The organism is Brevibacterium sp. S111, assembly GCF_004745075.1.
Classification (GTDB): Bacteria; Actinomycetota; Actinomycetes; order Actinomycetales; family Brevibacteriaceae; genus Brevibacterium.
This window is the reverse complement of the sequence record NZ_RHFH01000007.1, coordinates 115,344-230,686: the sequence shown is the minus strand read 5'-3', so window position 1 is coordinate 230,686 and position 115,343 is coordinate 115,344. Positions and strand designations below refer to the sequence as shown.

Here is a 115,343-nt window from a genome sequence, read left to right as displayed (position 1 = left end):
CAAGCAGACGGATCGGCAGGTCGATGAAGCGCGGTCCCCTGAGGAACCGCCAGACCCGGGCAGGCACGCTCATGGCGGAGTCGTCGATCGCTGAAGTCATGTGTTCTATTCTGCTACAGTTCCGGCGAACCAGAAACGCCTCCTCCAAAACACCTGACGGCGGCCCAGCTACCTCGCGCGAGGTTGCTGGGCCGCCGTCAGGTAGTAATTGTTAGGGGAGGAGTTCGGCGAGGGCTGCCTCGATGACGTCGAAGGCGTCGTGGAGCAGCTCGTCCGAGATCGTCAGCGGCGGCAGGAAGCGCAGGATATTGCCGAAGGTTCCCGTGGTGAGCACGAGGACACCGTTCTTCGCGCAGTAGTCCGCGATCTTCTTGACCAGGTCCGCGTTCGGTTCGATCGAATCGTGCTCGACGAACTCGGCGGCGATCATGGCGCCGCGGCCGCGGACGTCGCCGACCTCGGGGTACTTCGACTGCAGCTTCGTGAGACGGTCGACGATGATCTCACCGATGTGTCCGGCCCGATCGGCCAGTCCGTCCTCCTCGTACGCGGCGATCGCGCCGAGTGCGGCAGCACAGGCGATGGGGTTGCCGCCGTAGGTGCCGCCGAGGCGGCCCGGTCCGACCGAGTCCATGATGTCGGCGCGACCGGTCACGGCCGACAGCGGCAGGCCGCCGGCGATGCCCTTGGCGGTGGCGACGAGGTCGGGGACGATGCCCTCCCATTCGGAGGCGAACATCTTTCCGGTGCGGGCGAATCCGGCCTGCACCTCATCGGCGACGAAGACGATGCCCTTCTCGCGGGCGTAGTCGACGAGCGTGGGCAGGAAGCCCTCGGCCGGGACGATGAAGCCGCCCTCGCCCTGGATCGGCTCGATGACGATCGCGGCGACGTACTCGGAGCCGACCTGCTTCTCGATCATCGAGATGACGCGCTTGGCGGCATCCTCACCGCTGAGTTTGGTGCCGGCCGCATCGTTGTCGCGGAACGGGTAGGACATCGGCGCACGGTAGACCTCACCGGCGAAGGGGCCGAAGCCGGCCTTGTAGGGCGCGGCCTTCGCGGTCATCGCCATGGTCAGGTTGGTGCGGCCGTGGTAGGCGTGGTCGAAGACGACGACGGCGTCGCGGCCGGTGTGGGCACGCGCGATCTTCACGGCGTTCTCGACCGCTTCGGCACCGGAGTTGAGCAGCACGGTGCGCTTCTCGTGGTCTCCCGGGGTCAGCCGATTGAGCGCTTCTGCCACCTCGACGTAGCTCTCATACGGATTGACCATGAAGCAGGTGTGGGTGAAGGCCTCGAGCTGAGCCTTCGCGTTCTCGACCACGCGCGGGTTCGCGTTGCCGGCGGTGGTCACCGCGATTCCCGAACCGAGGTCGATGAGCTGGTTGCCGTCGGCGTCCTTGAGGATGCCGCCGCCGGCCGCAACCACATAGGCGGGCAGGCTCGAACCGACACCGGTCGCCACGGCAGACTTGCGACGCGTCTCGAGTTCACGGGACTTCGGTCCCGGAATCTCGGTGACGATTTTACGTTCCTGCGGCAGAGCTTCGCCGCCAATCTCGAAAGCTGTCATAAGGGGAACAATAGGGGTTCGCAACGGTTTTTGTCACTTACCGTCCGCAGGCTGAGCAGTACGTCACGCCCAGGGCATCGAACGATCACGATCGGAGCGTTTTCGGTACGGAATCCGTTGCGCCGCTGAGACGGATGTCGCGGCGGTGCGCTGAGGCGCAGTCGTGCCCGCCGGCGCCCCGGTTCGGCACGGATGCCGCTTCGCGCGCGGCCGCCCGCAGACCCGTCGATCAGGGTCGCGAACCGGCGCGATCAGCGGTGCTGATTGCGGGCGTCGACGTCCTTGTTCCGCGCAGGCAGGACCCGTTCGTGTTCGCGCACGGGCACGACGATCGTCTCCTGCGCGCCGACCACGCGGTCGCCGTCACTCATTTCGAAGCTCAGCTGCGCCTCGGGTGACAGATTGCGTTTGACCACGGCCAGACCGATCGGTCCGAGCTCCCAATGCACGGTCACCGAGGTCAGGGTGCCGACGCCGCGTTCGGACCCACGGACCTCCGCGAGCGCCTCGGTGCCGGGGTCGGGGGCGATGTGCCCGGACCCGTCGAGGTGGACGAAGGCCAATCGCCGAGGCGGCTGACCCAGATTGTGCACACGGGCCACGGCCTCCTGGCCGCGGTAGCAGCCCTTGGCCAGGTGGACGGCGGTGCGCAGCAGGTCGAGTTCGCCGACGAGCGCCTTGTGGTCGACCTCGTTCCTCCCCGGCCGCCACGCGGCGATCCGCAGCGCTTCCCAGGCGTCGAACCCGGCCATGTCGAAGTCTCGGACCGACAGTCCCTGCAGCTCGGAGCGTTTGACGATGCCGATGACGAACGGGGTCTCGAGCCCCGGGTGTTCGGTGCCGGCGACGGACTGGCCGAGGTCGACCTGAGCGTAGGAGGCCGAGCCGGGGCCGATGTGCGGCCACGGGTCGGACCACAGCTGGGTCACCGGCAGCTTCTCAGGAAGCGCTGTCACGGCACCGAAGCACTGATAGTCGTCGCTGAGATCGTCGATCTCAACGCGCATCATGAAGACCATCTTGCGCAGGAAATCCAGCGTCTCATCGGTGGCCAGTTCGCTGATCGCCCACAGTGCCTCGCCGTCGTCGACGATCTTCAGCCACCCTTGGATGCGGCCGTTGGGGTCGAGGACCAGCGTTTCGGTGGACACTCCGGGAGCCAGGGCGTCGATCTTCTGCGTCGTGATCGAGTTCAGCCAGGTCAGCCGGTCGGGTCCGCTCAGGCGCAGCACGCGCAGGTGGGCGAGGTCGACGAGGCCGTCCTTGTCCTCGAGCACCCGCTGCTCACGCAGGGACGCTCCGTAGTGGATGGGTGTCTGCGACAGTTCGCCCGCGCCCAGGACTGCAGTCGAGCTCAGCCCGCGGGCGAGCGAGGACCGACGCACCGCCTCGGCGGGGGTGTCGGTGTTCTCCGGCGACGGCGAATCGGAGGGAACGGCATTCGGCGACACAGGATCAGTCATCTTAAGACAGCTTCTTCAATCTGGCAGAGGAATGGGAGGCGAGTTCGTGGCCCATGGCGGCCATGTCCCAGGCCCACATGAGTTCGCCGCCGACGAGGCCGTACATCCGCGTCGAAGCGGAGTACTCCTTCGCGGTCTTCGTCCGGGCCACGACGTCGGTGGCCAGGTCGATGCGCGGGCCCTTGACGGTGCCGGCATAGAGTTCCATGACACCGTGCGGGTGGACGATCTCGGCTTCGATCTCGAAGGCGTCGTCGTTCGTGCGCAGGGTTTCGACCGCGGCGGCAGAGGTGAAGCTCTGTTCGGCCGTAGGCACCATCATGCCCGGTCCGACGTCACCGTCGTCATGCTGACGCACGAGCTGCCAGATCCCGGTCTCCAGGGTCAGGGTCGATTCGAGTTCACCGGACTCATCGAGCAGCCATGCATGCGCGGTGTACTGGAGGAACGGAGTGCCCTCATGGGCGACGAAGTCGATGCGTTGGCCGAACTGCTTCTCAGGCGTGTCCGCATAGCCGACGACACCGACGCCTTCCCAGGACCCGATCAGCCAGGACAGGGGGACGAGCTCAGGATGGACCGAGGCATCAAGTTCGATCATGAGGGATCAGCGGTTGTCTTTGAACAGCGCGGTGACGACCTTGACTCCGACGCCCAGGGCACCGAGAGCGGCGAGGCCGACGAGGCTGGAGAAGACGATTTCGAGGGCAAGAAGATTTTCCATGCTCCCAGTCTACATTTGCTCAGAGTGCGATGCGTTCGAGGGCGTAGACGACGACTCCGCCGAGCGCGATGGGGGCGGCACCGAGGGCCAGCTGCACGGCGAAGCTGCGGGCCTTCTCGACGTTCTTCTTCATCTCGAGGTTCTGCGAGGCTTCGAGGTTCGCCGCTTGGAACTTCGCATACGCGATGAGCCCGAGCATCCGGTCGACAGCGGCTACGAGCAGACCCATGATGATGCCGAGGATGAGAGCGGTGGGCCAGGTGATCGAATCATCGAACACGAGCACGGACAGGATCCCGGCCACGGCGGTCGACATGGCCAGGGCCAGCGGCGAGGTGTAGATCGCCGGCCATGGCAGAGCGGTCATGCACTGCGCCGTGATGAGTGCGATGAGGCCGATGATGATGGCTTCCTTGTCGCCGGGCACCGTGATCGCCGCGACCCAGGTGCTCGCCGACAGGACGATGACGAGGCCGGAGACCTGCGCGGAGACATTCGCCACCGCGTAGGAGGCGCCGATGCCGCGGGTGAGGTTCTGCACGAAGGTCCACAGCAGTCCCAGGCCGGCGAGCACGGGCAGCCAGTCGAGATACGGGGCCGACTCGTCCTGCCACGCTGCGAACAGTCCCGCCATCCCGAAGAGGGCGAGCATGATCGACGTCGCCCGCGGCTGCGGGGAGTCCGTCAGGCGCGGCCACCCGTAGGCGACGCCGAGGACGATGAGTCCGGTCGCCAACAGGAACACTGAATAGCCCCAGTACACGGAGGTGCTGAGGGCCAGCACCAGTACCAGGGCGACGGCTACTCGAATCCATCTGATCACAGCACTATCGTGCCTCATCTCAGCGCACGCAAGCGATTTCGCTCCGGTCCCGCCCGTTCCTTTCAGCCTCGGCGGACGCCGTCCCGCGCATTCCTTTCACCCTCGCCCGCCCCCGTCCCACCCCGGACTCACACGGCCGAGCACCCGCCGTTCCCGCCGGTCCGCCGTCGGGAACGGCGCACCGGTCTCGCTATAATCTGCACAGACGACGGGCGCCGAGGAGGTGGATGCAGCACATGCGGATTCTGCACATCTGCCCCACGGACAGACTCGAGGCCCCCATCGCGCCCGAATCCCTGCAGTACCTCGGCCATCACATCGACCGCCGCGGCGCAGATGAGATCACGCACGCGCACCGCGAATCGCTGACCGCCGACGTCGTCATCGCCGATGCCTGCCTCGACCTGTCCCTGGCCCCGCGCATCGCCGAGGTGCTCACCGCGCGGAAGGTCACCGCCCCGATCATCGTCGTCCTCGGAGAGGGCGGACTGGCGACCGCCTCGGCGAAATGGAACGTCTCCGACCTCATCCTCACCACCGCCGGCCCCGCCGAGGTGGAGGCGCGGCTGCGCGTGGCCCGTGACCGTCACCTCGACGCGCAGCGGTCCGCCCCGCCCACCGGTCCGCAGGGCTGGGCCGGCCCGACCGCGGCCGGGAACCGAGGACTGTCCGGAAACCGAGGATTCTCCGGCAGCCGAAGCTCGGCCGGGTACGCCGGGGGCAGCGGCACGAACCGCACCGGTCAGCGCCGCCACGGCGATGACCCGTGGAACGCCGACGGCGAACCGCTGGTCGTCGTCACCGGCACCCTGCGCATCGACGAGACCTCATTCACCGCCGACCTCGGCGGACGCAGCCTCGACCTGACCTACCGCGAGTTCGCGCTGCTGAAGTTCTTCGCCATGCATCCCGAACGCGTCTTCACCCGTGACGAGATCCTCCTGGCCGTGTGGGGTGAGGACTACTTCGGCGGCACCCGCACCGTTGACGTGCATGTTCGCCGCCTCCGTGCCAAACTCGGCAAAGACCTTGAGAACGCCATCCACACCGTGCGCAACGTCGGCTACCGTTTCAGCGCCGACAGCGTCACCGAACCAGAGGACGTGAAGGCATGAGAATCCAGGCCAGCGGAGCGACCGCGAACACCCCGATCGACACCCTCACCGAGGAGGAGCTGTCCTTCCTCGACCGTGTGGCCGCCGCCGACGGAGCGCCCGAGATCTCCGGCGGGCTCATGGCCATCGCCACCGGAGAGGACACCGCTTACGCGGCGCAGACCGCCTCGTCCGTGTGGCGCGTCTTCGACGGACAGACTCTCATCGGCTTCGGCATCCGCGCCCTGCAGGGCGACCGTCACGCCGCCGAATTCCTCATCTCCCCCGACCACCGCGGGCAGGGCCTCGGCGCAGAGCTGCTGGCCCTGATCCTCGCCGAGGAGCCCGAATCCTGGTGCTGGTCCCACGGCGACCATCCGGCCGCGGCGCACCTGGCGAAGAAGCATGGGCTCGGCCGTGACCGCGTGCTCTATCAGATGCGCACCGAGTCGGGGCTGAGGCTGGCCGACCTGCCTGCCACGCAGGCGCCCGAGGGCGTCGAGCTCCGATCCTTCGCCCCCGGTGACGAAGCCGGCTGGCTGGCTGTGAACAACGCGGCCTTCGACTGGCACCCCGAACAGGGCTCACAGACCCGCGCCGATATCGACACTATCGTCACCGCGGCCGACTTTGACCCCGACACCGTCGTGCTCGCCGTCCGCGACGGCGAGGTCATCGGCTTCCACCAGATCAAACTCACGGACACGGACGGGCAGGGCCGCCTCGGCGAGGTCTATGTCGTCGGTGTCGATCCGACCATCCACGCCAAGGGTGTGGGCAAGGCGCTGACGATCGAGGGGATGCGGCGGATGGTCGCCGCCGGCGCCGAGGTCATCGAACTCTACGTCGAATCCGACAACGCCCCGGCGCTAGGCTTGTACGAGCGGCTGGGATTCCATGTCGCGGTCGCGCACGTGTCCTATGCACCGGCATCTCAGCCCATCGGTGCCGAGAGCACGAGCCCAGCGACGACGAGCGAGAAGGAGTAGAGCGTTGTACGACATCGCAGCGGCCGGCCAGGAGCTGGGTCTGCCCGATCCCGCGGACCGCTTCCTCGACCGGGAACTCAGCTGGCTGGCCTTCAACGAACGAGTCCTCGACCTCGCCTCGGATCCGGAGATCCCGCTGCTCGAGCGGGTCCGGTTCCTCTCGATCTTCGCAACGAATCTCGACGAGTTCTTCATGGTCCGCGTCGCCGGTCTCAAACGCCGCATCAACACCGGGCTGGCCGTGCCGAGTGTGACCGGACGGATGCCCGCCCAGGTCATGCACGACATCGGGGTCCGCGCGTATGAGCTGATGAGTCGGCACGCCGCGCTGCTCAAGGACGATATCGGCCCCCGTCTCGACGCGGAGTCGATCTCGAAGGTCCAGGTCGACGATCTCACCGCGGACGAACGCACCCGCGTCGACGCGTTCTTCTTCGGTCACGTCTTCCCCGTCCTCACCCCGCTCGCCGTCGATCCCGCGCACCCGTTCCCCTATATCTCGGGACTCTCGCTCAACCTCGGCGTGCTCCTGCGCTACCCGGACTCGGGCAAGGAGCTCTTCGCCCGCGTCAAGGTGCCCCCGCGTCTGCCCCGGTTCTTCAACGTCGCCGCGGCGACCGACCGCCCCGCCGGACGCGACGTCCCGGCCCGGTTCGTCGCCCTCGAGGACATCATCGCCGAACATCTGGGCACCCTCTTCGAAGGCATGGAGGTCGTCCACCACTCGACCTTCCGCGTCACCCGCAACGAAGACCTCGAAGTCGAAGAGGACGATGCGGAGAACCTGCTCAAGGCCCTGGAGAAGGAGCTGCTGCGCAGGCGCTTCGGCCCGGCCGTGCGGATGGAGATCACGGAGAACATCCATCCCCGCGTGCTCGAGATGCTCAAGGACGAACTGGGCATCCACGAATCCGAGATCTACCATCTGCCGACGCCGCTCGACCTGTCGGGAATGTCCGATATCGCCGATGTGCCGCGCGATGACCTGCATTTCCCGAAGATGGTCCCGCAGATGAACAAGGATCTGTCCCTGCGCGAATCCAGCGACCAGGTCGACGTGTTCGAAGCGGTGTCCCATCACGACATCCTGCTGCACCACCCCTACGATTCGTTCTCCACCAGTGTGCAGGCCTTCCTCGAGCAGGCCGCCTCGGACAAGAACGTGCTCGCGATCAAGCAGACGCTCTATCGCACCTCCGGCGATTCGCCGATCATCGACGCCCTCGTCGATGCCGCCCAGGCCGGCATCCAGGTGCTCGCCGTCGTCGAGATCAAGGCCCGCTTCGACGAGGAGGCCAACATCACGTGGGCGCGCAAGCTCGAACGCGCCGGCGTCCACGTCGTCTACGGCATCGTCGGACTCAAGACGCATGCGAAGCTGTCTCTGGTGGTGCGGCAGGAGGCCGAGGGGCTGGCCCGCTACTGCCATGTCGGCACCGGCAACTACCACCCGAAGACCGCCCGCGGCTATGAGGACTTCGGACTGCTGACGAAGGACCGCGCGGTCGCCGATGATCTGACGAAGCTGTTCAACCAGCTCTCCGGCTATGCGCCGCGGTCCGAGTACTCACGGTTCCTCGTCGCCCCCAGCCAGGTGCGCACGGGACTCATCGAACTCATCGACGCCGAGATCGCCAATGTCGAGTCGGGCGGCACCGGGCAGGTGCGCATCAAGGTCAACTCGATCGTCGACGAAGCGATCATCGACGCCCTCTACCGGGCGTCTCGTGCCGGGGTGAGCGTCGAAGTCTTCGTCCGCGGCATCTGCGCCCTGCGACCGGGAATCGAAGGACTCAGTGAGAACATCACCGTCCGCTCCGTGCTCGGCCGGTTCCTCGAGCACTCCCGCACCTTCGTCTTCGGCAACAACGGCGACCCCATCGTCTACATCGGGTCGGCGGACATGATGCATCGCAACCTCGACCGGAGGGTCGAGACGCTCGTGCAGATCGTCGACGACAGCCACCGGGACGAGGTCATCGAACTCTTCGACCTCGCGTTCGCCCCGACCACCTCGGCGTTCGAACTCGCCGACGACGGCAAGTGGACCCGGAGCACTCACGATGCCGACGGCAACACCCTCATCGACTACCAGACCGAACTCATCCGCAGACACCGGAAGCGGCGTCGAATCGGGGACGAGGCGTGAGCCGCTCGTCGGTCAGTTCGGCGCAGGCGTCGTCCCGGGTCAAGGCCGATGTGCTCGCCGCCGGCGCCGTCTGCTGGCGACGCGGACCCGACGGCCTCGAAGTGGTGCTCATCCACCGTCCGAAGTACAACGACTGGTCCTGGCCCAAGGGCAAGGTCGACCCGGGCGAGACCCTGCCGGAGACCGCCGTACGCGAGGTCAAGGAGGAGACCGGCCTCGACATCCACCTCGGCGTTCCGCTGCCCTCGGCCGAATACACGGTCGGAGGAAAGAACCTCAAGAAGGTCTTCTACTGGTCGGCCGAGGTCAAGGGCGAAACTGTCTTCGCTCCGCTGAACAGACGCGAAGTCGACCGGGCCGCATGGTTCCCGGTCGACAAGGCCCGGACCAAGCTGACGTCCTATGCCGATCGGGAGCAGCTCGACGCGGTGGAGAAGTTCGACTCCACGGATGCGCTGCGCGCCTGGCCGCTCATCCTCGTCCGCCATGGCAAAGCGTTCCCGCGGTCGAAGTGGTACGAGACCGAACATGTGCGACCGCTGCTCAAACTCGGCACCCGACAGGCGATGGCCCTGACCGGTCTGCTGGGAGCCTGGAAGACGAAGAAGCTCATCTCCAGCCCGTGGAAGCGGTGCATGGCGACCCTGGCCCCGCTGTCAGCGGCCAGGGGACAGCCGATCAAGAAAGCCCCGACGCTCAGTGAGAAGGCGGCCTCGGCGAACCCGGAGAAGACCGCACGGTTCATCCGCAAGCTGCTGGAGAAGGGAAAACCCGTCATCTACTGCACGCACCGCCCGGTGCTGCCGACGATCTTCTCCGTCTACGCCGAACATGCCCCCAAACGCGTGGTCGCGAAGCTGCCGAAAGACGACCCGTATCTCAAGCCCGGTGAGGTCCTCGTCGCCTATGTGCGACCCGGCGCGATGCCGCGCATCGTCGCGATCGAACGCGTCCGCCCCATCGACAGCTGATCGAGGGATCTCAGCCCCTAGGGCGGATGAACGGATTCGCCTGTGAGGGTGAGCCGATCCGCTTGTGACGGTGAACCGATCCGCTTGTGAGGAAGGGCCGCCTCGGCGAAGGGACTTTCTCGGCGAAGGGACTGCCCTCAGCCGACGGTGCAGTAGGCGCCGTACATCAGCGGCCCGAGGAGGGTGGCGTCTTCAGCATCCAACTCGTCGGTGAGCCGCTGCGTGAGCGAGTCGATTCCGAGCTCATCGCCGGTCACAATCCCCTGCTGCTCGAGGTAGGGCAACAGAGCGGCCAGGGCATTCACCCAGCCGAAGCTCGGTGCCTCCGCCCCGCCGCCCACCGGTGCGCTCAAGGTCAGGTGCGGGTCGGGCAGCCCGGCGGAACGGTACGCCGCGAACAGGTCTCTGCCCATCCTGCCGTGGATTCCTATCGATGCGAATGTCTGCAGAATCAGTTCTCTCACGTATTCCAGCAGCGGCGTGTCCGCACTCGCCCACCCCTGTGCGACGTCGAGTTCGTGCATGACCAGCAGACCCCCAGGACGCAGGTGCCGGCCGAGTCGCTCCACCACCTCGACTGGGCTGCGCAGATGCATGAGCACGGCTCGGCCGACGATCGCGTCGAAGTCTTCGTCGAGGTCGAGGGTGCAGAGATCCGCCTCGGCAAACTCGATCTCTCGCCGATGGCCCAGCCGACTGCGGGCGCCCTCGAGCGCCTCGGGATTGCGGTCGACGGCGAGCACATGCCCGTCCGGGCCGACGAGATCGGCGGCGATGACGGCGACGTCTCCGGCGCCGGTGCCGATGTCGAGGACGCTCATGCCCTCAGTGATTCCCGCTTCGATGTGCAGCTGCTTGGTCAGAGGGTCGAAGACGACCGACTGGTCGCGCAGTCGTGAACGTTCGCTCTCGGACTCGCCGAGGACATATCGGTTCCCATCCTTCATGGCTTCGACCGTAGGAACGGGGCCGGACCGGGACAAGAGATCGACGAACCTCAGGGGGCGCGTACGCATACGGCGGGCCGCCTCGGCGAGCGTGCACGAGTACCGGGCGGGCCGCCTCGGCAAGGGAATGCCGGTCCCGACAACGATCCTTTCACGAAAACGGCGCGGTCTGTGATCAAGCGCTCAAGGCGGTTCCAACCCTTCGCCCCTCGTTCACCTCCCATTCACGTTTCAACTCCTTGCACTTCACGCGTGGTCTTTAGCGTGGAACACGAGCAATCGAGAACTCTCGAGCTGTGTCCACAACCATGAAAGGCATCTTCGTGAAGATGAAGCATCTCGCCCCCTCCGCTGCGATCCTCGCGGTCGGCGCCATCACCCTCTCGGCCTGCGGCGGCCAGTCCGCCACCGGCGAGGAGGCTTCGGGCGGCAGCAGTGACCTGCAGGGCACCCTGACCGGCATCGGCGCCTCCTCGCAGAAGGCAGCCATGGATGCCTGGACAGCGGACTTCACCTCGCAGAACTCCGGTGTGACCGTCAACTACTCCCCCGACGGCTCGGGTGCCGGCCGTGAACAGTTCCTCGCCGGCAACGCACAGTTCGCCGGTTCCGATGCCCACCTCGACGATGACGAGGTCAAGGCCGGTCAGGAGGCCTGCGGCGCCGACGGAGCCTTCGAGTTCCCCGTCTACATCTCCCCGATCGCCGTGACCTTCAACGTCGAGGGCGTCGAGGAGCTCAACCTCTCGCCCGACACGATTGCGAAGATCTTCAAGGGTGACATCACGAACTGGAACGACAAGGCCATCAAGGCCGACAACCCGGACGCGGAGCTGCCTGATCTCAAGATCACCGCAGTCCACCGTGCCGACGACTCGGGCACCACCGAGAACTTCGCCGAGTACCTCAAGGCCACCGCCGATAAGACGTGGGACGCCGAGGTCGACGGAAACTTCCCGAAGGAGTACGGCGGCGAGGCCGCTCAGGGCACCGACGGCGTCATCCAGACGGTTTCGGACACCGACGGTGCCATCGGCTACGCGGATGCCTCCGCCGTCGGTGAGCTCAACACCGCCAAGGTCAAGGTCGGCGACGAGTTCGTCGAGCTCTCCCCCGAAGCCGCGACCAAGGTCGTCGACGCTTCGGAGAGGGTCGAGGGACGCGACGAAGGCGATCTCGCCTTCGACCTCGCCCGCGACACCACCGAGTCCGGTGCCTACCCGATCGTCCTCGTCTCCTACCACCTCGTCTGCTCCTCTTACGAGGACCAGGAGACCGTGGACATGGTCAAGGCCTGGGAGAAGTTCGTCGTCTCGGAAGAGGGACAGAAGTCGGCCGCCGATTCGGCAGGGTCCGCCCCGATCTCCGACGACCTGCGTGCGGAGATCGAGAAAGTCATCGACTCGATCAAGGTCGCGAGCTGACATTTGGTCTCTGACCTCGAGAAATAACCAGCCGGAGCGGCGCAGAGTCCCTGCGCCGCTCTTCGGCGCCTGTGAACCGACCAGGGTTCCACCACAAGTCACGTGAGGAGTACTTGTGCCGACCAGCACACCGATCACCGAGTCCGGCCCCACAGGTCCGGGCTCCGCTCCCGAGGCCGGGCCGCAGCCGCAGAGCTCGAGTCCCGCTCCTCGGCAGCAGAAGGCCGTCGTCCGCCCCGGCGACCGCATCTTCTCCGCCGCCACACTCATCGCCGGCATCCTGATCCTGCTCATCCTCGCAGGGGTGGCGCTGTTCCTGCTCGCACAGTCGAAGGACACCATCGCCGCGCAGATCAGCGATCCGGCGCAGATCACCGGCGGCAAGGGGTTCCTCTCCTATGTGTGGCCGCTGGTCATCGGCACCCTCATCTCCGCGGCGATCGCGCTGATCGTGGCGACTCCCTTCGCCCTGGGCATCGCACTGTTCACCACGCATATGGCTCCGCGCAGGCTCGCCCCGACGCTCGGCTACGTCATCGACCTGCTCGCCGCGATCCCCTCGGTCGTCTACGGCCTATGGGGCATCGCCCTGGCCGGGAACCTCACGGGCTTCTACCTGTGGCTGTCGAAGTGGTTCGGGTGGATCCCGATCTTCGCTCCGGCCGAGGACGGGTCCGTCTCGCAGACGGGACGCACGCTGCTGACCGCCTCCCTCGTGCTCTCGATCATGATTCTGCCGATCATCACCTCGCTGACCCGGGAGATCTTCCTCCAGACCCCGCGTCTGCAGGAAGAGGCGGCACTGGCCCTCGGCGCCACCCGCTGGGAGATGATCCGCATGGCCGTGCTCCCGTTCGGCAAGTCCGGCATCGTCTCGGCGACGATGCTCGGCCTCGGACGCGCGCTCGGTGAAACCATGGCCGTGGCCATGATCCTCTCCCCCGGCGTCCTCACCGCCTCGCTCGTCGTCAGCGGCAACCAGACCATCGCCTCGGAGATCGCGCAGAACTTCCCCGAAGCCGCGGGTCTGCGTCTGTCCGAACTCATCACGGTCGGCCTCGTCCTCTTCGTCATCACTCTGCTGGTGAACATGGGAGCCCGCGCCATCGTCGCCCGTACCTCGGTGAAGGGAAGCTGAGAACGTTGACCACCGCAGATACCGCCATCGCAAAGCCGAAGAAGCTGACCTCGAAGCAGCTGCCCAACGCCACCCCTTGGGTCGTCGCCGCCGCCTCGATCGTCGTAGCGACCCTCATCAGCCTCATCTCCTTCGGCGGCTTCAACATCCCCGTCGTCGCCGTGCTCGCGGGCCTCATCAACATGGTCGCCGTGTTCGCGGCATCCGCAGCCTACGAAGGACGCCGCAAGGCCGTCGACCGCGTGGCGACCACCGTCGTCACCTCGACCTTCGTCCTCGCCTGCGTTCCCCTCATCTCGCTGCTGTGGCTGACCGTGTCCAAGGGCGGGGCCGCCATCAGCGGCGACCTGCTCACTCGCACGATGCTCGGGATGAAGGGTGTGCTCGACCAGCAGTACGTCGCCGGTGAAGCCACCCTCGCCGGCGGTTTCTACCACGCCATCGTCGGCACCGTGCTCATCACACTCGCCGCCTGCATCATCTCGATCCCGATCGGTGTCCTCACCGCCATCTACCTCGTCGAGTACTCGAACAAGAACCGCCTGGGCAAGGCCATCACCTTCCTCGTCGACGTGATGACCGGCATTCCCTCGATCGTCGCAGGTCTCTTCGCCTTCGCACTCTTCTCGACGATCGCGAATGTGCTCATGCCGGCCTCGGCGGGAATCGCGAAGACCGGCTTCACCGCGGCTGTGGCCCTGTCGGTGCTCATGATCCCCATCGTCGTGCGCAACACCGAGGAGATCCTGCGTCTGGTGCCGATGGATCTGCGTGAAGCCTCGTACGCTCTTGGCGTGCCGAAGTGGAAGACGATCATGAAGATCGTCCTGCCCACCTCGGTGTCGGGAATCCTCTCCGGTGTCACCATCGCCATCGCCCGCGTCATCGGCGAGACCGCACCGATCATGGTCACCGCCGGATTCGCGAAGACCCTCAACTGGAACCTCTTCTCCGGCTGGATGTCGACGCTGCCGACGTTCATCTACGATTCGCAGCTGCGCCCCGTTTCCCCCGGTGCGGCCGCGCTGGCCAGCTCCGAACGGGCCTGGGCCGCCGCCCTCGTCCTCGTCCTCCTCGTCATGGTCCTCAACCTGCTCGCCCGCATCATCGCGAAGGTGCTGGCGCCGAAGGCCGGCCGCTGATGTGCGGCGCGGACGCGCGACGCGGACGTGCGACGTGATCTGGTCACGGTGCGGCCGCCTCGGCGATCATCACAGCGGCGCATGCCGGTCACGATTCTCTAGACTCATCACAATCCACGGATAGGAAACACAATGTCCAAGCAGATCGACATCAGGGATCTCGACATCTTCTACGGAGACTTCCGCGCCGTCGACGGTGTGCAGATGCAGATCAAGCCGCGCTCCGTGACCGCGTTCATCGGCCCCTCGGGATGCGGCAAGTCCACCGTGCTGCGCACCCTCAATCGCATGCACGAAGTCATCCCCGGCGCCAGCGTCTCCGGTGAGGTCCTCATGGACGGCAACGACATCTACGGCGCCGGCGTCGATCCGGTCAACGTCCGCCGTGAGGTCGGCATGGTCTTCCAGCGTGCGAACCCGTTCCCCACGATGAGCATCAAGGAGAACGTGCTCGCCGGCGTGCGGCTGAACAACAAGCGCCTGTCGAAGTCCGCGGCCGACGAGCTCACGGAACGTGCCCTGCGCGGCGCGAACCTGTGGAACGAGGTCAAGGACCGTCTCAACCTGCCCGGTTCCGGCCTCTCCGGCGGTCAGCAGCAGCGCCTGTGCATCGCTCGCGCGATCGCCGTCGAGCCCGAGGTTCTGCTCATGGACGAACCGTGTTCGGCCCTCGACCCGATCTCGACGCTGGCGATCGAGGACCTCATCAACGACCTCAAGGACAAGTACACGGTCGTCATCGTCACCCACAACATGCAGCAGGCCGCGCGAGTGTCCGACAAGACCGCGTTCTTCAACATCGCCGGCACCGGCAAGCCCGGCAAGCTCATCGAGTTCAATGAGACCTCGACGATCTTCTCCAACCCGGACAAGGAAGAGACCGAGAACTACATCTCCGGCCGCTTCGGATGACCTGAGCCGTGCCGGTCGCTTCGGGGACCTGAGTTTTCCGGTCGGGTCCGCCGACGCACGTCATTGTCTGGTCGTTCCACGGCGTTCAGCCGCTCTGAAACACCGCGGATCGACCAGAGAATCCCTTGAACGAGCTCACTCTGCGGTCGATGGGCTGCTGACGCCCTCGTCGAGTGGTGCTCGGAAGGCACGGACGAACTCGGGCAGCAGGGATGCGTCGCCGTCTGCTGTCACCGCTCCAGCCGCCACGGCTGCCTCCGCTTCACCATCGGCAAGCACACCCCGCAACCCCGGCCCACCGATGAAGAGCTGCGCGTGCGGATCAGCACCTTCGGCGACATCGACCCCGAACTCATGCACGACCGCATGGGCCTCTGCCGGCCCCGCAGTGACTTCGACGGTGAATGGCCGCACTGCCGCCTCGGTGCGAGATGACAGCAGAGCCGCAGCCAGCGAGCTGTCGGTGGGAACTTCGTCCTCGCGCGGAGCGGCCAGACGTCGAGCGCCCCAGCGGCCGAGTTCGATCAGCACCGGCCCGAGGTCCGAACCGTACTCGCTGAGACGATAGACGACGTTGCGCCCATCAATGCTGCGCTCGACGATCTCGGCAGCTTCGAGTTCACGCAGTCGTGTGGTCAGCAGGTTCGATGGGATGCCGGGAATGCCCTGCCGCAATTCATTGAAGCGCTTCGCGCCCACGAGAAGATCGCGCAGAATGATCAGCGACCACCTCTCGCCCAGAGCCTCTGCCGCCCTGGCCAAACCGCAGAACTGCCCATACGACTTCATGATTGACAGTCTAGCCAACATAGTTCACTATTGAAACTGCAGTTTACTTTTTGAACTGACATTTAATGCATCATGCTCGGCCCACACGACACTCGATGAGGAGATCATCATGAGCCGCACTGTCATCGCCGCACTGTTCCAATCGCTCGACGGCATCGCATCGGACCCGTTCAAATTCCAGTTCGACTCCTTCGACGAGGAGGTGGGACAGTGGATGAACACGGCCATCGGTGGAGTTGACGACTGCATCCTCGGCCGTGTCACCTATTCGGAGTGGGAGAACTACTGGCCGAACCACACCGAAGGCGAAGACGCACCGTTCGCCGACTTCATCAACGCGACGCCCAAGCACGTCGCCTCGAGGACTCTGTCGCAGGCGGACCTCCGATGGGAGAACTCCACGCTCATCCAAGGAGACCTCGTCGACTTCGTCCGTGAACTCAAAGGCACCGACGGCGGCAAAATCGCCGTCGAAGGGTCGATGTCAGTGGTCCGTCAACTCGTCGAAGCCGAGCTCATCGACGAACTGACGCTGGCCGTCCATCCGGTTGTCGCCGGCAGCGGACGCTCGCTCTTCGAGGGAGGCACGACAACTCGATTGGCATTCAAAGACGTGCAGCGCACCAGCAAAGGCAATCTGCTGGTCACATACGGACCATTCGCCGGACTGACCGCCGGTCCTACGGGCGGGCAGTCCGGCTGAACGGCACCTAGAGGGGCGCAGTCCGACGAGGCAGCCTCGACAGACGGGCTGGGTCAAGTGAACCGGCATCTCTTGGGCGCAGCTCGACGGCCGATGAGGCGGACGATTCCCGTCCGCCTCATCGGCCGTGGTGAGCACTCGCTGTTCGGCTGTCACGTCTGTACTTCGGCTATCAGTTCCGAGCTTCGGCGGTCAGTCGGCGTTCCCGATAGGCAAAGGTCGCCCAGCCGAGGGCCACGGCCCAGACCGGGAAGAGCAGCGTCGGCCCGATCGTCGCCCACCAGCTGTCGGCGAAGACTTCGGGCATGCCTGAGAAGGCTGTGCACACCAGGCCGACTCCGCCGGTGAAGATCGCCAACGACACGACCGTCGCAGGAATCGTCGCAAGAGTGATCGGCACCCGTCTCCCGCCCAAAGGACCGAGCCACGCAGGCAGCCGTTCTCCCCACTTCTGCACGAGCCCGAGTGTGAGCAGGATGCCTGCCACCGCGGCGAGGGCGAGCGCCAGACCCGAATGCCAGAGCCCCACGCGCTGCCCTTCGTCGAAGAGGCCTTGGCTCAGACCGACCGGAATTCCGAACGCCCAGAGAATCCGAGTCAGTGCGTAGAAACCCGGAACGACGACGGCCACACCGACTGCGACCTTCGCACTGGTCGAGACCGCGGTCGAACCGCTTCCTTCGGCAGGCGAAGGCCCGTCGACCGCACCGGCATCTCCGGCCGGATGCCGGTCACTGCCCCTGCTCAGCCCTACCCGACGCGACCGTTCGGCGACGGCCCAGACGACGAGCCACAGCACCGGACCGATGAGCATGATCGCCTGCCAGATCACTGGAGCCGGGATCGGCGGGAACTGCAGGCTGAGCGTATAGCCGAGGTAGGCCAGCAGCAGGGTATCGGTGAAGAAGACGGTGATGACTGCGGTGATCGCGAGTGCGACGATCCCGAGGGCCCGGACCGCGGAATGTTCGCTCAGTTGTTCCCGCACACGGGCCACGGTGAGCGGAACCGCAGAGAGGACGAAGCTCAGCAGAGCGACGAAGCCGACGACGCCGGCCATGACCGATGTCGGGAGCGAGGCGATTGCCGAGGTGAACGCCCCGTCTTCGGATCCGGCCAGCGGTGCGCCGACGGTTCCCAGTCCCCAGAGGACCGCCATGACGAAGAGGAAGAGCGACCACGCCGAGGTGGCCGCAAGTCCCGCCCGAACAGCGACGAGTGCGGGTTGTGATGGATGATGGACTGTGTGGTGGAGCTGTTTCTGTGTCATGCCTCCACATTCGCCCCCGCAGACCTGCCACGGTCTCCCCCACAAGGGTGAACCCCGTCCCCGAGCGGGTGAAGTCCGATTCGGGCTCAGTGCGTGATGAATCCCGATTCGAAGGCCAGGATCACCGCCTGCGTCCGATCTCTCGCGCCGAGCTTCGACAACAGCGAACTGACGTAGTCTTGACCGTCTCCGCCCCGAGGAACATCTCAACGGCGATCTCGGCGTTGCTCATCCCCCGCGCCATCAGGGTGAGAACCTCCTGTTCCCGGCTGCTCAGCTGAGCCGAACTCACCAGGTCGACGTGTCGGACCGACCGTGCCGCCATGTCCCGGATCCTCTGCGGATAGAGCAGCGCCTCTCCCCCTGCCACGGTATGCACCGCTCTGATCAGCTCGTCCGGCTGAGCGCGTTTGAGGACGAAGCCGTCGGCTCCCACACGCAAGGCCTCGAAGACGTAATCATCGCTGTTGAAGGTCGTGAGGATGAGCACCCGGGGCGACTCCTGCCGGTCCACGAGCAGCCGCGTGGCCTCCAACCCGTCGAGTCGGGGCATGTGCACATCCATGACGACGACGTCGGGACGCAGCCGAGTCACGAGATCCACCGCCTCCGCCCCATCGCCGCCTTCCCCGACCACTTCGAGCCCCGGATCGGAGTCGATGATCGCGGCCAGTCCCGCGCGAACGAGCGGCTCATCGTCGATGAGGATCACTCTGATGGCCATGGCACCTGTCCCTCCGAATACGGCAGCCTCACCTGCAGAACCCATTGTCCGCCATCGACTCCCCAGGCCGCGTTCCCACCGAACAGCGCAGCTCTTTCGCCGATGCCCACGAGTCCCCGTGATTCCCTCGCCGAGGCGGCCGCCCCCTTCAGATCGGACCTGCCCTCGCTGACCGTGCCGAACACGGGGCCGGTGGCCCCGCCGGCATTGCGCGCAACCACCTGCACGCAGTCCGCGCCGAAGTCGATGGTCACGTCGAGGCCCGGCGTCGTCGCATGCCGCAGCGAGTTCGTCACCGCTTCACGCACGATCCGGTGGAGTTCGCGGACCACCGCCGTGGGCAGTCCGGCGGCGTCCCCGCTGATGGTCAGCCGGGTGGGGTGCCCGATGGAGCGGGCTTCTTCGGCCAAGCGGGTGATGTCGAGCATCGTTGGCCGAGGCGGCCGCGCACTTCCGCTGTCACCGTCGTCCGCGATCCCTCCGACATCAGCCTCGGTGCCGGCGATGGCGCCGGCGCCGCCCACCAAGTCTTCGATCTCGCTCACAGTGCCTTCGGCATCTGCCTCCGCGCGCAGCAGCGCGAGCACATGATCCAACTCAGCCACGGCGTCACGGCCGGTGCGAGCGATCTCGTCGACGGCCGCCTCGGCGAGTTTCTCATCGTGGTGCAGGGCACGCTTGGCCACCGCTGCCTGCATCGTCATGACGGTCAGGGCATGGCCGATCGAATCGTGGACCTCACGGGCGAGGACGGTGCGGCGGAAACGACGGACGCGATCGGCCCCGGCTAGCGCAGCCCGGTCAGCTGCAGAGGGGCCGAGCAGGATCTGTGCATAGTGCGGCAGGAAATAGCCCTCGGTGATGATGAAGGCAGCGAGGAGGAGAAGAACCAAGGGCGCCAGGATCTGGATGAGTCCGGCGGGCAGAACGACGGCGGGCTCGGTCCACGGGCCGGCCGACGAATCCCCGCCTCCGCCCGTTGGCCCGCCGGTGGAACCCGCAATGCCGAGGAGCCCGTTCGACAGTTCCGAGGCCTGCTGCGGATCGGCGGTCATCAGCGAAGCGGAGGGGATGACAACAACCACGGTGAGGAGGAGCAGTGCGCCGGCAAAAGCGTGGCCGAAGTAGAACAGGGCACCGCGGACTCGGTCGGAGGCGGTCGGCCGCCTCGGCGGGGTGGGGATGGACAGTTCGAGGAGCTGCTCGGCCAGGGTCCGCTCGAGCGCGCGGATCACTGCCAGGAACGCGGGAATGCACAACAGGATGAAGACGATGATGCCGAAGACGAAGATGCCCAGGGCCAGGGACCGGTCGCTGGCCTCGTTCCACGCGGTGACGACCCAGATGATCACCGCGATATAGGGCACGGCGACGACCCCGCCGATCAGAAGGACCAGCAGTCTGCGCCACAGCTTCACCGCCCAAGCTCCCATCGCCACCAGACTACAGCGACGGACTGACACGACGATTCTGCGCGCAGCAGCCATCCGAATCGGCATCGGCTCCGAATCATCGATACCAGTCACCTTTGAGAAAGGATCGTCATGAATATCTCGATGTCATCACAGTCGCCCGCAGCCTCACACAGCACGCGTTCGCAGGTGCAGATGGTCTCGGGGCTCTTCGGCGCCGTGTTCCTGCTCGTGGGCATCCTCGGATTCGTCCCGGGCATCACCGCGAACCTCGGTTCGATCAGCTTCGCCGGACATCATACGGATGCGGCGCTGCTCGGTCTCTTCCAGGTCACGGTGCTCCACAACATCGTCCATCTGCTGTTCGGACTCGTCGGAATGCTCGGGCTCCGCTCGCGTGCACTGGCGAAGAACTACCTCATCATCGGCGGCATCATCTATGCGGTGCTGTGGATCTACGGAATGGTGATTCCGATGGAGTCGATGGGCAACTTCGTCGGGCTCAACACCGCCGACAACTGGCTGCACTTCGTCCTCGCGGCGGCCATGATCACGACCGGGATCGTCTTCGGTCGCAAGCCTCGAGTCTGATCCTTCAGATTCCTGCAGCCGCTTTGACGATCCCTCCCAGGCCCAGCGCCAACAGCGCTGCGGCCGGGATCGTCAGCAGCCACACGCCGAACATCGGCAGGAAGTAGCGGGCTCGGGCGTGGCCCTTGCGTCCGGCGTATTGGGTGCCGAGGATCGACGAGCCCAGGACGAAGGTCAGCGACACGGGCACGCGCATGACCAGAGCCGCGGTGTACATGAGGATCGAGGCGGCACCATCGGCGATGGCGGATTTGAGCGGGTCGAGCCGGACCATCCGCACTGACAGGGTCTGGACCACCCGCCACCCGCTCAGCCCGGTGCCCAGTGCCAGGGCCGCGGCAATGAGGAGGCGCACGGGCCAAGAGATCTCGACGATGGACAGGCCGTCGTGCGGGGTGGCCTCGACCGCGAGGATGCCGACCATGACCAGGGCCGCGACCTTCTGCGCATCCTGGACTCCGTGGACGAGCGACAGGGATGCCGTGAGCACTGAGTCGACCATGCGCGCGCCGCGAAACAGCGGTTTCGGCGGAACGGAGGCGAGGAACTTCGACAGCACGAGGGTCAACGCCCACGCGAGGATGAACCCGAGAACGGGTGAGAGCAGCAGCGGCCACACGACGGAGTCCATCGCCTCACCGGTGTTGACGGAGAAACCGAACACGATTCCGGCACCGAGCAGTCCGCCGATGAGACAGTGCGTCGAGGACACCGGCAGCGCCAGGAAGTAGGTGAAGAGACTCCAGATCGTCGCGGCCACGAACGCGACGAGCAGACAGGTGAGAATGAGGTCGGCGGAACCGGAGAAGAGCACGATCTGGTTCGCCACGACGATGGCGATGCCCTCGCCGAGCAGCGCCCCGATGAAGTTGAAGACCACGGCCAGGCCCAGTGCCCACTTCGGGTTGAGGGCCCGACCGACGACGGCATTGCCGATCGTCAGCGCAGCGTCATGGAAGCCGTTCGAGCCGGCGAAGATCACCCCGGCGACGATGACGGCCACCAAAAGCAGCTCCACGGACTACGACTCCTTGATCGCGATGGCCGCGACGACCTTGCCGAGCTCCGTGAACCCGTGAGCGGCCCGGACGAATGCCTGCCCGAGCTGGGACACGGCCGCCATGTACGTGAGTCCGCGTTTGGAGTTCGGCACCGCATCCGACATCCGCCACTGCAGGGTCTCGACTTGGTAGGTCAGCCGGTTGATCGCGTCGACGTAGTCCCACTGGTCGAGTTTGCCCGGCATGCGGGTGATCATCCGCGAGGTGTGGTCGGTCTGGTTCGACAGCACCGCCAAGGTCTCGGGCACGCCGGACGGCAACGGGTCGAAGGCTTCCGAAGCGAGGACGAATCCGACCCCGTGCAGACGGTGGCAGATGTCGCGCATGTGGTGGCTGAGCAGGTAGAGGTCATTGCGGTCGAATGGAGTGATGTAGTTCTCGCGCAGCGCCCGCAGCATCGCGCCCATGTCCTCATCGGCTCTGTCCCCGATCTCGCGGAGACGATCGGCCACGTCGCGACGTTCGCTGATTTCGATGCCGGAGAGTTCGGCGAGCACCAAGTTGCATTGCCGCATCTGTGAGACGAGAGCGGACAGCCGCTCATAGAAGACAGTGTCCTGCGGTACTCGCTTGAGCCGCATGCGCTCCTCCTGCCCGGGGCCCGGACGAGCCGGACGAATATGCATGATGCCTCAATGATATGTGCCGGACGCTGAACCGAGAGCGCCTCTCGGCGGAAGGCCGCTCGAAGCGGCTGAATTTGGAGCCCGGGGCTTCAGCGATCCAGCGTCCGGTGGCCCGAAGGCCACCCCCTACGATACTCGTTCACACGCATGAGTCCACCGCCGAGGCGGCTGTTGGTTCGTTGAGAATCTCACAGTTGACTTCGGGGGCACGTGGGAATATCGGCAGGGCCGGGGCCGGGCGCCGGCCGGACCGGGGGCGCGTCGGCGCGGCCGGACTGGGTAGCCTCGGCGGGGCTGGGTTCGTGTTCACACGGTCAGTCGAGGCCGCCTCGGCGGTGAGCGACGGCCGCGTCGGAGAGATCCTGGGAGAGTCGGCTCAGTCGAGCGCTGACGTCGTTGTCGTCCGTGCCGGCGGCACAGATGGCGACGAACGCGGCGGCGCGCAGCAAGGCGATGACGACGTCGCCGCGGAAAGCTCCGGCGAGGATCTCGTCGATCGCCCGCGCCACCTCATCAGGGCCGGCGGGCAGTTCGACGCCGGCGAGGATCTCGTCGTATCCGATGCCGTCAGTGACTCTGCGCTGTCCGTCGGCGAACATCTCGGACAGGTCGCGGGGTGCAGACGTGATCCATTCGCGCAATGCGTAGAGACGCCACAGGGCGCCGGGCGCTGAGACGGCTGGGGCAGCCGACCACATCTCGGCGATGATTTCGAAACCGATGTCGTCGGCGAGTTCGATGAACCGTCGGGTGGCTGCCTCGTCGCGGTTGCCGTCGGCGTCGCCGAGCAGCAGCGCGGCGGTCGCGTGCGAGGTTTCGGACCGGGCTACAGGATCGTCGGAGGCACCGACGGAGTCGAGGTCGGCGAGGGGAACGGGGCGGTGGAAGGGTCGCTGTGTCATCGTCAAGGCAGTCTAGTCCGCCGGCGTGCGCGGTGACCAGGACCCAGATCACAGCCGGGCTTTTGTCCGACGGTCAGGGTTCGCTCCCCGAGCTCACAGTGGCGGCTATTAAACTTGCTGGTGATTCGTGTCTGCGACCCGCAGTCGCGAGTGACCGATACGAGGAGGAACTCTCGTGGCAAAATCATCCGTGGCGAAGAAGGGCCTCGACAAGGCGGCGAAGCTCGCAGTCAATGAGGACGGCACCCTCAATCCTCGCGCCCAGTCGATGTTGTCGCGTCTGCTGTCCGTGCAACGGCCCGTCGCCCTGGCTTATGTGCGCAGTCTGCGCCGGAAGCATCCGGAAGCGACGCCCGAGGAACTCATCGCGATCATTCGCAGGCACTACCTGACTCTGACGACTTCGGGCGGCGCAGCGGTGGGCGCGACCGCCGCCGTGCCGGGCCTGGGAACCACGGCCGCCCTCGGCGTGGCCAGTGCGGAGACCGCCGGATTCCTCGAAGGCACGGCGCTGTTCGCCCAAGCGATCTCGGAGATCCACGGACTGCCCGTGGCCGATGCCAAGCGGGCGAACGCTCTCGTGCTCGGCCTCATGCTGGGCAAGGACGGGAAGAACCTCGTGCAGCGGTTCAGCAAGCAGAACGGCGGAGTCGAATCCATGTTCGGCAGCTGGGGCGCCACCGTGACCAAGCAGCTGCCCGGTCCGCTGGTCGACCTGCTCGTGCGCAAGCTGCGGAAGACCTTCATCCGCAAATTCGCCGCCCGCGCAGGCGGCTCCTTCGTCGGCCGGCTGCTGCCGTTCGGAATCGGTGCCGTCATCGGAGCCGTCGTGAATGCGCAGATGGCACGGAAGGTGGCCGCGGAGTCGAAGGAAGCCTTCGGTGCAGCTCCGACGATCTTCCCCATCGAAACCGACCCCGAATACGTCGCCCCGAAGAAGGACCGCAGGCTGCTCGCTAGCCTCAAGAACGTCTCCGCGCTGCTCGGGAAGCTCAAGAAGAACAAGGCCATTGAGAGCTCGGTCATCGACGAGGCTGCGGACGAGGATCTGTCCTCTCCGGACTCATTGCCTCAGACCTACACCGGCCCGGATCGACCCGAGCTGGAGAAATGAGGGAAGCGGTGTTCGACCGCGTCCTCTGGTTTGAGTAATGGGGTCACGTACCTCTAATATTATTGAGTCTCCAACTGTCGTGTTCCGGCTCTGCCGATCAGTCGAGTTGGGACGGGGCCTCTAGCTCAGTTGGTAGAGCAACGGACTTTTAATCCGTGGGTCGTGGGTTCGATCCCCACGGGGCCCACCCCCTGCCCCAGGTCAGAACGGGTGCTGAGGTCGGCGGTTCGGTTCATCCGAACCGCCGACTGTCATTTGAGTGCGATGTCAGCTCGCCCTCACTCTCACGCACGAAATCTTCCACGGGTTATAGGCCAAAATGTGTGTATGGGCAGGGCGTGTCGATGCTGGTTCTCACCGGGTTCTGCCGCCCCAGCCCTTCTGGATCCCATTGCCATCCTCGACGCTGAATCCCGTCCCGTAGAGAAGATTCGTCTCCTCTCGGCCCGTGTCGGGTTTCACCACATTCGGGACGCTGCGCGGTGGTGTCCACGCTCGTGGAGTAACGAACGACCACGGGTCCTTGGGTGCCTCGGTGCGCAGATACAACAGCCAGTCGACTCCTCGGCGGGCATGATCGATGTTCAGTCCTCGATGGGCTCGGAGGAAGTCCTTGATCGCTTTGTTCGGGCCGCCCTCTAATGGGTTCGTAGTCTTCGCGATCGTGTAGTCGTCTTCGGCTAGTTCTAGCCACGTGAACAGTTGCCGGTCGCGGAGGAGTCCTGTCAGCAGGTTGTGGGCTCGACGGGTCCGAAGATGCGTGTACCACCAGCGCTGTCCCGGCTTCACGTGTGCCGGTCGGGGTGTTCCTGACCGCACCTGGGTGCGGTGTTTGAGGAACGACTCCCATTTCGCTTCCCAGGACGTGAATGCGCCTGTCCACTTCGCGGCTTCGTCGAGGCTGGTGACCTTCGGCAGCATCTTGAACAGGCCGAGGAGTTCCTTGTTCGCCGGCAGGACAGGCCGCATGGTCAGGTACCGATGTGCGGCCTGTCGGATGTGGAAGTGACACCGTTGGATACGGGTGGTCGGCCAGAGTCGCTTGATCGTTGTCGTCAATGGTCCGTTGCCATCGACGATCGCAGCCACCGGGGCGGGGATGCGGCTGATGAGGGCTGTCCAGGACGCGTTCTTCTCCTGGTCGCACCATTGCCAGTCGATGACGTGAGTGCCGGTGTAGGCGATGAGCACGCACCAACCGTTGAAGTAGGTGCCGTCGAGCATGATCTGGTCATGGATCTCGCCTGTCAGGACCACCCTGGGGGTTACGTTCCAGCACCATTGAATCTTTCGCGTGAAGGTACGAGTGCTGGAAGCGAAATCGCCTCGTGGCTGCGTGCTGGTCAACCATGCGATGAAGCTGTTGAAGTCTGCCTTCTTCGCCGAATCGGTGCGCTTCTGAATCGCTGAACAGCCGCAGTGTTTGCACCGCCACCTGGTGCGTCCGGCACCGGTTTTGCCATTCTTGACGAGCTTGTTTGCACATACACCACAGACGGGGTGATTTCTGGGATTGGGCACTGAACATGGTTGCAGAGCATGTTCAATCCAGTCTTGCCCTACTGGCTACTGGGCAAGCAGGCCATCCTGTACACACATTTTGGCCTATAACCCTCTTCCACCGGGTCGGCGGGCCACGCCTGTCGCTTCGAGACTGGGCTCCATTTGGATATTCCTCGACGCGCCCACATTCGTCCTGGAACCGCGGTCCCACGACCCTGCTGGTGTAATTGGGAGATGACTTCGTTCGCACCCGCGTTCGCATTCGCGCCGAAAGCCACCGGTCCCGGCTCACGTTGATCACCGCAGATAGGAAGGATGTCCATGCTGAAGACTCCGGAAGACGTCGTCACCGGATGGGAAGACGCGTGGAACCGAGCCGATGCCGATGATCTGGCTGATCTGTTCGCTGAAGACGCCGAGTTCGTCAACGTGGTGGGCCTCTGGTGGCACGACCGAGCGAACATCCGCGACGCACACGCATTCGGCTTCGCCCACATCTTCCCGAACTCACGGATCAGCATGGACGAACCGAGAACTCGCCTCGTCGGCACCGATGCAGCAGTCGTCCAAGCCGGATGGCACCTCACGGGCCAGGTCACACCCGCTGGAGAGCCGGCCGGTGACCGCCGCGGAGTATTCACCTTCGTGCTCGAACGCAGCAAGGACGGGTGGATCGCCGTCACGGCGCAGAACACAGATATCGAACCCAGCGCACAGACGCACATCAATCTGCCCGAAGGTCGCAGCGCGATCCACTACAAGAAGCGAACCTCCGACTGACCGGACCCGAAGGAAAGAGCCATGACACTGCATCCCGGACTCGAGGTCGTCTCGGGTCTTCTCGGAACCTGGCGTGGTGAAGGCCACGGCGAGTATCCGACGATCGAACCATTCGACTACGCAGAAGAAGCGACGTTCACCGACGTCGGCAAACCGTTCCTCCACTATGTGCAGAAGACCTGGTCACCAGCCGGAGCGCCGATGCACACAGAGACCGGCTACCTGCGGATCGTCGACGCTTCACAGGTGGAATTCGTGCTTGCCCAGCCGACCGGACAAACCGAACTCGCCGAAGGCCCGCTGACCGTGACGGCCGATGGCTTCACCTGCGAGCTGCGTTCCCAGGTCAACTGCGCGAGTTCGGCAAAGCACGTCGAGTCGACCACGCGGCGAATCGTACTGTCCGCAGACGCCCTCACGACCAGCTTCGCCATGGCCGCCGTAGGCGTGCCCATGAGACACCATCTGGCCTCGCAGATGCACAGGATCGGCTGAGCCTGCGCGACTCAGCCGATCTTGCGTGTATTCAGTTCTCCGTGGTCGAGTGCGAATCGGCCTGCGCCAGTTCGCTTGAAGTCGGCGACCCGGGCAGCCGCGCGAGATAGTGCATCGTTCCGTTGATCTTCTCGGCCTCGCGTGGGTGTCTGTGCCGCAGCACCGACCAACCGGTGGCAGCCAGACGGCTGGCTTCATTGGGTTGACCGGCTTTGCCCAACGCCCGCAGGCTCTTCGCCAATACGGCAGTCAGTGAAGCGACCAACTCGTCAGCGTCTGCTGCCGTCAAATCTGCCTGCATGCGGTCACGCAGTCGGTTCGGTCCGACCGATGCGCACCTGCCAGCGTTCCGGGCCCTCCTCGATCGCGTCCCAGGTGAACTTCCCAGCCTGTTCGGCGGCGAATTGGTAATACAGAGGCTTCGGGTCATGGTCGTTGACGAGTACGAATGCATCGCCGACCGCAAGGTTGTTGTACGTCTCGAAGATCAGCTCGTGACGGCGTGCAGGAACCTCAGCTCGCACATCCAGTTCGATCTCCTTGCTCATGGCAGTTCCTTACCTTTCTTATATGTGGATTGGGAGCAGTGGTAAGTTTCCGACCACTCCGGGGATGCGGGGCATGGCTGTCAGGTGTTACCCGCTTGATGCATGGTCGAAGGAGATTGGCCACCTCGCATCCCGCAACGGCTCGACCGCTGATTGAGAAACGCGACACGATCGCTGTGTAAGGACACGACGGCGTGGCTGTTGAACACGGGGTGGAACACGTCCACACTTACGAAAGGAACCGTTATGGCCGACCTGTTCGCCGGCATCGACGCCGGCAAGTCCCACCATCACTGCGTCGTCATCGACACCGACGGCAACAGGCTTCTGTCGCAGAAGATCACCAACGACGAAACCGTCATCACGAACCTCATCGACGAGGTCAACACCCTCACCGATCCCTCGGGTTCGGTGACGTGGGCGACTGACCTCAACCGGGGAGGAGCCGCGCTGTTCATCGCGCTCATGGCCTCGCACAGGCAGACGCTGCTCTATATTCCCGGGCGCACCGTCTACAACGCTGCCCGCACCTACCGCGGCGACGGGAAAACCGACGCTAAAGACGCCGGAATCATCGCCGACAAGGCCCGGATGCGCCGCGACTTGCAACCCATCCGACTTGGCGATGACATCGCGACCGAACTGCGACTGCTCACCGCTCACCGTACCGACCTGGCCTGCGACAAAACGCGGGCGATCAACCGGATGCGTGCCAGCCTCGGTGAGTTTTTCCCCGCCCTGGAAGCCGCGTTCGACTACTCGACTTCGCAGGCTGCCCTGCTCCTGCTCACCGGATACCAGACCCCAGCGGCGATCCGCCGCATGGGCGTCAAACGCCTCACCGCGTGGTTGAAGAAGCGTGGAGCCAGGTCGGCTGCCCGAGTCGCTGACATCGCCGTCGAGGTCGCCGATAAGCAGCACACCACGGTGCCCGGCCAGGACGCGGGTGCGATGATCGTGGCTCGTCTCGCTGCTGAGATCCTGCGACTGGCTGATGACATCACCGGTATCGAGAACCGCATCGAGGACCGGTTCCGTGAGCATGCTGATGCCGAGATCCTGCTGTCGATGCCCGGATTCGGACCCCTCCTGGGCGCAGAATTCACCGCCGCGACCGGGGGCGGAATCGACCAGTTCGACAGCGCGAACCGATTGGCCGGAGTCGCGGGCCTGGCGCCAGCGCCCCGGGACTCGGGGCGCATCAGCGGTAACCACCACCGACCGAAACGCTACGACCGCAGACTGCTGCGGGCCTGCTACCTCGCCGCGCAAGTGGCATCGCGATGGTGCCCGGTATCGAAGGCGTTCTACGACCGACAACGGGCTGAAGGCAAGAACCACAAACAAGCGATCCTCGCCCTGGCACGCCGACGCATCAACGTGCTCTGGGCGATGCTGCGAGACCGCACAATGTTCGGTCAAGGAATCTCCCCGATACCGGGGTGAAGCACTTGACAACTTCATTGAGATTCTCCTTCGTCACGCGTGGGACTTCACTTTGCATTTTTCACGGTACCATTCCGTGTTTATTATGCTAGCGCAACCCACATCGTCGGTACCCGGCCTGAACTGCACGTTCGCAGACACACTCACCGAATCAGGTAATGAGATGTCAGCGAATCGAAGGGCCGCCGAAGACCTGCTGAAGCGGGATCGAATCGTCCTGCCACGGGGTGAGGATCCATGCGACGAGGTAGGCACCGATTCCCAGCACGGGGAGCAGGAACGACGCGAGGACGATGAGGCGCATGAGCCAGACATTGATGCCGGTCACCTCGGCGAGGCCCCCGGCGATACCACCGAGGATGCGGTCGGGCCCGCGTCGGAAACTGACTTTGCGGATGGAGTCGAAGATTGAGTTCATACCTGAGACTCTACGGACCCGTATGTGCTGAGGCACTGGTGCTGACCGTCGAAGCAGAGTGAGGGAAACCGGAGTCCGCGGTCCTCGGTCATCGTGCTCCCTCGAAGGCCGGTTCCTCACGCCGAGCGAAGTCCGGGGCGTGCTCGGGCGTGATGCCGACACCGAGGATTCTCGCCGGCACGCGCGTGAGTGCGGGAAAAGTCGTGAGCAGCCACTCGATCGGTGCAGGTGGGCGGATGGGGCGCCGACCGTGGACGGCGGGTTCGACCATCCGGTGGATGCCCGACTGCAGAATTTCGACGGCACGGGTGGTCGGCAGCCGTCTGAGCTGGAGACGTCGCAGATCCGCCGGGCTGACCGTTCCTGAGCGCAGCGGTTCTGCGAGCACCCGGGCGACGGCGACTCCGTCTTGCACCGCGAGGTTGACCCCGACTCCCCCGAGCGGACTCATCGCGTGCGCCGAATCGCCGATGCACAGCAGCCCCTCGGCGAACCATCGCCTGGCCTCGTTCCGGCGAACGTCGAGAAGCTTCACATCGTCGAGTTCGACGGCGCCGACGTCCCCGGCAAGCTGCGGGTAGGTCTCGGCGACGGCGTCGCGCAGCGCCTCGATGCCCTCGGCGCGGAGTCTGGCGTCGGCACCCTTCGGGATGATGCGGGCGATCTGGACATGACCTCTGCGCGGGATCGCAACGAAGACCTTGCCGTCGCCACCTCGCGGGGCCACGGAGTCGGGCAGATCCGCCTCGGTGTCGATGCGGAACCACCACACGTCGATCGTCGACGACAGCTCACGCACGGACAGCCCCGCCTCGGCGCGGGCCTTCGACCACCGGCCGTCGGCGGCGATGACGAGCGGGGCCCGGAACTCGAACGGCCCTGCCTGGGCGATATCAGATGGTCTCGCGGCGGCTCCCTCTGTCGGGATGGTGCCGGCCTCGGTCGGAGGCACCGCCTCGGCGGCGGTGCTGCGCGCACGCAGACCGACCACACGATCGCCGTCCCAGATCAACGAGGTGGCCTCGACCCCCATCCGCAGGTCGAAGTTCGGTTCGGCTTCCCCGGCCTTCGCGAGCAGGTTGAGGAAGTCCCACTGGGGTGCGATCGTCATGAACGGGTGGGGCAGGTCGAGGCGGGTGAAGTCGGCGAGGAGGACATCGTTGCCGTCTCGTCCGGTGAGTGTCACGCCTTCGACGCGGCGGTGAGCGATGCGGGCGAACTCGCGGTAGAGTCCGAGCTCGTCGAGCAGCCGCAGGGTTGAGGGATGGATGGTGTCGCCGCGGAAGTCGCGGAAGAAGTCGGTGTGCTTCTCGATCACCATGACCTTCACCCCGCCGCGGGCAAGCAGAAGCCCTGCGACGACGCCGGCCGGACCACCTCCGGCGATGATGCAGTCTGCGTGTTCGGTGTCGGCCATGACACCCTCCTCCGCTGGTTGGTTCCAGTGTCCAGAGTAGACCTCGGGGCTGCTGCTGGGTATAGGTCTCGGGCGTCGGTCTGCGGGACCGCTACGCCGAAGCGCACTCCGGCAGCCTGTGCCCTCAGGTAACATCCAGTCATGGCTCCCACTGTCCGACGCCCCGTCCCCGCCGATGCCGCCGCCATGGCGCGCGTCCATGTCGACACGTGGCTCGAGACCTACCGCGGGATCATGCCCGACAAGCTGCTCGACGCCCCCGACTTCATCGATCGACGGCGGCAGATGTGGACCAACATCCTCACCGAGGCGGCCCCATCTGCGTTTATCTGCGCGGCAGCCGAGCACGACGGTGAGATCGTCGGCATCGCCATGTCCGGTCCCCCGCAAAACGATGGCGAACCCGCCGGCGGAGGCACCGAGGCGCTTCGCCCCGAGGATCGGCACCTCTACGTCCTCTATGCCTATCGATCCGTACACGGAACGGGTGTCGGGCAGGACCTCCTCGACGCCGTCCTCGACCCCTCTGCAACAACGGCTCTGTGGGTGGCCGACCCGAACCCCCGGGCCCAAGCGTTCTATGCAAAGAACGGGTTCGTCGCCGATGGAACCGTCAAGACCGACGAGTACGACGGCGTCCGCGAGGTGCGGATGGTGCGGCCGGGACGGGCTTGATTCGCTTCAGGTAACGCGAAACTCGAAAAAGTCGTCTCCAGCGACGTCTTTTTCGAGTTTCGCGTTACCTGAGGCCCTGTCAGGTCCAGACGGTCCGTTCCTGTGCACTCAGCTTCCCACCGGCACCGAGGCGGCCGAGCGTGAGTGCGCCATCAAGCGGCCCGCCGGCGGGCTCGAGGATGGTGACGTTCGGGTGCAGACGTGCTGCTTCGGTGCGGAATCCCTCGACGAGGCGGCCGCCGGCGGCCGCGAGTCCCCCGGTGAGCGCGATGCGGATCGGCGAATCGGCAGTCCGGCCGTGCAGCGAGAATACGGGAGCACTGGATGTGCTGCCCTCGCCAATCGGGAATGATCGGCCACCGGAGTCGGCGGCGCGTGCCACGGCGAGCGCGCTGCGGGCGGCTTCTCTCCCCGCCTCGCGGAGCAGATCGGCAGATGCCGCGTCGCCGGAGCAAGCACAGTCGGCGATGTCGACGGCGAATTCGGCGAGCAGCCCGGCTCGGTCGCTGCGCGTATAGAACTGGCTCGGCCACGTGGCGGGAGAACCGAATCTTCGGGTGGCCGCCTCGAGCAGTGTGCGCCCGTGTTCGTCGATTCCGTCGTGAGTGCGCAGAGCGAGTTCGAGACCATGACGTCCCAGCCACGCTCCTCCCCCGCGATCGCCGAAGAGGTGGCCCCAGCCGTCGGCTCGCGACCAGTCGGCAGACCAGTTACCTGTCTCGTCCGGGCCCGGATGGGAGATGGCAATCGCCCCTGTTCCGAGCACAGTGATCGCACCACCGCTCCCGCCGAGCGCTCCGAGCTGGGCGGTGACTGCGTCAATGGCTGCGACCGCAGGCACACAGCGGTCGGCTGAGATCTCCGCCAGGACATCGGACGGATCCTCGGCAAGAGAGGCGATGCCGGTCGCACCGATGCCGATGCCGCCCACCTCGCAGAAGCGGTCAGTCCACGTCTCCGACGCCGTTCTCACAAGTTCCCGGACGACATGAAGAACGTTGCTGCCGCTCGGCCCGATCTCGATCCGCGGGCCGGTGAGTTGATCGATGACGCGTGGGGCAGAGCCCGCTTCATCGACCTCGCCGAGCGCGGCGCGACTGCCGGTGCCGCCGATGTCGATGCCGAGGATCAGGGTCATGCGCCCACGGTACCCGGGCCGGCGTTGTCCGGTCCGGAGCTGTCACCGGCTTCGGACGATGTGCTCGTCCCGACGAGTTCGGTGATCGCGGCTCTGACCGAACCATCATGGGACTCCAGTGTCGAAGCCGCCCGAGCGGGGGCCGCCTCGGTGAAGGAGACGACGATGGCGGTCTTGAGATCGCCGTCGCAGCGTTCCAGCAGCGACCTCGCTTCCGCTTCGTCGAGGTCAGCGGCCTCCCGAAGGATGCGGACGGTGCGTTCGCGCAGCTTCTCGTTCGTCGCGACGACCGAGACCATGAGGTTGTCCCACGTCCGCCCCAACGCGACCATGAGCGCGGTCGAGAACCCGTTGAGGGTGAGCTTCTGCGCGGTACCGGCCTTGAGCCGCGTCGATCCCGTGATCACCTCGGGCCCGGTGTCCAGCACGATGTGGTCCTCGGCTTTGTCGGCCAGGGAGGCATACGGGTTGTTCGAGATGAGCACCGTGTGCGCGCCCGCGGTCCGAGCCGCGTCGAGTGCCCCGCCCACGTAGGGCGTCGACCCGCTGGCGGCAATGCCGATCGCCACGTCATCGGGTCCGAGTTCGGTCCCGACTGCGCGTCCGTCGGCCTCGGAGTCCTCGGCGTTCTCCACCGCGTTGACCAGGGCCGCCCGGCCGCCGGCAATGTGCCCGATGACCCGGCCGGGTTCGAGGTTGAACGTCGGCAGGAGCTCGCTCGCGTCGAGGACACCGAGCCGACCCGACGTACCGGCGCCGAAGTAGTGGACACGACCGCCTCGGCACAGGCGCTCTGCCGCAATGTCGACGAGCTCGGCCAACTGGGGCAGGGCCGCGGCGACCGCGTCGATGACCGCGCGGTCTTCGGAATTGAGCACCTGCAGCACCCCGAGGGTGTCGAGGTCGTCGAGTCCGGAGCTCGCGGGATTGCGCTGCTCGGTCGGCGAGAGCCGACGCTGGGAGGAGGTCATGGACGGTTGCTTCCTTCCGCCTCGGCGATGGTGGACTCTTCGACGACCCGCGTCTTGTGACGCAGGCCGAGCAGGCCGCCGACGACGAAGGTGACGAGGACGCCGAGCAGCGGATACCACTGCCACGCCACCCACACCTCACCGGTGACGTACTTCTCCATGACGAAGAAGAACGCGTTGACGGCCACGGCCAGAGCGAATGCGATGTTCGCGTCCACGGCCCGGGCCCGCTTGTTGACGATGCCGAAGACGAACGCGCCGAGCAGACCGCCGTACGTGATGCCGGCGATGCCGAGGGCGAGGATGACGATGTTGCCCTCATCGGATTGGAACACGGTGGCCGGAAGGATAAAGGCCACACCCCAACCGATCGTCGCCCAGCGCCCGACCGTGAAGCCCTGCTCATCGGTCATCGGGGTGCGCTTGAGCTTCGCATAGACGTCGTTGACGGTCGAGGACGACAGTGCCGAGAGCGAGGAGGACAGCGTCGACATCGCGGCGGCGAGGATGCCGGCCAGCAGCAGCCCCGAGACTCCCGTGGGCAGGCCTTCGATGATGAATCGGGGGAAGATCTCGTCGTCGCGGGTCAGACCGAGATCGGCGGGCAGCGCGTGGTTGTAGTAGGCCCAGAGAGCGAGTCCGACGGCAAGGAAGACGGCGAACTGGACGACGACCACGACACCGGACCAGATGAGGGCCTTCTGCGCCTCGAGCTTCGACCGGCAGGAGAGCAGACGCTGGACGATGAGCTGGTCCGAGCCGTGGGAGGCCATCGCGAAGACAGCACCGCCGAGGAAGGAGGGGATGAACGACGTGTCCGCGGAGAGCGGGTTGCCTTCGAAGACGAAGACGTTGAGCTTGCCCGCGTCGATCGCGTCGGTGAGCCAGCTGCCGCCCACCGCCGCAGAGATGACGACGATCGTGAGCAGACCGCCGATGACGTAGAGGAACATCTGTGCGACATCGACCCAGACCACGGCCTTGATGCCGCCGATGAAGGTGTAGGCGATCGTGACCACGGACAGGACGACGATGATGACGAAGTAGTTCGTGTGGATGCCGAGCCCGTCGAGGATGACCTTGACGGGGATGGCGCAGGCGAGCACCCGGATGCCGTCGGCGAGGAGACGGGTGAAGAGGAAGGTCACACCCGCCGTCGTCTGGGTCGAGGTGCCGAAGCGCTTGCCGAGGTAGGCGTAGGCGGTGACCATCTCACCGTCGTAGTAGCGCGGAAGCATGAAGAAGGCGACGATGACGCGGCCGAGGATGTAGCCGAAGCCCAGCTGCAGATAGTTGAGGTCGCCGAGGTAGCTCATGACCGGAATGCCGATGACCGTCAGGGCACTGGTCTCGGTGGCGACGACGGACATGCACACCGCCCACCACGGCAGGTCGCGGCCGCCGAGGAAGTAGCCTTTGAGGTTGCTCTGCTTTCCGCTCAACGCCAGTCCCAGCCACGCCGTTGCGACGAGATAGGCGATGATCACCAGGAGGTCGATGATCTGCATTGGTCTCTCCTTGATAGAGGGGGTGGATCGGGTGGGTCGTGTTGTGGTCGGGGTGGAATGCGCTGCTGGATGGGACGCCTGATCAGTCGGTCAGTCTCAGTCGGTCAGTCTCAGCCGGATCGGTCGTCGGTGGAGCGGCTCGGGCAGGCGCAGCGGCCCGGACCCGGGGGTGAATCGCCCGGCGATGCGCGGGCCGGTCGCCCCGGTCAGGCTCGGTTCGGTGCCGTCGAGGCCGTGCCAGCTCAGCCACCCGATGAGTGCCATGAGCAGAGCCTCCTTGCTGCCTTCGGGCAGCCCGAAGGCGACGTCGGTGCTCGTGAGTTCGACCCCTGCACCCAGTTCCTCGCCGAGGAGGCGCATGAGCTCCGGGTTCCTCGTCCCACCCCCGGAGGCGATGACGGTGGTGACGTCGTGACGTCGGCACGCCTCGGCGATGGTGCGCGCGCTCAGCGCAGTGACCGTGGCGATCTGATCACGCTCGCCGAGGTGAGGGTGGGCGTCGAGGAAGGAGTCGAGGTAGACGGCGTGGAAGAGTTCCTTGCCCGTCGATTTCGGGGCCGGGAGCCCGTAGTAGGGCTCGGTGAGGAAGTCGCTCAGCAGCGCCTCATCGACGGTGCCCGAAGCGGCGAGCGCGCCGTCCCGGTCGCAGTTCTGCGTGCCGTCGGTGATGTGGCGGGCGAGGACGTCGATGAGCGCGTTGGCCGGTCCCGTGTCGAAGGCGATGGGGTCCTGACCGGGGGCAGCGACGGTGATGTTCGCGATCCCTCCGAGGTTGAGCACCGCGGTGGCAGCAGCGGCATCGGCCAGCAGCAGGGAGTCGAGCATCCCGACGAGCGGAGCGCCCTGACCGCCGGCGGCGACATCGCGGGAACGCACGTCGGAGAGCACGGGAACGCCGAGCCTCTCAGCGATGAAGGCCGGCTGCCCGAGTTGGAGGGTCGAGGTGACGTGCCCGTCGCTGATGTCGTGCCGGACCGTCTGCCCGTGGGAGACGACGAGGTCGGGGCGCAGGTCGTGCTCGGCGCAGAGTTCGGACAGAGCCTCGGCGGAGAAGCGTCCGAGCCGAGCGTCGACGCTGCTGACCAGGGACAGGGGAATGTCGGCCGGCTGCAGGAGGCGGAGGATGTCGGCGCCGAGCTCCTCGTCGAACGGGGTTTCGCGTTCAGCGAGGATGCGCACGTCCAGAGTGCTCGGGTCCGCGCCGACGAGGTCGGAGCCGACGGTGGGGTCGGGCAGGAACTCGGCGATGACGAGGTCGAGGCCGTCGGCGGAGGTTCCGGTCATGAGTCCGGCGATGATCATGGCTGGTCGTCTCCCGTGTGGTCGGGGTTCGCGTGGTCGGATTTGTTGTCTGTCGGTCCCGAACCGACGGGTGTGTAGTCGGGGTTCACATGGTCGGTTTCGGTGTCGGTTGGTCCCGAAACGACGGATGTGCGGTCGGGGACGGTGAGTTCGGTGCGGACTTTGTAGCGATCACCGCGGTAGACGGACCTGACGAACTCGAAGGGCACATCGCCCGAGCCGCGGGAGGTGCGTTCGAACAGCAGCGCGGCGGAGAGTTCGTCCACGCCGAGATGCTTGGCCTCGGCAGCGTCGAGAAGAGTCGGTTCGATCGTCTGCACGCTGTGGTTGAGGCTGATGCCGAAGCGCTCGCGAAGCAATACGTAGAACGAACTGTTCTCCAGGTCCTCGGCGCACAGCCCCGGCACCAGGGAGGACGGGACATGGAGCTCTTCGAGGGCGATCGGCTCCTCGTCGGCCAGCCGCAGGCGCACGATCGCCACGACCTCCTCGCCGGCATCGAGGTGGAGCCTGCGGGCGATGTGCGCTCCGGCCGCAGCGGTGTCGAAGCTGAGCACACGGGAGCCCGGTCGCATCCCGCGGGCGAGCATGTCCTCGGTGAAGGAACTCGCGGCCAGCGGTTGGTCGAGCTTCGGGCCGAGGGCGAAGACCCCGGTGCCGTGCCGACGCCTCACGACGCCTTTGGCCACAAGTTCGTCGATCGCCCGGCGCAGGGTCATCCGTGAGATGCCCAGCGTCTCGGCGAGCTGGCGTTCGGGCGGGAACTGTTCGCCAGCGACCATCTCTTCGAGGCGGTCGAGGAGCTGATCCCGGATGGAGTGGAACTTCGTCACCCCACCATTGAGTCACAGGTCACACACTGAATTCAAGACCACTGGTCTATTTTGTGCCGCAGAGCCGACGGAGCCGCGCAGCACGCGACGCGGTGAACCCAGCCGAAGCGGAACTGGGTGAGGCCGGGCCGGGCGGCGCGCGGCGCGGCTGGGCGTTCCGCCTGTCACCACTCACGTAAATTCCGTGCACGCACCTCTCAAGTAACGCGAAGCTCGAAAAAGTTCTCACTGGCGACGACTTTTTCGAGCTTCGCGCTACCTGACGCACTTTCCGCCTGAGGGATGCCTTGGGCGGCGGATTCTGAGTGCCCGACGGTGGCTCCCTGACGGCGGTCAGACGAAGAGGAGCGAGAGCAGGAAGGCGAAGATCAGCCCGAAGACGCTGACGAGGGTCTGGACCATCATGTGAGTCTTCGTCGCTTGGCCGATCGTCATGCCGAAGCTCTCCTTGACGAACCAGAATCCCGCATGGTTGACCCAGTTCAGGCCGATCGAGCCCGAACCGATCGCGATGACGACCAGAGACACGTATGCCCCGGAGTGATCACCGATGAGAGGTGCGACGATGCCGGTCGCCGAGGTGATTCCCACAGTCGCCGATCCTGTGGCGAACGACAGCAGGATGCCGATGAACCAGCCGAGCAGGATGAGGTTCATCTCCAGGTGAGAGGTCGCACCGACGACGGCGTCGCCGATTCCCGAATCCTTGAGCACCTCATTGAAGGCACCACCTCCGCCGATGATGAGAATGACTCCGGCGATTGATTTGAGACTGCCGCCGAAGGAGCTGCGGATCCGCTCTCCGCCCATGCCCGAGGTCCACCCGAGCGCAATCGCGGCGAAGATGACTCCTGCCAGCATGGCGATGACCGGGTTGCCGATGACCTCGGCGACGGGTTCGAAGGACGATTCCGGCGCCACGAGCTGCACCACGGTGTGCACGAGCATGAGGACGACGGGGACGAGGACGGTGACGAAAGCGAGCCAGATGGGGATCGTTCGCAGCTCCCGTGAGTCCACCTCGGCGCGGGCTCCGGTGTATTGGTCGATGAGGTCGGCGGTCGGTTCGAGCTTGACGCGCGGGGCGATCCAGCGGGCGTACACCGGGCCGGCGAGGATGACGGTGGGAATCGCACAGACGAGGCCGAGTCCGATCGTCGTTCCGACGTTTGCGCCCAGTCCGGACACGGCGATGAGCGGTCCCGGGTGGGGCGGGACCATGCCGTGGAGGCAGGCGAGAGCGGCGATAGCGGGGACGAGGATCCGCAGGTACCACAGCTTCTTCTGGCCGGTCTTCTTCTCCAGCTGGGACGCGACCGCATAGATGACCGGAATGAGAACGACGAGGCCGACCTCGAAGAACATCGGGATACCGATGATGAAGGCGACCCCCGTCATGATCCACGGGGCGACCCTCGGTGAGGAGTGCTCGATGACGAGGTTTGCGATCCGCTGGATGGCGCCGCTGTCGGCCAGGAGCCGACCGAGCATCGCGCCGAGGGCGACAACGACACCGGTCTCGCCGAGGGTGTCCCCGGCTCCGGCGACGATCGTTTCCGGGATCTTGCCGACCTCCTCTCCGGCCGCAAGCGCCGTCACCGCAGAGGTGATGAGGAGGGCGAGGAACGGATGCAGCTTCGTCTTCCAGTTGATGAGGAGGATGAGAAGCGCGATCGACGCGAAGAGAAGCGTCACGAGGTATGCGGTTGAGCCAATCACTGGCGCAACGTTACGCCCCGGCCTACGGGAGTCAGACACAAGGGGTTCACGCGGGACCGTGAAGTCCCTAGCATGAAGCCATGACTGCATATACCGGACAGAACCTGACTGCCGCCCTCAACAACAATGGTCTGGCCGACTGGCAGGCTCGGAATGACACGATCAGCACTCGACTGCTCACCGGTGATTTTGCGACCGGCCTCGACCTCATCAATAAGATCGGCGCAGCCGCCGAGGATGCCGGCCACCATCCCGACATCACCCTGACGTTCCCCCACGTCGACATCCAGCTGACCAGCCACGACACGAATGCCGTAACCGAACGCGACCTCGACCTCGCGGGCACGATCAGCGAGCTGGCCGCCTCGGCGGGGGTGAAGGCGGACCCGAACGCGGACTGACGGGCGCAACCGCCACCGCACCGGGCACCGACAAGCTGGGGCCACGAACGGTACGGCCGAGTACGAACCGTGCCTTCGGGTGCGGTCCGTACTAATCTGGGGATACAGCCATCCGCGCGAAACCCAGGAGTACGTGTGCACCTAGCCGCCGAGAACCGCTACGACTCGATGACCTACCGCCCAGTCGGCCGGTCCGGGCTCCTCCTGCCCGCACTCTCACTGGGGCTGTGGCACAACTTCGGTGACGACGTCGCCTTCCAGAATCAGCGCGATATCGTCCGCCGGGCCTTCGACCTCGGAATCACGCACTTCGACCTCGCGAACAACTACGGACCTCCTCCGGGCTCGGCCGAAACCAACTTCGGACGACTGCTGCGCGAAGACCTCCTCCCTTACCGCGACGAACTCATCATCTCGACGAAGGCCGGATGGGGCATGCACCCCGGCCCCTACGGCGGTCCGGGCGGCAGCCGCAAATACCTGCTGGCCAGCCTCGATGCTTCGCTGCGCAGGCTCGGGCTCGACTACGTCGACATCTTCTACTCCCACCGCCCGGACGCCTCGACACCGCTCGAGGAGACGATCGGCGCCCTCGACACGGCAGTCCGTTCCGGGCGTGCGCTCTACGCCGGCATCTCCTCGTACTCCGCCGCCGACACTGCCCGGGCCGCTCAGATCGCCAGGGATCTGGGAACACCGCTGCTCATCCACCAACCCTCCTACTCGATGGTCAATCGGTGGATCGAAGACGACGGACTGCTCGAGACCACGGAGGGCGAGGGCCTCGGTGTCATCGCGTTCTCGCCTCTCGCACAGGGCCTGCTCACGGACAAGTACCTCGGCGGTGTCCCCGAGGATTCACGGGCGGGAAAGAGCACCCCGTCGTTCAGGGACGGCTTCCTCAACGCCGACAACCTCGCACGCATCCGGGCTCTCAACGACATCGCGACCGCCCGCGGTCAGTCCCTGGCCCAGATGGCCCTGGCCTGGGCACTGCGAGATGACCGCGTGTCCTCCCTGGTCATCGGGGCCAGCCGGGTCGAACAGCTCGAGCACAATGTCGCGGCCCTCGACGCAGCGCCCCTGAGCGCCGAGGAGCTCAAGACAATCGACGAATACGCCGTCGACTCCGGCGTCGACATCTGGGGCGATGCCCGCCGCAGCACCGCGCAGTGACGTGCCGGCGCTCACCCGGACCGGCTCATCCGCCTGTGATACCGTAAGCGCCGACCTCCCAGACGACCGGCAGGAGCCCCGATGAGCGACGAACGCATCCCCCGTGAGGATGCCGAGCCCATCCCTCACGGTGGCGAAGAGCCAGAGGAATCGGAGAGCGCACAGGAGTCATCAGACTCTCCCACGGAGAACCCCTGGGCCGCGATCAAACCCTGGAAGGGCAAAGCCCAGGGCCTGGACAAGCTGTTGCTGTTCATCATCATCGGCGTCCCGCTCATCTATCTCGGGCTCATGCCGTTTCGCCCCTGGATGCTCGTCCACGCCCCGGTCGCCCAAGAGTTCATCAACGGAGCGAAGACCTCGATCGTCGCCGCGGCCGCCTATGCCCGCGTCGGCGAGATCCCGCTGTGGCTGGTCATCGGCGCCGGATTCATCGGCATGGCGAAACTCGATTGGGCGTTCTGGCTGGCCGGCCGCCGCTGGGGTGACGGGGTCCTGCGGCTCTTCGCGCAGAACGAACGCCAGCTCAAACGCATCAACCAGCTGAAGAAGATCCCGAACTGGGCGCTCTTCCTCATGACCGTCATCTCCCGCTGCCCGGGCATTCCCGGCACACTCGTCTACCTCGCCGCCGGATGGACGCGGATGCGTCTGTCCCTCTTCCTCGTCGCCGACCTCCTCGGCTGCGTGGTCTTCACCCTCATCTGGACCGCGCTGGGCTACCAGCTCGGCGAGACCGCCGTCGACGTCCTCAAGGTCATCGACAAGTACGCGCTGTGGCTGACCCTGGCGCTCATCGTCGGCATCTTCGTCTTCAGCTTCGCCAAGGAATACCGCAAACAGAAGAAGACGCAGGCTGCCGACGACAGCTCCGGGGGCTGACCGTTCGGAGCCGGTTCAGGCCCCGAACGACAGGAAGGTCTCGCGCATGCGCTGCGGATCCGCCTGCTGCCCGCTGAAGAGTTCGAAAGCGTCGATGGCCTGATTGACCGCCATCCCCGAGCCGTCGAGCGTACGGCACCCCTTGGCCCTGGCCTCGGCGAGCAGCTGCGTCTCGAGGGGGAAGTACACGACATCGGCCACCCACGTATCCGCGCCGAACACCGAGGTGTCGACGGGCGTGCCCGGGTAGGCTTTCATCCCCACCGGGGTGGCGTTGACGATCCCCCTCGCCGAGGCGGCCGCCCCGGCCAGCTCATCGAGCCCGATCGCTCGCGCCCGGTTCGGAGAATCCGCAGCCTCCCCGATGTCCGCGGCCAGGCCCGCGGCCCGGTCGACATCGGTATCGGCGATGATGAGCTGACCCACCCCGATTTCGGCGAGGGCGAACCCGACCGCCCGGCCGGCTCCGCCCGCACCGATCTGCACGACCGCCTCGGTGTCGGCGCCGTCCAAACCGGCACGGAATCCGGCGGCGAAACCCGTGACGTCGGTGTTGTACCCGGTTGTGCGGCCCTGCTCATCGATGACGACGGTGTTGACCGAACCGATGCGCGCCGCGACCGGATCGACGGAATCGAGGAGACCGATGACCTGCTGCTTGAACGGGTGGGTGATGTTGAGCCCGTTGAACCCGAGTCGGATCGCCGCAGTGAGCAGTTCGTTAAGCGTGGCGCTCGTAAGTCGACGTTCGGCGACGTCGATGGTGCGGTAGATCGTGGGGATGGAGTGGGCGGCGCCTTCGTTCTCATGCATCCGTGGGGTGCGGGAGGCGGAGATGCCTTCGCCGATGAGGCCGAGGAGGAGGGATGCGGTCATAGTCTCGCTTTCGTGTTCAGAGTGAGGTCGATGAGGATCTCCACCGCGTGGACGTAGCCTTTCGCGCCGGCTCCGGCGATGACGGCTGAGGCCACGGGTGAGAGAAAGGAATGGTGGCGCACGGCTTCCCGCGCATGCGGGTTGCTCAGGTGCACCTCGATGATCGGATGATCGTAGGACTTCAGCGCATCGTGCAGAGCCAGGGAGGTGTGCGTGTACGCTCCGGCGTTGATGATCGCCCCGACCGTGGAGTGCCGGGCCTCATGAACGGCGTCGATGAGCCCGCCCTCATGGTTGCTCTGGATGCAGCGAGTGGTCAGTCCCGCCTCGGCCGCGGCATCGGTGCACATCTCCTCGATGTCGGCCAGGGTGGTGCGGCCGTAGATCTCAGGTTCGCGTTCGCCGAGGAGGTTGAGGTTGGGTCCGTTGAGGACGAGGATCTCGGGCATGCTCACCTCGGGAATCGGGCCGCGATGGCCGCGGCGGTCTCGGTCAGTTGGGGGACGAAGTCGATGAGCTCGTCGAGGGTGCGCCGGAAGACCGGAGCCGCGAGCGCCAGAGAGGCCAGCAGTGTCCCGTCGAGGTCGAAGACGGGCACGGCCAGGGCGTTCATGCCGATGTCATTCTCCTCGGATTGGCCTGCCCAGCCGTCGGTGCGGATCCGCTCGAGTCGAGACCGCATCTTCGCCGGGTCGGTGATCGAGTTCGGGGTGCGGGCGACGAGGTCGAGAGCCTCGATCGTGGCGTCGGCGTTCGGGTCATGGGCGAGCAGGGCCTGGCCGAGCGAAGAGGTGTGCAGCGGAGATTCATCGCCGGGGTCCGTGGTCGTGCGGAACTGCGGGCCGTCGACGGTGAGCACTGTCAGTGCGGCGTTTCCGCGGCGGATGGCGAGGATGCTCGATTCGCCGGTGGTTTCCGTCAGCTCCCGCAGCAGTTCCTTCGTCGCTCCGGACAGCCCGCGTCGATGCGCGACCTTCTGGGCCAGCCGGAAGACCTCCATGCCGAGGGTGTAGATCTTCGTGCGTGCGTCGAAGTGCGCGTACCCCGATTCGACGAGCCCGCCGAGGAGGCGATAGGCCGTCGAGAACGGGTAGCCGGTGACGTCGGCGGCCTGGGCGGCGCTGATTCCCTCGGGAGATTCGCCGAGCAGGTCGAGCATCTCGAAGGTCTTCGTCACCGCGTTCGAGCCCTTGGGCGGCATGCTTCGCCTCCTTGCGTTGCTGGATCGGATCGATGGTGCCGGGTCGGGTGTCCGTGATGCAGAATTCCCGTGGCGCACGTTGACAGACTATGTCATCTCAATCACACTGTAAACCACCATGTAACAATTGTTGCCACACTATGGCAATTAAACGTCGATTCGATGAGCCGATGACGCACCCAGTGAATGAGAAATGCGAGGAGGCATGAACAACGCGATCGAGGAAGCTCGCCCGCCGAAGACGCCGCTTCGTGCGGCCCTGTCGAGCTGGACGGGTTCCGCACTCGAGTACTACGACTTCGCGGTCTACGGGACCGCAGCCGCACTGGTGCTCAACACCCTGTTCTTCCCCGAGACCACCGCTCCGGGAATCTCCATCCTCCTGGCCATGGGCACCGTCGGCGTCGCCTACGTGGTCAGGCCCTTGGGCGCCCTCATCATGGGACCGCTCGGTGACCGCTTCGGTCGCAAGTTCGTCCTCATGCTCACCCTCTTCCTCATGGGCATCTCGACGTTCATCGTCGGCTGCCTGCCGACCTATGACCAGGTCGGAATGCTGGCGCCGGCGCTGCTCGTGCTCTGCCGCATCATTCAGGGGCTCTCCGCCTCCGGTGAGCAGGCGAGCGCGATCTCTGTCTCACTCGAGCATTCAGCGGAGGAGAGGCGTTCGTGGACGACGAGCTGGACACTGCACGGAACCCAGTTCGGCACTCTGCTGGCCACCGCAGTCTTCATCCCCTTCACCGCGTTCCTGCCCGATGAGGCCCTGTTCAGCTGGGGCTGGCGTGTGCCGTTCTGGCTGTCGGCCCTCGTCGTGCTCACCGCATGGCTCATCCGTCGCGGACTCGAGGAGCCGCCGGCGTTCAAGGAGGCCCGGGTCGACAACCCTCCGCTCATGCAGGTCTTCCGCTGGCACAAAGCTGCGGTGCTGCGCGTGGCCGTGTGTGCCATGATCAACACCGTGAACATGGTCTTCACCGTCTGGTCGCTGTCATTCGCGACCTCGATCGTCGGCCTCGAACGCTCGACCATGCTGCTCGTCTCGGTCATCGCCAACGCCGTGGCGCTGCTCGCGATCCCGGCCTCGGCACTGCTGTCGGACCGGTTCGGCCGCAAACCCGTCTTCATCACCGGCGCCGTGGGCGCGGGCCTGATGATGTTCCCGTACCTGGCTGCGGTCTCGAGCGGAAACTGGACGCTCATCTTCATCTGCGGAGCTCTCATGTCCGGTTGCGCCTACTCGCTGGCGAATGCGATCTGGCCATCGTTCTATGCCGAGATGTTCCCCACCACGGCACGTGTGACGGGATTGGCCCTGGGCACCCAGATCGGCTTCGCCGTCTCCGGCGGGCTGGCCCCGGTGCTCGCATCTGCCGTCGCCGGTGCCGAAGGGGAGAATTGGCTGTCCGTCGCCTCGTTCACCGCCGGAGTCTGCATCCTCGTCGGACTCGTCGCCATGACCGCGAAGGAGACGAAGGGCCTGACACTGGAAGAAATCGACATTGCCCATGAGGAGAGGTCACGATGAGAACATCGATCGCCACGGTATGCCTGTCCGGCACACTCGAAGAGAAGCTGCGGGCCGCGGCAAAAGCCGGCTTCGACGGAGTCGAGATCTTCGAACAGGACCTCACCGTCTCCCCCGACTCCCCCGAGGCGATCGCCGCTTTGTCGGGGACGCTCGGGCTGAGCCTCGATCTCTATCAGCCCTTCCGTGATTTCGAGGGCGTCGACGAAGAGCAGTTCGCCGCCAACCTGGCCCGCGCTGAGGCGAAGTTCCAGCTGATGCAGCGGCTCGGTATGACGACGATCCTGCTGTGCTCGAACGTCGCCACCGCCACCATCGACGATGATGCAGTCATCGTCGGTCAGCTGCGCCGCCTCGGCGATCTCGCCGACAAGTACGGCATCGATATCGCCTACGAGGCACTGGCCTGGGGACGTTTCGTCTCCGAATACGACCGGGCCTGGGACCTCGTCAAGGCCGCTGATCATCCGCGCATCGGCACCTGCCTCGACAGCTTCCACATCCTCTCCCGCGGCACGGATCTGTCCCGGATCGCCGAGATTCCCGGGGAGAAGATCTTCTTCCTCCAGCTCGCCGATGCTCCGGCACTGTCGATGGATGTGCTCAGCTGGTCTCGTCACCACCGGGTCTTCCCCGGCGAAGGCGCCTGGGATCTCACCGATTTCCTCACGCGCGTGGCCGTCACCGGGTATTCCGGACCGGTCTCACTCGAGGTCTTCAACGACTCGTTCCGGCAGGCCGACACACAGCGCACCGCTGTCGACGGTCTGCGGTCGCTGCGCTGGCTCGAATCCAATGTGGCCGCGGCTCTCGGCTCAGGAGCCGAAGATCCAAGCGGTAAGACTTCGGGCCCGGTCGCTGATCGCGCGGGACGCGACCGTGTGCGCCTCGATCTGCAGCCTCTGCCGGAGGTCGCCGAACCTCGCGGCATTGACTACGTCGAATTGGACACCGGTGATCTAGGGGCCCTGACCCGGCAGATCCATCAGCTCGGCTTCCGCTTCGTCGGCTACCACCGGACGAAACCGCATGTGCAGCTGTGGCGTCGTGGGCAGGCCCGCATCGTCATCACCGAGTCGACCGAGCAGGCGGACGGTGCCGCGGCATCACGAACCCACCTGCGTGGCATCGGTTTCGCTGTCACCGATGCCGACGCCGCCATGGAACGCGCAATCCTCCTCCATGCCACCGAAGTCCCTCGCGATCAGGCCCATGACGAGGCGGTGCTGCGCGGAGTCTGCTCCCCCGACGGCTCGGAAGTCTTCTTCAGCAACGGAACCGGCGTCGATCCGACGTGGACCGAGGAGTTCGGCACCGTCCCCGACGACCGATGCTCGACGATCGATCACGTCAATCTCGCCCAGCCGGCCCACCATTACGACGAAGCGGTGCTCTTCTACACCTCCCTCCTTGCTCTCCACGCTCAAGCGGCGAACGATGTACCCAGCCCCTCGGGTCTCGTCCGGTCACAGGTGATGGCAAGCTCCGATGGGACGATTCGGATGCCGCTCAACCTGGCCCCGCGTCCGGCGGAGTCTCCGGAGACTCTCAGCTACCCGGAACATGTGGCTCTGTCCTGCGATGACATCTTCTCAGCGGCCGCGACAGCGGTCTCACGGGGTCTGAAGTTCTTGCCCGTGCCCGAGAACTACTACGAGGACCTGGCCGCCCGCTTCGACCTCGCGCCGGAGCTGCTGGATCGGCTGCGGGAGAACAACATCCTCTACGACCGAGACGACAACGGAGAGTTCCTCCACTTCTATACGTCAACGATCGGGTCGGTGTTCTTCGAAATGGTCGAACGCCGAGGCGGCTACCAGGGATACGGTGCCCCGAATGCGCCCGTGCGGCTGGCAGCCCAGCACCGACGCAACGCAGGAATCTGAACCGGCAGCGGCCCGCTCAGAATGGGGCCGCGCCGGATGCGCCCGGCGTCGAATACGGCATCGTCCACTCGTGGTCCCACGCAGGATCAGCAGCTTCTGCTCCACCGTGCCACCCCTCGACCCCGACCTCGACGAGAACGTCCGAATCAGCGTCAAGACCGTACCGCCAGGCGGTGCTCGCGGGTTTCCGTTTCGACAGGAGCCGTCGGTGGGAGAGCTGCCAGACGATCCGCCTGACCTCCCGCTCCTCGGCGCCGAGGACGTCAGCGACCTCTTCGATCAGTACGAGGACATAGTCGTCGGTGACGTCGATGCCGAAGCCTGCGACCTCGGCGATGCAGTTCGTCACCCGGTAGTCGATCTCAAAATGCGGTGATCCCGCGAGCATGAGCAGGTTCTTCCAGGAGATCCCCGATCTCTGGCTGGGCAGATCCCGCCACCGGCCAGCCAACCCGGTGGTGCTGCGCCCCGGCGACGGTTCGTCGACCAGGGTCTCAAGAAGGTCGGTGACGGTGTCGATTCCGTACTCGGCCATCAATCGGGTGGCCTGGTCGACGACCTCGGCTTTGAGCATGGCTCCGGGGTGGGTGCTCGCAGGTTTGAGGTTGCAGACCACCTGCTCCGCCCACACCTCTGCTCCACCGGCCGCGGCGATCGAATACCGCAGCGACTTCGCGCCGTCCTCACGGCCATGGCGGGCGATGTACCGGTCGACGACATTGTCGACCGCATTCGGGTGCGACCCCGTCGAATAGACCGAGTCGAGGATGCACAGAGCAAGACTGCCCGGGTAGCTGATTGCCGACGACTCTCCGCGGTCGTCGAGGAATTCTTCGCAGCGGTGAGCCAAACCGCGGATACTGCTGGTCGTGATCTCCATTGTTCTGACCTTCCGTCATGCGCCGCACCCTGCGGCGCGCGCCGCCGACCCCATCGCCGGAAGCATGTTCGTGACACTACTGGACGGCACTGACACAGCCTGATCGGTGCCGAATCGAATGTGACAGACATATGCCTTCACTCTCGTCGATGGTGTCCGTCGCAATGCGGTCACGCCCCGTCTCACGAGGAACTCTTCGTCTTGGCACACCTTGAGGGCTCTGGCATGGTGGTGCCATGAGCACAGAAGAGATCATCATCGATGGCCCCCTGGCACGAGCGACCCGGATCCTCTGCCAGGTCTCGGCCAAGGACGTCGCCGGAAAAGCGGAGCTCGACAAGTCCGAACTCAAGGACTACGAGAAGGGACGCGAGGACCTCACCGCCGAGCAGGAGCGTCGCCTCGTCCTCGCGCTCGAACAGTACGGCGCACGGTTCATCCCCGACGGCGACGAGGGCGGTTACGGTGTCCGACTGAAATTCAGTCGTTCGAAGGTCCGGGCCATCGAACGTTGGGAGGGCGAAGGCGGCACGACCGGTGCCGACGACGTCTGAGTTCGGGCACGACCGGTGCCGACGACGTCTGAGTTCGGGCACGAAGGCCGGGAGGGCAGCCTCGGCGAAGGAATCTGTTTCCCGCACCACTGCGCCCCCGCACCATTGAGCCCTGCACTCCTGCACAAAACAACTGTGGCCTCGAACCCGCTCAACGCGGATTCGAGGCCACAGGTGCATCCGATGCCGTGGAGGAACCAGGCCGGTGCCGGATCACTCGCCGACGGACAGCGACTGACGATGTCAGCCGCGTCCGCCGGAGCGTGATCAGTTCTTGCCGATGAACTCGAGGTTGTCGACGACACGGTTGGAGAAGCCCCACTCGTTGTCGTACCAGGCCACGACCTTCACGCGCTTGCCGTCGACGCGGGTGAGCGCGGCGTCGAAGATCGAGGAAGCGGGCTGGCCGACCATGTCGGAGGAGACGATGGGCTCGATCTCGTAGTCGAGGATGCCCTTGAGCTCGCCTGCGGCGGCGTTCTCGTAGGCGGCGAGCACCTCGTCGCGGGTGACCTCGCGGGACACGGTCGTGTTGATCTCGACGATCGAACCGACCGGGACCGGCACGCGGATCGCGTCACCGCTGAGCTTGCCGTCGAGCTGCGGGAGGACGAGGCCGATGGCCTTGGCCGCGCCCGTCGAGGTCGGAATGATGTTCTCCGCGGCCGCCCGGGAACGGCGGGGATCCTTGTGGGGACCATCCTGGACCATCTGATCGCCGGTGTAGGCGTGGACGGTGGTCATGAAGCCCTGCTCGATTCCGGCGAGGTCATCGAGGACCTTGGCCAGCGGAGCCAGCGCATTCGTCGTGCACGAGGCGTTGGAGATGACGGTGTGCTCGGGCTTGTAGGCCTCGTTGTTCACACCGAAGGCGAGGGTGACGTCGGCACCCTTCGAGGGAGCGGAGACGAGGACCTTCTTCGCGCCGGCGGTGATGTGGGCGCGGGCCTTATCGGCCTTGGTGAAACGGCCGGTGGATTCGAGCGCGATATCGACATCGAGCTCGCCCCAGGGAAGCTTTGCCGGATCCTTCTCGGCGAAGACCTTGATCGACTTGCCGTCGATGATGATGGAGTCCTCGGTCGCTTCGACGTCGTGGTTGAAGCGGCCGAGAGTCGTGTCGAACTTCAGCAGTCGGGCGAGGTCGCTCACGGGGCCGAGGTCATTGATGGCCACGACCTCGAGCTCGCTGCCGCGCTCGATCAGTGCCCGCAGGGTGCTGCGTCCGATGCGACCGAAACCATTGATGGCGATGCGAGTCAATGTCACTCCTTGATCACGGGGATTCGTCTTGATATCTCCATCATGGGCGATCTCAGCCATCGATAACAGTGGCCAGTCAGACAATCTACACAAGGTTCTCGCCAGACTTATTGCCAGATGCCGAAAGTTTCACGCCAGTGTGATCAGGGTCGCCGAAATGAGCGCCAAAAGGGGTCGGGAACGGTCCAGCGGGATCTTTCCGGACGGACTGATTCGACTGGCCGCTGGGGTTCGCGGCGGCCGGAAGCTCACCCCTGGAAGGAGTGCCGGTAGTCGTTCGGTGAGGTCGAGAGGATGCGCTGGAAATGCATCCGCAGATTCGCTCCGGTGCCGAGTCCTACCTGGTCGGCGATCTGTTCGATGCCCAGATCGGAGTTCTCCAGCAGCTCCCTGGCCAGGTCGACGCGAGCCCGGAGCACCCACTGCATGGGCGTATAGCCGGTGTCTTCGACGAAGCGGCGGGAGAAGGTGCGCACGGACACTCCCGCGGTGGCCGCGAGATCGTTCAGGGTGATCTTCTCCCCGATGTGCTGCAGTGCCCATTCGCGGGTGTCGGCGAAGTCTTCGCCGAGCGGGTCGGGCACGCTGCGCGGCACGTACTGAGCTTGGCCGGCACTGCGGTAGGCGGCGGCGACGAGCCGCCGGGCGACCTGGTTGGACAGGCCCACCCCGTGATCGCTGCGGATGAGATGGAGACACAGGTCGATCGCCGAGGCGGCTCCGGCCGAGGTGAGCAGCTGGCCCTCGTCGATGAAGAGGACGTTCTCGTCGACCTTGATCGCCGGGAAGCGTCGGGCGAGTTCCTTCGCCGTCGACCAGTGCGTGGTTGCGCGGCGCCCCACGAGCAGTCCCGTGCGAGCGAGGACGAAGGTGCCCGTCGAGATCGCGGCGATCCGCGTCCCCGCCTCGAACGCCGCGAGCAGAGCTCCGATGACCGCCGCGGGCGGTTCTTCGACCACCGCCGAGGTGGCTCCCGGGAGGATGATCGTGTCCGCGGTCTCCAGTGCCTCGAGTCCCTGCTCGACGGAGTAGTCGAGTCCGTCCGATCCAGTGATCGTGCCTGCGGCGATGCCGCAGACCTCGACTTCGTAGGGCCAGATCCCGGCCGGCGCAGTCGCCGGTCGGACTCCGGGGACGGCGGCAGTCGCCGGTCGGACTCCGGGAACAGCAGCCGTCGCCGGTCGGACTCCGGGGACGACGTCAGTCGACGCGGTCTCGGCAACGGCCTCCGCGGTGTCGACGGCGGCCAATGCGGTGCCGGCGGTCGGCTGGGACCGCGGGGCCGCCTCGGTGCGGGTGCGTGCCGTGGCGGCATTCGATTCGCGTCCGAACACCTGAACGGGGACGCCGAGATCCATGGCAGACACCCCGTCCAACGCCAGCACGAGGATGCGGTGCGGGCGCGAACGGGGTGCTCTGCGTGGGGTGGTGCGGGGCTCGTCAGTCATGATCGCCTCTCAGTCTAGGCAATCGGGCCCCGCATCGGGACGAAGCTCAGTGCTCGTGAGTACCAGTGAGCTTGAATCCGAGCCGACCGTGGGCGAAGGCGCCGCCGGCACGGATCGCCGAGGCCGTCCACGCGGTCTCGGCGAGTTCGGTTTCGGTGGCCCCGGCCTTGACGGCGGCGTTCGCGTGCGCGTCGATGCAGTAGGCGCACTGCGTGGTGAGGCCGACGGCGTAGGCGATGAGTTCGCGATACTTCAGCGGGATCTCGCGGCCCTCTGCGGCGAAGACGGCGTCGTTGAAGCCGCCGAAGGCCTGGAGGATGTCGGGAGTGGTCTCCTTGTAGGCCCTGTCGTACTTCGCGTCGTTCTCGCGGTCGAAGAAGTCAGTCATCGTGGTGCCTCCTGTGATCGGTGTCGTTCCGATCCTCACGCTACCGAGTCCGCGCAATCGTCGCACTGGTTTCGTCACATGGACGTCAGGTTGCGCGGTCGGACGTGTCATGCGGGCTGCAGTTCCGGACGCGGTCGGACGTGTCATGCGGGCTGCAGTTCCGATGCCGACCGGACTGCCGAGGCACCTGGCCCGACTTGGCGGGCCAGCGTCTCAGTAAAGCGTGTTCTGACCGACCAGCGATGCGAAACCGAGTCCCGAAACGGTCGGTGCCTGCGAAGCGGTCGGTGCCTGCGAAGCGGTCGACGGCTGCGGGGCGGTCGACGGCTGCGGGGCGACCGCCTCGGCGATGGCCTCGAACATCGCCAAGGTTCCGTGTTGGGCGGCCAGGCTCACCGGTTCGGGGTCGCTCGAGAGTTTGACGCCGACGGTCTGTGTGGAGCGGTCGATGTAGAGCATCTGACCGTGGATGCCGATGCCGATGACGACGTCGCGGCGGGCCGAAGGCAGCCAGAACTGGCTGCGGTACATTCCACCCGGATACGACCGTCCCGAGGGGGAGGCTGCGAACACCTTCGCCGAGTCTGCCGCGCCGGTGAAGATGTCCTCGACCCACTCCGCCGAGAGCACGCGTTCGCCGTTCTCGGTCGTCCCGCCGCGGGCGATCATCTCGCCGAATCGGGCGAGGTCGCGGATGGTGGCGCTGATGGCACCGTCGGCGATCGATCCTCCCCACCGGTCCTGACAGACCTGGGCGGCGTGGGCGGCGCCGATCTTCGACCATACGTATTCGCTGGCGACGATGGAGAACGGTTGGCCGGTGACCGCCTCGGCGATCCATGCGAGCACGTCGGTCTCACAGCTGCGGTAGACGAACGACGATCCGTGTTCGCGTTCGCGGCTCAGCCCCGTGAGGAAGTCCTTGATCCCATTCGCCGAGGTGGACGTCCGGGGCGCGAAATCGACCGCTTCGAACAGGGCCCGGATCTCCGACCCGTCCTCGAGGTATTCTTCGGAGAATCTGATGCCCGAACGCATGTCGAGCAGGTCGCGGATGGTCGCTCCCGCGTAGCCGCTCTTCGCCAGGGCCGGCACATGTGCGGTGACGAGGTCGGCGGGGGTGAGCAGCCCGGCGTCGGCGAGCGCGCCGATGGCTGTGGCGACGATGGACTTGCTCACGGAGAACAGCATGTGCTGTCGGGCGGGCTTCATCGGCCACGCGTATTCCTCGGCCAAGGCGACGCCGTTGCGAGTGACGAGCCAGGCGTCGGTGTGGGTGTTCGCCAGGACGTCGCCGACGGTGGACCAGTCCTCATCGGCGGCGGGCCAACGCTGCCGGTCGATCGTCAGCGGGCGGAAATCGTGATCTTCGGTGACGTATTCGCGCACCGGTCCGATGCCGCGCGGGATGCCGCCGGTCGGGAAGATCTCCTGCATCCGGGTGAGCGCGAACGCGAAGTACTCCGGCCATTTCCAGGAGTCGAGGTCGATGCTCTCGAGCACCGGTTCCGAGGGATCGACGATCGCGTCCTCACTCGCCGAGGCGAGTTCGCCGACGTGCGGGAGTGAGATATCCCGCGCCGGAGCGGGGACAGCGTTGTCTGCGGTCCGGTCGGTGGGAGCAACCGGGGGCATCGGAGTCTGCGCCGAGTGCTCGTTCGCCGGTTCTCCCGGCGCTGCCGCCTCGGCGTCGGCGGCCGCTCCCACGCCGATGCCCTTCGTATTGCCGGACAGGGCACCGATGCGACGGTTCTGTGAGGTCACCGGCCTGGGCGGAAGCGACTCGTCTTCGCCCGCCATAGCACCTCCACTGTCTCGTCCCGAACGGCTCTGCATGTGCGCAGGGCTGTCCCGATACGCACGCAACAGACTACCTGGACGAGCGGGAACTCCGTAGCCGAACCGTTTCAGCTCGAACGCTGCCGGCCCTCTCCTCGTCATCGCCTGGACCCCTGACCAGGGGCGACGCCGAGGATCATTACCTATCAGTTATTCAGCTGACATTCGGGCATCGACCACCGCCCACATCGTGGCGGCGAGTGCGGTCACAGCCTCGCCTTCACTTCGGGTGTCATGGGTGCATCAGTTGTCATTCAGCGAAAAACGGGCTGGGTGTCGAGAAACGGGTGCGCGCTCCCGTGTTTCGTCGCTCAACCAGTTTTTCGGTGAAACCGGCTTCGCTGGCACCTGCCCTCTACACCAGCCCCTGGTCCTCGGCGACGCGGATCGCCCGTGCCCGCGAGTCCACGCCGAGCTTCGTGAAGACGTTGACGAGGTGGCTCTTCACGGTCGCCTCGGTGACGAAGAGCTCCTGCGCGATCTGCGCGTTCGAGGCACCGGTGGACAGCAGTTTGACCACGTCGCGCTCTCGCCGGGTCAGCTTCGGGCCGGGATTGCGCATCGCAGCGAAGACCTTCGACGAGATCTCCGGAGGCATATAGGTCTCACCCTTCGCTGCCTTCTCGATCGCCGTTGAGATGTCACCGGGGTCGATGTCCTTGAGCAGGTACCCCGAGGCACCGGCGTTGAGGGCCGCGATGATCTCCGAGTCGAGATCGAAGGTCGTGAGGATGAGCACCGCCGGCGGATTCGCCTTCGCTCGCAGCCGCCTCGTCACCTCGATGCCGTCGACGCCCTCCCCCAGCCGCAGGTCGCACAGGACGACGTCGGGGCCGAGCTCATCGACGAGAGGCAGCGCCTCCTCGCCGCTGCCGGCCTCACCGATCACGGCGATGTGGTCAGGGGCGTCGATGACGGACCTCAGACCCGCCCGCACGACCGGGTGGTCGTCGACGAGGATGACTCGAATGCTCATGCGTTCTCTCCTGGATCGGTGTCCGTGTTCTCGTGTGTGCCGTTGCCACCCTCGCCGAGGTGGCCCGCACTGGCTGTGCTCTCACCGAGGCGAACCGCACTGCCCGTGCCGTCACCGAGGTGGCCCGGGCCACCCGTGCCCGTATCGTTCGCGGGCGTGCTGAGTCCCCCACCGCGGGTGCGCAGCTGGGATTGGCTCGGCAGGGTTGCGGAGATCGCGAAGCCGGATCCGGGGCTCGTCTCGATGACGAGTTCGCCTCCGAGTTCGCGCATCCGGGAGGCGATGAAGTCCAGCCCGAAACCCGACTGCGGGTTGCGCTGCCGGTTCTGCGGGTCGGCCATGCCGATGCCGTCGTCGACGATGTCCATTCTGATCGACCCGTCGAGATCCATGAGGCTGATCATCACGCGGGTGGCCTGCGAATGCTGGCGCACGTTGGCCAGCGCCGACTGCGCGGTGCGCAGAAGCGCCACCTCCACCTCGGCGGACAGCGTCGGAAGGGTCTCGTCGAGATCGAGTCGGCCGCGGATGGCGGTGTCCTCCTCCAGCCTGGTGAGCAGACGGCGAAGCGCGGCGGTCAACGCTCCGTCCTCGAGTTCGGTCGGGGCCAGGGCCGCGATGATGCGGCGGACGTCGCGGGAACTCTGCGCAGCGAGGTCTTCGACTTGGGCGAGCACTGTGCCGGAGCGGTCGTCGCAGGTCCGCTCCGCCTCGGCGTGGGCGATGAGACGAATCGACGAGACCGACTGTGCGATCGTGTCGTGGATGTCCCGGGAGACGCGGGTGCGTTCCTGGATCTCACCGGCATGACGCTGGGTCAGGGCGAGCTCGTCCTGGAGGTCGAGCAGATTCTGGTGGGCCAGTTCGAGTGAGCGCAGCAGCTCCTCACGACGGCGGCCCTCCCGGAGGAGTTCGATGTAGCCGCGGGAGAGCCCGAGGGCGAACACGGCGCCGATGAGGGAGCCGATGATGCTCGGCGTAGGCACCTGCCCGTAATGGCCGAGCGGGGCGATGATCGTCGCGATGTACGTCAGAGCCGTGAAGACGATCGCGATGCGCAGAGAGAAGAGGTGGCCGGCGAGCAGCCAGAGGAGGAACGCGATCCAGATGAATTCGGCGGAGACGAGAAGGGTGCACAGCCAGGCGGCGGCGAGGACGATCAGCCACCATTTGGCGAGTACGAGCGCTCCTGTGCGGGCGGCGCGGACGGCGCCGAGGGCGTACCAGGCGAGGAAGACCACGCTCACGGCGATGGCGGCTGTCAGCGGGGCACCGGCGGAGATGGAACGGATGCAGGCGATGAGCGTCAGCGTCAGGGCGATGGCGTGCTGACCGAACTCCATCGTCCGTTCCGTCCATTTGCGTGCGCCCACGCTGCCGCCTTCCTGCAGACCTGCCTCGGCGGTGGAAGCGCCGAAGGAATGATCGTCTGGTCTCATGGTCCTCCTGCCAACTCAACCACATCACGAACCCACGCGGGAGAGGAAATGCATGCCGACGGGGTGCGAACCGAGGCGGCCGGAGGCGATGAGTGTCCTCAACGCCTCGGCCGCCTCAATTCTCACCGGCACACCTCACCGGTTCAGTGCTTGCCGTGGTGCGATCCGGAACCGAGGGACGCATACTCCCCGTCGGCCGGCGCGTGGGTGCGGTCCGAATCTTCGCCGAAGTGCGTGATCGACCTGTTCGGCCACCACATCCTGCTGCCGACGAGTCCGAAGATCGCGGGCACGATGATCGTGCGCACGATGATCGTATCGACGAGCACGCCGACTCCGACGATGAGGCCGAGCTGACCGAGCACCATGAGCGGCAGCATGCCCAGTGCCGCGAACACTCCGGCCAGGACGATGCCGGCGCTGGTGATGACCCCACCGGTGTGGGCGACGGCCTCGACCATGCCCTGCCGGCCGCCGTGGAGGACCGACTCCTTCTTCGCCCGGTGGGCGAGGAAGATCGAGTAGTCGATGCCGAGCGCGACGAGGAAGAGGAACGCGAGGATCGGCACCTGCGCATCGAGCGCTGACTGGCCGAAGAACGTCCGGGACAGGAAGGCACCGAGTCCGATCGCCGCCGCCGAGGACACCAGGTTGACCAGCAGCAGGGCGAACGCCGCGATCGGAGCCCGGAGGATGACCAGCAGGATGAGGAAGCTGATCGCCAGGACCATCGGAACGATCGTGAAGAAGTCCTGCTGGTTGCCGTCGCGGGCGTCGAGTTCCGTCGCCGCGGCCCCGCCGACCTCGGCGTTCGCCTCGTCGATGGCGTGGACGTCGCTGCGGATGTCCTCGACCAGGTCGAGCCCCTTCACACTGTCGGGCGCGAACTCGCCGGTGACCATGATCTTCGTGACCGAAGTGCCGTTGATTCTCGTGTCATCGATCGCCGCAGCGCGCACGACGCCGTCCATATCGGATACCGAATCGACGACCTGGTCGGCGTGGTCGGTGTCGGCGACGATCCAGATCGGCTGCGATTCGCCGGGCGGGAAGTGCTCGGACAGAACGTCGAGGCCCTGCGCCGATTCGGACTGAACCCGGAACTTCTCGGTCTGGTCGAGTCCGATCGAGGACCCGATGAAGCCGGTGGCCATGACGCCGAGGATGACGATGCCGGCGCCGAGGTGGAGCCCGGGTCTCCGGACCACGCGAGTGGCGATGGTGCGCCAGATCGAGGGCTTCGCCGAGGCGGCTCTGTCCTTGGTGCCGGCCGCGCGGTCGGCGAGCTCCCGCGCCGAGTGCGGGGCTGCCTCGGCGGGGGTGGTGGCCTCATCCGAACTCTGCGTTGCGATGGCGTCTTCGGCCTTCGGGACGAAGGGCCAGAACACTCGCTTGCCGCAGATCGCGAGCACGGGCGGCAGGGCGATGAGCACCGCGGCAGCGGAGATGATGAGGCCGACCGCGGCCGTGATGCCCAGACCGCGGGTGCCGGGGATGACGGCGAAGACGAGGCTGAGCAGGGACAGGACGACGGTAAGGTTCGAGGCGAGGATCGTCGTCGCGGTGTGGGCCCAGGCCTCGGCGAGTGCCTTGCGGGGGTCGATGTGGCGACTGAGCTCCTCGCGGTAGCGGGAGATGAGCAGCAGCGCATAGTTCGCTCCGGCACCGAAGACGAGGACGCTGATGATGCCGGCGTCGAACTGCAGGTCGAGCCAGTCGCCGACGGCCGCGGTCACGGTGGAGGCGAGCCCGTCGGCGGTGCCGATGACGATGAGCGGCAGCAGCCACAGGATGGGTGAGCGGTAGGTGATGATGAGCAGGATGGCGACGATGACGATGGTGACGATGAGGAGGGTGAAGTCGGCACCGTCGAACGCCGAGGCGATGTCCGCACCGATCGCCGGACCGCCGGTGACCAGCAGGGACATGCCCTCATCTGTGAGTCCTGAGGCGGTCGGGTCATCGGCGATGGCGGTCCGCAGATCGTCGACGGTCTCGGCCGTGTCCGAGTTCGTCAGGCCCACGGTGATCGGCACCATGAGCAGGGCGGCCTGCTTGTCGTCGCTGAGTATCGGTCCGGTCACCGTCTCATCGGATTCGTCCCCGACGGTTTGGCCGAGCGAGGTGCCGAGCTTCTTCAGCTGCGTCTGGTCGTCGGCGGACAGTTCGGATCCGTCGTCGTTCGAGGCCACGACCATGACGGACTGCCTGTCGGCATCGGGGAACTTGTCGAGGGTCTGCTGGGCCTGGGTGGATTCGGAGTCGGCCGGAGCGGTTTCGTTGGCCCGGTCCTCGCCTGCTCCGGACAGCAGTCCGAAGATCAGTGCGACGAGGACGACGACCCCGCCGAGGACGAGCCACGAACCGCGCTTCGATGTCAGTGTGTGTGCGGATTTCGCGAGGAATGAGTTCATGACTCAAGTCCATCAATTCACCTCCCGGGGCACATCGCCAAAGAGTTCGGACCTGGTCTGCAACTTTCGATGGAGAGAACGCACTGACCTGGGCAGACGCTCTGACCGGGGGCGGCGGGTCAGCGCCTCATGCCAGGCCGGCTCCGGCCTTCTCCATCTCTCTCAGCGCGGCCGCGCTCGTGTCCTCACCGACCCCGGCGACGAGGTCGGTGAGGACGCGGACACCCACACCCGAGTCCAGAGCGTCGAGGGTGGAGGCGCGCACGCAATGGTCGGTGGCGATGCCGACGACGTCCACCTCGGTGACGGTGAGGTCGTGAAGAAGATCGCCGAGGCTGCTCCCCGTTTCCGTGGTCCCTTGGAAGGCCGAATAGTCGGGTCTGCCTTGGCCCTTGCGAACGTGGTGAGTGATCACTGCGGTGGACAGCAGCGGGTCGTATTCGGCCCCGGTGGTGCCGGCGACACAGTGGACGGGCCAGCTGTCGACGAAATCCGGGGTGTCGCTGAAATGGCCGCCGTTGTCGCTGTCGGCATCATGCCAGTCGCGGGAAGCGATGACGGCATCGTAGTCCCCGGCGTGGGCGGCGAGGTGGCGGCTGATGCCTTCGGCCACGCGGTCGCCGCCGGTCACGCCGAGCGCGCCGCCTTCGGTGAAGTCGTTCTGGACATCGACGATGAGGAGTGCCTTGGCCATGCTTCGAGCATAGGCGTTTCTCTGTCGAATTCCAGGGGTGCGGGGACACGAGTGTGCGCAGGAACCTGGGTGCGGGAACGACGACGGCGTTCAGCCGGTGGCTCTGTCGGCGAACCAGTAGAACTGGGAGAACTGCTGCGATCGGCCCAATCCGAGTTCGCCCTTGACGAATTGGCGGACATCCTTGATCAGTCCCCGCTCCCCCGCCGCCCAGACGTAGAGGCCCTCGGTATCGAGGTCGAGCCCGCCGAGGAGGGAGGTCAGGGAACGGCCCGCGCGGTTCTGCGGGGCCAGCGAGGGGGCGGATTCCGTGGGCGCCCAGTGCCATGTCGCGTTCGGGTGCTCGGACTGCGGGAGTCCGGACACCTCGTCAGCAGCGGCGGCGATCGCCACGGTCACTGCCACCTCGGCGGGGACGGCTTCGCACCAGGAGTTGATCGCCGGAAGCGCAGTGAGGTCCCCCGCGAGGAGGAGGTGAGAGGTGTTCTCGGGCAGGTCGATGCGGGCCGGGGTGAGCGCTGCTTCGATCCTCTCACCGGGGCGGACGTGGGCCGCCCACCGCGCAGCCGGGCCGATGTCGGCGGTGTGATCGGTGGCGGCGGTCTGCCGGTCGGCGGCTGCTGCCGAGTGGAGGCTCGTCGTTTCGTCAGCACTGGATCCCACGTCGACCGGACGTGGCGCCCCGAGGTCGCCGTGGAGGACGAAGTCGAGGGCGAAGGTCCCTGCCTCGAGATCGATGGCCGAGAACGTGTAGCCGCGCTGGCTCAGATGCCCGTCGCCCTTCTCGGGATGCGGGAACCACAGGCGGGTCCACAGTGTCGGAAAGACATCGTCGAGCTGGGCCAGCAGCTCGGGGCCGGAGAAGTGGATCCGACGGTAGGTCGGGGTGAAGTCCTCGATGCCTGTGACGACCACTTCGTGGTTGGTGATGCGGAAGAGCCGCATCACCCCGCGCTGCCAGTTGACCATGTGCCCACCTTTCCCGTATCCGCACTTTGCTTAGCCTACCCTAATTAAGTGACGGGGAGTATGTGACGGGTGGCGGGAGGTGGCGGGTGGAGGCTCAGATACTCACTCCCACCCTTCGGCCTCGAAAATGCGGCGATAGATCTCGCGGACCACCGCCTGTTTGCGAGCGTTGTAGTCCATGCCGGTCTCGCCGAGAGCATTCGACTGCGCGGCCGCGGCCGACTTCACCGCCTGATAGCGTTCACGGTCATCCCCGTGCCTGCGAAGGTGATCTCGGAACAGCCGCATCCGCGCGACTTCCGCACAGCGAGGACCGAAGACGTGGAGATGGCAATCGAGCTGTCCCGGGTCCGGATCGAGCCGCTTGAGCATGCGATGTTCGTACCAAGCGGGCTCGCGTACGGTGAGGCCGAATCCGATCGAGTTGAGTACGGGAACGTAGCCGGCTTCATCCCGGGGATCGGTGACAACGAGTGCCATGTCGATGATCGGCTTCGCTCTCAGCCCCGGCACCGAGGTGGACCCCACGTGCTCGAGGCCGCCGAACGTTCCGATCGGGGACAGCGCCCGACGGATCCGGTGTGCTACCTCCGAGAAATAGTCGGCCCACGCGGGATCATGATCGACGATCTCGATCGGGGCGGGATTCCCAGTCGGCCGCACCCAGAGGTCGGGGTCCGTGACGTCGTTGAAGGTGACGATGTCGGCCGTCTCGGCGTACATCGGGTCAGCGAACACATCGCCCGGAGCTTCCGGGCCAGAGCCTCCATGGGCTGGGTGGCCGGGGTGGCCGGTGCCGGGTGGAGGCTCAGGCCTGCTTGAGGGCACGCTTCTCGGCTTTCTTCGCCGCCTTCTTCGCGGCCTTCTCGATCGCCTTGGTGCTGTCGCCGTCTCCGGCGATGAGGAGCAGCCCGCCGAGTGCGGCGAGGTTCTTCGAGAACTGGGTCTGGTGAGCCTTCGCGTCGCCGCCTTCCATCTCCCAGAAGGAGTGTCCGGCCAGAGTGGTCGGGATGAGCGAACCGGCGAGCGCAATTGCTGACAGCCGCGGCTTGATGCCGAGCAGCAGGGTGGCACCGGCGAGGATCTGCACGCCGCCGTTGATGCGCACGAGCAGCTCGTTGTCATCGGGCAGTGCGGGAACGTATTCGCGGATGGTGTCGAGAGTCGACTCGGCCATCGCCGCCTTTCCGGCCGGGTCCTTCACGGCCGAGAGTCCGCCGTTGATGAAGATCGGGGCGGTGAGCATCCGTCCTGCCGTCTGCAGCAGCGATGGTCCGAAAATCATGGAGTTCTCCTTTGGGTTGTGAGGAGTCGAGCCTAGCGGACGCCGAGGTCGCCCCTCAAAATCGGGGGCGACCTCGGCGAGAGGTCCGATCGGCTTCAGTCTCTCGGGGCCATCTCGGGCGTGGTCGGCGCTCCTGGCACAGCCGTGGCCGGTTCGACGGGGACCTCAGCACCGGCAGGGGCGGGTTTGATCTTGATGCCGAGTTCGGGCTGCCTGCGGAACTGACCGGTGGCGATGAGAACAGCGATGACGATCGCCGAGGTGATCCATCCGGAGACTCCGAGCAGAGTGATCAGCGCGGGATCCGGGGTCGGTCCGGACGTGCCCATGACCAGAGCGAGCAGCATGCCGGCCGAACCGTTGAGTGCGGCATGGGCGAAGACGGCCGGCCAGACCGAACCGGTGCGCAGACGCAGCCAGCCGAAGAGGATGCCGACCATCACACATCCGCCGACCATGAATCCGAGTCCGGTGATGTCGGGGCGGTTGAAGTTGTATCCGAGCAGGATCAGGGGTGCGTGCCACAGGCCCCAGATGACACCGACGATGAGCAGCGCCGGCCAGGTGCCCAAGGGCCGCAGGCTGGTGAGCAGCCAGCCTCGCCACCCGGATTCCTCTCCGAAGGTGACGATCACATTGAACAGTGATCCGAAGATCATGAGCGCAAGATAGATCGCAAGGGCGGCGACGATCGGCAGCGATTCCGCACCCGGGATGGACGCGAGCTGAGTCCTGAAGCCGGACAGCCCGGTGAGGTCGAGCGTGAGCCAACCGAGGGCCGAGGCGACGAGGTAGCCGAGGACCACGAGGACGAAGGTGCCGAAGAACGCGGCGACGGTCATCCAGATCACTCGGCCGATGGGGCGCAGCGGCCCGATTCCGAGGTAGCGCGGCACGCTCGCCATCGGTCGGCGGGCACGCTTGGCCCGTTTGCGCTGGACGGTGAGCGCGACGATGCCGGCGACCAGCGGCGAGAACATCATCACGGCCCCGTAGACCTGAACGGCGAGTGGATCACTGAGTCCCTTGCCGGAGATCCACAGCGGCAGGCAGACGAGCCAGGCCAGTGCGAATGCGATGACGACGAAGATGGCGACTTCGAGCCACGGCACCGTCGCAGGGACCACAGCGAGCGGTCGGCCCTTCGCATCGACGGCCGGGGCCGCCGGGACCGCAGGTTCGGCAGCCGCGAGCGATGCTGGGGTTTCGGGTGGCGCTGCTGTTTCGGTCGGTGTTTCGGCACCTGCCGGGCGGGCCGCCTCGGCGGATTTCCGGTTGGCTTCCGTGTACATGTTCACGGCTCCTCCTCGTTCCTCACCGGTGACCAGAACTCGACTCCCGGTGCTTTTCCTGGTTCCAACCTATGTCCCGCAGCGGTCTGCCACCTCCGCCGCGAGGATGAAATCGCGCTCAGTCGCGTGGACGAGATCCGCCGAGCGATCCGGAATCGGGGCGAGTGAGACGCGCGCGAACGCTTTCGTCTCCGTGCGGAGGAATCGGGGATACGATGACCGACAGAACCAGGATCAACGACGATTCGAATGAAGGAACATCACCATGTCCGATCATCTCTCCGACGACCACCATCCCTCGGGCGATCACAACTCCGCTGGCGGCCACCGCAACGCCGGGTCGCAGGGCGACCATCTCTCCGACTCCGACCACCTCGCGGTCCTCGGCTACGGCGACTCCTTCGAACGGTCGATGAGTCCGTGGGCGAACTTCGCACTCGGCTTCACCTATCTCTCCCCGCTCGTCGGCGTCTATTCGCTGCTGGCCGTCGCTCTGTCCACCGGTGGGCCGCCGGCGATCTGGTGGATCGTCATCGTCGCCTGCGGGCAGCTGCTCGTCGCACTCGTCTTCGGTGAGGTCGTCTCCCAGTTCCCCATCGCCGGCGGCATCTACCCATGGGCGCGTCGCCTGTGGAGCAAGCGCTATGCGTGGATGGCGGCCTGGGTCTACATCTGCGCGCTCATCGTCACCATCACCTCGGTGGCCGAGTTCGGCAGCGGATTCCTCGCCAGCCTCTTCGGACTCACACTCAACCGGAACACCACCCTCGTCCTCGGCCTCGCCCTGCTGGTGTTGGCCCTGGCGATCAACTTCTCCGGCACGAAATGGCTGGCCAGGATCGCCCGCATCGGTCTCTTCGCCGAACTCATCGGCGTCATCGGACTCGGCCTCTTCCTCCTCATCTTCGAACGCAAGCACAGCTTCTCCGTCTTCTTCGACACCATGGGCACCGCCGGTGACGGCAGCTATCTGCCCGTGTTCATGGGCGCCGCGATCGCAGGACTGTTCCTCTTCTACGGCTTCGAGGCCTGCGGCGATGTCGCCGAAGAGGTGTCGAATCCGGCGCGAGGGATCCCCAAGGCGATGCTCATGACGATCTTCGTCGGCGCGATCTCCGCCCTGTTCTCCTTCGGCGGCTACGTGCTCGCCGCCCCGAATCTGGAGGCGATCGTCGCCGGTGAGGTCGAGGATCCGATTCCGTCGATCCTCGAGGGCAGCCTCGGCACCGTCGGTGCGAAGCTCTTCCTGCTCGTCGCGATCCTCGCGTTCATCTCCTGCGTGCTCAGTCTCCAGGCCGCGGCCTCGCGGCTGATCTTCAGCTTCGCCCGGGACGGCATGATGCCCGGCCACCGCTGGCTGTCGAAGGTCGCCGACGGCACGAAGATCCCGCACAACGCGCTCATCGTCGCCTGCACGGCACCGGCGCTGATCTGCGTGCTCATCTGGTTCAACGACGGAATCCTCGTGGCCGTGACCTCCTTCGCGATCCTCGGCATCTACCTGGCATTCCAGATGGTCGTCGCCGGAGCCCTGCGGCAGCGGCTGAAGGGCTGGAAGCCCGCCGGGCCGTGGTCGCTGCGCGGGTGGGGGATCGTCGTCAACTTTGCGGCTCTGGCCTACGGGATCTTCGCCATGATCCTGCTCTCGCTGCCAGGGGATTCCGGATCGTTCTTCGCCGATTGGATCGTCCTCATCGGCCTCGTCGTCGTCCTCGTCGTCGGGTTCATCTACCTGTTCATCGCCCGCCCCGACCGGAAATCCGACGCCCCCGAAGACGACGCCATCGCCGTCGCCGAGGCGATCCGAGCCCACCGGGCGAAGATGTAGGGGCGGGCGCACTGGGATCCCCGAAGAGTGGTCGCAAACGGACTCCTCTCACGAACGTAGGTCGCAATCGGACACCTCCCTCGAACGTAGGTCGCAAACGGACACCACTCACGAATGTAGGTCGCAATCGGACATTTTCTGACCTCCGAAGTGTCCGATTGCGACCTAAGTTTCGGCCCGAATGTCCGTTTGCGACCACTGTTTCGCGAGCAGAATCCAGTAGCAGCCTCCTTTCTGCTCGCTTGGCATGGCCGTGATGGCGCACATCGCTGAGCCAACCTGGTCAACACAGAACCCACTTGGACACTCATACCTGTGCAAAGATTCGCCACTGCTCTCGCGACCACACCCGACCCACTCGTTTGCGCTTTGCTCTGAAGGAACACCGCCGGATACTTTTCGCTTTCGGAATCGACCGGGAGTGGCCGCCTCACCTTTGGCACGAATGCAACCCAGGAGTCCGCAGAGGCCCGCCCTCGAAGCGAATCTCCTGTTCAGGGTGCGGTCGGCACAGCCACCCGGATCCTCCCGTATGCGGCTCGCGAACCATCCATGGTCTGCTCGAGGCAACTGTCCGACTCACCTCCATTCAGCTGTGGACACCATCGCGGCTCGAGCGTGAACTGCCTGTGGATGGGCAACAGTCGACCACAACCGCCTCGGGCAGGTCTTCCCTCGCCCAGAACCCCCGTGAACTATCTGTGCATGAAGCATCCGGTGAACTATGCGCACTACCCAGCAGTCCTCTCGGTTTCGGAAGCGCGAGCGCGAGGAGCCTCCGAGTACGACATCAGGTCCGGGCGTGGTTTTCCTCCTGCCACGTGGGGTATCCGCTTCGACGGCTCTGTCTCCACCGAATTCCCGATACCCACTTGGGCAGATGACGCATGGATCGATGAGGCGCAGCTGTTGACGGCCATCGTCTACAGACACCCGGGGGTCGTCGCCTGCAGAGAAACTGCTGCACGCCTATTCGGGTGGCCGTTGCCCAGCTCACTCAGAAGCGACATTCTTCATCTGGGAACTTCGGACATCAACAAACGCATTCGCAGAAGAGGCATCACACTGCATCGAATGAGAACGCTCAGATCAATCGAGTGGTTGAAGTTGCCGGTCCTGAACCCACTTCAGGTATTCAGCCAGCTCGCTTCCGTCTGTTCGGTGGAGTCGCTGGTGAAAGTTGGTGACGCGGCGATCGGCAACTGGAAGAGCCCACCCCAATTCACGTTGGCGACTTTGACCGAGCACATCTCCGAAACAAAACACCTCAGGGCCAGGCCAAAGCTCGAAGCCGCTGTCGACCTCATTCGAGAAGACGTCGACTCGCCGATGGAAACAGACCTCCGCCTCTGGGCCATCTCCCGAAACCTGCCTGAACCAGAGGTCCACCCTGCCGTGTACTGTCCGACGATCGATCGCACCCTGCATCCCGACCTCGGCTACCCGAAGAAAAAGCTTGCGCTGGAGTACGAGGGAGATCATCACCGAATCTCCGAATACCAATGGGCTGCCGACATCGATCGAGTCAACGCGCTGAGAGCAGCCGGCTGGACCGTCATTCGGGTGACAAAATCGACCAGTCGTCAGCAACTCGAGCGCGATATCCGCCACCACCTCGGGCTGCAATGAAGAATATAGGTCACCATCGGACATTTCTGGCGGCAAAAAGTATCCGATAGCGACCTAACTTTCGACCCGAGTATCCGATAGCGACCAATATTCGCACGAAGCTACCGGGCCACCTGGCTGTCGCGAAGCCACCTGGTCGCGAGGCAACCGGGCCGTCGCGCAGCCAACGGGCTACCGGGCCTCGGTGCCGCTGTGAGGTGGGCCCTGCTCAGACCTCGAATTCGGAGGCGGAGACCCACCGCTGTGAGCGGCTTCGGTCAGGAGCGCTTCGAGGTCGCCGGAAGCCTCAGGGCGTACAGCGAACTGAGCCGCTGACGTCCTCTCGGTTCAGTCGCCGTAGGGAGAGCGCGGCGCGGGTCTGCGGCGAGGGTCCGCGGCGAGGGTGCACGGCGAGGGTCCGCGGCGCGGCAAACCGCAGACCACCCCCACCTGGCACATAAAAATACATAGCTATGCATAACAATTCGACACGTGGGGGATATGCCGTTAGGCTAGTGGACATGTCGAAAGTACTGTCTTCGCTCCCAGTCGGTGAGCACGTTGGAATCGCCTTCTCCGGCGGCCTGGACACCTCCTGCGCTGTTGCGTGGATGCGTCACAAGGGCGCCGTCCCCTGCACGTACACGGCCGACATCGGCCAGTACGACGAACCGGATCTGGAGTCGGTGACCGAACGCGCCAAGGAGTACGGTGCCGAGATCGCCCGCTTCGTCGACGCCAAGCGCCTGCTCGTCGAAGAGGGCTTCGTCGCCCTCCAGTGCGGCGCCTTCAACGTCCGCTCCGGCGGCAAGACCTACTTCAACACCACCCCGCTGGGCCGCGCGGTCACCGGCACCATGCTCGTGCGGGCCATGAAGGACGACGGCGTCGACATCTGGGGCGACGGCTCGACCTACAAGGGCAACGACATCGAGCGCTTCTACCGCTACGGCCTCATGGCGAACCCGAAGCTGCGCATCTACAAACCCTGGCTCGACTCGGAATTCGTCGAGGAGCTCGGCGGCCGGCAGGAGATGAGCGAATGGCTCGTCGAACACGGCTACCCCTACCGCGACTCCGCGGAGAAGGCCTACTCGACGGATGCGAACATCTGGGGCGCCACCCACGAGGCGAAGACCCTGGAGTTCCTCGACGCCGGCCTCGACATCGTCGAACCGATCATGGGCGTGGCCGCCTGGCGCGAAGACGTCGAGGTCAAGACCGAAGAGGTCTCGGTCCGCTTCGAGGCCGGCCGCCCTGTCGCCATCAACGGCGAGGAGTTCGACGACCCGGTGGCGCTGGTCTTCAAGGCCAATGAGATCGGCGGCCGCCACGGACTCGGCGTCTCCGACCAGATCGAGAACCGCATCATCGAGGCGAAGTCCCGCGGCATCTACGAGGCCCCGGGCATGGCGCTGCTGCATGTGACCTACGAACGCCTCCTCAACGCCATCCACAACGAGGACACCATCGCCCTCTACCACGAAGAGGGCCGTCGCCTGGGCCGCCGCATGTACGAAGGCCGCTGGCTCGACCCGCAGTCGCTCATGCTGCGCGAATCCATGCAGCGGTGGGTCGCCTCGGCGATCACCGGCGAGGTCACCCTGCGCCTGCGCCGCGGCGACGACTACACGATCGTCAACACCGAAGGCCCGAACCTGTCCTACCACCCGGAGAAGCTGTCGATGGAGCGCGTGGGCGACGCCGCCTTCGGCCCCGAAGACCGCATCGGCCAGATGACCATGCGCAACCTCGACATCGCCGACTCGCGCGCCCGTCTCGAGCAGTACGCGGCCATGGGCATCGTGTCCGGCCCGACCTCGGAGCTCGTGGGCTCGCTGGAGGCAGGCGGTGCGGAGGAGATCGCGAACTCCGGCGCCGAGGTGGATGAAGCCGGCGACCTCGCCGGACTGTCCGCGGCCTTCGACGCCGGCACGGACTGAGTTCCGCGCCGGACGGTTCGAGAGCTTCCGGAGACACTGCGCAGCATGAGACTCGCGGCCTCCGGCTGAGAACTGGAAGCGGCCGGCAGGTGCGCTCCACGATCTGATGGATCTTGGGGCTCACCTGCCGGCCGCTTCTTCTATTCACTGCCTGCGCGACTTCCGCGGGGCAACCCAAAAAATTTCATGTAATGACAAATAATGCTTTGAATTCTCTTTTGACCTGACAAATTTGCCTGTAGCGTGGTGACTGCGTCCCGCCCAGGGAACGACGGAGAGCACTGCTCGTCCATGCGCGCTGATTGCACGCACCGACGAAGCGCGCCTCACGTGCAGCACAGACACCCGCATGCATTCGAAGGAGAATCCCATGCCCCAGCGACTCGGAATCGCGGTCATCGGTGCCGGAATGGCCGGTCGAGCACACGCCGCTGCCTGGCGAGCCGCCCCTGCCGCCGGAATCGGAAGCCTGCCGGACCTCGAACTCGTCTCCGTCTGCGACATCGCCGGCGATCTTGCCGCAGCCACCGCCGCTCGTTACGGGTTCACCCGTCATGACACCGATTGGCAGCACATCGTCGACGCCGATGACATCGACATCGTCAGCGTCGTCGTCGCCAACTCCCTCCATCAGCAGATCGTCGAAGCCCTGTTGGCCGTGGGCAAGCACGTCCTGTGCGAGAAACCGCTGACCGACACCGTCACCGACGCCGAATCCATGGTCGCCGCCGCGAACGACGCAGACTCTGTCGCGCGCCTCGGCTTCACCTTCCGACGCGCACCGGGCCTCGCCGCGATCAAGGACTTCATCAACGACGGCACTCTGGGCGAGGTCCACCACATCAACGCCTGGTACTGGACCGATTACGCCTGCTCCCCCACTGCCCCGATGAGCTGGCGCTACCGCGGCGAACTTGGCAGCGGAGCTCTTGCCGATGTCGGCAGCCACCTCACCGACACCGTCGAATTCCTCGCCGGGCCCATCCGGAAGGTCTCCGGCGGACGTTTCCACACCGCCATCACCTCCCGCCCGCTCCCGCTGGGTCACGTGGTCGGACACGACCACGCCGAGGTCAGCGACGAATACGAACCGGTCGGCAACGACGACTACGCCGGATTCGGCGTCGAATTCCCCACCGGGGCCGGTTTCCTCCAAGTCTCGCGGATCGCCGCGGGCCACCCCAACAGCCTCGGAGTCGAAGTCTTCTGCGCCAACGGCTCCGCCGGCTTCGACTTCCGCTTGCCCGGCCAGATCGTCCTCAACCGCAGCATCGACGACGCGGCGGCCACCGGATTGACGACGATACAGCTGGGACCCGAGCACCCCTATATCGCGAACGGGCTGGCAATGGCCGCGCCCGGAGTGGGAGTGGGCCAAAACGACGGGTTCGTCTTCCAGGCCCGGGCCTTCCTCGATGAGGTCGCCGGCATCGCCGAGGCGGACTCCCTGCCTCGCTGTGCACCATTCTCCGATGGCCTGCATGCACTCCAGGTCCGAGATGCGGTCATCGACTCGGCCAACGACAACGGACATGAGAAAGAGGTTCAGTCATGAAATTCGGCGCCTACACAGCCATCCTGCACGACCGCCCGCTGCCCGAGGCCCTGACCGTGCTCAGAGAGCTCGGCCTCAGCGCGGCAGAGATCAACGTCGGCGGATTCCTCCCACCCGTCCATATGCCGACGATCGATGACATCCTCACCTCCGATGATGCGCGAGACGAGTACCTCGGCACCTTCGCCGAGGCGGGGGTCGAGCTGGCGGGCCTCAATGCCAATGGCAACCCGCTCCACCCCGATCCGCAGATCGGCCCGCCGACGCTGAGCGACATCGAACGTGCCATCGCCGTGGCGAACCGGCTCGGTCAGACTCGAGTGGTGACGATGTCCGGACTGCCGGGCGCGGACGCCTCGGCACCCAAACCGACGTGGGTCGTCAACCCCTGGGAGTCCTCACTGCTCGACACACTCGACGAACAGTGGGCCGCAGCCACCCCGATCTGGGCAGATCTCGATCGGCTCGCCGGCGACAATGGTGTGAAGATCGCCATCGAAATGCATCCGCACAACCTCGTATTCAATCCCGCCACACTCGAGCGTCTCGTCGAGAGCATCGGGGCTGAGAACGTCGGCGCGGAGATGGATCCCTCCCATCTGTTCTGGCAGGGCATCGATCCGGTCGCAGCGATCGAGCACCTCGGCGAACTCGTCGTCCATGCCGCGGCCAAGGATGTGCGCATCAACGAGGCCGCGAAGATCCACGGCGTCCTCGACGATCGGCACACGCGATTCACCGGCGAGCGGATCACCGAGCTCCGAGGCGGTGCCGCGATCAACGCATGGCCGCTGGGCTCCTCGTGGGACTTCGTCGCCCTTGGTCATGGCCACGACCAGGATTTCTGGAACCGGTTCATCTCGGCCCTGAAGAAGGTCGACCCGGACATCGCTGTGCACATCGAGCACGAAGACGAATCCCTGGGACGCATCGAGGGGCTGCAGACCGCCGCCGAGGTTCTGCTCACCGCTGCCGAGTCGGCGAATTCAGCGGGTCAGCCCTCGTCGGCTGCTCCCGCCGAGTAAGCTCAGACGCAGACCACGACAGGACAGGAGCACATGGCACGCGAACCCGAGACCGAACTGCCGGCAGAGTTCTTCGGTCCCCTCGATCGCTCCCCCGGAGCCGTGCCGCTCTATGTCCAGATCGCCCGCAGACTGGAAGCGGCGATCTCCTCCGGCCAGCTCATCGCCGGAACCCGGCTCGAGAACGAGGTGGCGATGGCCAAACGGATCGGCCTGTCACGACCGACCGTGCGCCAGGCGATCCAAGACCTCGTGGACAAAGGGCTGCTGGTGCGCAGACGCGGAATCGGAACCCAGGTGATCCAGCGCCCCGTCGCCAGGCCCGTCGATCTCACCAGCCTCTACGAGGACCTCGAGAAGTCTGGCAATCCGCCGAAGACCGTCGTCCTCTCCCACCGCGTCGAAGCCGCAGACGCCGACAATGCCGAAAGGCTGGGGGTGCCCATCGGATCCCCCAGCCTGCATCTGCGGCGCCTGCGCCTCATCGGGTCGACGCCGCTGGCCATCCTGCACAATGTCCTGCCCGCCCGATTCACCGATATCACCGCCGAGGAGCTCGTGAACTCCGGCCTCTACGAAACCCTGCGGGCGCGCGGAGTCGTGTTCTCCGTGGCCCAACAGCGAATCGGAGCGAAGGCGGCCGATGCGGAAGAGGGCGAGCTCCTGGAGATCGAAACGGGTGCGCCGCTGCTGACGATGCACCGCACCGCACACGACCACAGCGGAGGGATCGTCGAATGGGGCGACCACTGCTATCGCCCCGACCTCTACTCGTTCGAGACGACCCTCGTCTCCCGCTGATCGCCGAGCCCCCAAGGCCGCACCGAACCCTCGCCCCCATCCGCCGACCGGCGCACCCTCGCGGGCGCTGCCTCCGGCCGCTCATCCGCTCCGAGCTGCAGCCAGACCCTTCCGAGGACGCCGAAACAGCAAGGATTCCGCCGAAGGGGTGACGACGCGCACAAACAATGCTAATGTCATGACAAATACTTTGTCCTGACAAACGACTGATCCGCATCGGCACAGCAGCCGCGGGGAAGGAATGACGAGAATGACCTCATCGCCTGGCTCGGCTCCTCGAACCTCACCGTTCGACCTCATCACCATCGGACGCATCGGCGTCGACATCTATCCGCTGCAGGACGGCGTCGGCCTCGAAGAGGTCGAGACCTTCGGCAAGTACCTCGGCGGCTCCGCCTCGAACGTTGCCGTCGCCGCAGCCAAGCACGGCCTCGACGCCGCCGTCATCACCGCCACCGGCGATGACCCCTTCGGCCGGTACCTGCACAACGAGGTCGCCCGCCTCGGCGTCGACAACCGCTGGGTCGGCACGAACCCGAACTACAACACCCCCGTAACCTTCTGCGAGATCTTCCCGCCCGACGACTTCCCGCTCTACTTCTACCGCGACCCCAAGGCGCCGGACCTCGATCTGACCGAGTCCGACCTCGACCTCGAGGCGGTCGCCTCGGCGAAGATCTTCTGGTCCACCGTCACCGGGCTGAGCGTCGAACCCAGCCGCAGCACCCATCACGCCGCCTGGGCGGCGCGGGGGCGCGCCGAGCACACCGTCCTCGACCTCGACTACCGACCGATGTTCTGGCAGAGCCCGGAGATCGCCAGCGCCGAGGTGGGGCGCGCACTCGAACACGTCACCGTGGCCGTGGGCAACCGTGAGGAATGCGAGATCGCCGTCGGCGAGACCGAACCCGAGCGGGCCGCCGACGCACTGCTCGAGCGCGGCGTCGAACTCGCCATCGTCAAGCAGGGTCCCAAGGGCGTGCTCGCGAAGACCGCCGACGAGCGGGTCGAAGTTCCGCCCTACCCCGTCGACGTCACGAACGGCCTCGGTGCCGGTGACGGCTTCGGCGGCGCACTGTGCCAGGGGCTGCTGGCCGGCTGGGACCTCGAATACGTGCTGAAGTTCGCCAATGTCGCCGGCGCCATCGTGGCCACCCGCCGCGAATGCTCGACCGCGATGCCCGCCACCGAAGAGATCACCGCCGTGATCGGCACCAACGACCAGAAGGAAGCCCGCGCATGACATCGGATGCCCCCTCCCTCGACATCGTCACCGACGATGCCATCGCCGAACTGCGCGAGGCCCGTTTCACCGACCCCGGTGCCATCTCCCGAGCCTGGGCCTCCCGCTCCCGCCGCAGCATCAGCGGTCCGGATTCCCGTCTGTTCATCGTCGCCGCCGACCACCCCGCACGCGGGGCCATGAAGGTCGGAGACGATCCGCTGGCCATGGCCGACCGTGTCGATCTCGTCGCCCGGCTGGCCACCGCACTCTCTCGGCCCGGAGTCGACGGAGTGCTGGCCACCGCGGAGATCCTCGACGACCTCGCCTTCCTCGGGCACCTCGAGAACAAGCTGGCCGTGGGCTCGATGAACCGCGGCGGACTGGCCGGCTCCAGTTTCGAGATCGACGACCGTTTCACCGGTCACACCGTCGAGCGCATGTCTCGCGACGGAATCGACCTCGCCAAGACCCTGCTGCGGATCAATCTCGCGGACCCCGCCACCACCTCGGCGCTCATGGCCAATGCCGCAGCCGTGAACGCCTGCGCAGACACCGATCTGCCGGTGATGCTCGAGCCGTTCATGAGCGAATGGGTCGACGGCAAGGTGCGCAATGTGCTCACCCCCGAAGCCGTCATCCGGTCGATCGGCATCGCGCAGGGGCTCGGCACGACCTCGACCCACACTTGGCTGAAGATCCCCGTCGTCGACGACATGGAGCAGGTCATGGCAGCGACGACTCTGCCGACCCTGCTGCTCGGAGGCGAGCGCTCGGATGATCCCGAGGCGACCTTCCGCAGCTGGGAGAATGCCCTGGCACTGCCCGGTGTGCGCGGCCTCGTCATCGGCCGTTCGGTCGTCTACCCGGCCGACGGCGATGTCATCGGCTCCGTCGACCGCGCCGCCGCACTGGTCCACAGCACAGAAAGGATTCCGGCATGATCAACGAATGGTTCTACCCCCGCGGAGAGCTCGCCAGGGACGGCTTCGAGTCCGTCGTCGATTCGACTCTTCCGGGGTGGGCGCACACCGGGTTCCGCGCCGCCACGCTCGGCGGAGACCAGCCGAGCTCGGTCGAACTCGCCGCCGAGGCGGTCGAGAGGGTCTTCGTGCCGCTGGCCGGTGAGTCCTTCACCGTCGACTACGTCCTCGCCGACGGCACCACCGGCAGCCAGGAGCTGGCCGGTCGGACCTCGGTCTTCCACGGACCGGCCGACTGTCTCTACCTACCCACCGGCTCCAGTGCCACGGTCACCTCGGCGAAGGGTCGGATCTCGGTCTCCGAAGCACCGACGACGGAGACGCGCCCCGTCCAACACCTCCCCGCTGCCGAGGTCCCGGTCGAACTGCGCGGTTCGGGAATCTCGAGCCGACAGGTCCACAACTTCGCGACCCCGGCGGGCCTCGACTGTGTGAAGATCATCGCCTGCGAGGTCATCACTCCGGGCGGCAACTGGTCATCCTATCCCCCGCACAAGCACGACGAGGCGATCGCCGGTTCCGAGTCCCGCCTCGAAGAGATCTACTACTTCGAGACCGCGGTTTCGCGTGCCTCGAACGCACCGGCCGAGGCCGATCCCTTCTCCCTGTTCTCGACCTACTCCTCGGCCGCCGGCGAGATCACCACCTCGGCGACGGTGCGCACAGGCGATATCGCCCTCGTCCCCTACGGGTACCACGGCCCCCTCGCCGCCGCACCCGGCTACGACAACTACTACCTCAATGTCATGGCCGGCCCCGATGACGAACGCATCTGGCTCATCAGCGACGACCCCGCCCACGGCTGGGTCCGCGAGGAATGGGACGACCTCGAGTTCGACTCTCGGCTGCCCTACACCGCGGACGAACAGAACCCCGCCTAGAGACATCAGACTTCGAAGGAGAAGTGACATGACTGTGACGATGACCGTGGCTCAGGCGCTGACGACCTTCCTGTCCCGTCAGTACACCGTCGACGGAGACATCCGCCAGCGCACGATCGCGGGGATGTTCGGCATCTTCGGGCACGGCAATATCGCAGGCATGGGTCAGGCTCTGCGTCAGCTCAGCCACGATGAGCCCGACGCGATGCCCTATCACCAGGCCCGCAACGAACAGGCGATGGCCCATCAGGCCGCAGGCTTTGCGAGGATGAATCGTCGACGCTCGACCTTCGCAGCGGCCGCTTCGGTGGGGCCGGGTGCGGCGAACATGCTCACCGGAGCGGCCCTGGCCACGGCCAATCGCCTGCCGGTCCTGCTGTTGCCTTCGGACACCTTCGCGACCCGCGTCTCCGATCCGGTGCTCCAGCAGCTCGAACACCCCCACGACACATCGTTACAGGTCACGGACGCGTTCCGACCGCTCTCCCGTTACTTCGACCGAGTCGAACGCGGCGAGCAGCTGTTCTCCATCGCGCTGGCGGCCATGCGGGTGCTCACCGATCCTGCCGAAACTGGTGCGGTCACGATCGCACTGCCCGAAGACGTCCAAGCCGAAACCATCGAGGTCCCGGATGAATTCCTGACCGAACGAGACTGGCACATCCGGCGGCCCCTTCCCGAGCCCGGCCCGCTCGAGCGTGCCGCCGCCGCGATCCGCGGGGCCGAGCGACCGCTGATCGTCGCCGGCGGCGGAGTGCTCTACTCCGCAGCCGAGGAAGAGCTGCGCTCCTTCGCCGAGGCGACCGGCATCCCCGTTGCCACCACCCAAGCCGGCGGTGGAGTGCTCGACCACGATCACCCGCTCAACCTCGGCGGGATCGGAGCAACGGGGTCGTCCGCGGCCAACCGGATCGCCGCCTCGGCGGACGTCGTCATCGGCATCGGCACTCGCTACAGCGATTTCACGACTTCGAGCCGAAGCGCCTTCGCCGATCCCGATGTCAGCTTCGTCAACCTCAACGTCGCGAGCTTCGATGCCTACAAGCACGGCAGCCGCTACCCCATCGTCGCCGACGCCCATGCCGGACTGGTGGGACTGAGCGAGCAGCTGGATGAGTTCCGAGTGGGCGAGGAGCATACGCGCCGGATCGATGTCGAACGCAGGAACTGGGTCGCCGAGGTCGATGCGGCCGTGGCGCCCACGCCCGCCGAACTGCCGGGCCAGCCCGAGATCATCGGTGCGGTCAACCGAGCTGTCGGTCCACGCGATGTCGTCATCCAAGCCGCCGGCTCCCTGCCGGGTGACCTGCAGAAGCTCTGGCGGACCCGGGACGCCCTGGGCTATCACGTCGAATACGCGTTCTCCTGTATGGGATACGAGATCGCCGGAGGCCTGGGAGTCCGGCGCGCCATCGAGGCCGCCGGTGATGACCGTGAGGCCGTCGTCATGGTCGGCGACGGCTCCTACCTCATGCTCCACACGGAACTCGTGACCGCCGTGGCCGAGGGCCTCAAGCTCATCGTCGTCCTCATCCAGAATCACGGCTATGCCTCGATCGGACACCTGTCGGAGACAGTCGGTGCACCCCGATTCGGCACCTGGTACCGCAGATACGATGCCGACTCCCCGGAGTTCCGCACCGACGAGATCCTGCCCGTCGACCTCGCAGCGAACGCTCGCTCCTACGGCGTCGACGTCGTCGAGATCGACCCCGGCCCCTCGGCGAGCACTCGCCTCGCCGAGGCCGTGGAGGCCGCCCGTGCGGCCGAGACCTCGACGCTCATCCACATCAACTCGGATCCGCTCGCCTATGCCCCTGAAGGCGAAGGGTGGTGGGACGTGCCGGTCGCGGCCGCGTCGACCATGGACGACACCCGAGCGGCCCGCTCTGCCTACGAGGACGAGCGCAGCCACCAACGGCCTCTGCTGTAGCCAGCCGATCGCCCAGGGCACGAAGACCACCGACAGCCGACCACAAGGACAGGACAATGACAACGCAGTCACTTCGCATCGGCACAGCACCCGATTCCTGGGGCGTGTGGTTGCCAGACCACCCGGGACAGGTCCCGTGGCAGCGCTTCCTCGATGAAGTCGTCGAGGCGGGATACACCTGGATCGAGCTCGGTCCCTACGGCTACCTGCCGACGAATCCCGAGCAGCTGCGCGAGGAGCTCGGCTCGCGGGGACTCAAACTCTCCGGCGGCACGGTATTCACCGGGTTCCACAAGACGGATGACCAGTTCGAGCGGGCCTGGAAGCAGGCCGAGGCGGTCGCCGCACTCACTGCCGAACTCGGCGGTGAGCACATCGTCGTCATCCCCGATCTGTGGCGTTCGGACACGAGCGGCCAGGCCCTCGAACCGCGGACGCTCGATGACGAGCAGTGGTCGCGCATGGCCGCCGGCCACGACGCTCTCGGCAAGGCCCTGTACGAAGAGTTCGGTCTCCGCCAGCAGTTCCACTCGCATGCCGACTCCCATGTCGGCACACATTCGGAAGTCGAACGCTTCCTCGAACTCACCGATGAGCGGTACACGAACCTCTGCCTCGACACGGGACACTTCTCGTACTACGGCGGGGACAACCTCAGACTCATCCACGACCACCCCTCGCGCATCGGCTATCTTCACCTCAAGCAGGTCGATCCGGTTCGGATCTTCGACGTCCTCAAGTCCGATACACCGTTCGGCGACGCGGTCGCGCAGGGAATCATGGTCGAGCCCGATCAGGGGATCCCTCCGCTCGACCCGATCATCGATGCCGTCGCGGCTCTCGACGAGAACACCTTCGCCATCGTCGAACAGGACATGTTCGGCTGCAGCGTCGACGCCCCGTTCCCGATCGCCGAACGGACGCTGAAGACGATCCTCGCGTCCACGGACGCCGCGGTCGTCGACCACTGACCCAGCTCATCGCCGCTCGATCCCACACACCGACAAGCCCGCAGCCCCACAGGAGAGACAATGACCGTGACAGACCCGCCTGAAGATTTCCGCGTCGGCATCGTCGGTGCCGGAATGATGGGCGCAGACCACGTCAAACGCATCACCTCGACGATCAGCGGGGCCACGGTCTCCGCCGTGGTCGACCCCGATGAGTCCCGGCTCGCCTCGGCGCTGGAGAACGCCCCCGGAGCCGTCGGCTGCTCCCGCATCGAAGACGCTCTCGAGGCCGGAGTGGTCGACGGGGTCCTCATCGCGACCCCCGGGTTCCTCCACGAACCCGTGCTGCTGCCCAGCCTCGAGGCCGGTCTCCCGATCCTGTGCGAGAAGCCTCTGACCCCGGACCCGGACTCCTCGTGGCGGATCCTCGAAGCCGAGCAGGCCACCGGCCGCCACCTCATCCAAGTCGGGTTCATGCGTCGTTTCGATCCCGAATACCGGCAGCTGCGCGAGCTCATCGACTCGGAGCAGGCCGGTGAGCTGCTCATGCTCCGCTGCGCCCATCGCAACCCGTCGGTCCCGGACTCCTACATGCAGGAGTCGCTCATCAACGACTCCGTCGTCCACGAATTCGACGTCGTACCCTGGCTGGCCGATTCCCCCATCCGCAGCCTCGAGGTCAAGCACGCTCGCCGCAATCGGCTCACGCCCGAACGCCTCCAGGAGCCGATCCTCGTACTCATGGAGCTGGCCAATGGCACGCTCGTCGATCTCGAGATGAACGTCAGCGTGCAGTTCGGCTATCAGGTGACCACCGAGGCCGTCTTCGATTCCGGAATCGCCCGCATCGGCGAGCCCACCGGCCTGCAGCTGTGGCATCAGGGGCGTTCGGGAATCGCCGAACATGCAGACTTCACCACCCGTTTCCGGACGGCCTACGACGATCAGGTTCAGGCCTGGGTCGACGCGGCGCGCTCGGGCGGCATCGCCGGCCCGTCTGCCTGGGACGGCTACAAGGTGGCCGTGGCCTGCCGGGAAGGCGTCGCCTCCCTGCTCGACGGCAGACCGCGCACGCTCGATCTGCCCGACACCCCTGACTTCTACCTCTGACCGACCTGCCCTCACGAACGCTTGGAGTATCAATGAAGATCGCCTACGATCCCACACCGCTGCACCACACGCACCGCCTGCTCGACTTCCCGGCCGTGACCGCCGACCTCGGATTCGACCATCTGCAGCTGACACCGCATCCGGACTTCGCCACTCACTTCCGATACCCGAAGATGGATCGCGCGCTCATCCGCCGCTTCGGGCAGGCCGTCGATGCCGCAGGGATCACGGTGCCCGCCCTGCTGCCCGTGCAGCGGATCGCCTGGCCGGATGAGGGCAAACGCGTCGCGGCGGTGAAGAACTTCCGCCGCGTCATCGAGATCGCCATCGACCTCGGCGTGACGACCATCAACACGGAATTCAGCGGTCGCCCGGAATCCTTTGAGGACTCCGAAGAGTCCTTCTACCGTTCGATGGACGAACTGCTGCCCATCGTCGAGAAGGAGGGGCTGAGGCTCAACTTCGACCCCCACCCCGACGACTTCGTCGAGGACGGGCACGAAGCCTGGCGAGTCCTGCGCGGTCTCGACTCCGAAGCGATCGGCTTCGTCTACGTCGCCTCGCACACCTTCCACTACGGCGACTGCCTCGACACCCTGGCCGAGGAGCTCGGCGACCGACTGCGTGCCGTCTACATCTCCGATGCCTTCGACCACCGCGCCTCGCACGGGCTGCGGTACATCGCGAACCCGCCGACCACCTCGGCGCGGGTGCATCAGCATCTCAAGGTCGGGGACGCCGACGTCGATTTCGACGCTCTCTTCGGCGTGCTGAACGCAACCGGGTTCCTCGCCCGCGAAGACTCTCTCCTCGTGTCCAATGTGTTCGGGGAGAACGAGAACAATGACGCCGTCAGCCGATTCCAGAAACAGCGGATCGATGAACTCATCTCCGCACAGGCAGGTCCCACCGGCTGAGGCGGCGCGCAGCCACCGTCGAATCGCATCGAGAAGTTCGAGACCGAAGCATCGGAAAATCATTCAAAGGAGAGTGAACGTTCATGAGCGGAGAAGGCAAGAGTCTGGTCGATCTTCCACCGGACACGAAGGGACCACACACCACACGCCTGGGCATCATCGCCGTCGTCGCCACATTCGGCGGCCTGCTGTTCGGCTATGACACCGGCGTCGTCAACGGGGCCCTCGAGCCCCTCACCCACGATTTCGGTCTGACACCGCGGACCGAGGGACTCGTCGTCAGCTTCCTCACCATCGGTGCGGCCTTCGGCGCCGTCATCGGCGGTCGACTCTCCGATGCCTTCGGACGCCGATCGAACATCCTGCTGCTCGCCTGCTTCTTCATCGTCGGGACCCTGGCCTGTGCACTGTCGCCCAATTGGCAGTTCCTCGCCGGGGCGCGCTTCTTCCTCGGATTGGCTGTGGGCGCAGCATCGACGACAGTGCCCGTCTACCTGGCCGAACTCGCGCCCTTCGAACGGCGCGGCTCACTGGTCACCCGCAACGAGGTGATGATCGTCGTCGGCCAGTTCGCGGCCTTCGTCATCAACGCGGTCATCTTCAACGTCTGGGGAGAGCACGAGGGCGTATGGCGCTTTATGCTCGCCGTCGCCGTTCTGCCCGCCATCGCACTGCTCATCGGCATGCTCTTCCTGCCCGAGAGCCCCCGCTGGCTGATCTCGAAGAACCGCGACGACCAGGCCCTCGGCGTGCTCAAGCAAGTTCGTTCGGATGATCGCGCCGAGGCGGAGATGCGCGAAGTCGAACTGCTGGCAGAACAGGAGGAGGTCGCCAAGACCGGCGGTGTCTCGGACCTCGCATCGAAATGGGTGCTGCGACTTGTTCTCATCGGCGTCGGCTTGGGCATCGCCCAGCAGCTGACGGGCATCAACTCCGTGATGTACTACGGGACGCAGCTGCTCACCGATGCGGGCTTCTCCGCCGATGCAGCGATCATCGCGAACACGCTCAACGGTCTCTTCTCCGTCATCGGCGTCACCGTCGGCATCCTGCTCATCAACAAGCTGCCGCGCAGATTCATGCTCTTGGGCGGATTCACGCTCACCAGCACATTCCACCTGCTGATCGGCCTGTCCGCGGTGTTCCTGCCCGACGGAATGGGCAAGGCCTACACAATCCTCGTGTTCGTCGTGCTGTTCGTCTTCTCCATGCAGGGAACCCTGGGACCGCTCGTGTGGCTCATGCTTGCCGAGATCTTCCCGCTGAAGATCCGCTCCTTCGCAATGGGCATCTGCGTCTTCGCCCTCTGGCTGGCCAATGCCGCCGTCGCACAGTTCTTCCCGAGCGTGGTCAGCGGACTCGGAATCTCGAACACGTTCTTCCTCTTCGCCGGGCTCGGCGTGCTCGCTCTCATCTTCATCTACTTCATGGTTCCCGAAACCAGGAACAAGACGCTCGAAGACCTCGAAGCGGAATTCCGTTCGAAGTACGGGCAGTGAAGCCCGCCCGGCAGCGCTCTATTGGGCGCCTGCCCGGAACATCAGGCATTCTGACGGTCAGAGTCTGATCTGACGGTCATCGACGAAAAGGAGAAACCCATGTCCATCATGGTGGCAGTACCCGACAGCAACGCGGCTCCGGCAGCGATCACCGCGGCGATCGAAGAGGCAAAGCGGTTCGGCACCGACCTGGTCGTCATTCCGCTCGGCATCCAATCCGATTTCGACACCGCGGCATTCGATGAGTCCGGGGTTCCCTACCAGGTGATCGGACGTCAGGGGCGTGGCGACAGAGACCCCGCCGAGGCGGTCCTCGACGAACTCGACGAGCACCCTGAGATCATCCGCCTCGTCATCGGGATGCGCCGCCGGTCCCGAGTGGGCAAGATGCTCATCGGCTCGGTGAGCCAGCGTCTCCTGCTCGACTCGCCGGTCCCGGTTCTCGCCGTCAAGGGCTGAGAACCGAAAGCTCCGGTGGCAGGCCGAGCGGGTACGCACCCGCTCGGCCTGTCGACGTGAGCGCACGGCGTGGCGGCTGATCGGTCGGCGTGGCTGCAGTCCCGCTACCACTCACCGGCTCGCGCCGCTACGTGAGGTATCCCTCCGGCCGAGGTCCTCCTCAACGTCCTCACACAGGGCTATTCTGGGACTGGATCGCGCAGAACCGGGCTCTTCGCCCGCCCCGATCCCGCCGCACGCCATCGCTGTCGCCGCCGACAGCGAAAGCAGCCGGCAGAATGCGAACACAGACGGCATCAGGCGCACACCGAATGACACCCAAGGATGCCCCATGCCCAGTACGTCAAGCACCAGCACGCTGGAAGCAGCCGCCGCACACCACGCCCGCACCCATGCCCGCCTGTCGATGGCGGGGAAGATCGCGGCGATCCTCGCACTCACCCTGATCATCTACTTCATTCCAGCCCCTGAGGGCATCGACCCGCGTGGGATGCACATGGCGGGAATCTTCGCCGGAACCATCCTCGGCCTCATCCTGCAGCCGCTGCCGACGGCCTCGGTCGCTCTGGTCGGACTGGCCGCCGCCATGGTCACCGGCACGATGGATGCGAAGACCGAGGCCCTGCAGGGGTTCGGGAACTCGACCATCTGGCTGATCGTCGCCGCGTTCTTCATCGCCGACGGCTTCCTGCTCACCGGTCTGGGACGCCGCATCGCGCTGCTGTTCGTCTCGTGGCTCGGCAGGTCCTCGCTCGGCCTGTCCTACGGCATGGCGCTGACCGACCTCGTCCTCTCCCCCGCCACACCGTCGAACACGGCCCGCGCAGGCGGCGTCGTCTACCCGATCGTCCGGTCGCTCGCTTCGGTCAACGACTCACACCCATCCAGCGCCGAGTCGCGGAAGAGACTGGGTTCCTACCTCTCCCTGACCTCGGTGCAGGTCAACACCATCACCTCGGCCATGTTCGTCACGGCTATGGCCGGCAACCCGTTGGCCGTGGGCTTCGCCGCCGATGCCGGCGTCGACATCTCCTGGGGCACCTGGGCGCTGGCCGCGATCGTGCCCGGACTCGTCGCACTCATCGTTATGCCATGGTTCATGGCCAAGGTCTACAAGCCGGGCCTGACGAAGACCCCCGAGGCCCCCGCCCACGCGCGTGAGGAACTCAAGGAACTCGGCTCCATGAGCCGCGGCGAGTGGACCATGCTCGCAACCTTCGTCCTCCTGCTCCTCCTGTGGGTGTTCGGTGACATGATCGGGGTGGATGCCACCTCGGCGGCCTTCGTCGGCGTGGCGATCCTCCTCGTCACCAAGGTGCTCACCTGGAAGGACATGGCCGCCAACAGCGGCGCCTGGTCGACGCTGATCTTCTTCTCCGTGCTCGTGGGCATGGCCACCCACCTCAACACCCTCGGGGTGATCGGGTGGATCGGCGACGAGGTCGCCGGGCTGGTCGGCGGAATGCCGTGGATGGCCGCGTTCGCTGTGCTCAGCATCGTCTACTTCTACGTCCACTACCTCTTCGCATCGAACACGGCGCAGATCGTCGCGATGTACTCAGTGTTCCTCGGGGCGGCGATCGCCACCGGCGCTCCCCCGCTGTTCGCGGCACTGGCGCTGGGCTTCATCGGCAACCTCATCGGCGGCCTCTCGCACTACGCCTCGGGCCCCGCGGGCGTGATCTACGGCTCCGGCTACGTCACGACCGCCGAATGGTTCAAGGTCGGCTTCCTCGCCTCCGTCGTCAACATCCTCATCTGGAGCCTCGTCGGCGGCGGATGGATGTCCCTGCTCGGCATGTTGGGCTGATCCCCTCACCGAGTTGCGAATACCCCCTCGCCGAGGCGGTCCTGGCGATGGCATGGATCGCTCGCTGCGATGAATGCCGCCCAGTCCCTGCGAACCAGATCCAGCGATCGTCGATCGACCGCGGAATCGGGTCGAGCGCAAGTGTGAAGCGCCTGCGCCCACGCCGGGCGTCCTCGGCCGAGCAGGCAACGAAGTGGACACCATTCTTCGTCCATCACGACGCTCTGAGCGTCGACTGCGAAATCTTCCTCTGCAGCCCGACCTCCTTGAGATATCGATTCGCGGCGGTGACCCCGGCAATGCTGCCCGGCGTGATCTGCTGATAGGGAATGGCATAGGGACGAATGCCCGGAGCGGCTGCGAGCATCGGTGTCTCCCCCGGGTTGATGAGCGTCAGACCGGTGAAGATCAACCAGCCGAGGACGAACCCCATCACGGTCTTCGGTCCCGGGCGGTCACCGAAGACCTCGATGACCTCGCCGAGCTCCTCACGGTGACGACGGGCCTTTCGCATCACGGAACCCAACACAACCCCGACCTTCGGATCAATCGTCAGAACAGCCGGACCCTTTTGGGCTCACAGCCCTGACTCTGGACCCACGAAAAAGTCCCTCACCGGCTATCCTGCCTGGTGAGGGACTTCCCTTCGGTGCGCCACGAGGGATTCGAACCCCCAACCTTCTGATCCGTAGTCAGATGCTCTATCCGTTGAGCTAGTGGCGCGCGTTGTTCGGACTGACGCCGTGCAACTCGAACAACTATACACACCAGTTTCGCTCAAGCTCAAATCGCGTCCGCGTGCGCTTCGCCACATTCGCGCACAGGCGGGCAGTCGCCTCGGCGAACCGGGAATGAAAGCGCGGATTTCAGCAACGAGTCACCAATGAAACAACGCGTCAATTAATTGCAATGACACGTCATGTCAAAGTCTGATTCACGTCAATGAAGTCGTTCTTGTGACCCAATGCACATCTTCGAGTGACCGAAACCAGCGATTTTCGTGCTTGTCCCCATCCTACGGTGGATGTGTACCAACCGCTCGACGGAACCAGCAACCGCCTGAGACGCAACCCCGCACTCGACCTCAAAGGAGACCACTCATGACTGTCCTCGACCATGATGTCGTCGCTGACCAGCTGAAGAATGCACCGACCCGAAACGAGTCGGTACTCTCATTCGTCGGCCGGATCGCCGCCCTCACCACTCCGGATGACATCGTCTGGATCGACGGTTCCGAGGAGCAGAAGAATCAGATCGCCGAGCAGCTCGTCGAGGCCGGCACCATCAAGCGCCTCACCGGCACCAAGGACTCCTACTACGCGGCCTCCGATCCCGAGGACGTCGCCCGCGTCGAGGGCCGCACCTTCATCTGCTCCGAAGAGGAGAAGGATGCCGGCCCGCTGAACAACTGGGTCGCTCCCGCGGAGATGAAGGAAACCCTCAACCCGCTCTTCGCCGGATCGATGCGCGGACGCACCATGTACGTCATCCCGTTCGTCATGGGCCACGCCGAGGCGGACCAGCCGATGTTCGGCATCGAGGTCACCGACTCGGCCTACGTCGTCCTCTCCATGCTCGTCATGGCTCGCTCGGGCAAGTACGCCCTCGATGCGATCGACTCCCAGGATGCGAAGTTCGTCGAGTGCGTGCACTCCGTCGGCGCTCCGCTCGAAGAAGGTCAGGAGGACGTCGCCTGGCCCTGCAACACCACGAAGTACATCACCCACTTCCCCGAAGAGCGCGCCATCTGGTCCTTTGGATCCGGCTACGGCGGCAACGCCCTGCTCGGCAAGAAGTGCTACGCGCTGCGCATCGCCTCGGCGATCGCTCGCGACGAGGGCTGGCTGGCCGAGCACATGCTCATCCTCAAGCTGACGAACCCGGAGGGCGAGGTCAAGTACGTCGCCGCCGCGTTCCCCTCGGCCTGCGGCAAGACGAACCTCGCGATGATCGAACCCACCATCCCCGGCTGGAAGGCCGAGACCCTTGGTGACGACATCGCGTGGATGCGCTTCGGCGAAGACGGCCAGCTCTACGCCGTCAACCCTGAGTTCGGCCTCTTCGGCGTGGCTCCGGGCACCGGATACACCACGAACCCGACTGCGATGCGCGCCATCGAAGCCGGCGGCAACATCTTCACCAACGTCGCCCTGACCGACGACGGTGACGTGTGGTGGGAAGGCAAGACCGACGAGAAGCCGGCGCATCTCACCGACTGGAGGGGCAACGACTGGACGCCTGAGTCCGAGACCCCTGCCGCTCACCCGAACTCGCGTTTCTGCACCCCGATCGCCAACGTTCCCACCCTGGCTCCCGAGTGGACCAACCCGAACGGTGTTCCGATCTCGGCCATCCTCTTCGGCGGTCGCCGGAAGACCACGATGCCGCTGGTCACCGAGACCAAGGACTGGACTCACGGTGTGTTCATGGGTTCGGTGCTGTCCTCGGAGACCACGGCTGCTGCGACCGGAGCTGTCGGCGTCGTCCGCCGCGATCCGATGGCCATGCGCCCGTTCATCGGCTACAACGTGGGCGACTACCTGCAGCACTGGCTCGACATCGGCAACACCGAGGGTGCCCAGCTGCCGAAGATCTTCTACGTCAATTGGTTCCGCCGCGACGACGACAACTCGTTCCTGTGGCCCGGGTTCTCCGAGAACTCGCGCGTTCTCAAGTGGGTCTTCGAGCGCGTGGCCGGCACCGCCGACGCTCAGGAGTCTCCGCTCGGACTCACCCCGGTCGAGGGTGGCTTGGACACCGAGGGCCTCGACTTCACCGATGAGCAGCTGCGCAAGGCACTGGCCATCAAGCCCGAGGAATGGGAGACCGAACTCGGCCTCATCGAGGACTGGTATGCCGAGCTCGGCGATTCGGTTCCGACCGAACTGCGCGCCGAGGTCGAGAACCTCCGGAAGCGCCTCGGCCTGGCCTGAGACGCGGAGAGCCTGAGACTCCCCGAGTCTGACTCGAGTCTCAAGGCCGATGGAGAGGTTCGGCCCCCGGGCTGAGCCGTCCTGTCCCACAGAGAATCCCCCAACCGCCGCCGAGGTGGTTGGGGGATTCTCATGTTTCGTGGGTGTGCGGCCCATGCTCCCGCTGCAACGCGGTATCCGTCCCACACCATCAGCGGCAATTCGCCCCGCTAGCCACACGACGCCCTCGCACCGCCATAACGCACCGATGCAACGGCAGGAGATGTCACTAACGGTGACTGATGCCGAACCGCCGGTACGTGACGCTGCCGGTACATGAACGTTGCCGGTGCGTGAGGCTGCCGGTGCGTGACGCTGCCGGCACGTGGTGCGGGAGGTATGGGGCGATCAGGCGTGGTGAACACCCGCCCCATGACGCTCGTAGTAAGCTAGTACGGCCTCGGTGTCAGGCCCCGTGCAGTGCCGGCACGATGAGGTAGACGCCGAGGAGGACGACGAGTCCGCAGATGCTGAAGACCGCCCAATAGCCGGCCTTGAGCAGCGAGTTGCCCCTGCCCTCTTCGACTCGATCGAGATGAACCGCGCGCATCCGCACGGCCGAGGAGAAGAGGGTGATGACGATGATCGCCGAGATCCAGGTCGCGGCCGCAACGATGACGAACGAGCTCCACTCGATCATTTCGCGTCTCCCTTGTCGCTGGCTTCGGCCCCGACCGAAGAGTCCTTCTGAGCCTCAACCTGAGTCCCGGCCGGCGAGTCCTGCGGCACGGAACCATTCGCGCCCTCGGGGCGGGGGGCCCGGGCTTTCTTCTTCGCACCTCGAGCGCGACGCTTCTCTTTCGCCGCCTGCTTCTCTGCCCACGCCTCTCGGCGGGCTTCACGCCTGGCACGGGCTCGTTTGCGGTTGCGGTCCTTGCGCAGTTTGCGCTTGCGACCGCGAATGTTCACTGCCTCGCCGACGGTGTCGAAACCCGAAAGGTCGGTCTCCTTGGTCTGGCGGGAGCTGAAGTAGATCCAGAGGACGACGATGACTGCGGCCACCGTATCGATGATGACACCGACCAGCCCGAGGTGGGCGATCCCGGCGGCGAGCCCGCCTACGATGGCGGCTGCCGGGATGGTGAACAGCCAGCCCGAAGCGATTCGCCCGGCCGTCGACCACTGGACGTCGGCGCCTTTGCGGCCGAGCCCCGAGCCGAGCACCGAGCCGGAGGCGACCTGGGTCGTCGACAGGGCGAAGCCGAGGTGCGAGGAGGCGAGGATGGCTGCGGCGGTCGAGGTTTCGGCGGACAGCCCCTGAGCGGCCTTGACCGTCGTCAGCTTGGTGCCGAGGGTATCGATGATGCGCCAACCGCCGACGTAGGTGCCGAGCGCGATCGCCAGAGCACACGAGGCGATGACCCAGATGTGGGGGCCGGTGCCGTGTTCCTGCAGGTTCGCGGAGACGAGCACGAGGGTGATGACGCCCATCGTCTTCTGTGCGTCGTTCGTGCCGTGGGCGAGCGCCACCAGGGAGGAGGAGAAGATCTGCCCGTACTTGAACGGTCCGCGACGCGCGGTCTTGCCTTCCTTGTTGCGGCGGGTGATGGCGTAGGCGATGCGGGTGCACAGGTACGCGCTGAACCCGGCGATGATCGGCGCGGCCAACGCCGGGATCACGACCTTGGACAGGAAGACTCCGAAGTCGACGGAGCTGAGTCCGGCACCGACGATGGCCGCGCCGATGAGGCCGCCGAAGAGCGCATGGGACGAAGAGGAGGGAAGGCCGAAGCGCCAGGTCGCCATGTTCCAGACGATGGCGCCGATGAGACCGGCGAGGATGAAGTCGGGAGTGATCTGCACTCCCCCGCCGCCTTCTTTGATGATGCCGCCGGAGATGGTCTTGGCCACCTCGGTGGAGAGGAAGGCGCCGACGAGGTTGAGGATCGCGGCGAGCGTGACCGCCGTCTTCGGTTTGATGGCTCCGGTGGCGATCGGCGTGGCCATGGCATTGGCCGTATCGTGAAAGCCGTTGGTGAAGTCGAAGAACAGTGCCAGTGCTATGACGAGCACGACAACGAAGATGATTTCCACTAATCGACCTTGGGTGTAGACACTATTCGGACCGTGGATGATGCAGCTGGCGGCCAGCGATCACTATCCCGCTGAAGTCTACCCTCGACTTCTGCCGATCTTCATCCGCAGTTCGACCCTACTCCACTCCGTTTACCGGATGTTCACTTTTGACGTGGGCAAATGCGCTCCGCCCGGAGCAGAATGCAATAGCGCTCACATTACGGGCGGAGCACAGATGGACTCTCAGGCCACGAATCCGTCGGCGACGTCGAGCGCCTGGTCGAGGACGTCGAGTCCGAAGCGCAGATCCGCGTCCCCGATGTTCAGCGGCGGCACCACGTGGATCCGGTTAAAGTTCGCGAACGGGAGGACTCCACCGGATTTGAGGGCGGCGACGACCGCGTTCATCTCCGGTGAGCTTCCGCCGTAGGCGGCCAGGGGTTCCTTCGTCACCCGGTCGCGCACGAGCTCGACCGCCCAGAAGCAGCCCCGTCCACGCACGTCACCGACCGAGGTGTGGCGAGAGGCCATCTCCTGCAGTGCCGGTCCGATGATCTCAGCGCCGAGGCGGTCGGCGTTGTCGACCATCCCCTCGGTCTCCATGGCGTTGATCGTCGCCACTGCGGCCGCACAGGCCAGCGGGTGGCCCGAATAGGTCAGACCGCCCGGGTAGGCCCGGTCGCGGAAGGTCTCGAAGATCGCGTCCGAGATCGCGACGCCGCCCAGCGGCACGTATCCGGAGTTCACTCCCTTGGCGAAGGTGATGAGGTCCGGCGCAACGCCCCAATGATCGAGTGCGAACCAGCGACCGGTGCGCCCGAAACCGGCCATCACCTCGTCGGCAATGAAGACGATCCCGTGCTTCGCCGTCAGTTCGCGCACACCTTCGAGGTATCCGGCCGGAGGACCGTAGATCCCGGCAGTGCCCGGCACGGTCTCGAGGATGAGGGCGGCGATGTTGCCCGGTCCTTCCAGCGTGATCATGTCTTCGAGGTGGGCCAGTGCCCGCTGCGTCTCCTCGGCTTCGGAACTCGAGTTGAAGTAGGAGCGGTACTGGTAGGCGGGCATGAAGTGGACGATGCCTTCGGCCGAGTAGTCGTTGGCGAACCGTCGCGGGTCGCCGGTGACGTTGACGGCCAGCTGGGTTCCGCCGTGATAGCTGCGATAGGCCGAGAGCACCTTCGTCCGCCCGGTGTGCAGCCGCGCCATGCGGATGGCGTGCTCGTTCGCATCGGCCCCGCCGTTAGTGAAGAACACATGGTCGAGGTCTCCGGGGGTGCGCTCGGCGATGAGTCGAGCCGCCTCGGAGCGGGCGTCGTTGACGTACTGCGGGGCAATCGTGCACAGCCTGCCCGCCTGCTCCTGGATCGCTGCGACCACGCTCGGGTGCTGGTGGCCGATGTTCGTGTTGACCAGCTGTGAGGACATGTCGAGCAGCTTCCGGCCCTCACCGTCCCAGACATAGGATCCTGCGGCGTCGATGATCGTCATCGGGTCGAAGGGACCCTGCGCCTGCCAGGAGTGGAAGACGTGGGCCCGGTCGAGTTCGTGGGCACGGCGCCCGGCGTCGATGCGGTCGGCGTCGATGCGGTCAGCGTCGACGCGCGATTCGGTGAGCGGGGAATCCGCGGTGGTGGTCATGGGTGCTCCTTCGCCGAGGTGGCTGTGCGTGAGAGGTCAGTCGTTGGTGGGGAATCCGAGGTTGAGTCCGCCGTGGCTGGGGTCGAGCCAGCGCGAGGTCACGACCTTGCCGCGGGTGAAGAAGTGGACGCCTTCGTCGCCGTAGGCGTGGGTGTCTCCGAACAGCGAGTTCTTCCACCCGCCGAAGGAGTAATAGCCCACCGGCACGGGGATGGGCACATTGATGCCGACCATTCCGACCTCGACCTCGGTCTCATAGCGGCGGGCCGCTCCTCCGTCGTTGGTGAAGATCGCGGTGCCGTTGCCGTAGGGGTTGGAGTTGATGAGCTCGAGGCCTTCGTCGTAGCCGGGGACGCGGACGACGGCGAGGACGGGGCCGAAGATCTCGTCGGTGTAGATCGACATATCGGGGCTGACATGGTCGAACAGCGTCGGGTTGAGGAAGAAGCCCGCATCGGCCGTGTTCTCGCGACCGTCGAGGACGATGGTGGCGCCTTCGGCCGCGCCGGCGTCGATGTAGCCGGCGACCTTGTCTCTGTGGGCGGCGGTGACCAGCGGTCCCATGTCCGGTTCGTCCGCTCCGTCACCGACCCGCAGGGTCCGCGTGCGTTCGGCGATCTTGGCCACGAGCTCATCGGCGATGGACTCGACGGCGACGACGACGGAGATCGCCATGCAGCGCTCACCGGCCGCACCGTAGCCGGCGTTGACGGCGGCATCGGCGGCGAGGTCGAGATCGGCATCCGGCAGGACCAGCATGTGGTTCTTCGCCCCGCCGAGGGCCTGGACGCGTTTGCCGGTGGCGGTGCCGTTCTCGTAGACGTACTGAGCGATGGGAGTCGAGCCGACGAAGGACACCGAGGCGACCTCCGGGCTCTCGAGCAGCGCGTCCACGGCCTCCTTGTCCCCGTGGACGACGTTGAACACGCCGTCGGGCAGTCCCGCTTCCTTCCACAGTTCGGCCAGCCAGTTCGCCGCCGAGGGGTCCTTCTCCGAGGGCTTGAGGACGACGGTGTTGCCGGTGGCGATGGCCACGGGGAAGAACCACATGGGCACCATGGCCGGGAAGTTGAAGGGCGAGATGATGGCCGAGACGCCGAGCGGCTGGCGCAGGGAGTGGACATCGATCTTCGTCGAGGCGTTCTGCGTGTGACCGCCGCGGAGGTGGCCGGCGATGCCGCAGGCGAATTCGACGACCTCCTGGCCGCGAGCGACCTCCCCGAGGGCGTCGGAGACGACCTTGCCGTGTTCGGCCGTGATGATCTCAGCCAGTTCCTGTTTGCGCGCGTTGAGCAGCTCACGGAAGGCGAAGAGGATCGACGTCCGCTTCGCCAGAGAGGTGTCGCGCCAGGCGGGGAAGGCCGCCGCAGCGGCGTCGATCGCCGATTCCACGGTGGCCCTCGACCCCAGCGCCACCTGGCCGGTCACCTGACCGGAGGCCGGATTCGTGATTTCGCCGAGGCGGGTGTCGGTGTCCGCGGTCACGGCCTGTCCGTTGATCCAATGGGTGAGCGTTGCCATGAAGGCTCCTTCTGCGTCGCCGAAGAGTCGGTTGAGTCCATCTTCGATCTGCCGCACCGATCCCGAAAGCGTCAGAGTGTCAGAATGTTCCGCTCTGGCTTTACACTGTGTCAATGGACAGCGTGTGGGAATCGAGCGGATCATCGCTGAGCATCGCCGGTCTGCTCGAGTTCGAGGTGATCAGTGCCGCGGAGCCGCTCGTGCTGGCCGGCACTGCTTGTCTTGACCGGGCGATCCGCTGGGTCCACATCGCCGACTCCGAACACGTCGAGCGCTTCCTCGAAGGCGGGGAACTCGTGCTGACCACGGCCACGACCTTCCGTCATTCGCCTGCGGCGATGGCGGAGTTCCTCGACCAGCTCGAACGCGCGGGTGCCGCTGGGACGATCATCGAACTCGTCGACGAGGACTCGGCCTTCGACGAGGCGGCGGGCGCGATCGTGCGGGAGGCCGCCTCGGCGAGGGAGCTGCCCGTCATCGTCCTGCCGCGGCGGGTGAAGTTCGTCAGGATCACCGAGCTCGCGCATCGCAGTCTGCTCGCGCAGCAGATCTCGCGGCTCGAACATGCTCGGGAGATCCACGAGACGTATACGCAGCTGAGCCTCGATCGGGCCGAGGCGCAGACGATCGTCGATCGCACGGCCGAGCTGCTCGGCACGGCAGTCGTTCTCGAGGATGTGTCCCATCGGGTGCTCGCACATTCCGGCCGCGGTTCGCAGGCTCTTGCGCAGAAGTGGGCCGACCTCGTCAGCGGTGCGAATCCGGTGCCCGACGGGCTGGATGCGACGCGGTGGCGGCAGACTCCGGTGGGTCTGCGGTCTCGCCGGTGGGGTCGGCTCGTCGTCCCCGGTGCTGCCGAGTCCGTCGCCGATCTCGATCAGGTGATCGAACGCGCCGGTGAAGCCCTGACGCTGACCCGGATGGCCGATCGCGATGAGCAGGATCTGCTGCTGCAGGCTCAGAGCGGGCTGATCAGAGAGATCACGGACTCAGAAGGACTCGACGAACGTGCGGCGCTGGAACGTGCCCGTTCACTGGGATTCACTCCGGCCGACGGGGCCGAGCTCACTCCGGTGGTCATCCGGATCGACCGTGAAGCCGACACCGATCCGACTCGAGTGCAGCTGCAGGAGCGGGGCCTGACGCAGGAGATCACTTCCGCCGCTTCGCGCCTGAATCTGTGTGTGCTCATGACGAGCCTGCAGTCGGGGGCTTTCGGGTTCGTCCTGGCACCTGGTCGCGGGAGAGGCAGACGGTCGCAGCAGAGTCCGCGCAGCACCGAGGAGGCCGATGACTGGCTCAACCGCCTCCTCGCCGAGCTCGAGGGGCTTGCAGCCAGCTGGGTGGTCGGGGTCGGCCGGAGCAGCACCTCTCTGCTTCAGGCTGTCGCCGGTCTTGAAGCGGCGTCCCACGTCGCCGAGGTCGCCTCGACTCTCGATGTGCGTGAGCGCTCGTTCTACCGCTCCTCGGATGTGCGTATCCGCGGGTTGCTGTCTCTGTTGGCCGAGGACTCGCGGCTGCGCGCCTTCGCCGAGGGAGAGTTGTGGCCGCTGCTCGGCGCCTCCGGTCGTGATGGCGGTCGCCGGGACGGGGTGCTGTCGCCGGCCGCGGATTCCGCAGATGAGGGACTGCTCGACTTCCTCGAGCTGTACCTCTCCCACGGTGGCAACAAATCCGCGATGGCGCGGGCCGGGCACCTGTCCCGGCCCGCGCTCTACGCGCGGATTACGCGTCTGCAGGACCGCCTCGGCGTCTCACTCGATGATGCGGAGTCACGCACGGCGCTGCACGTGGCGCTGCTGTGGTGGAGGATGTATGGCTGAGGATCGGGCGGCAGGCCACCCGGTCCGCAGTGTTTCAGTTGAGAATTGAGCGGATCAAATCCGTGACGGGGATTCCTCGGTCGGCCGCCTCGGCGCGATTGACGTAGCGACGATCGCCGGGCAGACGATCCATGCCCGCGTCGCGGAGCATATCGACGAATTCGCGGACTCGGCCCAGGTAGGCGTCGTTGCCGCCGCGCTCGGGGTCGAGGACGATGAAGAGCTGACCGGTGCGGAAGGTGTGGGCACCGTCGGGGGCCTCCGCGTCGATCTCGTAGGTGAAGGCACCGCCGGTCAGCCCGGCCGCCAGCGTTTCGATCATGAACGACAGCAGTGCACCCTTATGCCTGCCGATGGGCCGGATTCCGCCGCCGTCGAGGATGGCGCTGGGATCCGTGGTGTCCGCGCCGGTCGAGTCGACCCCGGTCCCGACCGGAACGTCCCGGCCCTCGGCCCGCAGCAGCTGCAGGTCCCCGTGGGACATCGACGATGTGGAGAAGTCGAAGACGATCGGGTCCGCACCAGCCACGGGAGTGGCGAAACCGAACGGGTTGGTGCTGAAGACCGGGCGCGTGGCCCCTTCGGGAACGACGGCGAGCTTGCCGCTGGCGATCATGCCCATCGCCACCCGCCCCTCGCGGGCAAAGGCTTCGAGGTCGGGCCACAGAGCACTGAAGTGATGGGTACTGCGCAGGGCGATGACAGCGACGCCGGACTCGGCAACCGCCTCGTCGATCGTCGGACGCGCCTCGGCGAGTGCGGGTTGCGCGAAGCCGTTGCGTCCGTCGATGCGGATATAGGAGGGGCCGACAACGTCGATGTTCGGCTCCGCAGCCCCGTCCGCCCAGCCGCGGGTCAGCGAATCGAGGTAGCCGGCGACCCGGAAGACTCCGTGGCTGAGAGTGCCGTCGCGCTCACAGGTGGCACAGTTGGTCGCCAGCACTTCGGCCACCGAAGGCGAAGCGCCGGCGGCCACGAGCTTCTCTTCGATGGCCGAGACAAGGTCATCGAAAGAGATTCGGTCGGGTTCATTCGTCATTGTGTGCTCCTCATGTGCGGTCGATCGTGTCGGCGTCGACCACTGCCCTTACCCAGCAGACTATCGTTCGATCGGTCATCGGCCCTGCGGATCCTTGTCCGTTCCTCGGTTCTCGTCTGCGGGTTCTCAGTTCTCTTCTGCCGGTTCCGCCGCGCTCGTGCCGCCGCTCCAGATGTCACCGACGGTAAAGCCGATCGGGAACGGATCGTCGGGCTCGAGGACGAGCTGCTGGAATCCGGTGATCCATCCGCGCCCGGTGATCGAGGGGATCACGGCCGGCAGTCCGCAGATCTCGGTCTCTTCCTTCACCACGGCGGTGAAGGTCGTTCCCAGCATCGATTCGTGGACGGATCGCTGACCGACGGCCAGTTCGCCGCGGGCGTGCTTGGCTGCGACTCGGCCGCTCGTGCCGGTGCCGCAGGGCGAACGGTCGAACGTCCCCGTCCACGTCCTCGGATCGTCGAGGTCGACGATGCCGTTGGGCAGGACGACCGCATTGCGTCCGTCGGTGCCCGCTGTGCGGGCGGGCCCGTGGATCAGCGGCAGACCGATCGCGTCGATCTCCGGGATGAGAGGATGCCTCACCTCGAAGGTCTCGTTCGCCGCCTGCCGCATCACGCTGGCCGCTCTGATAATCTCCTCGGCATTGCCCGGATCAAGGTCCACGCCGAGGCTGTCCGCCGCAGTCTGCACGTAGAACTGACCCCCGAATACGATGTCGACGGGGATCGTCCCATACCCCGGCACCTCGAGCGGCAGGTCGAGTCCGTGGACGAATGCCGGGACGTTGTCGAAGGTCACCGACGTTGCTCGGCCCGCTTCCACCTCGGCGCGGACCGTGACGATGCCGGCGGCGGTATCGATGCGCAGCTCAGTGACCGGTTCGCTGACGTCGACGGATCCGGTCTCGATCAGCGCCGTGACGGTGCAGATGAGGTTCAACCCCGACATCGGCTTGAACCCGCCCTGCTCCATCACGATCATTCCGAAATCGCAGCTCGGATCTGTCGCAGGCACGACGATCGGCGAGCACAGGCCGGGATAGCCGCGGGGTTCGTGGAGGATGAGGTTCCGGAAGTCGTCGAGGTGCTCTTCGCAGTATCGGAGCTTTTCGGCCATCGTGGCACCTTTGACCCGCAGTCCCGAGCCGATGAGCACGCGACCGGGTTCGCCGGCCGCGTGAACATCGACGGCCTGGATGAGCTGTCTGTTCTTCACGTTCCCTCGTCTCTGCTCGGGCGGGCCTCAGCCCACGATTTCGCTGCCGGCGACTTGCTGTGTGGTCATGAGCCCATCCTCGTGAGTTCGGGCCCGTGCGGCGTTGACGTAAATCGTTCAGGAACGATTCGGGGACACACGAGCGAGCTGCTCACCGGGCAGCGTCGAGCTTCCACCAGTCATGAGTCCGGATAGCAGCCGAGCAGATCCCGGTGCCAATGTCAGACCGAGCATCGAATCTCCGGAGTTGTTGTAGGCGTTCTTCACGGAGTCCAGGCGCCCGATGACGGGAAGGCCGTCAGGAGTCATGGGGCGCGACCCAGCCCATGGAGCCAGTTCTCCCTGACCGTCGCCCCAATCACGGAATGCTTCCTGAGCCGCGCGGCGGATCGCACCGACGCGGACCTCGTTGACGTCGTCGTCCGTGCTGCCGAACTCCATCGTGCCCGCGAGCCTGAGCATGCCGTTCAGCGGAGTGAGGGCGACGCGAGCATCTTCGAGGGTCAGGGATGTGCGCAGCTGAATCGGAGCGGGTGAGTAGTCAATGCTGTAGCCCTTGCCCGAGTAGATCGGGACCTTCTGACCGAGTTGCCCGGCCAACACGCCGGACGGGACACCGGCCGAGATGACAAGTGCATCGGCCTTGATGACCTCCGAGTCCGAGGTGACAACTGCGGTCACAGCGTCGCCGGAGCGAACGAAGCGTCCGACCCGAGTGTCTTCTCGCACGACTACGCCGAGATCAGAGAGTTTCGCGAGGAGGCCCGCTGTCAGAGAATCGGGTTCGATCTGTCGGTCAGCCGAGAAGGACAGACCGTGGCGGATTCGATCGCTGAGAGCCGGTTCGGCCTCGCGGACTTCGTCATCATGCAGTCGCCGCGGCCGGTGGCCCGCGGCCTCGAAAGCGGGCAGGCTCGCACAGTGCTCGTCGAAGCGTTCCCGAGTCTCGAAAGCCAGCAGCACACCACGGTCGTGCATCTCGAAGTCGATGCCTTGAGCCTGGTACTCATCGAAGAGATCGTTCGCATCCTCGCCGAGGCGCAGGTGGAGGTCGAGTCCGGCTTCGAAGTCACGTGCGTTGCAGTGCCTGGCCATCTGCAAAAGGAATTTGAGATAGCCGGGCGCAAGGGACGGCTTGATCGATAGTGGGCTGTCGGGCTTGAGCATCCATCGGATCCCCTGAAGCAGCACCCCTGGGGCAGGCACCGGGGTGCTCTCGGCGATAGCGATCTTTGCGGCATTTCCGTGGGAGGCACCCGCACCGCATCGGGCAGCCTCGATGACGGTGACGTCGTGTCCACTCAGCGCCAGTTCGTAGGCGCTGGTCAGCCCGACCACGCCGCCTCCGATGATGACTGTCTTCAATCGGTTGCCCTCCGTTGGTCCCCGAACCGGCTGCTTCGCCGCCGGATCAGGGCCGACGTCACCGAAGTTGCCTCATGTATGACCATCTATTGAAAGAGACGCTATGCAGTGCTGTCAGGTTCGTCAATGGTCTCAGCCGCTCTTCCCGAACAGCCCAAGATCAGGCTCAGTCTTCGTAGCGGATTTCGACGCGACGGTTCTTCGCCCGGCCCTCGGGGTCGTCTTTGCCGTTCTTCTCATTCGACTCGACGGGCTCGGACTCGCCGAAGCCCTTTGCCGCCACGTCAAGGTCGGAGTTCTCCGAGGTGAGCACGTCGGCCACGGCCTTCGCACGGTCTTCGGAGAGCTTCTTGTTGTAGTCGTCCTCGCCCTTGGAATCCGTATGTCCGCCGACGATGATCTCGGAGTCGGTGGGCAGGTCCTTGACGAGTTCCTTGATCTTCTTCTTCGCGGCCTCGCTCAGTTCGGCCGAGTCGAAGTCGAAAAGGATATCGGTATCGAGGGTGACCACGGTGTCGCCGCCGCTGACCTTCGTCGTCTCAACGTCTTCGATCCCCTTCTCCAGGTCATGGATGCCAGGTTCGAGTTCGACGATACTTTCGTCGATCCGCGACTGGTCAGGATCAGTGAAGTCATCCGGTGTCGGAGTACCGCGATCGGCAATATCCTGCGGAGTCACAGGGTCAGCGAATGCAGATGCGGTTGGACCGGCGACAACGAGGCCGGCAGCCAACAGCACCGCGACCGGTCCGGCAGCTGCGTGCTTCACGAGATCTTCACTCCGGTAACGAGATTCATCCCGTCGACGACAGAGACCTCAACTTCATCGACGTCCGGTGGCGGTGCGGCAAAGACAGCGAAAGCGTAGTGGGTCTGGCCGGGCTTGAAGTTCGTACCCACAGAGTCCGTCTGTGCTTTATCGACGCTGTACTTGAGCACATGGTGCTTGCGCAGGTTCTGAGAGTCGACAAGGAACGGACTCCAGCTTCCATTGCCGAGGTAACCGTAGAGATTGTCGCCGGGATCATCCTCATCGGCCGCCTTCTCCGAGTTCACGGTGAACGCGAACTGCGCCACGAGAGTCTCGCCCTTCCGCTTCAATGGGAACAGCTGAACAGTCATCGTTGCCTCGTCGTCACCTTTGACGGTCGCGGGGATGTCTTGAGTGGCGACAGGATCGGGCAGATTATTCGGGTCGAGGCCGGCCGCCTCGGCGGATCCGGATTCCCCCTTGGAACCAGCGGCTTCGCTGGACTCCTCCGTTGATTCCTGGGTCTGTGCATCGTCAGCACTCTGCTTGTCCGCATCGTCGCCGGACGAACAGGCGGTCAGTGTCAGCGCGAGAACGGCTGCGGCAGCGGACAGAGCTGTCCTGCTGATCGGGGACATAGAGATCTCCTCAAGTGTCGCCGGAGCCGTGTTTGTCCTGGTCAGCTCCGGTGGCGGGGATGGTCGCGGATCATCCTACCTCGGACAAGTGAACTTTCACTACACAGCACGTATATCAAGATGAACTCCGGGTTCAGCACCCGCAGGCTCGAAATTCATGCGCCCCGATCACGATCACCACAAATGCACTTTGAAGCCGCTTTTGATGAGAAGTGGGGGTGGAATCGGGTTATAGGCCAAAATGTGTGTACAGGATGGCCTGCTTGCCCAGTAGCCAGTAGGGCAAGACTGGATTGAACATGCTCTGCAACCATGTTCAGTGCCCAATCCCAGAAATCACCCCGTCTGTGGTGTATGTGCAAACAAGCTCGTCAAGAATGGCAAAACCGGTGCCGGACGCACCAGGTGGCGGTGCAAACACTGCGGCTGTTCAGCAATTCAGACGCGCACCGATTCGGCGAAGAAGGCAGACTTCAACAGCTTCATCGCATGGTTGACCAGCACGCAGCCACGAGGCGATTTCGCTACCAGCACTCGTACCTTCACACGAAAGATTCAATGGTGCTGGAACGTAACCCCCAGGGTGGTCCTGACAGGCGAGATCCATGACCAGATCATGCTCGACGGCACCTACTTCAACGGTTGGTGCGTGCTCATCGCCTACACCGGCACTCACGTCATCGACTGGCAATGGTGCGACCAGGAGAAGAACGCGTCCTGGACAGCCCTCATCAGCCGCATCCCCGCCCCGGTGGCTGCGATCGTCGATGGCAACGGACCATTGACGACAACGATCAAGCGACTCTGGCCGACCACCCGTATCCAACGGTGTCACTTCCACATCCGACAGGCCGCACATCGGTACCTGACCATGCGGCCTGTCCTGCCGGCGAACAAGGAACTCCTCGGCCTGTTCAAGATGCTGCCGAAGGTCACCAGCCTCGACGAAGCCGCGAAGTGGACAGGCGCATTCACGTCCTGGGAAGCGAAATGGGAGTCGTTCCTCAAACACCGCACCCAGGTGCGGTCAGGAACACCCCGACCGGCACACGTGAAGCCGGGACAGCGCTGGTGGTACACGCATCTTCGGACCCGTCGAGCCCACAACCTGCTGACAGGACTCCTCCGCGACCGGCAACTGTTCACGTGGCTAGGGCGTGTCTGATAAATGCTGTAACCAAGCGATGACACCGTTGAGCACGACAGCGGCTCGATAGACGACGGCGAGTTTGTCATAGCGAGTGGCCAGTCCTCGCCACTGCTTCAAACGGGCGTACCCGCGCTCGATGACATTGCGGCCCTTGTATTTGATTGCATCGAACTTCGGTGGATGGCCACCCTTTGATCCTCGCCGGAGACGATGGCCTTGCTGATCGGAGGGTTCGGAGATGACTGCCTCGATCTTCCGCGACCGCAGCAGTGACCGGTTCGCTCTCGATGAGTAGGCCTTGTCGCCAAGGACGGCGTCCGGGCGGGTGCGTCGACCGACCTGAAGGTTGTCCAACAGAGGGGCGAGCATCGGGCTGTCGCCGTCCTGGCCAGCGGTGCAGATTGACACCAGCGGCAGTCCGTGGCCATCGACGAGCTGATGAGTCTTTGTTGACAAGCCTCCGCGCGAGCGGCCGAAAGCGTGGTCAGGCGACTCTGTCAGTAGATCCTTGTAATTCGACGAGTCCCTTTTTTAGGCGGCTGATGTTCGTCGCGTGTTGATGTGCGCGAGCGATCGTGGAGTCGACTGAGACGGTGAAGTCGACTTTGTCATTCTTTGCCGCGTGGACAGTCAGAGCCTGGTGGATGGCATCCCAGGTGCCGTCGGCGGCGAGGCGGCGGTGCCAGGTCCACACGGTCTGCCATTTGCCGAAGGTCTCGGGCAGATCGCGCCAAGCGATACCGGTGCGGTAGCGGTAGATGATGCCCTCGATCATCTGTCTGGGATCGGAGAACGGGCGGCCTCGTCGGCCGGTCGGTGCCGGGAGGTAGTCGGCGATGAGAGCCCATTGGTCATCAGTGAGTAGTTGGAATCGAGACACGATTCCAGGGTTTCAGAATCCCGCCGGGAAATTTATCAGACACGCCCTAGAACTAGCCGAAGACGACTACACGATCGCGAAGACTACGAACCCATTAGAGGGCGGCCCGAACAAAGCGATCAAGGACTTCCTCCGAGCCCATCGAGGACTGAACATCGATCATGCCCGCCGAGGAGTCGACTGGCTGTTGTATCTGCGCACCGAGGCACCCAAGGACCCGTGGTCGTTCGTTACTCCACGAGCGTGGACACCACCGCGCAGCGTCCCGAATGTGGTGAAACCCGACACGGGCCGAGAGGAGACGAATCTTCTCTACGGGACGGGATTCAGCGTCGAGGATGGCAATGGGATCCAGAAGGGCTGGGGCGGCAGAACCCGGTGAGAACCAGCATCGACACGCCCTGCCCATACACACATTTTGGCCTATAACCCGTGGAATCTGGGCGCAAGCGATTCGGCGGGAACGCAAAAACCCCTACACCCGATATCTCATCGGATCGCAGGGGTTCTGCTTAATGCGGAGCCGGTGGGATTTGAACCCACGGTCCCCCTATTGGAGGACTTCACCTTAGCAGGGTGACGCTTTCGGCCGCTCAGCCACGACTCCTTTGCAGTACGGTGATCCGCTCCGGCGAAATGCACGGTGACACACCCTCCAGCACTACAGATAACAGCCTAAGGTAAAGGTGGCATCCAGGGCAAAGCGCGGAGTCGGAGAGTGGGCTTCGTCATAATCCGGTCCACCGCTGAAGCCCGCGAAACCGGGCCGAATGTCCCTTCTGCACTGCTCTCCCACACCGGAATTCCAGCATTCATCAATGTCCGGGCGTAAAATCGGCGTGAAGTGCTTTGCGGTCCGAACTCTTCTTCCCGCGGGAACACCGGTCGATTACCCGACGACGACGGCGATGTTCCCTGCGCCCGAGAGGAGAACGGCGAGCGGGCCGTACTGCACGAGTAGACAGTTCTGAGGAGAAGACAACTTGCCAGAGTTTCCCCCTGACAAGCGCGGACCGCACGGGAGCGACCCCAATTCCCAGACAACTGGTCGTCGGCTCCGCGCCTCCTCTCGCCCCCGCTTCCGTGGAGACACCGCCGCCAGCGACGATCATTCGACACCGCAGTCGAGCTCGCACGCCCGCTCGCAACAGCAGAACTCGCGTCCGTCGATACCCGAGCAGGCAGACTCCCCTCACAGCGCGCATTCCGGCTACAGTGCCGATTCCCGCTACGGCGCCGACGCTTACCGCCGTGACGCGCAACAGCAACCAACTCAGGGAGTCGAGCCCCGCCGGCCCGGCGAGAACTCCGGCCAGGATTCCGCCGCTCGGTCACCGCATGCTCCACCACCGCGCCCGGTAGCTCCGCGCACTCGCCGCGAAGCACGGATGCTGCGCGCTGCCGCCGCCAGCGGAGCTTCAGCAGCCGGAGTCGCCGCCGCAGCGAACTCGAATTCGAACTCGTCCGACGCTTTCGACGCGAACTTCCACCGCAATGCTGCCCACGATGCCCCGCGCACGTTCGCACGCAGCGAATCGGCCACTTCGGCGAGGGATCCCCGTGACTCCGCCCGATCGGACAACTTTTGCACGGAAGACGCGCCGACGACCCGCCGCGATGCACGCGAACGGCACTCCGCCGAATCCCGCGGCCAGGGCCGGAAGAAGGCACCAGCCGCACGATCAACACGCAATGCCGCGGCCGCAGCAGCGGTCGGCGCGGGCAGCACAGCATCCGCTGTCGGAGCATCGTCTGCCGCCAGAAGAGCCGACGACAACGGCCCAACGCACAACGCGAAGCCCGCCGAGCACGGACCGGCACGGGCCCGCCGTCATTCCTCCCGCCTCGGCGAAACCTTCCCCAGCCTCGTCGGTTGGACTTCGCTGAGTACGCTGCTGCCCGGAATCGGACTGCTGCGCACACGATTCCGTCCCGCCGGCCTCGTCGTGTTCGGACTCTTCGTCCTCACTCTCCTCGCCGGGCTCGTGTATCTACTGGTCAAGGGGCCGGTGCGGGCTATCGCCACGGTCGTCGCCAGCCCCTCTCTGCTCAACTTCCTCGCGATCGCCGCCGTGCTCGTGGCCGTGATCTGGATCCTCGTGATGATCGTGTCACACCTCGGGCTGCGCCGCGGGCACAAATACCGGCCCTGGCAGAACAAGATGGCAGGCATCCTCGTCGTCTCCCTGGCCCTCATCATCGGCATCCCGCTGGGCGTCGGCTCCGTCTTCGCACGCGTGCAGTCGGACACTGTGGCCAGCCTCTTCGGTGACAGCACAGGCAAGGCCCACAGCCCCGAGGAGCTCTGGGCGGACAAGCCGTACATCAACGTCTTCCTCATGGGCCGCGACAACGGCGACGACCGTGAGGGCACACGCCCGGACACGATGCTCGTGGCCTCGATCGACACGAAGACCGGCAACGCCGCGCTCATCTCCGTGCCCCGCAACCTCGCGTTCCCGATCTTCCCCGAAGACAGCGAACTCGAAAAGGCCTGGCCAGACGGGTTCCGCCCCTCCGGCGACCCCTCCGAAGACCTCATCAACGCCGTGTGGCAGTGGGGTGAGCAGAACCCCGATAAGATCGGCGACGACCACGGACTCGAACCGGGAATGTGGACGACGATGCAGGCTGTCGAAGGCTCGCTGGGGCTGAAGCTCGACTATTGGGCCGCGGTCGATATGGCCGGGTTCGAAGATGTGGTCGATGCCATCGGCGGAGTCCAGATCGACGTCGAACGCCCCATCCCGATGGGCGGCGGAACGTCGATGTCCGGCGTGAAGAACGAGGTCTACGGTTGGGTCGATCCCGGCCCGCAGGTGCTCAAGGGCAAGGACGCACTGTGGTACGTCCGCTCCCGCGAAGGCAGCGACAACTACGACCGCATGTGCCGTCAGCAGCGCATGCTCAAGACCACGCTCGAACAGATCGATCCGCAGGAGATCGCCACGGCCTATCCGAAGCTCGCGAACTCCGCGACCCGGAACATCGCGACCTCGATTCCGCAGAACGAGATCCCGGCCTTCATCGAGCTCGCCCTGATGATGCAGAAAGGCGACGTCACGACGGTCCAGATCAACAACGATGTCACCCCCACCTACGACCCCGACTTCGATGTCCTCCATAAGTGGATCCTCGGCGAGGTCAAGGGTGCATCGGACGGCGAGGAGACTCCGAAGCCGACGAACGTCGGCAGCAAGTCCCAGGAGTCCGGTGACAGTGCGGATGCGTCCGAGGACACCGCCACCGAGGATGCAGGTGCCGACAGTGCCGAAGCTGCGGACTCCGCCGATGGTGCGACCGAGGAAGGCGGCGCCGAGGCGGCCCCCACCGAAACGACGACGCCGGGTGAGCCCGATGCTGAGGGCAAGTGCTACCCGAAGGGGTACAAGCCCGGTGACGACTTCCCTGGCTACCCCGGCCCTAACGGCGGAACCGGCGAGCAGGGGTGAACGACACCCCACAGACTCCCATCCCCGCGGTCGCGATCATCGGCGTCGGACCGCGCGGTCTCACTGTCCTGGAGAGGCTTGTGGCGTTGGCGGCGAAGCGCTTCGCTGGCAGCTCCGAGACCGCGCTGACTATCCACCTCATCGACCCGTATCCGCCGGGTGCCGGCATCGTGTGGCGCACCGACCAGCCCGAGTCTCTGCTGATGAACACCACCATTGCCGAGCAGACGGTCTTCCCCGACTCCAGTTGCACCTTCCTCGGCCCCGATGATGTGCCGACCGGACCGTCCATGGCCGAGTGGTATGTCGCGGACGGCGGCACCGAACCGCTGCACTCGACGTTCCCCAGCCGCAGCCTCTACGGCCGCTACCTCCGCGATGCCTACCGCCGCATCCGCGGCCACGCACCGGACTTCATCGAGATCGTCGAGCATCCGACGAAGGCCGAATCCGTCATCGACCTGCCCACGATGGATCTCCCGCAATCCGCGCCCGAGGAATTACGGGCCGCGGTCCCCGAGCAGCTCGTGCGTTGCCAGAACGGCACGACGATCGTCGCCAGCGCCGTCGTGCTCGCCGTCGGCCACATCCCCAGTGCCCAGCCGGAGGAGCGCGCCCGCCTCGCGGCGTTCGCCGAGCAGAATGGCGGGCTGTATCTGCCGCAGGGCCTGCCCGCAGAAACCCCCGTCGCCGAGGTGGCCCCCGGTGAGCGTGTCATCGTCCGTGGCATGGGGCTCAACTACTTCGACCTGCAGACCTTGTTCACTCATGAGCGCGACGGTCGCTATCTTCCGCAGCCCGGCGGGCACCTGAAGTATGTGCCCAGCGGAGACGAACCGCGATTGGCGCTGGGATCACGTCGCGGAATCCCGTATCGCAGCAAACCGATCTGTCAGGAGCATCCTCGGCGGGACTGGCCGCTGCGGTATTTCACGAAGGACAATGTCGCGCTGCTCGCCGGACTCGACAACCTCGATGGGGAGCGCAAAGCCGGTGCGCGGTTCAATGACCAGCTGTGGCCGCTCATCCTCGCCGATCTGCGTTTGGCGTACTATCACACGCTCTCCCAGGTCCGTCCCGAAGCGTTCGCCGATGACCCCGGTCAGCTGCGTGAGGCCATCGGCGAGGCCGTGTCACGCCACCTGACCCGACGCACCTGGCAGGAGACCCACCCGCAGGCGGCGGGCGATGCCGGTGCCGCCGAGACCACCGAGGAGACCGCCCGCCAGGGCCGCGTCACTCGCGAAGCCTTCGCCTGGTCGGAGATCGAAGAGGCACTCGTGCCCGATCCTGCCGATCGCATGTCTCTGCACACTCTGCTCAACCCGCTCGAAGGCGAGCTGTTCACCAGTCGCGAACCCGGCGAGCCCGGTTCCCTGCACGAGTGGATGCTCGACTTCCTGCGCACCGACCTGCACAGCTCCCTGGCCGGTCCGACCGGCAGCCCGGAGAAAGCATTGTTCACTGTGCTGTGGCAGTCCCGCCTGCTGCTCAAGGACCTCATCGTCGCCGGTCACATCGATCGGGTGAGCATCGACATGGAGATCCTCGGCTGGTTCGAGGGCTTCGTCTCCGGCATCTGCGATGGGCCTCCCCCACAGCGGATCGCCGAACTCCTTGCCCTCGCCGAGGCGGGAATCGTGTCCTTCATCGGCCCCGATATGCGCATTGAGGAGAACCCGGACGCACTCGAAGCGCGTGAGGCGAACGCCGCTGCGGTATCCGGGACGGCCGCCGATGTGGCGTCCGGGGCGAAAACGCCGGGGCCGCGACCGGAGCTCTTCACGGTCACCTCGGCGCAGGCCGCCGGTGAGATCACGGGCAGTGTCGTCATCGATGCCGCATCCCCGACGAATTCCGTCTCGCGCGCAGCCGATGTCCTGCTGTACGGGATGCTCGAGCGCGGTCAGCTCACCGCAGCACGCTTGACCTTGGACGACGGTCGGGAGAAGTTCCTCAACGGACTCGCGCTCACCCCTCGCCCCTATCGCACGATCGATGTCGAAGGAAACGTCAACCCGCGCCGATTCGCATTGTCCATTCAGCTGTCGTCGAAGCAGTGGGGTCTGGCGATCGCCGCGAACCCCGGCACCGATGCGGCCACACTCAACGACTCACACGCCGTTGCAGAGGCGATCCTCGACCTCCTCTGAAGCCCCGCGGGCTCTCGCCAGACGCCAGACGCCGAGCACTGAACGCGAACAGCCCAGTTTAAGGTGCACAGCCCAGCTTCAAACGTGGGCTATCCAACTCAGACTGGGCTATTCGCAGACCCGCGCCACCGACGCCCCGCGCCACCGACGCCCCGCGCCATGGCGGCTACGCCATTTCCAGGGCGGCTTCGGGCTTCGTGGTCCGGGCCCGGACGATCGCGAGCAGCGACATCACGATGCCGATGACCGCCCAGGCCAGCAGTCCGCCGTAGGCTGCGGCCTGTCCGGTGGTGCCGGCGGCGATCGCGGCGAAGCCGTTCATCGACGGGGTCAGCGGCAGGATCGGTGCCACAAAGTCGAAGAACTGCGGCACCGCGCCGATCGTCCGCCCGGCCACGGCCAGGACCACGGCGATCACCGACAGGAACCGCCCCACTCCGCCGAACCACGCCACGAGGGCGAAGTTGAGGATCATGAACACGATCGCCGAGGCGAAGGTGAGCACCGCGATGTCGAAGCCTTGGACCGCATCGATGTCCATCACGGTCACCGCGAGGATCGAGAGCACGAGCGCCTGCAGCACACCGACGACCACGCCGGGCAGCAGACCTCGGGCCCACACGGCGAGCGAGGGCTTCGTCGACAGCAGGGCCCAGGCCGGAATCGGTTTGAGCACCGTGTACGTGACGAGCCCGCCGATCCACAGGGCGAGCATGATCAGCAGCGCGATCGTCGATCCTGCCAGGACGTTCGTCAGACCATCCGGGCTCGGGGCCTTGATGTTCGCCGAGGCGACCTTCGACAGCTGGTCGCGTTCCGGAGCCGTGTAGGAGGGCACATCGTCCGCTCCGTCCTTGACTCCGTCCGCGAACTTGCTGACACCCTTCGCGTATTTGCCGGTGCCCTTGTCGAGTTCGTCGAGTCCGGCCGCCAGATCGGAGGTGCCTGTCGCGGCCTCGGAGACACCGTCGGTGTACTTGCCGACACCGGTGCTGTACTCGTCGAGCCCCGCGGAGAGCTGCCCGGCTCCGTCGGAGAGCTCTGAAGAACCGTCCGCGAGCTGCCCGACGCCCTTTGACAGGGCCGGCATCCCGTCGGCGAGCTGCTGGTTGCCGTCGGCGACACCGGCGGCACCGTCCCGCAGACCCTGAGAGGCCTTGAGCAGCTTCGGAGCGTTCTTCGAGATGTCCGCCATGCCCTTCGTCAGCTTCCCGAGGCCGTCCTCGAGTCCCTTGACGAACTTGCTCACACCGTCGGAGAGCTCCGATGCGCCGTCAGCGAGTTCATCGGACCCGCCGAGGAGAGAGGCGCCGTCCTTCTCCTGCTCGAGCCCGTCGACGGCGGTGTTGAGTCCACCCGACGTGCCGTTGAGCAGGCCCTGCGCGTAGGCCTGTTCGATGCCCTTGCAGACCTGATCGGGGGTGCCGGTCGGGCACATCTCGGCCCGCGCCTGCTTCGCCTCGGCCGCGGTCATGATGTCCTCCTTCACGAGCCCGTCGAGATCCGGCTTCGCACCGGCCAGCTGATCGGCCTGGTCAGCGCCCTTCTTGAGACCGTCACGGTACTGGTGCAGACCATCGGAGAGGCCGGAGGCCCCCTTGGACACGCCCTGCGCGCCCTTGTCGAGTTTCTTTCCCCCGTCAACGAGGTCGTCGAGTCCGCCTTCGCCGGAGTCACCGGATCCGGCGAAGCCCTTGATGATCTCGTCGATCGACTTCGTGTATTCGTCGACTCCGTCGGAGAGTTCGCCGGAACCGTCGGCGAGCTTCTGGGTGCTGTCGGGAAGTTTCGCTGTCTTCTTGTCGAGTTCGTTCAGGCCTCCGGACAACTGGGAAGCGCCCTTCGACAGCTCTCCGGCACCGTCAGAGAGGTCCGAGGCACCGGTCTTGAGTTCGCCGCCGGACTTGCCCAGCTGTTCCATCCCCGCAGCCAGTTCACCCGCGCCGCTCGCGGACTTGTCCGTGCCTTCCTTGAGTCCTTCGGCGCCCTTGTCGAGTTCCCCGGCGGCGTCGCCGAGGTCCTTCATCTGCTCGCCCATCTCGTTGAAGCCGACGTAGATGTTGTCGAGGTAGGTCTCGGTCATCTTCGTATTGAAGGTCGTGCGGGCCACCTCGGCGACGGAACGGGAGATCTGCGTGTCCAAAGCCGGTACTGTGCCCGAGACATCGACGTCGATCTGCGTCTGGGTCGCCGATTTCGCGTCGTCGACCGAGGTCACTGCGCGGGAGAAGCCTTCGGGGATCGTCAGCTGCGCGGCGTACTTGCCGTCGGACAGCCCCTTCTCAGCCTCGTCTTCGTCGGTGATGACCCAGTGGATGTTGTTCTCATCCTCGCCCACGAGGCCGCTGGTGAGCTGTCGCCCGATCGGCACGGTCTTGCCGTCGACCTTCGCGCCGTCGTCGTTGTTGACGACGGCCGCCTCGATGGTGTCGAGGCGGTCGCCGCTCTTCCAGGTGGCGAGGATGAATCCGGCCGCCACGATGATGGGGATGAGGACCAGGCCGAGGAGGGAGAGCCAGTTCACCGGTCGCTTCGAGTTCGCACGTTCGAGTCTCACGACTGCACGCCTTCCATGTTGGTGCTGTCAGCGGCGTGGGTGTGTTCGCCGCCTGATTCGCTGTCGGTTTCGCCTCGTCCATCGGGCCGAGCTTCGTCGAGGTCGAGGTGAAAGTAGTTCGTGTCGGGGCTGAAGATCCCGGTCACATCGCCGTCGGGCAGGCCGAGGACGACGGTGGTGCCGTCTGCGACGAGCTGCGGCAGGAGGTCGCGCAGGTCGCGTCCGGGTCCGGCCGCGTCCCGTGCTCCTTCGCTCAGGTGCTCGGCACCGTCGATGATGAGCAGGTCCGGCGCCGAGGCGGCCATCCGAGAGATGTCGCGCGGGCTGATCGCCTGGTCGGCTCCGCCTGAAGTGAGGTCGAAGTACGGCACCTGGCGGCGGACCCGTCCGGAGTGTTCGGGCAGGACGTTCTCGCCGATCTTCATCTCTCCGGCCGTGAGCCCGACGCGGCCGGAGACGGCCAGCAGCAGGGCCCTGCGCGCGGCGCCGCTGGCGACGAGGATCTGTCCGGGCCTCAGCGAGATGTCGACGCGGGCGAAGCCGCGCTCCCCCGAATACACGCCGATTCCGCGACCGTAGACCCGGTAGTCCGAGTTCGGCTCCGGCCAATCGCGCAGCGCCACCTCGTGGGCCAGTCCCTCACCTTCGACGTCGAGGCGCGGCAGGATCCGATCGAGCCACTTCGGCAGCCACCAGGCTTTGTCGCCGAGGAGCTGCATGATCGCGGGCACCAGCGACATGCGCACGAGGAACGCGTCGACGAAGATTCCCGAGGCCAGGGCCAGGGCGATGGATTTGATGATCGGCTCACCGGCGGGCACGAAGGCCGCGAAGACGGAGAACATGATGACCGCCGCCGCAGCGACGACCCGCGCCGAGGAGGTGAAGCCGGCTTTGATGGCGTCCTTGGCCGAAGCGCCGTGGACGTAGGCCTCGCGCATCCCGGACACGAGGAAGACCTCGTAGTCCATGGCCAGGCCGAAGAGGATGCCCATGACGATGATCGGCAGGAAGCTGATGACCGGTCCTGTCGAGTCGATGCCCAGCGGTGCGGCGAAGAGTCCGTCGTGAAAGACGAGGACGACCGTTCCGAAGGAGGCGAAGACGGACAGGAGGAACCCGCCTGTGGCCTTGATCGGCACTGCGATCGACCGGAAGACCATCATGAGCAGGATGATGGACAGGCCGACGACGAAGATGCCGAAGGGCAGCAGCGCCTTTCCGAGCTGATCGGAGACGTCGATCTGGATCGCGGTGGCGCCGGTCACGGCGGTGTCGAAGTCGTAGTCGTCCTCGATCTCCGTGCTCAGGTCCCGCAGCCGGTCGACGGTTTCGAGCGTGGCCGGATCGTCGGAGGCGGTGGTCGGGATGATCTGGAACAGCGCGGTCGTGGCATCCCGGTTCGGGGTGGCCATGATGACCTCTTCGACCCCGTCGACCTTCTCGATGCGCTTCTCGATGTCCTCGACATCGTCGAGCGGGTCATCGCTGGTCACGATCTCGCTGGTCATCACCAACGGCCCGTTGTAGCCGGGCCCGAAGTGTTCGTCGATGAGGTCGTACGTCGCCCGGGCGGGCGTTCCCTGCTCCTGGTCGCCCGCGGTGGGCAGTGACAGCTGGAGCTGGGTGGCGGGGATCGCGAAGAGCGCGAGACCGCCGACGATGACGACGATCGTCAGCAGCGGAATCTTCGTCACGACGGCCAGCCACCGTTCGAAGAACCGGTTCATGATCGTCTTCGGGTACGGTTCCCCCGCCTCGGCGCGGGCTTCGTCGGCGATCTCCTCGCGGGTGGCGGAATCGCTCGGCCCCGCCTCGGTGGAGGAGTTCCCCGCCGAGGCGGCGCTGCGTTCGTCTGCCCGCGCCGAGGCGGCGGCGAAGGCCTTCCGGTAGCGCTTCGTCGGCTTCGGCGTGATTCGGGACTTCGCGAGACCGAGGAAGGCCGGGATCATCGTCAGGGAGATGAGCACGGCCACGGCCACGGACCCGGAGGCACCGACGCCCATGATGGTGAGGAAGGGGATGCCGGCCAGGGACAGTCCGAAGAGCGCGATCATCACGGTCATGCCGGCGAAGACGACGGCGGAACCGGCGGTGGCGACGGCACGGCCGGTCGCCTCGAGGGGTGCGTGTCCCTCGGCCAGCAGGTCACGGGCGCGGGAGACGATGAATAGGGCATAGTCGATGCCCACGGCCAGGCCGAGCATGAGCGCGAGCATGATCGACGAGGAGTTGATCGTCGCGAATGCCGTGGCCCCGACGATGAGCAGCACGGAGATGCCGACGCCGATGAGCGCGGTGACCAGCGGCATTCCGGCGGCGCGGAAGGAGCCGAGGGTGAGCAGGAGGACGATGAAGGCGATGACCACGCCGACGCCTTCGACCCAGGAGATCTCGACGCCGGTGATCTGGAAGAGTTCGCCGCCGCCGTCGACCTGTGCCCCGGGCAGGTCGTCGCGCAGCGGTTCGAGGGCGTCGATGAGGTTGTCCCCGGCGTCTTCGCCGACTTCCTGCTGGGTGCCGTCGTATTGGACGGAGATCATCGCCGCCGAGTCGTCCTTGCTGATGGCGCCCTCGACGAGGTCGGAGAACGGGGAGGTCACCGTGTCGACGTGCGGGAGATCTTCGAGCCGCTTGACCTCGTCGCCGATCGCGTCCTTGTACTTCGCATCCGTGACGGAATCGCCTTCGTCCGCGACGACGATGACCGAGGCGGAGACTCCGGCCGCCTCGGGGAAGGTCGACTGCATCGAGTCGAGCGCGGTCTGCGCTTCGGAACCCGGCAGGGTGAAGTCGTCGTCGAAGTCCTTGGCGAAGGCGGCGACCCCGGCTCCGACGAGGACGAAGATGAGCAGCCATGCGGCGATGAATCGCCACGGGGTCTGGTACGCACGGCGGCCCAGGGCGTAGAGGAAAGTTGACACGGAAACCTCGATACAAAAGTGTATTGGATACAGTATTGCATTGTTGTGCAATCCTCACCGTCCACGCAAATGGATTCCAGGAATCGCGAAGATTCCCATCAGATGTTCAGCCGCCGAGGCGGTCGCACAGTCGTCGACGACGACGCCGCGACCGCATCGGCAGACCCGACCCCCGCCCCGAGATGACGATGACAACAGACGAACTCAGCCCCCGCAGACGCCAGACCCGGTCGACCCTCGTCCAGGCCGGGACCTCGGTGTTCGCCGTGCGCGGCATCGACGGCGCCTCGATCGAGGAGATCTGCGAGGCGGGCGGACTGACCCGTGGCGCCTTCTACTCGAACTTCTCCAGCCGTGACGACCTCGTGCTCGCCATCATCGAGATGCGCACCTCGGAGAACCTCGACCGTCTCGATGCGACGATCCGACGGTGGACCGAACAGCTGACTGCCACCACCGAGGTGCCCGAGATCAAGGCGCTGATGACACAGTTCATCGACGACGTCTTCAACGAGAAGAAGCAGACGGTGGCCGAGACCATCACCGAGCAGGAGATCGAGCTCTACTGCCTGCGGGTCCCCCACCTCTACGCCCGCTACCTCGAGCTCAACGCCACTCAGCTCGACCGGCTCGCCGCACTCGTGACCACGGCCCTCGAGGTCGCCGGGGCCACGACGAAGCAGCCGATCGGGGAATTCCTCACCGTCATCATCTCCGTGTTCAACCGGATCGCACTCTCGGCCGCGGCCGGCAAGGAGATGGACGAACACGTCGACATCGACCCGAGCCTCATCGTCGAGGTCCTCATCCACCTCATCGACTTCAGGCCCTGCGAAACCGACTGAGCGCGACACCGGCCGGGCAGCCGAGACGGGGCGGTCGGCCACGGCGAACCGGTCGGCCACGGCGAGCCGGCCGGACGGCCTCGACGGGCAGAGTGACGGGCAGAGTGACGGTCGAAGTCTGACTGCGCACGGACTCAACTCCGTGGCCTGAGGCACTAAGGTGGTTCCCGTGAATGAACTTCAGCGCGAATTTACTGCCTTCATCAACAATATGGACGTCCGCCTCGGCGCGTTCGTCCTCGCCGACCTGCCCGGGACCTTCGAGAAGGAGGACGGGGAGACGGTGAAGTTCCCGAAGGACTTCGGCCCGAAGTCGTTGCCGATGCTCGAACTCTTCGTGCTCTCGAAGTTCCCCAGCACCGAGGCGATCCTCGAAGCGGAGAACCGGCGGTTCTTCGAGGGCCTCATCCGCTACCTCGGCGAGACTTATCTGCGGGCGATCGGCGGGGTCTGGGACCACGACGAGACCACCGGCAGCGGGATGCCGTTCATCCGCCCCGACACCGAGGAGGGCCCGGCCGCCGGTGAGCCGATCCCGCTCGTGGGCATCGTGCTCACGGCCGTCGATCAGCGCAGCGCCGAGGTGTTCACCGCGGTGCTGAACAAGGCCCGAGAGCTCCTCGGAGGGGACGGACTGCCGCGCCGCAAGTGCACGGGACTGTCCCTGGGCATGCTCACGGCCGAGAACTCGAGCGAGGAGGAGGTCGAGTTCCTCTCCCGCTTCATCGGCACCGTCGAACCGGGCATCGCCGCGTGGACGCAGGAGCAGGCCGATCCCGCGTCGTGGGGCTTCGATCGTGAGAGCCTGGCCCGGCTGGGCAAGCAGATCGCGGTCCGCTACGACTCCCCCGAGGACATGATGGACGAGGAGGAGGCCCCGTTCACCGCCGGTGCCATGCGCTTCATCGGCGAGACCATCCGCCGGACATGCTTCGGCCAGTGGCGCTACGGCACCGACCTCGAAGCCGACGATCCGCGCAGCCGCCAGCCCTATGTCCGCTTCGTCATCGGCGACCAGAACCTCGACCTCGTGCCCTGGCGCCTCATCCAGGCGGCCCTGGACGATGCGGACGCAATCGCCTCCGCGCTCGAGGCGGTCATCGAGATGCGCGAGAACGAAGCCGCCGAGGCGAAGTCCGAGACCGACGGCGCAGGCGACGGCGAGGACTGAGCCGCCGCATCGACCGCCGGATCAGAGCTGAAAGCGACGATTTCCGCGCATCCCATCGGCCGGCGATCCGGGGGCGAGGTCGATCTGTCTGCGCGCCGGGTCGATGCGCACGCTCACCAGGGTCGCCGAGCGATTGCCGTAGGCGGCGTCGGGGGCCGGGGTGCAGCACACCGGCGCTTCGCCGGGACCCGTCGTCAGCAGTCTCGTGAGGTCGGCGACGCTCACAGGCGCATCGGCCGCCGTCCCGCTTTCAGCGTTTTCGGCTTCAGCGTTCTCGGCGTCACCGGCAGCGGGCTCAGACTCGCCTACCGCGGGCTCGGGCGGCTCGACGGCGGGCTCGGCCTCGCCAGTCGCGGCGCGGTCGGCTTCGAATCGTGCAACGACCTGCTCGAGGTGCCGGCCGCGCTCCTGTGAGGTCGAGTCCGGGCGCAGCTCGAGCGCCCCGTCGAGCAGATCGGGGTGGAGGAAATGGTTCGTGTGGATGAGGAATCCGCGACCATCTGCTCGACGTTCGCGTTTGGTCTCGCCGGCGATCTCGACCTGGACGGCCGCCTCGGCGGTGATGACGGTGATGATCGATGACGATGAGGTCGGGCTCGAGTGGATGATCTCCAGCGCCTCGGCGAGGGTGCTCGCCCGGCTGAGCACCCGGTTGAGGATCATATGGATGGGCACTCCCCCGGGCCCGTCGCCGGTGTGTTTGAGGATGTTGAGCAGGACCCCGACGCCGGCCTCGTTGAGGCCGATCTTGCCGAGCATCCCGAACTCCGCAATGCCCACATGACGGTGCTGACCAGGCACGGAACCGACATCGTTGATATGCCACAGCGTGGAGAAGTCCGCGGCCCAGTCCCAGTTCTGCGCCGCCACCGAGGCGCCCGGGCTGGTGAAGCTCACGGTCGAACATTCGGTCGGAGCAGCCGCGGCCAGGGTCATGATCTCGGTGCGGGCGATGATCTCCATGAGCTCGGCGACCTCGACGCCGGCGCCCTCGGCCGCGGCGGCGACCTCCTCGGCGTCGGTCGGTGACCATTCCTGCAGGCGAGCGAAACTCGACATCGCCGCGGAGCGCACGTCCGCCTCGGCGATGGAGAGGTGAGCGAAGTACCGCCGATACGCGGCGAGCGTGGAGGCGATCCCGGTGCGCAGCGTCTGTCCGCGTCGGCGACCGCGGTCGATATGATCGGCCGCGCGGACGGTGAAGGTCTCGGGCCGCACGTCGGCGGCGGGGACGAACTGGGTGCTCATGACGGATCCTCCTTCGGTTCCTTCGACCCGGGCACGGGATGTGCGCTCATGTCGGTTCCTGTCGGACCCGGTCAGTCCTGGCCGACGAGCGAGCCGATGCCGAGGTCGATACCGAGATAATGCATGTGTGCGGCGGTTTCGGCAAGGGCGGCGAAGAGGTTGAAGTTGTGCAGACTGTCGAATCCGCGCGACCAGTGCAGGCCCTGTGCGATCGAGAAGACGCTGTGGTCATCGGTGGCCTCCATCCGGGCGCGGATCTCGTCGAGGCGTGCGTGGTGGTGGTCGACGAGCTCTGCCTTGCGGTCGTGGAGTCCGCTGAAGCGGAACCCGTGGGCCGGCAGCACCGCCACCTCCTCGTCGAGTTGGCCGATCTTCTCCAGCGAGCGCAGATAATCGCCGAGGCTGTGCGTGATCGCCCCGCTGTCGAGGCCGATGTTCGGGGTGATCGTCGGCAGCACATGGTCGCCGGAGAACAGCAGATCGTCGTCCTCACGGACGAATACCGAGTGCCCGTAGGTGTGCCCGGGTGTCCACATGGCCCGGACGGTGCCGTCGGACAGGGGCAGTTCGGTGCCGTCGTCGAGGACGTGGACCGTGTCCGGCAGCTGCCGCAGGGCCTGCTGGTAGAAACTCATCGATTCGCCTGTGCGATCCGCATGGGTCGAGCCTGTCGAGCCTGTCGAGCTGTGTGCGGCCTTCGTGCCGCTCGAGCCGACCTGGAGGCTTTCGACCTCGGCCCAGCGGTCCTCGGGGACCCCGTAGGCGCG

Annotated in this window: 99 protein-coding genes and 3 tRNA genes (2 of these 102 cut by a window edge); 45 read left to right on the top strand and 57 right to left on the bottom strand. The window is 65.6% G+C overall.

Going from position 1 to position 115,343, the window contains the following annotated elements; all coding sequences use genetic code 11:
- The 5 genes from EB836_RS10240 to EB836_RS10220 all read right to left on the bottom strand — a co-directional run.
- Positions 1 to 100, bottom strand: partial view of a histidine kinase gene (locus EB836_RS10240; RefSeq protein WP_135540046.1) — the start only. It extends 1,400 nt beyond the left edge of the window; only the first 100 of its 1,500 coding nucleotides appear in the window; its start codon is at positions 98 to 100; its stop codon lies off the left edge, out of view.
- Between the two features lie 111 nt (positions 101 to 211).
- Positions 212 to 1,576 (bottom strand): 4-aminobutyrate--2-oxoglutarate transaminase, encoded by a 1,365-nt coding sequence (gabT, locus tag EB836_RS10235; protein WP_135540044.1) that lies wholly within the window; start codon positions 1,574 to 1,576, stop codon positions 212 to 214.
- Positions 1,577 to 1,827: 251 nt separating this feature from the next.
- A complete protein-coding gene (locus EB836_RS10230; RefSeq protein ID WP_135540042.1) occupies positions 1,828 to 3,039 on the bottom strand; it encodes a folate-binding protein YgfZ in 1,212 nt (403 codons plus the stop codon).
- Between the two features lies 1 nt (position 3,040).
- Entirely contained in the window at positions 3,041 to 3,640 is a 600-nt protein-coding gene (locus tag EB836_RS10225; RefSeq protein ID WP_135540041.1) for an FABP family protein, read from the bottom strand.
- A gap of 142 nt (positions 3,641 to 3,782) precedes the next feature.
- Entirely contained in the window at positions 3,783 to 4,586 is an 804-nt protein-coding gene (locus EB836_RS10220; RefSeq protein ID WP_240689817.1) for an ammonia permease, read from the bottom strand.
- A 236-nt stretch (positions 4,587 to 4,822) separates the two neighbouring features.
- Here EB836_RS10220 and EB836_RS18660 point away from each other — a divergent pair, with 236 nt between their 5' ends.
- Genes EB836_RS18660 through EB836_RS10200 form a run of 4 tightly spaced genes read left to right on the top strand, consistent with a single transcriptional unit; the run spans position 4,823 to position 9,789 of the window.
- Positions 4,823 to 5,701 carry a winged helix-turn-helix domain-containing protein gene (locus EB836_RS18660; RefSeq protein ID WP_135540039.1) on the top strand — a complete coding sequence of 293 codons (879 nt, stop codon included), beginning with the start codon at positions 4,823 to 4,825 and terminating at the stop codon, positions 5,699 to 5,701.
- Entirely contained in the window at positions 5,698 to 6,669 is a 972-nt protein-coding gene (gene mshD / locus EB836_RS10210; protein WP_135540037.1) for a mycothiol synthase, read from the top strand. Before EB836_RS18660 ends, mshD begins: the two co-directional genes overlap by 4 nt.
- A gap of 4 nt (positions 6,670 to 6,673) precedes the next feature.
- Positions 6,674 to 8,818 (top strand): RNA degradosome polyphosphate kinase, encoded by a 2,145-nt coding sequence (locus tag EB836_RS10205; RefSeq protein ID WP_240689816.1) that lies wholly within the window; start codon positions 6,674 to 6,676, stop codon positions 8,816 to 8,818.
- Positions 8,815 to 9,789 (top strand): NUDIX hydrolase, encoded by a 975-nt coding sequence (locus EB836_RS10200; protein ID WP_135540033.1) that lies wholly within the window; start codon positions 8,815 to 8,817, stop codon positions 9,787 to 9,789. The genes EB836_RS10205 and EB836_RS10200 overlap by 4 nt, the downstream gene beginning before the upstream one ends.
- A 137-nt stretch (positions 9,790 to 9,926) precedes the next feature.
- On the opposite strand, the gene EB836_RS10195 is transcribed toward EB836_RS10200, so the two are convergent.
- Positions 9,927 to 10,736, bottom strand: a complete 810-nt coding sequence (locus EB836_RS10195) for a methyltransferase domain-containing protein (protein WP_167854420.1) — start codon at positions 10,734 to 10,736, stop codon at positions 9,927 to 9,929.
- A 296-nt stretch (positions 10,737 to 11,032) separates the two neighbouring features.
- On the opposite strand from EB836_RS10195, the gene pstS reads away from it, so the two are divergent.
- The 4 genes from pstS (at position 11,033) to pstB (ending at position 15,352) form a co-directional block, all read left to right on the top strand.
- The gene (pstS, locus tag EB836_RS10190) at positions 11,033 to 12,160 is read left to right on the top strand and encodes a phosphate ABC transporter substrate-binding protein PstS (RefSeq protein WP_240689815.1); all 1,128 of its coding nucleotides are present in this window, start codon (positions 11,033 to 11,035) and stop codon (positions 12,158 to 12,160) included.
- 247 nt (positions 12,161 to 12,407) lie between these two features.
- Positions 12,408 to 13,298 (top strand): phosphate ABC transporter permease subunit PstC, encoded by an 891-nt coding sequence (gene pstC / locus EB836_RS10185; protein ID WP_240689831.1) that lies wholly within the window; start codon positions 12,408 to 12,410, stop codon positions 13,296 to 13,298.
- 5 nt (positions 13,299 to 13,303) lie between these two features.
- Entirely contained in the window at positions 13,304 to 14,440 is a 1,137-nt protein-coding gene (gene pstA, locus EB836_RS10180; RefSeq protein ID WP_135540028.1) for a phosphate ABC transporter permease PstA, read from the top strand.
- A 132-nt stretch (positions 14,441 to 14,572) separates the two neighbouring features.
- Positions 14,573 to 15,352 (top strand): phosphate ABC transporter ATP-binding protein PstB, encoded by a 780-nt coding sequence (gene pstB / locus EB836_RS10175; RefSeq protein ID WP_135540026.1) that lies wholly within the window; start codon positions 14,573 to 14,575, stop codon positions 15,350 to 15,352.
- A 135-nt stretch (positions 15,353 to 15,487) separates the two neighbouring features.
- On the opposite strand, the gene EB836_RS10170 is transcribed toward pstB, so the two are convergent.
- On the bottom strand, positions 15,488 to 16,141 hold the full coding sequence (locus tag EB836_RS10170) for a helix-turn-helix domain-containing protein (RefSeq protein WP_135540024.1): 654 nt from the start codon (positions 16,139 to 16,141) through the stop codon (positions 15,488 to 15,490).
- A 109-nt stretch (positions 16,142 to 16,250) separates the two neighbouring features.
- On the opposite strand from EB836_RS10170, the gene EB836_RS10165 reads away from it, so the two are divergent.
- Positions 16,251 to 16,844, top strand: coding sequence for a dihydrofolate reductase family protein (locus EB836_RS10165; RefSeq protein WP_135540022.1), 594 nt, complete (start codon positions 16,251 to 16,253; stop codon positions 16,842 to 16,844).
- A gap of 172 nt (positions 16,845 to 17,016) precedes the next feature.
- On the opposite strand, the gene EB836_RS10160 is transcribed toward EB836_RS10165, so the two are convergent.
- From EB836_RS10160 to EB836_RS10150, 3 genes are all read right to left on the bottom strand, one after another.
- On the bottom strand, positions 17,017 to 18,114 hold the full coding sequence (locus tag EB836_RS10160) for a hypothetical protein (protein ID WP_135540020.1): 1,098 nt from the start codon (positions 18,112 to 18,114) through the stop codon (positions 17,017 to 17,019).
- 121 nt (positions 18,115 to 18,235) lie between these two features.
- Positions 18,236 to 18,838: a response regulator transcription factor gene (locus EB836_RS10155; protein ID WP_346763087.1), complete on the bottom strand. Its 603-nt coding sequence runs from the start codon at positions 18,836 to 18,838 to the stop codon at positions 18,236 to 18,238.
- Entirely contained in the window at positions 18,823 to 20,271 is a 1,449-nt protein-coding gene (locus tag EB836_RS10150; RefSeq protein ID WP_167854419.1) for a histidine kinase, read from the bottom strand. The genes EB836_RS10155 and EB836_RS10150 overlap by 16 nt, the downstream gene beginning before the upstream one ends.
- A 111-nt stretch (positions 20,272 to 20,382) precedes the next feature.
- Between EB836_RS10150 and EB836_RS10145 the strand changes: the two genes are divergently transcribed.
- On the top strand, positions 20,383 to 20,841 hold the full coding sequence (locus tag EB836_RS10145; RefSeq protein WP_240689813.1) for a DUF4383 domain-containing protein: 459 nt from the start codon (positions 20,383 to 20,385) through the stop codon (positions 20,839 to 20,841).
- 4 nt (positions 20,842 to 20,845) lie between these two features.
- On the opposite strand, the gene EB836_RS10140 is transcribed toward EB836_RS10145, so the two are convergent.
- From EB836_RS10140 to EB836_RS10130, 3 genes are all read right to left on the bottom strand, one after another.
- On the bottom strand, positions 20,846 to 21,859 hold the full coding sequence (locus tag EB836_RS10140) for an inorganic phosphate transporter (RefSeq protein ID WP_135540016.1): 1,014 nt from the start codon (positions 21,857 to 21,859) through the stop codon (positions 20,846 to 20,848).
- Positions 21,860 to 21,862: 3 nt separating this feature from the next.
- The gene (locus EB836_RS10135; protein ID WP_135540014.1) at positions 21,863 to 22,483 is read right to left on the bottom strand and encodes a DUF47 domain-containing protein; all 621 of its coding nucleotides are present in this window, start codon (positions 22,481 to 22,483) and stop codon (positions 21,863 to 21,865) included.
- A 359-nt stretch (positions 22,484 to 22,842) separates the two neighbouring features.
- Positions 22,843 to 23,430, bottom strand: coding sequence for a hypothetical protein (locus EB836_RS10130; RefSeq protein ID WP_135540012.1), 588 nt, complete (start codon positions 23,428 to 23,430; stop codon positions 22,843 to 22,845).
- 175 nt (positions 23,431 to 23,605) lie between these two features.
- On the opposite strand from EB836_RS10130, the gene EB836_RS10125 reads away from it, so the two are divergent.
- Both EB836_RS10125 and EB836_RS10120 read left to right on the top strand, forming a co-directional pair.
- A complete protein-coding gene (locus tag EB836_RS10125; protein ID WP_135540010.1) occupies positions 23,606 to 24,544 on the top strand; it encodes a hypothetical protein in 939 nt (312 codons plus the stop codon).
- A gap of 114 nt (positions 24,545 to 24,658) precedes the next feature.
- Positions 24,659 to 24,731, top strand: a tRNA-Lys gene (locus tag EB836_RS10120).
- A gap of 167 nt (positions 24,732 to 24,898) precedes the next feature.
- On the opposite strand, the gene EB836_RS10115 is transcribed toward EB836_RS10120, so the two are convergent.
- Entirely contained in the window at positions 24,899 to 26,065 is a 1,167-nt protein-coding gene (locus EB836_RS10115; RefSeq protein WP_167854418.1) for an IS1249 family transposase, read from the bottom strand.
- 303 nt (positions 26,066 to 26,368) lie between these two features.
- Here EB836_RS10115 and EB836_RS10110 point away from each other — a divergent pair, with 303 nt between their 5' ends.
- Both EB836_RS10110 and EB836_RS10105 read left to right on the top strand, forming a co-directional pair.
- Entirely contained in the window at positions 26,369 to 26,827 is a 459-nt protein-coding gene (locus EB836_RS10110) for an SgcJ/EcaC family oxidoreductase (protein ID WP_205683346.1), read from the top strand.
- Positions 26,828 to 26,848: 21 nt separating this feature from the next.
- A complete protein-coding gene (locus EB836_RS10105) occupies positions 26,849 to 27,322 on the top strand; it encodes an FABP family protein (RefSeq protein WP_135540004.1) in 474 nt (157 codons plus the stop codon).
- A gap of 31 nt (positions 27,323 to 27,353) precedes the next feature.
- On the opposite strand, the gene EB836_RS10100 is transcribed toward EB836_RS10105, so the two are convergent.
- Together EB836_RS10100 and EB836_RS10095 are read right to left on the bottom strand one after the other, a co-directional pair.
- The gene (locus EB836_RS10100; protein ID WP_135540002.1) at positions 27,354 to 27,587 is read right to left on the bottom strand and encodes a hypothetical protein; all 234 of its coding nucleotides are present in this window, start codon (positions 27,585 to 27,587) and stop codon (positions 27,354 to 27,356) included.
- 40 nt (positions 27,588 to 27,627) lie between these two features.
- Entirely contained in the window at positions 27,628 to 27,870 is a 243-nt protein-coding gene (locus EB836_RS10095; RefSeq protein ID WP_135540000.1) for a DUF2249 domain-containing protein, read from the bottom strand.
- A 246-nt stretch (positions 27,871 to 28,116) separates the two neighbouring features.
- Here EB836_RS10095 and EB836_RS10090 point away from each other — a divergent pair, with 246 nt between their 5' ends.
- Positions 28,117 to 29,316, top strand: coding sequence for an IS110 family transposase (locus EB836_RS10090; RefSeq protein ID WP_135539998.1), 1,200 nt, complete (start codon positions 28,117 to 28,119; stop codon positions 29,314 to 29,316).
- A gap of 166 nt (positions 29,317 to 29,482) precedes the next feature.
- Here the strand turns inward: EB836_RS10090 and EB836_RS10085 are convergent, their stop codons facing one another.
- Positions 29,483 to 29,734, bottom strand: coding sequence for a PspC domain-containing protein (locus EB836_RS10085; protein WP_135539996.1), 252 nt, complete (start codon positions 29,732 to 29,734; stop codon positions 29,483 to 29,485).
- Positions 29,735 to 29,822: 88 nt separating this feature from the next.
- On the bottom strand, positions 29,823 to 31,151 hold the full coding sequence (locus EB836_RS10080) for an FAD-dependent oxidoreductase (protein WP_135539995.1): 1,329 nt from the start codon (positions 31,149 to 31,151) through the stop codon (positions 29,823 to 29,825).
- 141 nt (positions 31,152 to 31,292) lie between these two features.
- On the opposite strand from EB836_RS10080, the gene EB836_RS10075 reads away from it, so the two are divergent.
- The gene (locus tag EB836_RS10075; RefSeq protein ID WP_205683345.1) at positions 31,293 to 31,826 is read left to right on the top strand and encodes a GNAT family N-acetyltransferase; all 534 of its coding nucleotides are present in this window, start codon (positions 31,293 to 31,295) and stop codon (positions 31,824 to 31,826) included.
- Between the two features lie 79 nt (positions 31,827 to 31,905).
- Here the strand turns inward: EB836_RS10075 and EB836_RS10070 are convergent, their stop codons facing one another.
- From EB836_RS10070 to EB836_RS10045, 6 genes are all read right to left on the bottom strand, one after another.
- A complete protein-coding gene (locus tag EB836_RS10070; protein WP_135539993.1) occupies positions 31,906 to 32,964 on the bottom strand; it encodes a BadF/BadG/BcrA/BcrD ATPase family protein in 1,059 nt (352 codons plus the stop codon).
- The gene (gene murQ, locus EB836_RS10065; protein ID WP_135539991.1) at positions 32,961 to 33,935 is read right to left on the bottom strand and encodes an N-acetylmuramic acid 6-phosphate etherase; all 975 of its coding nucleotides are present in this window, start codon (positions 33,933 to 33,935) and stop codon (positions 32,961 to 32,963) included. The genes EB836_RS10070 and murQ overlap by 4 nt, the downstream gene beginning before the upstream one ends.
- Positions 33,932 to 35,443, bottom strand: coding sequence for a sodium:solute symporter (locus EB836_RS10060; protein ID WP_135539989.1), 1,512 nt, complete (start codon positions 35,441 to 35,443; stop codon positions 33,932 to 33,934). Before EB836_RS10060 ends, murQ begins: the two co-directional genes overlap by 4 nt.
- Before the next feature lie 96 nt (positions 35,444 to 35,539).
- Complete coding sequence (locus EB836_RS10055) at positions 35,540 to 36,745, bottom strand: anhydro-N-acetylmuramic acid kinase (protein WP_135539987.1); 1,206 nt, start codon at positions 36,743 to 36,745, stop codon at positions 35,540 to 35,542.
- Positions 36,742 to 37,578 carry a GntR family transcriptional regulator gene (locus EB836_RS10050; protein WP_135539986.1) on the bottom strand — a complete coding sequence of 279 codons (837 nt, stop codon included), beginning with the start codon at positions 37,576 to 37,578 and terminating at the stop codon, positions 36,742 to 36,744. The genes EB836_RS10055 and EB836_RS10050 overlap by 4 nt, the downstream gene beginning before the upstream one ends.
- Positions 37,579 to 37,911: 333 nt before the next feature.
- Positions 37,912 to 39,297 (bottom strand): gluconate:H+ symporter, encoded by a 1,386-nt coding sequence (locus tag EB836_RS10045; RefSeq protein WP_240689811.1) that lies wholly within the window; start codon positions 39,295 to 39,297, stop codon positions 37,912 to 37,914.
- An 80-nt stretch (positions 39,298 to 39,377) separates the two neighbouring features.
- Here EB836_RS10045 and EB836_RS10040 point away from each other — a divergent pair, with 80 nt between their 5' ends.
- From EB836_RS10040 to EB836_RS10030, 3 genes are all read left to right on the top strand, one after another.
- Positions 39,378 to 39,698, top strand: coding sequence for a 4a-hydroxytetrahydrobiopterin dehydratase (locus EB836_RS10040; protein ID WP_135539982.1), 321 nt, complete (start codon positions 39,378 to 39,380; stop codon positions 39,696 to 39,698).
- Between the two features lie 135 nt (positions 39,699 to 39,833).
- The gene (gene mgrA, locus EB836_RS10035; RefSeq protein WP_135539980.1) at positions 39,834 to 40,874 is read left to right on the top strand and encodes an L-glyceraldehyde 3-phosphate reductase; all 1,041 of its coding nucleotides are present in this window, start codon (positions 39,834 to 39,836) and stop codon (positions 40,872 to 40,874) included.
- 81 nt (positions 40,875 to 40,955) lie between these two features.
- The gene (locus tag EB836_RS10030) at positions 40,956 to 41,756 is read left to right on the top strand and encodes a DedA family protein (RefSeq protein ID WP_135539978.1); all 801 of its coding nucleotides are present in this window, start codon (positions 40,956 to 40,958) and stop codon (positions 41,754 to 41,756) included.
- 15 nt (positions 41,757 to 41,771) lie between these two features.
- On the opposite strand, the gene EB836_RS10025 is transcribed toward EB836_RS10030, so the two are convergent.
- The 3 genes from EB836_RS10025 to EB836_RS10015 are packed head-to-tail and all read right to left on the bottom strand — an operon-like array spanning position 41,772 to position 43,833.
- Positions 41,772 to 42,632: a shikimate dehydrogenase gene (locus tag EB836_RS10025; RefSeq protein ID WP_135539976.1), complete on the bottom strand. Its 861-nt coding sequence runs from the start codon at positions 42,630 to 42,632 to the stop codon at positions 41,772 to 41,774.
- Entirely contained in the window at positions 42,629 to 43,081 is a 453-nt protein-coding gene (aroQ, locus tag EB836_RS10020; RefSeq protein WP_135539975.1) for a type II 3-dehydroquinate dehydratase, read from the bottom strand. Before aroQ ends, EB836_RS10025 begins: the two co-directional genes overlap by 4 nt.
- 2 nt (positions 43,082 to 43,083) lie before the next feature.
- On the bottom strand, positions 43,084 to 43,833 hold the full coding sequence (locus EB836_RS10015) for an IclR family transcriptional regulator (RefSeq protein ID WP_135539973.1): 750 nt from the start codon (positions 43,831 to 43,833) through the stop codon (positions 43,084 to 43,086).
- A 205-nt stretch (positions 43,834 to 44,038) separates the two neighbouring features.
- On the opposite strand from EB836_RS10015, the gene EB836_RS10010 reads away from it, so the two are divergent.
- Positions 44,039 to 45,361, top strand: coding sequence for an MFS transporter (locus EB836_RS10010; protein ID WP_135539971.1), 1,323 nt, complete (start codon positions 44,039 to 44,041; stop codon positions 45,359 to 45,361).
- The gene (locus EB836_RS10005; protein ID WP_135539969.1) at positions 45,358 to 47,247 is read left to right on the top strand and encodes a sugar phosphate isomerase/epimerase and 4-hydroxyphenylpyruvate domain-containing protein; all 1,890 of its coding nucleotides are present in this window, start codon (positions 45,358 to 45,360) and stop codon (positions 47,245 to 47,247) included. The genes EB836_RS10010 and EB836_RS10005 overlap by 4 nt, the downstream gene beginning before the upstream one ends.
- 16 nt (positions 47,248 to 47,263) lie before the next feature.
- Here the strand turns inward: EB836_RS10005 and EB836_RS10000 are convergent, their stop codons facing one another.
- On the bottom strand, positions 47,264 to 48,127 hold the full coding sequence (locus tag EB836_RS10000; RefSeq protein WP_135539967.1) for a hypothetical protein: 864 nt from the start codon (positions 48,125 to 48,127) through the stop codon (positions 47,264 to 47,266).
- A gap of 236 nt (positions 48,128 to 48,363) precedes the next feature.
- Here EB836_RS10000 and EB836_RS09995 point away from each other — a divergent pair, with 236 nt between their 5' ends.
- Complete coding sequence (locus EB836_RS09995) at positions 48,364 to 48,681, top strand: XRE family transcriptional regulator (protein WP_135539966.1); 318 nt, start codon at positions 48,364 to 48,366, stop codon at positions 48,679 to 48,681.
- Positions 48,682 to 48,948: 267 nt separating this feature from the next.
- Here EB836_RS09995 and gap read toward each other — a convergent pair whose 3' ends face one another.
- From gap to EB836_RS09935, 12 genes are all read right to left on the bottom strand, one after another.
- Positions 48,949 to 49,944 carry a type I glyceraldehyde-3-phosphate dehydrogenase gene (gene gap / locus EB836_RS09990; RefSeq protein WP_135539964.1) on the bottom strand — a complete coding sequence of 332 codons (996 nt, stop codon included), beginning with the start codon at positions 49,942 to 49,944 and terminating at the stop codon, positions 48,949 to 48,951.
- A gap of 248 nt (positions 49,945 to 50,192) precedes the next feature.
- Entirely contained in the window at positions 50,193 to 51,392 is a 1,200-nt protein-coding gene (locus tag EB836_RS09985; RefSeq protein WP_240689810.1) for a DJ-1/PfpI family protein, read from the bottom strand.
- Between the two features lie 46 nt (positions 51,393 to 51,438).
- The gene (locus EB836_RS09980) at positions 51,439 to 51,780 is read right to left on the bottom strand and encodes a carboxymuconolactone decarboxylase family protein (protein WP_135539962.1); all 342 of its coding nucleotides are present in this window, start codon (positions 51,778 to 51,780) and stop codon (positions 51,439 to 51,441) included.
- Between the two features lie 213 nt (positions 51,781 to 51,993).
- Positions 51,994 to 53,580, bottom strand: a complete 1,587-nt coding sequence (locus EB836_RS09975) for a serine hydrolase (protein WP_135539960.1) — start codon at positions 53,578 to 53,580, stop codon at positions 51,994 to 51,996.
- A gap of 394 nt (positions 53,581 to 53,974) precedes the next feature.
- Positions 53,975 to 54,595, bottom strand: a complete 621-nt coding sequence (locus tag EB836_RS09970) for a response regulator transcription factor (RefSeq protein ID WP_135539958.1) — start codon at positions 54,593 to 54,595, stop codon at positions 53,975 to 53,977.
- Positions 54,592 to 56,034: a sensor histidine kinase gene (locus tag EB836_RS09965; protein ID WP_240689800.1), complete on the bottom strand. Its 1,443-nt coding sequence runs from the start codon at positions 56,032 to 56,034 to the stop codon at positions 54,592 to 54,594. The genes EB836_RS09970 and EB836_RS09965 overlap by 4 nt, the downstream gene beginning before the upstream one ends.
- 143 nt (positions 56,035 to 56,177) lie before the next feature.
- Positions 56,178 to 58,448: an MMPL family transporter gene (locus tag EB836_RS09960; protein WP_135539956.1), complete on the bottom strand. Its 2,271-nt coding sequence runs from the start codon at positions 58,446 to 58,448 to the stop codon at positions 56,178 to 56,180.
- Positions 58,449 to 58,575: 127 nt separating this feature from the next.
- The gene (locus EB836_RS09955; RefSeq protein WP_096159805.1) at positions 58,576 to 59,142 is read right to left on the bottom strand and encodes an isochorismatase family protein; all 567 of its coding nucleotides are present in this window, start codon (positions 59,140 to 59,142) and stop codon (positions 58,576 to 58,578) included.
- A 90-nt stretch (positions 59,143 to 59,232) separates the two neighbouring features.
- On the bottom strand, positions 59,233 to 60,111 hold the full coding sequence (locus EB836_RS09950) for an SIP domain-containing protein (protein ID WP_096159807.1): 879 nt from the start codon (positions 60,109 to 60,111) through the stop codon (positions 59,233 to 59,235).
- Positions 60,112 to 60,213: 102 nt separating this feature from the next.
- Positions 60,214 to 60,834: a GrpB family protein gene (locus EB836_RS09945; RefSeq protein ID WP_135539954.1), complete on the bottom strand. Its 621-nt coding sequence runs from the start codon at positions 60,832 to 60,834 to the stop codon at positions 60,214 to 60,216.
- Between the two features lie 85 nt (positions 60,835 to 60,919).
- A complete protein-coding gene (locus tag EB836_RS09940; RefSeq protein WP_096159809.1) occupies positions 60,920 to 61,396 on the bottom strand; it encodes a DoxX family protein in 477 nt (158 codons plus the stop codon).
- Between the two features lie 95 nt (positions 61,397 to 61,491).
- The gene (locus EB836_RS09935) at positions 61,492 to 62,688 is read right to left on the bottom strand and encodes a type II CAAX endopeptidase family protein (protein WP_096159811.1); all 1,197 of its coding nucleotides are present in this window, start codon (positions 62,686 to 62,688) and stop codon (positions 61,492 to 61,494) included.
- A 265-nt stretch (positions 62,689 to 62,953) separates the two neighbouring features.
- Here EB836_RS09935 and EB836_RS09930 point away from each other — a divergent pair, with 265 nt between their 5' ends.
- The 16 genes from EB836_RS09930 (at position 62,954) to EB836_RS09855 (ending at position 83,212) form a co-directional block, all read left to right on the top strand.
- Positions 62,954 to 64,516 (top strand): APC family permease, encoded by a 1,563-nt coding sequence (locus tag EB836_RS09930; RefSeq protein ID WP_135539952.1) that lies wholly within the window; start codon positions 62,954 to 62,956, stop codon positions 64,514 to 64,516.
- 1,074 nt (positions 64,517 to 65,590) lie between these two features.
- On the top strand, positions 65,591 to 66,145 hold the full coding sequence (locus tag EB836_RS09925; protein ID WP_135539950.1) for a hypothetical protein: 555 nt from the start codon (positions 65,591 to 65,593) through the stop codon (positions 66,143 to 66,145).
- A gap of 500 nt (positions 66,146 to 66,645) precedes the next feature.
- Positions 66,646 to 68,067 (top strand): argininosuccinate synthase, encoded by a 1,422-nt coding sequence (gene argG / locus EB836_RS09920; protein ID WP_135539948.1) that lies wholly within the window; start codon positions 66,646 to 66,648, stop codon positions 68,065 to 68,067.
- 370 nt (positions 68,068 to 68,437) lie between these two features.
- Positions 68,438 to 69,622, top strand: coding sequence for a Gfo/Idh/MocA family oxidoreductase (locus tag EB836_RS09915; protein ID WP_135539946.1), 1,185 nt, complete (start codon positions 68,438 to 68,440; stop codon positions 69,620 to 69,622).
- Positions 69,619 to 70,647: a sugar phosphate isomerase/epimerase gene (locus EB836_RS09910; protein WP_135539944.1), complete on the top strand. Its 1,029-nt coding sequence runs from the start codon at positions 69,619 to 69,621 to the stop codon at positions 70,645 to 70,647. Before EB836_RS09915 ends, EB836_RS09910 begins: the two co-directional genes overlap by 4 nt.
- Before the next feature lie 33 nt (positions 70,648 to 70,680).
- Positions 70,681 to 71,448, top strand: a complete 768-nt coding sequence (locus EB836_RS09905; RefSeq protein WP_135539943.1) for a GntR family transcriptional regulator — start codon at positions 70,681 to 70,683, stop codon at positions 71,446 to 71,448.
- A gap of 250 nt (positions 71,449 to 71,698) precedes the next feature.
- On the top strand, positions 71,699 to 72,691 hold the full coding sequence (gene iolC, locus EB836_RS09900) for a 5-dehydro-2-deoxygluconokinase (protein ID WP_135539941.1): 993 nt from the start codon (positions 71,699 to 71,701) through the stop codon (positions 72,689 to 72,691).
- A complete protein-coding gene (locus tag EB836_RS09895; RefSeq protein ID WP_135539939.1) occupies positions 72,688 to 73,614 on the top strand; it encodes a deoxyribose-phosphate aldolase in 927 nt (308 codons plus the stop codon). The genes iolC and EB836_RS09895 overlap by 4 nt, the downstream gene beginning before the upstream one ends.
- Positions 73,611 to 74,534 (top strand): 5-deoxy-glucuronate isomerase, encoded by a 924-nt coding sequence (iolB, locus tag EB836_RS09890; RefSeq protein ID WP_135539937.1) that lies wholly within the window; start codon positions 73,611 to 73,613, stop codon positions 74,532 to 74,534. Before EB836_RS09895 ends, iolB begins: the two co-directional genes overlap by 4 nt.
- A 28-nt stretch (positions 74,535 to 74,562) precedes the next feature.
- Complete coding sequence (gene iolD / locus EB836_RS09885) at positions 74,563 to 76,467, top strand: 3D-(3,5/4)-trihydroxycyclohexane-1,2-dione acylhydrolase (decyclizing) (RefSeq protein WP_135539935.1); 1,905 nt, start codon at positions 74,563 to 74,565, stop codon at positions 76,465 to 76,467.
- Positions 76,468 to 76,523: 56 nt separating this feature from the next.
- Entirely contained in the window at positions 76,524 to 77,438 is a 915-nt protein-coding gene (locus tag EB836_RS09880) for a sugar phosphate isomerase/epimerase (RefSeq protein ID WP_135539933.1), read from the top strand.
- Positions 77,439 to 77,498: 60 nt separating this feature from the next.
- Positions 77,499 to 78,527 carry a Gfo/Idh/MocA family oxidoreductase gene (locus EB836_RS09875; RefSeq protein ID WP_135539931.1) on the top strand — a complete coding sequence of 343 codons (1,029 nt, stop codon included), beginning with the start codon at positions 77,499 to 77,501 and terminating at the stop codon, positions 78,525 to 78,527.
- A 32-nt stretch (positions 78,528 to 78,559) separates the two neighbouring features.
- A complete protein-coding gene (locus EB836_RS09870; RefSeq protein WP_135539929.1) occupies positions 78,560 to 79,444 on the top strand; it encodes a sugar phosphate isomerase/epimerase family protein in 885 nt (294 codons plus the stop codon).
- An 83-nt stretch (positions 79,445 to 79,527) separates the two neighbouring features.
- On the top strand, positions 79,528 to 80,943 hold the full coding sequence (locus EB836_RS09865) for a sugar porter family MFS transporter (protein WP_135539927.1): 1,416 nt from the start codon (positions 79,528 to 79,530) through the stop codon (positions 80,941 to 80,943).
- A 99-nt stretch (positions 80,944 to 81,042) separates the two neighbouring features.
- The gene (locus EB836_RS09860; RefSeq protein WP_135539925.1) at positions 81,043 to 81,402 is read left to right on the top strand and encodes a universal stress protein; all 360 of its coding nucleotides are present in this window, start codon (positions 81,043 to 81,045) and stop codon (positions 81,400 to 81,402) included.
- Between the two features lie 331 nt (positions 81,403 to 81,733).
- Complete coding sequence (locus EB836_RS09855; RefSeq protein WP_135539923.1) at positions 81,734 to 83,212, top strand: anion permease; 1,479 nt, start codon at positions 81,734 to 81,736, stop codon at positions 83,210 to 83,212.
- A 214-nt stretch (positions 83,213 to 83,426) separates the two neighbouring features.
- Here EB836_RS09855 and EB836_RS09850 read toward each other — a convergent pair whose 3' ends face one another.
- Both EB836_RS09850 and EB836_RS09845 read right to left on the bottom strand, forming a co-directional pair.
- Positions 83,427 to 83,726 carry a hypothetical protein gene (locus EB836_RS09850; protein WP_135539907.1) on the bottom strand — a complete coding sequence of 100 codons (300 nt, stop codon included), beginning with the start codon at positions 83,724 to 83,726 and terminating at the stop codon, positions 83,427 to 83,429.
- A gap of 136 nt (positions 83,727 to 83,862) precedes the next feature.
- Positions 83,863 to 83,935 (bottom strand) — tRNA-Arg (locus EB836_RS09845).
- Positions 83,936 to 84,312: 377 nt separating this feature from the next.
- Between EB836_RS09845 and EB836_RS09840 the strand changes: the two genes are divergently transcribed.
- Positions 84,313 to 86,145 (top strand): phosphoenolpyruvate carboxykinase (GTP), encoded by a 1,833-nt coding sequence (locus EB836_RS09840; protein ID WP_135539906.1) that lies wholly within the window; start codon positions 84,313 to 84,315, stop codon positions 86,143 to 86,145.
- Positions 86,146 to 86,590: 445 nt separating this feature from the next.
- Here the strand turns inward: EB836_RS09840 and EB836_RS09835 are convergent, their stop codons facing one another.
- The 4 genes from EB836_RS09835 to EB836_RS09820 all read right to left on the bottom strand — a co-directional run bounded on the left by EB836_RS09835 (position 86,591) and on the right by EB836_RS09820 (position 91,362).
- A complete protein-coding gene (locus EB836_RS09835) occupies positions 86,591 to 86,824 on the bottom strand; it encodes a hypothetical protein (RefSeq protein ID WP_135539904.1) in 234 nt (77 codons plus the stop codon).
- Positions 86,821 to 88,218, bottom strand: a complete 1,398-nt coding sequence (locus tag EB836_RS09830) for an inorganic phosphate transporter (protein WP_135539902.1) — start codon at positions 88,216 to 88,218, stop codon at positions 86,821 to 86,823. The genes EB836_RS09835 and EB836_RS09830 overlap by 4 nt, the downstream gene beginning before the upstream one ends.
- A 225-nt stretch (positions 88,219 to 88,443) precedes the next feature.
- Positions 88,444 to 89,841 carry an aspartate aminotransferase family protein gene (locus tag EB836_RS09825; protein ID WP_135539900.1) on the bottom strand — a complete coding sequence of 466 codons (1,398 nt, stop codon included), beginning with the start codon at positions 89,839 to 89,841 and terminating at the stop codon, positions 88,444 to 88,446.
- A 36-nt stretch (positions 89,842 to 89,877) separates the two neighbouring features.
- Positions 89,878 to 91,362, bottom strand: coding sequence for a CoA-acylating methylmalonate-semialdehyde dehydrogenase (locus EB836_RS09820; RefSeq protein ID WP_135539899.1), 1,485 nt, complete (start codon positions 91,360 to 91,362; stop codon positions 89,878 to 89,880).
- Between the two features lie 113 nt (positions 91,363 to 91,475).
- On the opposite strand from EB836_RS09820, the gene EB836_RS09815 reads away from it, so the two are divergent.
- Positions 91,476 to 93,185 (top strand): PucR family transcriptional regulator, encoded by a 1,710-nt coding sequence (locus EB836_RS09815; protein WP_135539897.1) that lies wholly within the window; start codon positions 91,476 to 91,478, stop codon positions 93,183 to 93,185.
- 34 nt (positions 93,186 to 93,219) lie between these two features.
- On the opposite strand, the gene EB836_RS09810 is transcribed toward EB836_RS09815, so the two are convergent.
- The 5 genes from EB836_RS09810 to EB836_RS09790 all read right to left on the bottom strand — a co-directional run bounded on the left by EB836_RS09810 (position 93,220) and on the right by EB836_RS09790 (position 98,196).
- The gene (locus EB836_RS09810) at positions 93,220 to 94,224 is read right to left on the bottom strand and encodes an Ldh family oxidoreductase (RefSeq protein ID WP_135539895.1); all 1,005 of its coding nucleotides are present in this window, start codon (positions 94,222 to 94,224) and stop codon (positions 93,220 to 93,222) included.
- A gap of 126 nt (positions 94,225 to 94,350) precedes the next feature.
- Complete coding sequence (locus EB836_RS09805; RefSeq protein ID WP_135539893.1) at positions 94,351 to 95,442, bottom strand: proline racemase family protein; 1,092 nt, start codon at positions 95,440 to 95,442, stop codon at positions 94,351 to 94,353.
- Positions 95,443 to 95,559: 117 nt separating this feature from the next.
- The gene (locus EB836_RS09800) at positions 95,560 to 96,807 is read right to left on the bottom strand and encodes an FAD-dependent oxidoreductase (protein ID WP_135539892.1); all 1,248 of its coding nucleotides are present in this window, start codon (positions 96,805 to 96,807) and stop codon (positions 95,560 to 95,562) included.
- A 166-nt stretch (positions 96,808 to 96,973) separates the two neighbouring features.
- On the bottom strand, positions 96,974 to 97,576 hold the full coding sequence (locus EB836_RS09795) for an OmpA family protein (RefSeq protein WP_101598897.1): 603 nt from the start codon (positions 97,574 to 97,576) through the stop codon (positions 96,974 to 96,976).
- Entirely contained in the window at positions 97,573 to 98,196 is a 624-nt protein-coding gene (locus tag EB836_RS09790; protein ID WP_135539890.1) for a hypothetical protein, read from the bottom strand. Before EB836_RS09790 ends, EB836_RS09795 begins: the two co-directional genes overlap by 4 nt.
- 319 nt (positions 98,197 to 98,515) lie before the next feature.
- On the opposite strand from EB836_RS09790, the gene EB836_RS09785 reads away from it, so the two are divergent.
- Positions 98,516 to 99,361: an IS1249 family transposase gene (locus tag EB836_RS09785; protein WP_167854417.1), complete on the top strand. Its 846-nt coding sequence runs from the start codon at positions 98,516 to 98,518 to the stop codon at positions 99,359 to 99,361.
- On the opposite strand, the gene EB836_RS09780 is transcribed toward EB836_RS09785, so the two are convergent.
- Together EB836_RS09780 and EB836_RS09775 are read right to left on the bottom strand one after the other, a co-directional pair.
- Positions 99,347 to 100,226, bottom strand: a protein-coding gene (locus tag EB836_RS09780; RefSeq protein WP_135539887.1) for an IS5 family transposase whose coding sequence is annotated in 2 segments (ribosomal slippage) — positions 99,347 to 99,868 and positions 99,870 to 100,226 — 879 coding nt in all. Because the reading frame shifts where the segments join, the coding sequence is not laid out codon by codon here. The genes EB836_RS09785 and EB836_RS09780 overlap by 15 nt on opposite strands.
- 518 nt (positions 100,227 to 100,744) lie before the next feature.
- Positions 100,745 to 100,833 (bottom strand) — tRNA-Ser (locus EB836_RS09775).
- A 781-nt stretch (positions 100,834 to 101,614) separates the two neighbouring features.
- On the opposite strand from EB836_RS09775, the gene EB836_RS09770 reads away from it, so the two are divergent.
- Positions 101,615 to 103,678, top strand: a complete 2,064-nt coding sequence (locus tag EB836_RS09770) for an LCP family protein (RefSeq protein ID WP_135539885.1) — start codon at positions 101,615 to 101,617, stop codon at positions 103,676 to 103,678.
- Complete coding sequence (locus tag EB836_RS09765) at positions 103,675 to 105,831, top strand: FAD/NAD(P)-binding protein (RefSeq protein ID WP_135539883.1); 2,157 nt, start codon at positions 103,675 to 103,677, stop codon at positions 105,829 to 105,831. Before EB836_RS09770 ends, EB836_RS09765 begins: the two co-directional genes overlap by 4 nt.
- Positions 105,832 to 105,997: 166 nt before the next feature.
- Here the strand turns inward: EB836_RS09765 and EB836_RS09760 are convergent, their stop codons facing one another.
- Complete coding sequence (locus tag EB836_RS09760; RefSeq protein ID WP_135539881.1) at positions 105,998 to 108,388, bottom strand: YhgE/Pip domain-containing protein; 2,391 nt, start codon at positions 108,386 to 108,388, stop codon at positions 105,998 to 106,000.
- Positions 108,385 to 111,312, bottom strand: coding sequence for an MMPL family transporter (locus tag EB836_RS09755; protein WP_135539879.1), 2,928 nt, complete (start codon positions 111,310 to 111,312; stop codon positions 108,385 to 108,387). Before EB836_RS09755 ends, EB836_RS09760 begins: the two co-directional genes overlap by 4 nt.
- Positions 111,313 to 111,500: 188 nt before the next feature.
- Here EB836_RS09755 and EB836_RS09750 point away from each other — a divergent pair, with 188 nt between their 5' ends.
- On the top strand, positions 111,501 to 112,157 hold the full coding sequence (locus tag EB836_RS09750; RefSeq protein WP_135539877.1) for a TetR/AcrR family transcriptional regulator: 657 nt from the start codon (positions 111,501 to 111,503) through the stop codon (positions 112,155 to 112,157).
- Positions 112,158 to 112,326: 169 nt separating this feature from the next.
- Positions 112,327 to 113,328, top strand: coding sequence for a hypothetical protein (locus EB836_RS09745; RefSeq protein WP_135539875.1), 1,002 nt, complete (start codon positions 112,327 to 112,329; stop codon positions 113,326 to 113,328).
- A gap of 21 nt (positions 113,329 to 113,349) precedes the next feature.
- Here the strand turns inward: EB836_RS09745 and EB836_RS09740 are convergent, their stop codons facing one another.
- Positions 113,350 to 114,576: a C45 family peptidase gene (locus tag EB836_RS09740; RefSeq protein ID WP_135539873.1), complete on the bottom strand. Its 1,227-nt coding sequence runs from the start codon at positions 114,574 to 114,576 to the stop codon at positions 113,350 to 113,352.
- Between the two features lie 71 nt (positions 114,577 to 114,647).
- A protein-coding gene (locus EB836_RS09735; RefSeq protein WP_135539871.1) for an MBL fold metallo-hydrolase crosses the window boundary here: on the bottom strand, positions 114,648 to 115,343 show its 3' portion. Its footprint extends 432 nt past the window's final position; the window shows 696 of its 1,128 coding nt (coding positions 433-1,128); its start codon lies beyond the right edge, outside the window — the gene reads right to left on this strand; it ends in the stop codon at positions 114,648 to 114,650.

Coding starts and splice junctions, on each gene's coding strand:
- EB836_RS09815 (WP_135539897.1), top strand. CDS start 91,476: ATGGACAGCGTGTGGGAATCGAGCGGATCATCGCTGAGCATCGCCGGT.
- EB836_RS09960 (WP_135539956.1), bottom strand. CDS start 58,448: ATGAACTCATTCCTCGCGAAATCCGCACACACACTGACATCGAAGCGC.
- EB836_RS18660 (WP_135540039.1), top strand. CDS start 4,823: ATGCGGATTCTGCACATCTGCCCCACGGACAGACTCGAGGCCCCCATC.
- aroQ (WP_135539975.1), bottom strand. CDS start 43,081: ATGCCCGAGATCCTCGTCCTCAACGGACCCAACCTCAACCTCCTCGGC.
- EB836_RS09910 (WP_135539944.1), top strand. CDS start 69,619: ATGAAATTCGGCGCCTACACAGCCATCCTGCACGACCGCCCGCTGCCC.
- EB836_RS10005 (WP_135539969.1), top strand. CDS start 45,358: ATGAGAACATCGATCGCCACGGTATGCCTGTCCGGCACACTCGAAGAG.
- EB836_RS10080 (WP_135539995.1), bottom strand. CDS start 31,151: ATGGCCGACACCGAACACGCAGACTGCATCATCGCCGGAGGTGGTCCG.
- EB836_RS09915 (WP_135539946.1), top strand. CDS start 68,438: ATGCCCCAGCGACTCGGAATCGCGGTCATCGGTGCCGGAATGGCCGGT.
- EB836_RS09950 (WP_096159807.1), bottom strand. CDS start 60,111: ATGGTCAACTGGCAGCGCGGGGTGATGCGGCTCTTCCGCATCACCAAC.
- EB836_RS10110 (WP_205683346.1), top strand. CDS start 26,369: ATGCTGAAGACTCCGGAAGACGTCGTCACCGGATGGGAAGACGCGTGG.
- mshD (WP_135540037.1), top strand. CDS start 5,698: ATGAGAATCCAGGCCAGCGGAGCGACCGCGAACACCCCGATCGACACC.
- EB836_RS09985 (WP_240689810.1), bottom strand. CDS start 51,392: ATGACTGACGAGCCCCGCACCACCCCACGCAGAGCACCCCGTTCGCGC.
- EB836_RS10150 (WP_167854419.1), bottom strand. CDS start 20,271: ATGGGAGCTTGGGCGGTGAAGCTGTGGCGCAGACTGCTGGTCCTTCTG.
- EB836_RS10195 (WP_167854420.1), bottom strand. CDS start 10,736: ATGAAGGATGGGAACCGATATGTCCTCGGCGAGTCCGAGAGCGAACGT.
- EB836_RS10230 (WP_135540042.1), bottom strand. CDS start 3,039: ATGACTGATCCTGTGTCGCCGAATGCCGTTCCCTCCGATTCGCCGTCG.
- EB836_RS10165 (WP_135540022.1), top strand. CDS start 16,251: ATGAGCCGCACTGTCATCGCCGCACTGTTCCAATCGCTCGACGGCATC.
- EB836_RS10090 (WP_135539998.1), top strand. CDS start 28,117: ATGGCCGACCTGTTCGCCGGCATCGACGCCGGCAAGTCCCACCATCAC.
- EB836_RS10160 (WP_135540020.1), bottom strand. CDS start 18,114: ATGACACAGAAACAGCTCCACCACACAGTCCATCATCCATCACAACCC.
- EB836_RS10135 (WP_135540014.1), bottom strand. CDS start 22,483: ATGCGGCTCAAGCGAGTACCGCAGGACACTGTCTTCTATGAGCGGCTG.
- murQ (WP_135539991.1), bottom strand. CDS start 33,935: ATGACCTCCTCCCAGCGTCGGCTCTCGCCGACCGAGCAGCGCAATCCC.
- EB836_RS09930 (WP_135539952.1), top strand. CDS start 62,954: ATGTCCGATCATCTCTCCGACGACCACCATCCCTCGGGCGATCACAAC.
- EB836_RS09855 (WP_135539923.1), top strand. CDS start 81,734: ATGCCCAGTACGTCAAGCACCAGCACGCTGGAAGCAGCCGCCGCACAC.
- pstB (WP_135540026.1), top strand. CDS start 14,573: ATGTCCAAGCAGATCGACATCAGGGATCTCGACATCTTCTACGGAGAC.
- EB836_RS10000 (WP_135539967.1), bottom strand. CDS start 48,127: ATGGAGATCACGACCAGCAGTATCCGCGGTTTGGCTCACCGCTGCGAA.
- EB836_RS10155 (WP_346763087.1), bottom strand. CDS start 18,838: ATGGCCATCAGAGTGATCCTCATCGACGATGAGCCGCTCGTTCGCGCG.
- EB836_RS10095 (WP_135540000.1), bottom strand. CDS start 27,870: ATGAGCAAGGAGATCGAACTGGATGTGCGAGCTGAGGTTCCTGCACGC.
- EB836_RS10075 (WP_205683345.1), top strand. CDS start 31,293: ATGGCTCCCACTGTCCGACGCCCCGTCCCCGCCGATGCCGCCGCCATG.
- EB836_RS09790 (WP_135539890.1), bottom strand. CDS start 98,196: ATGTCCCCGATCAGCAGGACAGCTCTGTCCGCTGCCGCAGCCGTTCTC.
- EB836_RS09925 (WP_135539950.1), top strand. CDS start 65,591: ATGAGAACGCTCAGATCAATCGAGTGGTTGAAGTTGCCGGTCCTGAAC.
- EB836_RS09770 (WP_135539885.1), top strand. CDS start 101,615: ATGCTGCGCGCTGCCGCCGCCAGCGGAGCTTCAGCAGCCGGAGTCGCC.
- EB836_RS09750 (WP_135539877.1), top strand. CDS start 111,501: ATGACAACAGACGAACTCAGCCCCCGCAGACGCCAGACCCGGTCGACC.
- EB836_RS09965 (WP_240689800.1), bottom strand. CDS start 56,034: ATGAGACCAGACGATCATTCCTTCGGCGCTTCCACCGCCGAGGCAGGT.
- EB836_RS09810 (WP_135539895.1), bottom strand. CDS start 94,224: ATGACGAATGAACCCGACCGAATCTCTTTCGATGACCTTGTCTCGGCC.
- EB836_RS10085 (WP_135539996.1), bottom strand. CDS start 29,734: ATGAACTCAATCTTCGACTCCATCCGCAAAGTCAGTTTCCGACGCGGG.
- EB836_RS10025 (WP_135539976.1), bottom strand. CDS start 42,632: ATGACCGCATCCCTCCTCCTCGGCCTCATCGGCGAAGGCATCTCCGCC.
- EB836_RS09895 (WP_135539939.1), top strand. CDS start 72,688: ATGACATCGGATGCCCCCTCCCTCGACATCGTCACCGACGATGCCATC.
- EB836_RS09865 (WP_135539927.1), top strand. CDS start 79,528: ATGAGCGGAGAAGGCAAGAGTCTGGTCGATCTTCCACCGGACACGAAG.
- EB836_RS09870 (WP_135539929.1), top strand. CDS start 78,560: ATGAAGATCGCCTACGATCCCACACCGCTGCACCACACGCACCGCCTG.
- EB836_RS09955 (WP_096159805.1), bottom strand. CDS start 59,142: ATGGCCAAGGCACTCCTCATCGTCGATGTCCAGAACGACTTCACCGAA.
- EB836_RS09860 (WP_135539925.1), top strand. CDS start 81,043: ATGTCCATCATGGTGGCAGTACCCGACAGCAACGCGGCTCCGGCAGCG.
- iolB (WP_135539937.1), top strand. CDS start 73,611: ATGATCAACGAATGGTTCTACCCCCGCGGAGAGCTCGCCAGGGACGGC.
- EB836_RS10040 (WP_135539982.1), top strand. CDS start 39,378: ATGACTGCATATACCGGACAGAACCTGACTGCCGCCCTCAACAACAAT.
- EB836_RS09850 (WP_135539907.1), bottom strand. CDS start 83,726: ATGCGAAAGGCCCGTCGTCACCGTGAGGAGCTCGGCGAGGTCATCGAG.
- EB836_RS10105 (WP_135540004.1), top strand. CDS start 26,849: ATGACACTGCATCCCGGACTCGAGGTCGTCTCGGGTCTTCTCGGAACC.
- EB836_RS09970 (WP_135539958.1), bottom strand. CDS start 54,595: ATGAGCATTCGAGTCATCCTCGTCGACGACCACCCGGTCGTGCGGGCG.
- EB836_RS09740 (WP_135539873.1), bottom strand. CDS start 114,576: ATGAGCACCCAGTTCGTCCCCGCCGCCGACGTGCGGCCCGAGACCTTC.
- iolD (WP_135539935.1), top strand. CDS start 74,563: ATGACTGTGACGATGACCGTGGCTCAGGCGCTGACGACCTTCCTGTCC.
- EB836_RS09935 (WP_096159811.1), bottom strand. CDS start 62,688: ATGTACACGGAAGCCAACCGGAAATCCGCCGAGGCGGCCCGCCCGGCA.
- gabT (WP_135540044.1), bottom strand. CDS start 1,576: ATGACAGCTTTCGAGATTGGCGGCGAAGCTCTGCCGCAGGAACGTAAA.
- EB836_RS09980 (WP_135539962.1), bottom strand. CDS start 51,780: ATGACTGACTTCTTCGACCGCGAGAACGACGCGAAGTACGACAGGGCC.
- EB836_RS09940 (WP_096159809.1), bottom strand. CDS start 61,396: ATGATTTTCGGACCATCGCTGCTGCAGACGGCAGGACGGATGCTCACC.
- EB836_RS10130 (WP_135540012.1), bottom strand. CDS start 23,430: ATGACACAGCGACCCTTCCACCGCCCCGTTCCCCTCGCCGACCTCGAC.
- EB836_RS09905 (WP_135539943.1), top strand. CDS start 70,681: ATGGCACGCGAACCCGAGACCGAACTGCCGGCAGAGTTCTTCGGTCCC.
- argG (WP_135539948.1), top strand. CDS start 66,646: ATGTCGAAAGTACTGTCTTCGCTCCCAGTCGGTGAGCACGTTGGAATC.
- EB836_RS10055 (WP_135539987.1), bottom strand. CDS start 36,745: ATGATCATCGCCGGACTCATGACCGGAACCTCCGCCGACGGCCTCGAC.
- EB836_RS09945 (WP_135539954.1), bottom strand. CDS start 60,834: ATGTACGCCGAGACGGCCGACATCGTCACCTTCAACGACGTCACGGAC.
- iolC (WP_135539941.1), top strand. CDS start 71,699: ATGACCTCATCGCCTGGCTCGGCTCCTCGAACCTCACCGTTCGACCTC.
- EB836_RS10170 (WP_135540024.1), bottom strand. CDS start 16,141: ATGAAGTCGTATGGGCAGTTCTGCGGTTTGGCCAGGGCGGCAGAGGCT.
- EB836_RS10010 (WP_135539971.1), top strand. CDS start 44,039: ATGAACAACGCGATCGAGGAAGCTCGCCCGCCGAAGACGCCGCTTCGT.
- EB836_RS10225 (WP_135540041.1), bottom strand. CDS start 3,640: ATGATCGAACTTGATGCCTCGGTCCATCCTGAGCTCGTCCCCCTGTCC.
- EB836_RS10015 (WP_135539973.1), bottom strand. CDS start 43,833: ATGCCGCCCAAGGGCTCGAACGCGGTGACGAAGACCTTCGAGATGCTC.
- EB836_RS10070 (WP_135539993.1), bottom strand. CDS start 32,964: ATGACCCTGATCCTCGGCATCGACATCGGCGGCACCGGCAGTCGCGCC.
- EB836_RS09825 (WP_135539900.1), bottom strand. CDS start 89,841: ATGACCACCACCGCGGATTCCCCGCTCACCGAATCGCGCGTCGACGCT.
- EB836_RS09975 (WP_135539960.1), bottom strand. CDS start 53,580: ATGGCGGGCGAAGACGAGTCGCTTCCGCCCAGGCCGGTGACCTCACAG.
- EB836_RS09995 (WP_135539966.1), top strand. CDS start 48,364: ATGAGCACAGAAGAGATCATCATCGATGGCCCCCTGGCACGAGCGACC.
- EB836_RS09840 (WP_135539906.1), top strand. CDS start 84,313: ATGACTGTCCTCGACCATGATGTCGTCGCTGACCAGCTGAAGAATGCA.
- EB836_RS10060 (WP_135539989.1), bottom strand. CDS start 35,443: ATGCAGATCATCGACCTCCTGGTGATCATCGCCTATCTCGTCGCAACG.
- EB836_RS09875 (WP_135539931.1), top strand. CDS start 77,499: ATGACCGTGACAGACCCGCCTGAAGATTTCCGCGTCGGCATCGTCGGT.
- EB836_RS09820 (WP_135539899.1), bottom strand. CDS start 91,362: ATGGCAACGCTCACCCATTGGATCAACGGACAGGCCGTGACCGCGGAC.
- EB836_RS10145 (WP_240689813.1), top strand. CDS start 20,383: ATGAATATCTCGATGTCATCACAGTCGCCCGCAGCCTCACACAGCACG.
- EB836_RS09880 (WP_135539933.1), top strand. CDS start 76,524: ATGACAACGCAGTCACTTCGCATCGGCACAGCACCCGATTCCTGGGGC.
- EB836_RS09835 (WP_135539904.1), bottom strand. CDS start 86,824: ATGATCGAGTGGAGCTCGTTCGTCATCGTTGCGGCCGCGACCTGGATC.
- EB836_RS10030 (WP_135539978.1), top strand. CDS start 40,956: ATGAGCGACGAACGCATCCCCCGTGAGGATGCCGAGCCCATCCCTCAC.